Source organism: Streptomyces sp. NPDC127097, from assembly GCF_042724075.1.
In the GTDB taxonomy this organism is placed as follows: Bacteria; Actinomycetota; Actinomycetes; order Streptomycetales; family Streptomycetaceae; genus Streptomyces.
This window is the reverse complement of record NZ_JBHXFI010000001.1, coordinates 126,444-236,332: the sequence shown is the minus strand read 5'-3', so window position 1 is coordinate 236,332 and position 109,889 is coordinate 126,444. Positions and strand designations below refer to the sequence as shown.

The following is a 109,889-nucleotide window of genomic DNA, read 5'->3' as shown; positions in this document are numbered from 1 at the left end:
TGTCGGTGAGCAGGGCGACCGTGCGCACCCCGTGGTCGGTACCCAACTCGACCATGGTGGAGGCCAGTTCGCGGGCGTTGTCGAGGTCCTTCATGAAGGCGCCGGAGCCGACCTTGACGTCCAGCACGAGGGAGCCGGTGCCCTCGGCGATCTTCTTGGACATGATCGAGGAGGCGATGAGCGGGATGGACTCGACGGTGCCGGTGACATCGCGCAGCGCGTAGAGCTTCTTGTCGGCGGGGGCGAGTCCGTCGCCGGCCGCGCAGATCACCGAGCCGACGTCGCGCAGCACGTCCAGCATCTCGGCGTTGGACAGGCTCGCCCGCCAGCCCGGGATGGCTTCGAGCTTGTCGAGGGTGCCACCGGTGTGGCCGAGGCCCCGGCCGGAGAGCTGCGGGACGGCCGCACCACAGGCGGCGACGAGCGGGGCGAGCGGCAGCGTGATCTTGTCGCCGACGCCGCCCGTGGAGTGCTTGTCGGCGGTGGGACGGGGCAGCGAGGAGAAGTCCATCCGCTCGCCGGAGGCGATCATGGCAGCGGTCCAGCGGGCGATCTCCGTGCGGTTCATACCGTTGAGGAAGATCGCCATCGCCAGCGACGACATCTGCTCGTGAGCGACCTCACCGCGGGTGTAGGCATCGATGACCCAGTCGATCTGATCGGGGGTCAGCTCACCGCGGTCGCGCTTGGTGCGGATGACGGAGATGGCGTCCATGGACGGTTCCTTTCGAACGGGTAGGTACGTTCTACACGCATAGATGCGGGGGTGGCCAGAGAGGGCGGGGGCCACCCCCGGGGATGGTGCCAGGGGCGGCCCCCAAGGGGCGGTGTTCTGCGCCCGGCCCCTGCGTCCGGTCGCCGGTGTTGGCTACAGCGTCCAACAGTGGGTGTGCCCGTCCGGCGCCGCGCCCGTACGAACAAAGCAGGGACGGCTCATCCGAACGCCTCCGCCGGAAGCCGTAGCCTGTTGCCCTCCTCGGTGATGTCCCGGTCACCGTGACCTTCATCGGCCTTGGGGTTGTCATCGTCCTGCGGCACGGGCAGGCGCGCGCCTCTGCTCTCGGCGACCCGGCGTACGTCGGCGAGGGAAGTGGCCAATTCCAGGGCCAGCAGGTGGATTTCGCCGGGTGTCCACGCACGGCCCGCAAGGATGCGGTGCGCCTCCTCACCGAGTTCGGCGGCGGAGTCGAGCTGCGCCTCCTCCATCTCGTCGGCGATCCGGGATACGTAGCCGGTCGCGTCACCTACGAGGAAGCACGGTTTCCCGTCGGGGCTCGACCAGGGCAGGAGCCGGGGGGGTGTCGGTTGGACTCATCGGCCTGCCGCCTCCAGGCCGTGCATCCAGCGCGGGCCGACGTCGGCTCCGTACGTCGCAAACAACGACACCCGTCGCCGCCCGTACTCCGACCGTCGCTTCTGCCGTTCCTCCGGGGTGAGGGCGTACGGCCGGATCAGGGCCGCGTCCTCGCCCCGCAACAGCCCCTCCCTTCCGCCGGGCACACCGGCAAGCACGAGGGTCGGCGCGTCGTCACACCTCACGGTGGGCAGACAGCCCAGGGACCGGTGACGCCCTCGGGCGGGCAGTAACAGCCTCAGCAGCGATTCGAAGATCCTGGCGATAGTCTTCGCCATGTCGTCAACCTCCCAGGGGTTGATGGCCACGCCCCCGGACGCAGCAACGTCGCGGGGGTCTTTGTTGTCGGGCATGACTTGGGGTGTTCGCGGCATCCTCAAGCCGGTCTGGCTGGGTCAGCTCGCGTCTTCCGGGTACTGAAGCCGCGCTTCCGGGCGCTGAGGCCACGATGCGGGCGTTGGCGAACCGAGGGCCTCCATGAGCGACGCGAGCAGCGACGCCGCCTCTGCGCGCGACAGAACGAGGTCCACACTGCCGCGGTGCTCATCGACGGTGTACAGAGCCAGCGGTACGCGGATCTCCCCCGTGACGCCGTCGGCGGAGGGCGGTTCACCCCGGCGGGTCGATGCGTGCAATCGGGCGCCCGGATACATGTGTCACCCCGTTCGGTGTCGGCGCGGAGGCAGGTGCGACACCGTAGGGGCCCGGGCAAGAGAGAAGGGGGACAGATTGTCCCCCTGTCCCTGTATGTCCCGCTGGTCAGGCGGTGGAGACCCCGACGGCCTCGGCCAGCCGGCCGGCGTCCTTGCGCATCGCGCGCGGCGCGGAGCGCCACAGATCGGCGGCTACGACACGGGCGGACGGGGTGTACGTCACGGTCTCGGCGCCGATCCGGTGGGCCATCTGCATCACATGCAGGGCGGCGGTCCGGTCACCGCGCTGTAGGTGTCCCCGGGCGACTTCCACCCACAGTCGGGCGCGCCGCTCGCGGGAGGGCATCACATCGGGATCAAGGTCATCAGCGAGCCCAAGGGCCTTTTGTGCCTTGCGCAGATCGGTCGCGACGCTGACGGCGTGGAAATCGACGTTGGCCCGGCCGAACACCGTGGAGGGGTGCACGTACGAGGCGGGCAACGACTTCGCCGCCTGGTCACCCTTGTCCCAGTACCGCCACGCGTCGCCCTCACGGCCCTCGCGCGCCACCGTGACCGCGGCGTGCAGCTGAAGCGCACCGTAGATGCCGCGCCAGTCGTCGGGAGCGTCATCGAGGTGGGGCCGGATGAGGTCGGCGGCCTCGGTGACGATGCCCAACGCCTCCTCCGGATACGACGTTTCGCGCAGGATGTTGCCCATGTTCCAAGCGGCGGCAGCTATGGCGGCAGGCTGGTCGGCGTCCTGCGCAGCGGACAGGGCGCGGTCGGCGACGACCCAGGCCAGTTCGGCGGGGGCCACGTAGGCGGTGGCCTGACCCGTGAGCCGGTACACGTCGGACAGCGCCACCAGGGCGGCGCGGCGCTGGTCACCGTCGAGCGCCCGCACGGCGGCTTCCCCGTCGCGGATGAGGCCGGGGAGCAAGGCTCCCACCTCGGTGCGGTTGCGATCGGTGGTGTGCCACAGGCGCCATGTCTGGTCGACCCGTCCTTGCAGCACAGCCGGTTCGAGGGGGCCCGTGGCCGCAGTGGTCAGGGACCGGTTCATTACCGCGGTCCAGATGTCTGGCATGGCCGGATGGTTCAGCCTGCCGAGTGGTACCAGCTGCGCCGGACCGTCGCTTTCTCCGGTGAGGACGGAGAGGTCGGACACCTGAAGCGCGGCACCGAGGCGCAACAGGAGGGTATGGGAACGGAGTTCACGTTCCCCGGTCTCGATCTTCTTCAGCCAGTCCGGGCCACGCCCGCAGAGGTGGGCGAGGGTGGCACGGGTCATGCCGCGCGACTCCCGCAGAACCCTGATCCGCTCGCCGGTGCCGAGCTCGTCCGACAGATCCATGCGTGCCCCCTCTGGGTGGCGTAGCCGTCCCAGCCAGCGTACGGCCGGTACGGGGACCGTGGGCAGATACGCGGGGGTTGCTCCTGGGGCCACCCTGCCCACTGGGGCTGCGACAGCACACTCTCGACAACTAGAGGCGGCGTTCAACGTGCACCTGCACCACGCGATGATTCCCACCCGCTGACATCACCCAACTCGGGCGCGTTCCCGACGCTTCAGCACCCTCGTAGCAGGGCAATCTGCCCCGGACGCGCAAAGCCCGCGCGAGGGGGATGAAGACGAAGGTGTTCAAGGACAGGAAATTCACCAGTGGGTAGGCGCGACTACGAGAACGATCCTGACGCCCCTGCCGCGAACAGCTTGGTTCCGGCGGCTTCCGCGGTCGTGGTCGACGAGTCCGGACGCGTGCTGCTTCAGCGTCGGCGCGACAATGACATGTGGGCACTTCCCGGTGGCGTCATGCATATCGGCGAGTCACTTCCGGACTGCGCCGTTCGGGAAACCCGCGAAGAGACCGGGTTCCATGTCGAAATCGTGGGCATCGTCGGCACCTACACCAACCCCCGTCACATCTTCGCCTACGACGATGGCGAAGTGCGGCAAGAGTTCTCCATCTGCTTCCTGGCGAGACCGTTGGGCGGGCAGCTGGCGGTGTCCGAGGAATCAACGGACGTCCGATGGTTTGAACCCGGAGAAATTGATGCGCTTCCGATGGTGCCCAGCATCCGAAAGCGGCTGAACGACTGGCGCGATGGCGAAATGCCTGCCGCTCGATAGATGGCGCGTGGGGAGGTGCAGCAGACGCAGTGGCGACCCAGCGCTCCACAAAGTGACCCGACTCGGGTCGTGCGGAGAGATCGACACCTCAGCCAAATCCAAGAATCCAAGCAAGGAGGCCGCACTTGAACGCGTCGGAGACGATCACCATTGAGCCCTTGGATGGCCCCGCCGCCGCTCGAGCCGAGTCCGCTTTCAGGCTTGTTTACGCCGAGGTCTTCGCTGAGGAACCGTATGGGGAAACCTCGGAAACAGTGGAGGCGACCTTCCGCGGATTTCGGCCCCAGGTCCGCAAGGCCACCTTCCGTGCCGCTCTGGCCTGCACCGCCGGCGGCGAACCGGTGGGCATCGCGTACGGGTATCCGCTCAGTTCCAATACCGGTTGGTGGGACCGGGTGATCACTCCCGTCGCGGACGACCTCAGACGAGAGGACGGACAACGCACCTTCGGTCTCATGGAGTTCGCGGTGCGTGCGCCCTGGCGTCGGCTCGGTGTCGGTCGGCGGCTGCACGCGGCGCTACTCGCGGGAGGGAACGAAGAGCGCGTGCTGCTGAATGCGCTACCGGACGCCGAGGCAGCTCAAGCGGCTTATCGGTCCTGGGGATATCGCAAGGTGGGTGAGGCTCGCCCCTGGGAGGGCGCGCCCCTCCATGACGTGTTGGCCTGCCAGCTCCGTTAGATATTTCGCGCACTGCAGCGAATGAGGATTTTCTCGGCGCAACCGGCCCTGCGTCGGCTCAGCTCCCATCGCGAACTACCCGCAGTGGCCGAGGTACTAAAACTGACCCGGGCCTGAGGACGAGTTGCCATTTCCTCGCCTGAGTCGAACTCGCCCTGATGCCGGAGCACCGAGCCCGCCGGGCCGACGATCTGCGCCCCGGCTGCGAGCCGTGCGGAGACGACCGACTGCGCCGGCTTCACCGCCGCTTCACGGTTTTCCGTGTGGGAGAGCCGCCGCACCGGAGCAGTGACCGGAAGCCTTCGGTCGCCCCATAGAACATGTTCATGTCACGACATACATGACCAAACCACACCATTCGGCGCCATCCGCTCCCTCTCGATGCCCGCATTGGGTATGAATGGATGGATTAGCAGTGATTTGCCGAGATGTGAATATGGATGAATTCGAAACGTGAATGAGGCAATTCAGGTAGTGACGTGGATCACTTGACACATTCACCGGATAGGTCTTCACTTTCCATGGCAGTTGAAATGAATGCCGGGAATTCTGACCGGTCGCTATATCTTCTGCCGTCGGGCAAGTATCTCGTTCGCCACGCAGATGGAGGTACTCATGAAACTCGTTCGCATCGTCAAGAAGTTCCGCCCGGAAAAGAGCCTCAAGGCATACGCCTGGTACGGCTGGATTTAACTGGACAGTTTCCCTGCCGGGCTCGCGTCGGTCAGGAATTCTGGCCGGCGCGAGCTGCCTATCCACGGAGTTCAGACATGCCTATGCACCGCGTCGGCGGGAGCGGTCGGGTCATCGAGTTCGCGCCGAGAATCGACGAACTGTTAAATCGTTATCGTGGTGCGTCGCTTTTTCGTCTGGAGCCCGACACGATCGGAGTGTCCGGCGCCGAGCTGATGGACCGCTTACTCCGTAGCAGGCCGGCCAACGCGGAGGAGAGGCCCACCTTCAAACCCGTCCAGGGACGGCTCGTTACCCGTACGGATGCGTCCACCTTTATGCAAGCCGTGGGCTCGGACGTGCGGAACGCGCTGCAACGTCCCCTCGATGAGGCGGTCGACCTGACCGGCCGCTGGCCGCATGTGGCGCACGTTTACCTGCGGAATCTCGTTTTCGGAAACGAACGTTTGCGATTCCGGGTTCTGGTCGACCGCAGGCTGGAGTTGACACCGAAACTGACCTGGTCGGCCGTCGCCTCCGGCGCCGCTTTGCTGGGCAGGCCCGGGCAGGGCGTGCCGCTGTCAAAACTTGCCGCTCTCGTGCTCGATTCCAAGACCTACAGTGACCGGCGCTATGCCATGTACCTGTATCGGCGGGTGGCAGCACCGGTGTGCTTCACCGTATCCGCACTGGTCACGAACGCCCTGTGGCTCGGGGCTCCGTTCAGCGATGACGTATCGAATCGGAACATCCTCCTTGAGGCACTCCGGCTGCTTCCCCCCTCATGGAACATCTTGCGCATGGCTTCTCCGGAGTTCTCGGACGTGGACGCACGGATCGGCCCGAAAGACGATGTTCTGTTGCTTCCCCTGCTGAGCCACCGCGACCCCAAGCTCTGGGACGAACCCGACACGTTTCATCCCGACCGCTGGGAAGAGCTGGACGGAGACAACCACCCCGGATATCTCCCCTTCGGCCACGTAAGCGAACGATGCTGGGGCCGGCACATGGTCCTTCCCCTGGCCGAACGGCTCCTGGACATCGTGCGCCGGGACGGACTGGTGGTGAGTCCGGGCCAGACCAGGGGGAAGGTCGAACTCGACGGATTGCTCGAAGTGTCCGAAGTGCAGATGACTCGACCGATGGATCGACCGTGACGGCCTGACCATCCGTCCCCCTGAACGGAGTTGACGTGCGGGAGGGACTCGGGTCTTCTGCTGCGATGTCTGATCTTCGTATTCAGGAGCCGGAGGGCGATGCTGCCCTCAAAGACTGGCAGTACGTCCACAACACGATTATTCCTACCCACCTCCTTTCGCTGGAGGAGGTGCGGGAGCGGGCGCAGCGTCACCACTTGGAGGTCGCGTATGCCGGTGACGAACTCATTGGATGCAGCACGGTGCGCCCGCCTGCCGAGGGCACGCTGACGGTGACCGTGATCGCCCGCGTGCTGGAAGCTCATCGTGGTCAGGGGTTCGGGGAGGAGCTGTATGCGCGCGGGCTCAGCCGGGCGCGGGAGCTGGGTGCCGAAGTGATCGAGACCGTGGTGCTGTCCTCCAACGAGGACGGGCTGCGGTTCGCGCGGAAGCACGGGTTTGTCGAGACCGAGCGATATCTGCTGCCGGGGGACAGCATTCCGTGGGTCGACCTGCGCCTTGCCGGGTCCTGACGCCCCGGGTGGCGGGAGTGGGTGGCGGGGGGGGGAGCCGCTTGCTGAGCGCTCGCGGCTCCATGCCGTACCGCGCGGAGCCGTACGTACGGAGCCCCAAGTCGTCCCCCGCAGCGCCCCCTCAGCCCCTCAAATGCCCCGGCCCGAACGCGTCAGGAAGTAGCTCCGACAGTGGCCGGATGCCCGCCGCCGTGTCCACCAGGAGTTCCGGCCCGCCGTGTTCCCACAGGAGCTGGCGGCAGCGGCCGCACGGGACGAGGAGGTCGCCCGCGCCGTCCACACAGGTGAAGGCGGTCAGGCGGGGGGCGGGCCCGGTGCTGTCGGGGCGGCCCGCGAACAAGGCCGAGATCAGGCCGCATTCGGCGCAGAGGGCCAGGCCGTAGGAGGCGTTCTCGACGTTGCAGCCGGTGATGGTGCGGCCGTCGTCCACGAGGGCGGCGGCGCCTACGGGGTAGCCGGAATACGGGGCGTAGGCCCGGGACATCGCGTCCCGGGCCTGCGCGCGCAGTGCGGTCCAGTCGACCGGCACCGGTGGTGTCATGTTCCTTGACCTCGGCGGTAGGGCTTGCCGTTCGCCTTCGGCGGCCGGAGCCGCTGGGAGAAGAGGGCGAGTACCAGCAGGGTGGCGATGTACGGGCTCGCCTCGACCAGTTCGAGCGGAACGGTGTCGGCCAGGAAGTACCAGATGACCAGAACGGCGGCGGCTATGCCGGCCACCACGCCCTGGGTGCGCTTGGCGGCACGCAGCCGGAGCAGTGCCAGCACCGCGAGGAGCGCGGCCAGGCCCAGCAGCAGCGCGTGGACGGTCGGGCCGCCGCTGCGCAGCTGCATGGCGTCCATGAAGCCGAACAGGCCCGCGCCCATCGCGACGCCGCCCGGCCGCCAGTTGCCGAAGATCATCGTGGCGAGACCGATGTAGCCACGGCCGCCGGTCTGGCCGTCCTGGAAGAAGTGCACCCCGATGGAGAGGAAGGCACCGCCGAGGCCGGCCAGGGCGCCGGAGACCAGCACCGCCGCGTACTTGTACGAGTAGACGTTGACGCCCAGGGTCTCGGCCGAGATGGGGGCCTCGCCGCAGGAGCGGAGGCGGAGTCCGAACGAGGAGCGCCAGAGGACGTAGAAGGTGCCGATGAACAGGGCGACGGTGAGCAGGGTCAGCCAGGAGACGTTGGTGACCGCGGCGCCGAGGATGCCGGCGATGTCGGACACCAGGAACCAGTGGTGGCCCTCCAGGGTGTTCAGCGCGTCCGACAGGCCGGGGACGGTGAACGTCGGCATGTCGGGCATCGGCGGGGACTGCTTGTCGTTGCCGCCGGCCAGCATGGCCGCGCTGCCCTCCTGGCCGAACCAGATCGTGGCCAGGTACTGGGTGGCTCCGAGCGCCAGGATGTTGACCGCGACACCGGAGACGATGTGGTCGACGCCGAAGGTGACGGTGGCGATGGCGTGGATGAGGCCGCCGAGCGCGCCGCCGATGACGCCGGCCGCGGCCGCCGCCCAGGGGCCGTGCTGCCAGCCGACCCAGCCGGCCGCGAACGAGCCGAGCATCATCATGCCTTCGAGGCCGATGTTGACCACGCCGGCCCGCTCGGACCACAGGCCGCCGAGACCCGCCAGGCCGATCGGCACGGCGGCGCTCAGTGCGGCACCGAACTGGCCGGTGGAGGTGAGGTCCGCGGTGCCGGTGATGGCCCGGAGGACGGAGACGGCGACCAGCCCGACGGCGATGATCAGCAGGATCCAGGGGTAGGTCAGCTTGCGCCGGCCGCCCTTCCCGGGGACCGCGAGCTTCGTCGCGGTCTTGAGGTCCGTACTCACGCCGACACCTCCGGATTGCCGCTCTTGTCAGACTTGTCGGCGTTGTTCGTGCGGGACAGGGCGGCCAGCTCCTCGCCGACCTTGCGCTGCTGAAGGCTCAGCCCGTAGCGGCGGACGATCTCGTAGGCGATGACGACGCAGAGGACGATGACGCCCTGCATGACGCCGACGATCTCCTGGGCGTAGCCCTCGAACTCCAGCCGGGAGCCGGTGCGGTCGAGGAACGCCCACAGCAGGGCACCGAAGGCCATGCCGATGGGGTGGTTGCGGCCGAGCAGCGCGATGGCGATACCGGTGAAGCCGATACCGGCAGGGAAGTCCGTGCCGTACTGGAAGGACTCGCCGAGCAGGGTGGGCATACCGACCAGACCGGCCGCGGCGCCCGACAGCAGCATGCTGCACAGGACCATGCGCTTGACGCTGACCCCGCTGGCCTCGGCGGCCGGCTCGGAGGCGCCGACGGCGCGCAGGTCGAAGCCGAAGCGGGTGCGGTTGATCCCGAACCAGTAGAGCGCCCCGGCCAGGATCGCGATCACCACGAAGCCGTAGACCGGCTTGGGGTGGGTCGGGAAGGAGAAGAAGTGGCTGGATTCCGGCAGGAACTTGGTGTGCAGGAGGTTGCCGTCCTTGATGGCGAGGCGGCCGTCCTGGAGGAAGTAGCCGATGATCGAGGCGGCGATGGCGTTCAGCATGATCGTGGTGATCACCTCGCTGACGCCGCGGGTGGTCTTCAGCAGACCCGCGATGCCCGACCAGATGGCGCCCACCAGCATCGCGATGACGATGAGCAGGATGATCTGGATCGCGCCGGGGAGGGCGATGGCGCCGCCCACGGCCGCGGCGGCGAAGGCCGCGAGGCGGTACTGGCCGTCGACGCCGATGTTGAAGAGGTTCATGCGGAAGCCGATGGCGACCGCCAGCGCCGAAAGGTAGTACGGCACCGCCTTGTTGATGATCCAGACCTGGCTGTCGCTGTAGTGACCGTAATCGGCCATGATCGCGTAGGCGCGGAACGGGTTCTCTCCCGACGCCAGGAAGACCAGCGACGAGATCACTATCGCGGCGACGATGGCCAGGACGGGCGCGGCGATCGCCAGGATCACCTTGTCGCGGGTGGCGCTCTTGGCGATGGCGTCCACGGTGGGGTTCTTGGTGGAGGTGCTCACTGCTCGTCGCCCTCCTGGTCACCGGCGTCCTGCGACGCACCGTCTTCCGGCGTGGCGTCTTCGGGCGTGCCGTCTTCCGGCGTGCCGTCTTCCGACGCGCTGAGGTGGCCTCTGGCGGCACCGGTCATGGCGGAGCCCAACTCCTCCGGGGTGATGACGGCGGGGTCCGCGTCCGCGACCAGCCGGCCCCGGTACATCACCCGCAGGGTGTCGGACAGCCCGATCAGCTCGTCCAGGTCGGCAGAGATCAGCAGCACCGCCAGGCCCTCGCGGCGCGCCTCGCGGATCTGTTCCCAGATCTGCGCCTGCGCGCCGACATCGACCCCACGGGTGGGGTGGGCGGCGATCAGCAGCTTGGGGTGGTGGCTCATCTCGCGGCCGACGATCAGCTTCTGCTGGTTGCCGCCGGAGAGCGAGGACGCGGTGACCTCGATGCCGGGGGTGCGCACGTCGTACTGCTCGACGATGCGCTCGGTGTCCTTACGGGCGCCGGGGATGTCGAGGAGCTTGCCCTTGCTGTTGGGGCGCTCGGTGACATGGCCCAGGATGCGGTTCTCCCACAGCGGGGCTTCCAGCAGCAGGCCGTGGCGGTGGCGGTCCTCGGGGATGTAGCCGATGCCGCCCTCGCGCCGGGCGCGGGTGGAGGCGCCGGACAGGTCCGTGCCGTCCAGGGTGATCGTGCCGTGGTCGGGGCGGCGGGTGCCCATGACGGCCTCGACGAGCTCGGCCTGGCCGTTGCCCTCGACACCGGCGACGCCCAGCACCTCGCCCTTGTGGATGGTGAAGGAGATGCCGTCCAGAACGGTCCGGACCACGCCGTCGGAGTCGGTCGCGGAGAGGTGGACGTCCCTGACGCGGAGCATCTCCTCGTCCGTGACGGTCGATTCGCGGGTCTCGGGGGACGGCAGTTCGCTGCCGACCATCAGCTCGGCCAGCTGCTTGGGGGTGGTCCCGGACGGTTCGACCGAGGCCACGGTGGTGCCGCGCCGTATGACGGTGATGTCGTCGGCGACCGAGAGCACCTCGCCCAGCTTGTGCGAGATGAAGATGACGGTCAGGCCCTCGGACTTGAGCTCCCGCAGGTTGTCGAAGAGCGCGTCGACCTCCTGCGGGACCAGGACGGCGGTCGGCTCGTCGAGGATGAGGGTGCGGGCGCCGCGGTAGAGGACCTTGAGGATCTCCACCCGCTGGCGGTCGGCGACACCGAGGTCCTCGACCAGCACGTCGGGCCGGATGTTCAGCCCGTACGCGTCCGAGAGTTCCTTTATCTTCGCGCGGGCGCCGGCACCGATGCCGTGCAGCTTCTCCGCGCCGAGAACGGTGTTCTCCAGGACGGTCAGGTTGTCGGCGAGCATGAAGTGCTGGTGCACCATGCCGATGCCGCGCGCGATGGCGTCGCCCGGGGTGTGCAGGGTGACCTGCTCGCCGCCCAGCGCGATGGTGCCCTCGTCCGGCTTCTGCATGCCGTAGAGGATCTTCATCAGGGTGGACTTGCCGGCACCGTTCTCGCCGCACAGGGCGTGGACGGTGCCGCGGCGCACGGTGAGATGGATGTCGTGGTTGGCCACGACGCCGGGGAACCTTTTGGTGATTCCGCGGAGTTCTACAGCGGGGGCGTCCGGGACGGCGGGGCCGCTGCTCGTGGATGCTGCGTTGATGGCGCACTCCCCTCAGGGATGAAGGAGCGGAAAGGACGGAAAGTCAGGGACCGGAAGGTCACAAGGGGGGACGTGGGGCTCGCCCCCGGGTCCGGCGCTGCGGCGCCCCGGGGCGGCGGTGGTCCCGGGCTACGGCGTCTCCTTGACCTTCACCTTGCCCTCGATGATCTTCTTCCGGGCCGCATCGATCTGCGGCTGGATGTCCTTGATGAACCCGCCCGAGGTGGCGAGCGACACCCCGCTGTGCTTGAGGTCGTAGGAGTGGATGCCGGTCAGCGGCTTCCCGTCCTCGGCGCTCTTGATCAGGTCGAACACCGCCACATCGACGTTCTTCACGACCGAGGTGAGGATCCGGTTCTTGTAGCGGGCCAGACCCGGCTGCTGGTACTGGTCCGAGTCCACGCCGATCGCCCAGGCGCCCTTGACCCTGCTGATCGCCTCGATGGTCCCGGCGCCCGACTGCCCGGCCGCCGTGTAGATCACGTCGATACCGCTGTCGAGCATGCCGCCGGCCTTGGCCTTGGCGGCCGCCGGGTCGTTGAACCCCTTGTCGTTGTTGGGGTACAGGTACTGCGAGGTGACCTTGGTCTTGGGGTCGGTGTCGCGGACCCCCTGCTCGAAGCCGGCCTGGAACTTCTGGATCAGCGCGTTGTTCACCCCGCCGATGAAGCCCACCTTATGGTTCTTGCTCTTCAGCGCGGCAGCGACCCCGGCCAGATACGAGCCCTCGTGCTCGGCGAAGACCATCGCATCGACGTTCTTGCCCTCCGGCACGGCATCCACCACACCGAAAGTGGTGGCGGGGAAGTCCTTGGCCACGTTCTGCACGGCCTGGCTGTAGGCGAAGCCGACGCCGATGACCGGGTTGTAGCCGGCCTCGGCGAAGGAGGTGAGCCGCTGCTCGCGGTCCGCCTCGGTCTCGCCGTTCTTGGCGGTGAGCATCTTGACGTTGACGCCCAGCTTCTTGGTCGCGTTGTCCGCACCGCGGGCGGCCGCTTCGTTGAACGAGTGGTCGTCCCGGCCGCCGATGTCGAAGGCCAGCCCGACCCCCGCGTGTTTGGCGCGATTGGCCTCGGCAAAGCTCTGACCGCACGCGGTGGCGGTGAGCGCGAGGCCCGCGGTGGCGGTGGCCGCGGCGGCAATCCTGATGACCCGACGCACGGGGCCTTCCCTTCGCTCTAAGCGCCCCCTTTGGCGCTGGCTTGTCGGGAGATTAACGCGCGTAGACCTGGCGCAAAACCCTCCACTGCGTGGACGTTATCGATTCGAGGCGAAGGTGACCTGAAGGAAACACGGGAGGGCAGGCCGCGCGGCCCGTCCCGGCAAGCTGCCGGAACGGGCCGTTATGGAGTCATTACGGGCGATGTCCCGCTATAGGGGACGGGCCGCCCGTCCCCCGTCCTCAGTCCGTCCTCAGTCCGCGAGATCCCCGTCGAGGAGGGCCGCGCCCGTGAAGAGCTCGACGCCGACCTTGATCGCCTGCTCGTCCACGTCGAAGTCGCCGCGGTGCAGGTCCCGGTGCGTGGGGTCGGCGGGCGGGTGGACGCCGAGGCGGGCCATGGCGCCGGGGACGTGTTCGAGGTACCAGGAGAAGTCCTCGCCGCCGAGGGACTGCTCGGTGTCCTCGATGGCGCCCTCGCCACGGCGGGCGGCCATCGCGGAGTGCAGCAGCTGGACGGTGACCGGCTCGTTGACCACCGGCGGCACCCCGCGGACGTAGGTGATCTGGGACTTCGCGCCGTGCAGCGCGGCGACCTCGTCGATCGCCGCATGGACCAGGTCCGGGGCCTGCCGCCAGGCGTCGAGATCAAGACAGCGCACGGTGCCGGAGAGTTCGGCGTGCTGCGGGATGACGTTGCAGGCGTGCCCGGACGCCAGCCGGCCCCAGGTGACGGCGAGACCGGCGCGGGCGTCGACCCGGCGGGCCAGCAGCGCGGGTACGTCCAGGGCGACCCGGGAGGCGGCGGTGACCATGTCGGTGGTCAGGTGCGGGCGGGCGGTGTGGCCACCGGGGCCGTCCAGCTCGACCTCCAGCCGGTCACAGGCCGAGGTGATCGCTCCCGTGCGGAGCCCGATCCGGCCGGCGTCGACGCGTGGGTCGCAGTGGACGGCGAGGATCCGGCCGACGCCCTCCAGGGCGCCGGACTCGATCGCGTCGGAGGCGCCGCCGGGCAGGATCTCCTCGGCGGGCTGGAAGAGCAGCCGGACGGGGCGCGGCAGGGCGCCGGTGCGGGCCAGCTCGGCCAGCACCAGACCGGCGCCGAGGACGACGGCGGTGTGCACGTCATGGCCGCAGGCGTGGGCGCGGCCGGTGACCGTGGAGGCGTAGTCGACGGTCTTGGTGTCCGGGATGGGCAGCGCGTCGATGTCCGCGCGCAGCGCCAGCAGGGGTCGGTCGGGGGCGGCCGCGACGGCCCGCCCGTCGGCCGTGGCGTCCCGGGTGCCGATGTCACAGATCAGGCCGGTGCCGGTGGCCAGTACCCGGGGCCGCAGGCCGGCCCGCTCCAGCCGTTCCTTGAGCGCCGCGGTGGTCCGGAACTCCTGGTTGCCCAGTTCCGGGTGGCGGTGCAAGTCGCGCCGGAAGGCGCTGAGTTCGGCGCGCAGCGCCTCGGGAAGGGCGCCGGGGAGCTGATCCCCGGCGGGGGTACGGGCGGCGCTGACCTCTCGGGACATCACGTGGTTCACCTGTGGAAGGTTACGGGCCCGAAGGGGGCAACTGTCCTTCGATCAACAAAAGTTCAGTCCGTTAGGGGAAGAAAATCAGGCCGCTCGGCGCATGGACGGTTTATGCGACGGGTATGCAGTAAGGCTTCCCGCGCTCCGTCATCCCGCGGCCATCGGCTGGGTGAACGGCAGTCGCTGCACGTCGCGGGCGGTGCCGGTGACCCCGTCGAGGAAACCCTGGGCCCGTGGCGAGGCGTTGGCCGTCAGCCACTCCGGATCGATGTCACAGACCGCGACCTTGACCTCCGTCCCCCGCAGCGCCAGCGGCAGGGTGTGCACCACGGTGGAGGGGAAGCTGACGATCAGCCGTCCGATGGGCCCGCGCCGGGCGATCAGTTCGAGCGGCAGATCGGGCCGGACGATCTCCAGCCCGGTCTCGGCCACCAGCCGGCGCAGCTTCTCGGTGCTCTCCTTGCGGTGCGCGAAGTAGCGGGTGGCGCCGTGCGCACGGGCCAGGCTGCCGACCGCCGCCAGATAGCGCTCGGTGTCCACGACCCCGGTCTCCACCAGCGAGGTGCCGACGATGTCGGCGGCGCGGGTGAGCCGGGGCGGGCCGAAGCGGCCCCGGGTCCAGGCGAACTCGTTGGTGGTGACCTCGACGCCCGGGGGCGCCTCGACCGGCATCGAGCTGAACAGGCCGACGGTGCGCCGCCCGCCCTCGGGAGCCGGGGTGAGCCGGCGCCGGGCGGTGGCCGAGAACGGGGCGAAGATCAGGTCCCGGGCGCCGCGGCCGCTGCCGTTGCGGTGCCAGCGCACCAGCTGTTCCCCGCAGGCGAGTTGGGAGATGAACTCCATGGTGGCGGTGCCGTCGTCGACCACGACCAGATCGCGCGCCCGGGCGAGCGAGAGCAGCAGCTGGACGTAGCGGGAGAACGGGTCGCCGATGACGACGCGGCGGGCGCGGCGCAGCAGCGGGGTGAGGCCGCCGATGGTGCGCACTGGCGCGGTCGGACCGCCGCGGGCCTCCTCCCAGCGCACCGTATGGCCTTCGTCGCGGGCGAGTTCGGCCATCCGCCGCAGCTGGCCGCGGGTCATGGGGTCGTGCGGGGAGAGCACGACGACGGTGAGCCCGGTGGCCTGTGCCGTGTGCGCCCATTCCAGGACGTTCAGCAGCTGCACCGGGCTCTCGACGAACGCGAGGGTTCCGGTGTCCCGGGAGGCCGCGCGCGGCTCACCGGAGCGTGCGGTCCGGTGACGCTGCCGCGGCACCCCCCGGAGACGACGGGCGGGAGTATCCGTCGTCTCCGGGGGCGGAACCTCGGCGCCGGGCGTGCCGGGCCCGGCGCGGGTCCCTTCGGGTGAGGTCACCTTGGCTCCCGTCGGTTCGTCGGCCGGGCGGTCAGACGGCGGCCGGCTCGGCGGCCTCGGCCTCGGCCACCACGCCGGTGACGCGGCGCAGCTTCTTCATCGGGCCGAGCTCGCTCTCGTAGACCTTCTTGACGCCGTCACCGAGGGACTCCTCGATGGTGCGGATGTCGCGGACCAGGCGGGACAGGCCGCCGGGCTCGACGGAGGCGGCCTGGTCGGAGCCCCACATGGCGCGGTCGAGGGTGATGTGGCGCTCGACGAAGGTGGCGCCGAGGGCGACCGCGGCGAGGGTGGTCTGGAGACCGGTCTCGTGGCCGCTGTAGCCGATCGGGACGTTCGGGTACTCCTCCTGAAGCGTGTTGATCATGCGGAGGTTGAGCTCCTCGGCCTTGGCCGGGTAGGTGCTCGTGGCGTGGCAGAGCAGGATGTTCTCGCTGCCCAGGACCTCGACGGCGTGCCGGATCTGCTTGGGGGTGGACATGCCGGTCGAGAGGATGACGGTGCGGCCGGTGGCACGCATGGCGCGCAGCAGCTCGTCGTCGGTGAGCGAGGCGGAGGCGACCTTGTAGCAGGGCACGTCGAACTTCTCCAGGAAGGCGACGGACTCGACGTCCCACGGGGAGGCGAACCAGGCGATGCCGCGCTTCTTGCAGTACTCGTCGATGGCGCGGTAGCCGTCCTCGTCGAACTCCACGCGGTGGCGGTAGTCGATGTAGGTCATCCGGCCCCAGGGGGTGTCGCGCTCGATCTCCCACTGGTCACGCGGGGTGCAGACCTCGGGGGTCCGCTTCTGGAACTTCACCGCGTCGCAGCCGGCGTCGGCGGCGGCGTCGATCAGCGCGAACGCGTTCTCCAGGTCGCCGTTGTGGTTGATGCCGATCTCACCGGTGACGTAGACGGGGCGGCCGGGGCCGGCCTCGCGGTTGCCGAGGGTGCGGAGGCGGGAGTTGCTGCTCATGGGGAGGTTCCTTCGCTTTGATACGGGGTGTGTGGGGGTGGGGTCTGGGTGGGTTACAGGGACGGGCCCAGGAGCCAGGCGGCGATCTCGCGGATCGCGCCGCTGCCTCCGGGCGTCGCGGTGACGGCGCGGGCCGCGCCGCGCACCACGTCGTGCGCCCCGGCGACCGCCACGGGCCAGCCGACGAGGTCGAAGCACGGGAGGTCGTTGACGTCGTTGCCGACGTAGAGCACGCGCTCGGGCGCGATGCCCGCTTCCTCGCACCACTGCTTGAGGGCGAGGTCCTTGCGGTCGATGCCGTGCAGCACGGGGACCTGGAGCTTGCGGGCCCGTGCGGCGACGACCGGGTTGGTCTCGGTGGACAGGATCAGCAGCTTCAGCTCCGCCTTGCGCAGCGCGGCGACGCCGAGTCCGTCGCCGCGGTGGACCGCGACGATCTCCCGTCCGTCGGCGTCGATCAGCACCCGGTCGTCCGTCTGGGTGCCATCGAAGTCGAGGACGACGGCGTCGATGTCGTCACGGGTCGGCAGGGCGCCGGGTCGCGGGGCGTCCAGCAGCGGTGCCAGGGCGCGGGCGCGGGCCAGGTCGTGCGGGTCGTCGATCTCCAGCACCCGGGCCGGGTCGGTGCGCACGAGTTCGGTGCGGCCGAAGAACCGGTGGCCGGCGGCGCGGAAGCCGGCCGCGTCCATGCCGTAGGCGGCGCCGGTCTCCAGCAGGTCCTGGGGGCGGTCCTGGCGGCGCGGCCGGAAGGACTTGTCGTGGTTGACGCCGTGGCCGCCGGTGGGCGCGGCGGCCGCCCCGGTGACCTCGGTCTCCGCGTCCCGCCAGACGAAGCCGTGGAACGGTGCCACGGTCAGCGCGCTGTCGGCGCCGCCCTCGACGACCGCGGCGGCCACCCCGTCGATGTCCTCGCGGACGATGAAGGGGCTGGTGCACTGGACCAGCAGCACCGCGTCGACCGAGGCGCCCTGCTCGGCCTCGTAGGCGTCCATGGCGTGCAGGACGGCGGCCTCGCTGGTGGCGGTGTCGCCCGCGATGTCGCCGGGGCGGCGTACGACGACCGCTCCGGCGCCGCGGGCCGCGGCCGCGATCCCGGCGTCGTCGGTGGACACCACGACGTCGGTGACCAGGCGGGCGGCGCGGCATTCCCGGACCGCGCGGGCCACCAGGGGCACTCCCCCGACGGCGGCGAGGTTCTTGGCGGGCACGCCCTTGGATCCGCCGCGGGCGGGTATGACGGCCACCACGGTCGGGGGGCTGCTCGGGGGGTTCGGCGGCATATCGGGCTCCTTCCGGGAGCTGACCGGGGTGGTCACAGCTGTCCCCAGCGACGGATGGCGGGGGCGACGCGCTGGACGCCGTGGCGGTAGGCGCCGCGGGCGGCCTCGCGGACCGTCTCGCGGGCGACCCGGCGCAGTCCGCCGGTCTCCTCGGGGGCGTCCGCGTGGCCGGCGATCGGCTCGCCGTGCGGGTCCAGGCCGTGCCGGGCGAGGATGCCGGGGAGGTAGCCGGGGGCGGTGCGGGCCGTGTAGTAGGGGGTGACCGGCGGCAGCCGGTCGGCGGTGCGCAGCGCGCTGACCCGGGCGCGGGCCACGTCGAATGCCTGCTCGTAGTCGCCGTCCGCGGCCACGCCCTGGCGGGCCAGCCACTGCGGGTCCGGCTCGGGGCGGTGTCCGGCGTCCAGCTCGTCCCAGGAGGCCAGGCAGCCGGAGCCGAGGAAGTGGTGGTTGCCGAGGACCTCGCGGACGCCGAGGTCGGTGAGGACGGCGGTGGGGATGCCGCGGTGCAGCGACTCCAGGGCGGCGGTCGAGCTGACCGTCACCAGCAGGTCGGTGCGGTCCAGGACCTCGCCCATGTTGCCGTACACCAGGCGGCAGTTGGCGGGGAGTCCGCCGGGGGCCTTGGCGGCGAGCTTCTGGTAGGGCAGTTCCTCGATGTGGGTGGTGTGCTCGCCCGGCTTGCTGCGGAGCTTGATCAGCACCTCCCGGTCCGGGTGCCGGCGGGCGTGCTCGACCGCTCTGCGCAGCAGGTAGGTGCGGTCGGCGCGGCTCTCCGGGACGGACGGCTGGGCGGCGAACACCACGGTGTAGGGGGTGTGCGCGCCGGTGTAGCGCGCGCCGCCGAGGAACGGCAGGGCGCATTCGACGACACCGCTGTCGTCGGCGCCGACCCCGCGGTACACCTCGCGGAACCGGTCCGCGTCGTGCCGGGAGTTGGCGAGGACGACATCCGCGCCGTGCCGCAGCAGCAGCCCATCGGCGAGCTTCTCGTAGACGACACCGACATAGCCGGTGACGACGACGGGGCGGGTGTCCGCGCCTCGCCAGGCGTGGGCGAGGCCGTGCAGCATCGCCTGCACCGCTCCGCCGACACAGGCCAGCACGACGACGTCATAGCGCGTACGGTCGATGGACCGGACGAAATCCACGCCCCTGATTTCGCGCAGCGAGTCCGCACGGGCGCCGACCTCGTCGAGCTGGCGGACCGTGGGAGTGGCGCGGCCGCGGAGAAGGTAGCCGTCGAGCCGGATGTCCGATTGGATTCGGTACGCTGTCAAAGCGCCCCATTTCCACCGGGTATCCGAGTCGGCGAGTACGGCGACCCGCGGCGAAGAGTTGGTACGTGATGGCACGTCCAAGACGCTAGGAAGGCATTCCGTTGGACGGGCCAACTGGGCCGCAACAAAGGGTTAACAGCGGGTCGACGAATGGCGAACCGGCCCGATAGTCGGCCTGGTTAACCATCCCGCCATTCTTCGTTCACCTTGAGGTCCGCACCCGGTAAAGACGAATGCCGCCGCCGCACCTAACGTCACCCGGGTGGTTAAGCTCTCCGTCATCGTGCCGTTCTACAACGTGCAGACATACGCGCCCGACACCCTGAAAAGCCTGGCGGCCAATGCCCGCGAGGACTTTGAATTCCTGCTCGTCGACGACTGTTCCCGCGACGAGACCCCGGAGATTCTCGCGCGCGCCGAGCGCGAGCTGCCGGGTGCCAGACTGCTGCGGCACGAACAGAACGGCGGCCTGGCCACCGCCCGGAACACCGGCCTGGACGAGGCCCGCGGCGAATACCTTGTCTTCCTGGACGGCGACGACTGGCTCGCCCCTGGCTATTACCACCAACTCCTCTCCACCATCGAGGAGTTGGGATGTGACTTCGTCCGTACCGACCATGTCCAGTGCACCGCCCGCGCGCGCACCGTCCACCGGGTGCCGCACGGCCGGCGCGGGGTGGTGATGGACCCGCGCGAGGTGATCCTGCCCGCCGACCGCTCCACCTCCGTCGACTACGCGTACGCCTGGGCCGGGATGTACCACCGGCGGCTGCTGGACGACGGGGTACTGCATTTCAAGGACGGACTGCGCACCGCGGAGGACCGCCCGTGGATCTGGCGGCTGCACCGCGAGGCGAAGTCCATGGCGGTGGTCGGACTGCTCGGGGTTTTCTACCGGCGCGGTGTGGCCTCTTCCCTGACCCAGATCGGTGACGTGCGGCAATTGGACTTTATTCGCGCCTTCGATCAGGTGATCGAAGAAACGGCACAGGACCGCGATGCCGCGCTTCTGCTGCCGAAAGCGGTGCGCACGTATTGCGCGATCATTTCCCACCACCTCGGTTCGATCGAACGGTTCGAACCGCAGGTCGCCCGTAAATTGCGCACGATGAGCGCCGCGGCCATGAAACGCATGCCGCAGGACGTACTGAAGGAAGCCCTGGATTCGATGGATGTGCAGCGCGCGTCCCGGCTGCGGCGGCTGCGCCGTCGCCCCGTCCCGGCGGAGGTCGCCGCCTGATGTCCACCCGACCGCGTACCCAGATCTTCATGGCGTCCACGCTCTACGGCGCGGCGACCCTCGCCGCCGCACTGGACGCCGACTGCTTCGCCCCGGCCGAACGCCGGCTGCTGCTGCTCAGCAACAACGCGACGACCCCGGAGACCACCGCGTCACTGGACACCATGCCCGGCTTCGAGCGGCTGCGCGGCCGCTTCGACCGGGTGCTGTCGTGGAACGAGACGATCAGCCCGTTCCACCCGGGCGGCTGGTCACCGCGCTCGGACGACGTGCCGCTGTGGGAGCGGCATCTGCGGCTGCTGTGGGGCCTGGGCGACGACCGCGTCGAGCTGGTCGTGGAGTCCATCCAGGTCAACCCGGCGCTGGCGCTCGCCCAGCTGTTCCCCGACGCGCCGATCGATGTCTACGCCGACGGCCTGATGAGCTACGGCCCGACCCGTAACAAGCTCGATCCGCTGATCGGCACCCGGATCAGCCGGCTGCTGCACCTGGACCTGGTGCCGGGCCTGACGCCGCTGCTGCTCACCGAGTTCGAGGTCGCGCCGCAGACCGTGCCGACCGACGCCTTCACCAAGGTGCTGGCCGAACTCTCCGACGCCAGTGGCGAGGTGGCCGTCCCGGAGGGCGGCGCGCTGCTGCTCGGCCAGTACCTCTCCGCGCTGGGCATCCTCACGCCCGAGGAGGAAGAGGAGCTGCATGTGCGGATGGTGCGCGGCGCGGCCGAGCGCGGCCACCGCGAGATCGTCTTCAAGCCGCATCCGTCCGCGCCGGCCCGCTGGTCGCGGCTGCTGGAGCGGGAGGCCGAGAAGCTGGACATCGCGCTGACCGTGCTGGACAGCCCGGTGCTGGCCGAGGTGCTCTACCAGCGGATGCGGCCCGCGCTGGTCGTCGGCTGCTTCTCCACCGCGCTGCTGACGGCCGCCACCTTCTACGGGCTGCCGACCGCGCGCACCGGTACCGGGCTGCTGCTGGAGCGGCTGGCGCCGTACCAGAACAGCAACCGGATGCCGGTCACGATCGTGGACGCGCTGGTGCCGGACCTGGGCGACCGCAGCGAGCGCCCGCGGGCGCATGTCACCGCCGAGAGCATCGAGGGCCTGGTCACCGCGGTCGGCTATGCGATGCAGCACCAGATCTATCCGCAGCTGCGGCCGTCCGCCGAGCGCTACCTCGCGGCCCATCTCGACCCGTACACCCGGCGCTACTTCAAGCGCCGCCGGCTGACCGCGCTGGCGCTGCCCGGGGCGATCCCGTCGCAGCTGTCGTTCATTCCGCGCAATGCCACCGTCCGCCGGGTCGCCCGCCGGGCGCGCGCGGTGCAGCGGCGGCTGAAGAAGCGGGCCGCGTTCGGATGACCGCCGCCCCCCAGCTGACGGCGGGTGTGCCGAGCGCCGCGCCGGATCTCGTCACGCCCGCACCGCAGCCCGCTATACGGGGGCGCAGCCGCACCGGACCTTCGCGGCTGCGCGCCCTCGACGGGCTGCGGCTGCTCGCCGCCCTGATGGTCGCCGGGTACCACCTCGGGGGCCGGGGCGGCGAGATAGCGCACGCCTGGGGCGGTTCGCCCGCCCACCAATTCCCCACCGCCGCCCCGCTGTTCGCCTATGGCTGTCTGGGCGTCCAGATCTTCTTCGTGATCAGCGGCTTCGTGATCTGCCTCAGCGGCTGGGGGCGCACCCTGCGGGCCTTCATCGCCTCCCGGGTCTCCCGGCTCTATCCCGCCTACTGGGCCGCGATCCTGCTGATCACCGCGGTCTTCGCGCTGCCCTGGGTCGCCTACAAGGCGCTGCCGCCCAGTGAGGTGCTGACCAATCTGACCATGCTTCAGCAGCCGCTGGGCGTGGACCGGGTGCTGGGCGTGTGCTGGACCCTCTGGGCGGAGATGCGCTTCTACGCGCTCTTCGCGCTCTGCGTCGTCCTGCCCGGCGCCACCCGCGGCCGGGTGGTGCTCTTCTGCGCGGGCTGGACGCTGGCCGCCGCGCTCGCCCAGGCCGCTCACGAACCCTTCCTCGACACCGTCCTGATGCCCGAGTACGCCCCGTTCTTCATCGGCGGCATCGGTCTCTTCCTGCTGCACCGCTACGGCGCCCGCGATCCGATCGCCTGGGCGATAGTGCTGGTCAGCTGGCTGATCGGCCAGCACTACGCGGTCGCCGGGCTGTGGCACGCGCCGTCGGCCACCGCGTTCTCCTACCGCTCGACGGCGGTCATCATCGCGATCGTCACCCTCGGCTTCGCCCTGGTCGCCGCCGTCGCCCTGGGCAAGCTGCACTGGGCGAACTGGCGCTGGCTGACCGTCGCGGGCGCGCTGACCTACCCCTTCTACCTCGTGCACGAGCATCTGGGCTGGGTCGTGGTGCGGGCACTGCACCACGGCGCCGGGCTGCCCTCCTACGCGACGCTGCTGCTGACCGTGGGGCTGATGCTGCTGCTCGCCTGGCTGCTGCACCGCTTCATAGAGCGCCCGCTGACGCCGCTGCTGAAGCGGTCGATCGACCCGCGCCGCTGACCGCCCCCCGGTTCAACTCCGCTGTTCCGGGGCGGCCGTCGCCTCGATCCCGGCGATGACGATGCGCAGTCCGGCCTCGAAGTTGCGCTCGATGTCGCCGAACATCTCCTCGCCGGCGGCCGCCGCCAGCGGAAAGCCCGCGCCGAGCTGCTGCGCGCGCAGTTCCAGGTCATAGGCCGGATCGCGGTGCTGCGGCGCACCGGGGTCCGGGTGGACCGACTGTTCCTCGATCACCAGGCCCATGGTGAAGCCGTAGACCGTCCACCATGCCTGCACCGCCTGTCTCAGCGTGAAGCCGGCGCCGGTGAGCAGGGTGAGGAGACTTTCCAGCGGCCCGGAGTAGCTCGCGTCGGTCATCCGGGTGCCGCTGAAGACCTTGCCGCCGTCGCGGTAGCCGAGGAGTTCGCGGCGCAGGCCCCGGCAGGCGTCGCGGAGGATCTCCTGCCAGGTCAGGCCGGCGTCGGTCGCCTTGCCCTCCCCCATCAGCGACTCGGCCATCCGCCGGAACATCTCGGTGGCCATCTCGTCCAGCAGCTCCTGCTTGTTCTTGAAGTGCCAGTAGAGCGCGGGGGCCTGGACGTTCAGCTCCTTGGCGATGCGCCGCAGGGTGAGCCCGTCGAGGCCCACCTCGTTCAGCAGCCGCAGAGCGGTGTCGACAACCTGTCGCCGGTCGATGCGCGAAACCATGTTGACAACTTAACACCGTTAAAGCCATCCTCGGAGGCATGGAACTTAACAACGTTAAGGAGCCGGCCGGTGTTACGGGCGACCTCCCCACGACCGTCGACGTACTGATCGCCGGGGCCGGCCCGACCGGACTCGCCCTCGCCGTCGACCTCGCCCGGCGCGGACTGCGCGCCCTGCTCGTCGAGCGGCAGGACCACCTCTCGCCCGGCGCCCGCGGCACCGGTGTGCAGCCGCGCACCCAGGAGGTCTTCGACGACCTCGGGGTGCTGGACGCGGTCCGCGCGGTCGGCGGGCTCTACCCGGAGCTGGGCTTCTGGGAGAACGGCCGGATCGCCAGGACGGCCGAGATGATCGAGCGGGTCGACCCGACACCCGCCATGCCGTACTCGAACGCGCTGATGGTGCCGCAGTTCCGCAACCAGGAGGTGCTGCACGCCCGGCTGCGGGAGCTCGGCGGCACGGTGCTCTTCGGCACCGAACTCACCGCATTCGCCCAGGACTCCGACGGGGTGACGGTCCAACTGCGCGGCGCCGACGGGGTGGCGCGCAGCGTGCGCGCCGCCTATCTGGTCGCCGCCGACGGCGGGCGCAGCACGGTACGCCGGGCGCTGGGCATCGGGATGAGCGGCCCGTCACTGCCGGAGGGTGCCGCGGTGCTCGCCGATGTCCGGGTGGACGGCCTGGACCGGGACCACTGGCACCGCTGGGTCCTGCCGGACCACGGGTTCATCTCCCTCCTCCCGCTCGCCGGCACCGACTACTTCCAGACCATGATCATCACCAACTCCACGGACACCTCCCCCGAGGCGGTCCGTGCCGAACTCGCGGCGCACACCCACCTCGACGCCGGGCAGATCCGCGAGGTGCTGTGGTCCTCCCTCTTCCGCCCCAAGGCGGGACTGGCCGACGCCTTCCGCGCCGACCGGGTCTTCCTGGCCGGCGATGCCGCGCACATCCACTCCCCGGCGGGCGGCCAGGGCCTGAACACCAGCGTCCAGGACGCCTACAACCTCGGCTGGAAGCTCGGCCAGGTGCTGCGGTACGGCGCCCCCGAGAGCCTGCTCGACAGCTACGAGACCGAACGCCGGCCGATCGCCGAGGGCATCCTCGACACCAGCACCCGGCTGCACCGCTCCGGCTCGCTGCGCCGCGGCCGCGATCTGCACCAGCTCGGCATCGGCTACCCCGACGGCCCGCTGACCCGGGAGCTGCGCACGGACGTCCCCGAGGGCGTGCCCCGCGCGGGCGACCGCGCCCCCGACGCCCCGTGCACCACCGCCGACGGCACCCCCACCCGGCTCTTCGACGCCTTCCGGGGCCCACACTTCACCCTGCTCACCCTCGGCGCGACCGACCTCGACGCCGGTGCGCTGCCGGCCGATCCGGCGCTGCTGCGCGTGGTCCGTGTCGGCGGCCCGGACCCCGATCTGCTCGACACCGACGGCCATGTCCGCGACGCCTACGGCAGCGCTCCGGCCGTCCTCCTCATCCGCCCCGACGGCTATCTCGCCCTCGCCGCACCGGCCGAGGACGCCACGGCCCGGGTGGCCGACGCCCTGACGCAGTTCCTCGGCACCGCCGTACCGCAGCCGGCCGGCTGACCGCATACGCACGAGGCCGTACCAGCGGATCTCCGCTCGTACGGCCTCGTGCCGGGGACAGGCGCCCGAGGGGGGGCGGGGCGCCCGGGGCGGCGGTCCGCCCGGAAAGAACAGTGGTCCGACGGACCGGGTCCCTGAAGGGTTCCGCCCTAAAGAACCAGCGACAGCAGCAGGACACACACGATCCCGACCACCGAGATCAGCGTCTCCATCACCGACCAGGTCTTCAGCGTCTGGCCGACGTCCATCCCGAAGTACTCCTTGACCAGCCAGAATCCGGCGTCGTTGACATGGCTGAAGAACAGCGATCCGGAGCCGATGGCCAGCACCAGCAGCGCGGCGTGCGGGGTGCTCAGCTCCGCGGCGAGCGGGGCGACCAGTCCGGCGGCGGAGATGGTGGCGACGGTGGCGGAGCCGGTCGCGAGCCGGATGGTGACCGCGATCAGCCAGGCCAGCAGCAGCGTGGAGAGGTGCCAGCCCTTGGAGATATCCATGATCATCTGGCCGACGCCGGCATCCACCAGCGTCTGCTTGAAACCGCCGCCCGCACCGACGATCAGCAGCACCCCGGCGATCGGGGCGAGCGACTTCTCGACGGTGGCGGCGATCCGGCCCCGGGTGAATCCGGCCGCCCGGCCGAGCGTGAACATCGCGACGATGACGGCGGTGAGCAGGGCGATCAGCGGCGAGCCGATCACGTCGAAGACCTTCTGGACCTGGTGCCCGGGGTTGTCGACGACGATGTCCACCAGCGCCTTGACCAGCATCATCACCACCGGCAGCAGCACGGTCGCCACGGTGATCCCGAAGCCGGGCCGCTTCTCCAGGTCGTCGGAGGCGCGCTCGGGCACCAGGTTCTGCGGCGGCTGGATGTCGACCCAGCGGGCCGCGTAACGGGAGAAGACCGGGCCGGCGATGATCGCGGTCGGGACGGCGACGACCACGCCGAGCGCGAGCGTCACGCCGAGGTTCGCGCCGACCGCGTCGATCGCCACGAGCGGCCCGGGGTGCGGGGGTATCAGCCCGTGCATGACGGACAGTCCGGCCAGCGCCGGGATGCCGATCCGCATCAGGGAGAAGTTGCCGCGCTTGGCGACCAGCAGCACGACCGGGATCAGCAGCACGATGCCGACCTCGAAGAAGATCGGCAGCCCGACGATCCCGGCGATCAGCACCATCGCCCAAGGCATCGCCTTCCCGCTCGCCTTCGCCAGGATCGTGTCGACGATCTGGTCCGCACCGCCGGAGTCGGCGAGCAGCCGCCCGAGGACCGCACCGAGCGCGATCAGTACGCCGGTGCCCGCGACCGTCGTACCCAGGCCCGCCGAGAAGCTGGTGACGGTCTTGTCGAGCGGTGCGCCGGCCACCGCGCCGAGCACCAGCGAGCCGATGATCAGCGACAGAAAGGCATGCAGCTTGAACTTGGTGATGAGCAGGACGATGACGGCGATGCCGGCCAGGACGGCGATGCCCAGCTGTGCGTGACCGGCCGTGGTGATCGGCTCGGCCGCGTCCGCTGCGAGCATCTCGACGCTGAGATGTGTCACGGCGATTCCCTTGGTTGGACGGAGGGGGAAAGGGGTGCTGCGTTACCTGTGGGGGGAGTTGGGGTGAGGGGGCGTCCTAGTCGTCCGCCGCGTCCCTCGTGTGCAGTGCGGCCACCGCCCGCCCGGCGATCTCCTCCGGGGAGCCGGACACATCGACGCGCACGCCGGCCTCGTCGGGCCCGAGCGGTTCGAGCGTGGCGAACTGGGAGTCCAGCAGCGCGGCCGGCATGAAGTGGCCCGTGCGCTCGGCCATCCGCTCCTCGATCAGCGCGCGCTCGCCGGTGAGGTGCAGAAAGACGAGGCCGGGGGCGGCGGCCCGCAGCCGGTCGCGGTAGGCGCGCTTGAGCGCGGAGCTGCTGACCACCCCGCCGCGCCCGGCCCGCTCGCGTGCCCAGGCTCCGATGGCGTCCAGCCAGGGGCCCCGGTCGGCATCGTCCAGCGGGCGGCCGGCCGACATCTTGGCGATGTTGGCCGGCGGGTGGAAGTCGTCACCCTCGGCGTACGGGACGCCCAGCGCGTCGGCGACCAGCGGGCCGATCGTGGTCTTGCCGGTGCCGGCCACGCCCATCACGACGATCACGTCGGGGGTGCTCATCCCGTGGTACCTCGCTGTCTTCCTCGACCTTGTGCGGCCCCCACTGAAACCCATTAGGTACGACGTATTCAAGAGCCCGTGATGCAAACGTCATACTTAATTCGCCGAGCCTGGGAACGTAGGCTTGCCCCATGGAAAACGAGGGGAAGGGACTGCACGCCCGCGTGCTGGAGTCCCTCGGTCCCGCGATCACCGCGGGGGACTACCCTCCGGGCACGATCCTGCGCACGGACGAGCTGGAGCAGCGCTTCGACGTCTCACGCACGGTCATCCGCGAGGCGATCCGGGTACTGGAATCCATGCAGCTGGTCGCCTCCCGGCGCCGGGTGGGGGTGACCGTCCGCCCCACCGAGGAGTGGAACGTCTACGACCCGCGGGTGATCGGCTGGCGGCTGGCCGGCCGGGACCGCCCCCGGCAGCTGCGCTCGCTGACCGTGCTGCGCTCGGCGATCGAACCGGTCGCCGCGGGCCTGGCCGCCCAGCACGCCACCCCCGAACAGTGCGCCCGGCTCACCGAAGAGGCGATGGGCATGGTCGCCACCTCACGCGGCCAGCAGCTGGACGCCTACCTCGTCCACGACATGGCCTTCCACCGCGTCGTCCTGACCGCTTCCGGCAATGAGATGTTCGCCCGGCTCGGCGATGTGGTCGCCGCCGTCCTGACCGGCCGCACCCAGCACCAGGTGATGTTCACCGACCCCGACCCGGCCGCGGTCACCCTCCATGTGCAGGTCGCGGAGGCCGTACGGACCGGCGACGCGGCACGGGCGGAGTCCCTGACCCGCGAGATCACCGCCGGCGCGATGGCCGAACTGGACGTGCTGGCACCGTAGTCAGGAGCAGGGCAGGCGGCGGCACACTCGCGGCATACCGGCCGCGCACCGACACCGCCACCGTCATCCGCAGTACGCCCGGCAGCGCCCCGGCTCAGAACAGCGGCTGCTGCCCCGGGAACGGCGGCTCCTCCGGGTCGAACAGCTTCTCCGCGGGCGCCATCATCGGCGCCATCCTCCGCGACCCCGGGCAGGAGATCAGCTCCAGCACCGTCCGCCGGCCGGGCGGGTCATGGCGGGCGAAGCGGCCGCCGACGACGGCGATCTCTCGGGTGCAGATGGGGCACGCGCGGCGGGGTGACGACATTGCACCAGTCTGACGCAGCCGACCCCGGACCTCACACGCTGCCGGCCCCTGGGGTTTGAGCGACCGCGCTCCGGGGCGCCCGCTCGTCGCCGGGCAACTCGGCCCTCCTGGTGCACGATTGCCGCACCGCGTGCCGACCACCCGGACCGGTTCGGGAGCGCTATGGGACCACCGTATTGGCCAGGACTCAACCCATTCTTCAGTTCGACGCCGCCCTGAATCGGCCCCGTCCAGCTGGTCGTTGCAGGTCATAGGCGGGCCATTTCAGAGCCTCGTTCCATCGGAAATCAACCGGGGATCAATTCCAGCCCTCATGACGGTCCATATAACAGCGCCACAGCCGGCCCGCAGCGAGATGACAGGAAAGAAACCGCAAGGCCGGGCTGGATAGACCGATCATCAGGGGGGTAGGGCTGACAACCATCCAGATCCGGAGGGAAGTTCATGACTTTCAAGAACATCTTCGACAGCGGCGGAAGTGAAGCCAAGTCCGCCGAAGAGTCCGCCCAAAAGGTCGAGGAAAGAATTCCTGGCGCCTGGCCCGAGCGGGAAGGGGTCGACCCGGAGCTCTACGACGGCATTCCGGAAACCGCGCGCGATCCGAAGATCATTCGCGAGACGTCGCCCGAGGCGCTCAGCATCATGAACAACTTCCTCACCCCGCTCTTCAAGAACACCCGGACAGCAGCCGCCACGCAGCGGGAAGCCAGCGAAAACCCCGAATCGACATCCGGCATGGCGTCCTCGGCCAAGGATGAGGCATTCAAGAAGGTGGAGGTGGAGATCAAGGACGAAGACCAGCCAAAGGTCAGCGACGAAAAGCTGGCGGAATCGAGGAAGGACAACTACACGTCGGTCAAAAATGTCCAGAGGGCTGCCGATGGGTCGGTCAGGTGGTGAGGGCGGCCTGACGACTTCCCATTCGGTCACGCCGACGCCGGGCCGGAAAACAGCTCACACATCCTCACTGACGCACCGTTGAGATCTGCTACGCAAGGAGGCCGAAAGGCATGGGCGGCGCCACCAAGAACAACGTGAGTACAGCTCATCTCGGCGAACGGTTTATGCGCCACCCACTGACCGGGCGCAACCTCAAGGAGCTCAACATTGCCGACAAGGCCGCTGCCATCCTGGAACGGGACAAGGACAAACTGAAGAGGAAGGCCGAGCAGAAATCACCGGACGGCACGGACCGGTATGTCTCCCCCACCGGGTTTTCGTTGAACAAGGGGCGATTCGGCGACTTTCCCGAGAATGAGGATGCGGCACACCCGCGCGGGTGGCGCGCCTACATGACGGTGGGTGTACCGCTTGTCGAAGAGCGCGGCGACATTGCGCAGCCCCCTCCTGACGTGATCTCCAAGCAAACGTTCATCAATCGAACCGACCCCACCCCCACCACCTGGTCACACACCGTCGAGTTCTCGATTTCGAACACCATCAGCTGGTCGCTCCAGGGACAGATGCAGCTTACTTTCGGGGCAAAAACCACCGCATCACTTCAGCAGCAATTGCAGAAGAGCATGGCGATGAACCAGTCCGAGAAGATCACCCTGAAGAACAGCAAGGACAATCAGGGTGCCGACGCGGAGTCTCAGTCACAAGCGACAAGTACGACAACGGCCACGAGTACCGCCACGGGAACCGGGGAATTATCGGCACAGCTGATGCTGGGGATCACGGCCTCGGTCAGTGGTTCGCTGACCACTTCGTTCAAAACATCGTCCACGCTGAGCGGGACGGTTGGCAGCCGGGTAGATGTCCTGGCCACGCAGCGCCGTCAGGTGCGGAGGTTCGACTACGAATTTCCGGTCTCCTTCGGCGGGTGGGTCGCCTTGCATTACCCCGAGCCGGTGGAGGTCAAGGAGACCCGGCCGGACGGCCCGCAAGCCAAGGAACCGAAGTACTCCAAGGTGCTTGCCTGGAAACTCGGCGAGACCGGTACGGCCACGGAGACCTTCGACTTGACCGATGACGGCAAGCCGTTCCTGCAAAAAGGGGAGGCCGAGGTCGTTTCCACCCTCGCCGGGGTGCACGAGGTCTTCGAGCTGGAAAAGCTCAACTTCGATATGAAGGATCACCCTCTTCACAAGGACGGCAGCGATGAGCGGACGAGCCCGAAAGTGGCTCCCGTCGAGCTCGCCACCGGGTTGGGGACGGCCGATGGCCTCGCGCTGGACCTGGTGCACCACAAGGCGTACGTCACCGAGCGCTACAACGGCGGGACGCTGTACACGGTGGATCTCGCCGGCGGCGACACGGACCGGGTCGTGGAGAAGCTGGGCCAAGTCAACGATGTGGCGCTGGACTTGCCGGGCAACAAGGCTTATGTCGCCGACTACATCGGCAGGCGCCTGTGCACGGTGAACCTGTCCGACCGCGCCACCTCCCCGGTCACGGTCGCCGAGGGCATGAACGCGTACGGCGTCGCGCTGGACCTGCCGGGCAAGAGGGCCTATGTCACCGACGTCGAAAGCGGGAAGCTGATCGAGTTCGACCTGAACAGCCGGCCGGCGGAGAAGCGGCGCACCTGGGACGTGCCGAGGGCCGCCGGAGTAGCGCTGAACGGGGGCAAGGCGTACATCGGCCAGTACGACCGCGGCGGGCTGTACGAGGTCGACCTGACGGCGGACGGCGGCCCCCCGCAGGTCGTGGCCACCCATCTCGGGCACAGTGTCCGCGTGGCGCTGGATGGTGCGGGCCACGCATACGTCGCCGACCCGAGCGGCGGCACGCTGCATGAGGTCGTCGTGGCCGACGGCGCGGCCAAGGGCCGTCAGCGCGTGGTGGCCGACGGTCTCGGTGCGGTCTGCGGCGTCGGGCTGGACCGCGACAACGGCTGGATCTACGTCAGCAACCGGCAGGGCAAGCTGTTGCGGCTCTCCGGCGTGCTGCCCGATGCCTCGGCCACGTCGTAGCGCAGGGCCGCACCACCCACACGCTGCTCAGAAGGCATCCGTCGGCACATAGGTCCCCCACACCCCCCGCAGTGCCTCGCACACCTCCCCCACCGTCGCCCGGGCGCGCAGTGCCTCCCGCATGGGGTGGAGGACGTTGTCCGTGCCCTCGGCGGCCTTCTGGAGGTCGCCGAGGGCCGCGGAGACCGTGCGCTGGTTGCGGCGGGCCCGCAGGGTGGCGAGCCGTTCGACCTGCTGGGCCTCGATCGCGGGGTCGACCCGCAGCGGCTCGTAGGGCTCCTCCTCGTCCAGCTGGAAGCGGTTGACGCCGACCACGACGCGCTCGCCGGCGTCCGTCTCCTGCGCGATGCGATAGGCGTTGCGCTCGATCTCGTCCTTCTGGAAGCCCCGCTCGATGGCGGCCACCGCGCCGCCCATCTCCTCGACCCGCCGCATGAGCGCCACGGCGGCCTCCTCCACGTCGTCGGTCATCGACTCGACGGCGTAGGACCCGGCGAACGGGTCGACGGTGGCGGTCACATCGGTCTCGTACGCGAGCACCTGCTGGGTGCGCAGCGCGAGCCGGGCCGATTTGTCCGTGGGCAGCGCGATGGCCTCGTCGAAGGAGTTGGTGTGCAGCGACTGGGTGCCGCCGAGCACGGCGGCGAGCCCCTGGACGGTGACCCGGGCGAGGTTCACCTCGGGCTGCTGGGCGGTGAGCTGGACCCCCGCGGTCTGGGTGTGGAAGCGCAGCATCATCGACCTGGGGTTCGCCGCCCCGAACTCCTCCCGCATCACCCGGGCCCAGATCCGGCGCGCGGCACGGAACTTGGCGACCTCTTCGAGCAGCGTGGTGCGCGAGACGAAGAAGAACGACAGCCGGGGCGCGAAGTCGTCCACGTCCATTCCGGCGGCCACGGCCGTGCGCACATAGGCGATGCCGTTGGCAAGCGTGAAGGCGATCTCCTGCGCGGGCGAGGCACCCGCCTCGGCCATGTGGTAGCCGGAGATGGAGATGGTGTTCCAACGGGGGATCTCGGCACGGCAGTACCGGAAGATGTCCGCGGTCAGCCGCAGCGACGGCTCCGGCGGGAAGATATAGGTGCCCCGTGCGATGTACTCCTTGAGCACATCGTTCTGGATGGTCCCGTTCAGCTGACCGGCCGCCACCCCTTCCTCCTCCCCCACCAGTTGGTAGAGGAGCAGCAGCAGCGCGGCGGGGGCGTTGATCGTCATCGACGTCGACACCCGGTCCAGCGGGATGCCGCCGAGCAGCACCCGCATGTCCTCGACGGAGTCGATGGCCACCCCGACCTTGCCGACCTCGCCCGAGGCGATCGGGGTGTCGGAGTCGTGGCCCATCTGCGTCGGCAGGTCGAAGGCGACCGACAGCCCCGTCGTGCCGTGGGCGATCAGCTGCCGGTAGCGGGCGTTGGATTCGCGCGCGGTGCCGAAGCCGGCGTACTGCCGCATCGTCCAGGGCCGCCCGGTGTACATCGACGGATACACCCCCCGGGTGAAGGGGTAGGCGCCGGGCGCACCGAGCCGGCGCTCCGGGTCCCAGCCGTCCAGCGCCGCCGGCCCGTACACGGGCTCGATGGGCAGACCGCTCTCGTTGTGCCGCACACTGCCCGACTCGTGCGCCATGGGGGTACGCCTCCCAGTGGGTGACCGGTTCGTCCGGGTTTACGCCTTGCTCACAGCATGCCCGCAGGTTCGCCGCCGCGCAGCACTGGGAAGGGTCCACGGTGGCCGGTCGGGCCGCCGAGATCCGGGGGTTGCGCATGCAGCGGAGCAGGGGAAGACGTACGGCGCCGGCGGTGGCCGCGGTGCTGGTGGTGGCGGCGTTCGCGGTGGGCTGCCGCCCGGTGACGGTCACCGGGGCCGGTTCACCGGACGGCAAGGGCGTCCGTTACGCCCCCACCACTCCCGCTCCCCCACCCCTCGGCCGTCACACGCGGCCGGCCCCCGCCCGGCACACCACCGAGCCGCACCTCCGGACCGCCCACCCCCGGCCGGCCCCCGGGCCGTTGATGGCGCCGGGCTCGCGCGGTGCGCAGGTCCGCGAACTCCAGGCGCGGCTGGCCCAGCTGGGCCTGTTCGGCCGCGCTCCGACGGGCTATTACGGCTCGGTCACCGCCACCGCGGTCCGCGCCTTCCAGCGGCGGCAGGGCCTGCCCCGTACAGGCACGGTGCAGCCCGCGGCCTGGCGCGCCCTGCGGTCACAGACCCGCCGGCCGTCGCCCGCACAGCTCCGCCCGCCCACCACCCGGCCGGTCGGTGCCCTCGATCCGCGCTGTATGCGGGGCAGGGTGATCTGCATCAGCAAGCGGAGCAACACGCTCGCCTGGGTGGTCAACGGCCGGGTCGTCTCGGCGATGGACGTCCGCTTCGGCTCGCAGTACACCCCCACCCGCGAGGGCACCTTCCACATCACCTTCAAGAGCCGCCATCACGTCTCGACGCTCTACCACACGGCCATGCCCTACGCGATGTTCTTCAGCGGCGGCCAGGCAGTCCACTACTCCGCCGACTTCGCCGCCCACGGCTACCGCGGCGCCTCCCACGGCTGCGTCAACGTCCGCAACAAGAAAAAACTGGCCCCCTTGTTCCACACGGTAAAACCGGGCACCAAGGTCGTCATCCACCAGTAGCCAAACCCTGCCATGAGCAGCGAAAGCGCTTCTTTGACGGAAGCGAAAATTGAGTCACCCCCACCCACGGATCCACCTCCGCGAAAGCGGCGCCGGCTTAGGCGCAAAAAGGTGTGGCGCCGGCTTAGGCGCAAAGAGGGGGAGCGGCGCGGGCAGGGCCGGGGGAACGTGCCCCGCCCGCGCCAGATGCGCTGAGCCGTGGGTACGGGGGGAACCCCGGCTCTTCGCGCGGCCGATGACCAGTCGGCTCATTCAGTACTGCGTCACCGGTTCAAAAAACGTCACACCTACGGGGTGGCGGTGTCACTCGGTGCGGCGTCACCGGGGTCCGTGGTGGTCACCGAGGGCGCCGGGGCCGGGGTGGACGTGCCGGAGCCGGGGGTGGTGCCGGGCGTCTGGGAGGGGTGTTCGTCGTCGTCCTCGTCGCCACCCGAGCCGCCGGTGCCGCCGGTGCTGCCGGTGCCGCCGCCGAAGCCGTCGTCGGCGCCCGAGCCGCCGCCGTCCTGGTAGCGCGCCAGGTAGGTGCGGCAGAAGAGGTGCACCTTGTCGGGGCCGCCGGCCTTGCGTTCGAGGCTGCGCAGCGTGTCGCGGTCCATGCCGTCCCGCTTGCCGGACTCATAGGCCCGGCAGACGGCGAGCAGCACATTCTTCCGGTCGCCGCCGGGCCGCCCGGTGCCCTTGTGGCCGGGTCTCTCGTCGCGGCCGGTGCCGCCGCCGGAGGTGCCGCGGCCGGGGTTCCTGGTGGCGCCGGAACTGCTGCCGGGTGCGGGGGTGTCGGAGGGTCCGGCGGACTTGCCGCCGGGGGTGGGGTCGGGGGTGTGTCCCGTGGTGCCGTCGGTCTGGGCGCCGGGTTCGCGGGTGTCGAACGGCCCGGGGGTCTCGGCGGCGGAGACGCTGGAGGCGGGGTCGGGTTCGGCGCCGCGGAAGGGGCTGGGCAGCACACCGGTGCCGGCGCCGACGGCGACGCCGCCGATGGCGCAGGCGGCGAGGGCCACGGCGAAGCCGCGCCGGAAGGGCCGGCCGAGGCGGGTGCGTTCGACGGAGCCCGTGGCGCGTGCGGTGCGGCCCGTCGGGAACGGTTCGGCGGCGGCGCTGTGCTGGGCGCCAGGGCGGGCGGCCTGCCGGAACGCGGCGACCGCGGCCTCTTCGCCGGGGAGTTCGGCGGCGCCGGGCGTCTTGCCGCCGACCGCGGCGGCGGCCTGGAGGAGCTGTTCGAGTTCGCGAGCGCCGTCACCGTGCCGGGCACTGACCTGTTCACCGCGCAGCAATCGCTCCGCGGTGTCCTTGTCGAGCCAGTTGTACCGGTCGTCGGCCATCACATGTCCTTCTGCGTTCGTGCGGCCGTTTCCGTCACACCTGGTACGTACGATTCCGCCATGCCGTCTCGGCGCCTTCTGCCCTGTACGGGCACCCCACTCACCGTTCCACCACCTCGGCGCGAGCCCGCCGCGGGCCGGCCGGTGGGGGCGCCTTCCTGCTGGCCGGCGCCGTCTTCGCCGCCGTCCTGACTGCTGTCCTGCCGGGTGTCCCGGCCGCCGCCCGGTTCCTCGCCGAGGAGCTCGGCGAGCCGTTTCAGTCCGCGGTGTGCGGCGGTGCGTACCGCGCCGGCCCGTTTGCCGAGCACCTGCGCGGCGCTCTTGGCGTCGAGCCCGACCACCACCCGGAGCACCACGGCCTCGGCCTGGTCCTGCGGCAGCCGGGCTATCAGCCGCATGGTGCGGCCGGTGCCCAGGGCTTCGAGAGCCTCGCCCGCGGTGTCGGACGCGCCGGGGGTCTCGGCCAGTTCGCTCTCGTCGCCGCCGATCGCCGGGCGGCGGCCGCGCATCCGGATGTGGTCGAGGGCGCGGTTGCGGGCGATGCGGGCGGCCCAGCCGCGGAAGCGGTCGGCGTCGCCGCTGAAGCGGGCGAGGTCACGGGTGATCTGGAGCCAGGCTTCGGAGGTGACGTCCTCCACGTCCGGTTCGCTCACCAACGTCCGTACATATCCGAGAAGTCGGGGATGTACGGCGCGATAGACGGTACGGAAAGCCGCCTCGTCGCCGTCCTGCGCCGCCTGCACGGCCACCGTCAGCCGACGGTCGTCCGGCTGAATGTCGTCCCCTCGCACGGGTCCATCCTGTCGCACGTGGAATGTCCGCCGCCCGGTCCTTGCTGCTTTCTCGCTCTCACCCGGCCACGTCACCGGCCCGGCTCCGTCTGGGCGCCGGAGCTGTGCCGGCTATCGCCTGCCGCCGGCCACGGCCGGCCGGAAACCCCCGGTAACCCGGTTGTTCCTGCTGACCGTAACGCGTGCGCCGGCGCGCTCCGCACCCGGGAGGGCGCACCGACCGCTCCGGCGGGGCCGGGAGGACGGCCGCGCACGGCCTCGCCGGTGCCCCGGCGACGCGCCCGCACGGACCCCTCCGGCACTCCCGGGGAGGACGGCTCTCCGGGCCGCCGAAAGCGCCACGAACAGTGCGCCTACCAGCGCGGATCCGCACGTTACGGGCCCATCCGGGCCCGCGTCCAGACCACTGGCCGTACCCCTGCCCGTACCCCGTGTGACGCTTTCGCGCCGTCTGGCGCTGTATCGGATAGGGGGCCGTCACCGGCCCTTCGCGAACGACGGCCGGGGCCTCTCCTGTGGGGGGTGGCGGCCCCGGCCGTCCTCGTTCTCTCACCCGTTTCTTACCGGGCCGCCGCTCACAGCCGGTCGGCCAGCGCCTTGAAACCCGTCCAGGACAGGGCGGGTGTCCGCGGGTCCCAGGTCTTCTGCGCCAGTGCCGCCAGCGGCAGCCGGATGCCGGCCGCCACCTGCGCGGCGGTCTGTGCCTGCGCCCGGTCGCACCAGATCGCGAAGCGCGCCCCGGGAATCCGGTCCGGGCCGGTCAGGTTCGCGGGCACCGACACCGGCCGGGTACCGCGGATCACCAGCGGGGTCCAGCTCTCGTAGATGCGCTGACCGGTCGGGTAGACGAACTGGTTGGGCTCGCCGAGGACGTAGTAGAGGTACTCGTCGTTGAAGTTCATGACGTTGCGGCCCTCGCGCAGGAAGTCCGCGGGGTCACGGTGCCCGGCTTCCTTGCCGGTCCAGTAGTCGACCATCCGGTTCTTGTCGGGGGACACCCGCGGGCTGGAGAAGAATCCGTCGTTCCATGCCTCGATACGGTTCTTGCCCTTGGCCTCCACGGTCTTCTGCCGGTCGTTCAACCAGCCGGTCGTCAGGTCCGCGATGGTGCCGTTGGGTCCGTACTTCTGCCGTGCGGCCCGGGTGAGCTGCGGATATGTGGTCGACGGGGTGGACGACAGCAGGGCCTGGTACTCATCGCCGCCCAGGTGCCAGTAGGCGGGCGCGCCCTCGGGGTTGGTGAACAACTCGCTCATTTCCTTCAGCAGCGAGTCGATCAGCGGGGCCGACTTGGGGTTGGAGATATCGATCGCACCGGGGACCACGCTGCCCGATGCGCGGCGCAGCAGCAGGTCGGGATAGTGCTTGAGCACGGCGCCCAGGTGGCCGGGCGAGTCGAGTTCCGGGACGACGGAGATGTGCAGGCTGCGGGCGAGCGCGACGATCTGGCGGATCTGGGCCTTGGTGAGATGGTCGGCGGAGACGATCTCGGGGTGGGTGTCGCTCTGGATGCGGAAGCCCTGGTCGTCGGAGAAGTGCAGCTGGAACTGGTTGAGCTTGAGATCGGCGATCTCCCGGATCCGGGCCTCGATCCAGTCCTGGGTGAAGGGCTTGCGGGCGTTGTCCAGTGACATGCCGCGCTGCGGACGGCCCGGCCGGTCCTGGATGGTGCCCTCGGGCAGGCCGCCGGCCGCGTGCACGGCCTGCTTGACGGTGCGGGTGCCGTAGAAAATTCCGGCGTCGGTGGGGGCCGTGAGAGTGAGCCGGGTGCCCTCGGCGGTGAGGGTGTAGGACTCGTCGGCGGCGCTCTGGACGGGCACATTGTTGGCCTGCTGCGCACCGTTCTTGCCCGTGATCTTCACCTCGATGTCACCCGGCTGCACGGTCTGGTCGCCGTAGACGACGGTCAGTCCGAGGTCCCGGGCCATCCGCTGGGCCTCGTCGGCGACATTGCTCTGCTCGCCGGCCGGGACGACCACCCGGGCACCCTTGGAGGGCCGCCAGCCCCGGCCGTCGGCCCGGCGGAAGTCGCGGACGGCGGGGATGACCTGCGGCGTCCCGGTCACCGGCGCCCAGGTCGGGGTGGCGGACCTGGGGTTGACCTTGGCGCTGGTGCTCCCGGGCGGCTCGGTGTCCGCGGTGTTGGAGCAGCCGGCCAGCAGCAGGGCACCGGCGAGCGCCGCGGCCGGCAGGGCGGACCGGGCCGCCGGGCCCGTGTGCCTCGTCGGCGTCGTCGCGGGGCGCAGGGAGGCCGAGGGCCGCGGGGCGCGCGGCGGCCGCATCGGGTTCGACATCGTGCAATCCTCACTTTTCGGGGCGAAGGCATTGCCAGGTGTGCGGAGCGGGTCGTCCATGGAGCGCGCGAAAGCTCTCCCATCCGGGTGAAATTCGCGCATCCGTCGGACAGTGGTCGCCAAGCGTCGTTAGCGTGGCGTCTCCGTTCGTCACCCCCTTCACAGGGCTCTCCCGGATCCGCCGGATACCGCCGGGGGGACGTCGCACACGCACCACCGCCCTACCCGCCGCCGCTTGGTACACATCCCGGCTTCGGTCCGCTTCTCCCCCAGCTTCCGTCAGTCGCCCGTCCCGCACCTGTCGAACCGACCTATTCGCATCCGTCCGAGGAGGCCCACGCTGTCCGGTGACATCCCGGCCACCCGGCCGACGACGCTGCGCCCGCCGCAGCCCCCGCGGCGCGGCATATCTTCACGAGTGGGCGGCGCCGCACTGCCGCGCCCCCGCGCCGAGGGCATCGGGCTCGTCCGCTTCAACACCCTGTCCCCCGAGGACGCCCTGGCCACGCTCCTGAGCTGCTGCGGCAGCCGCCGCTGGGCCGAGCGGGTCGCCGCGCACCGCCCGTATCCGGATCCGGAGTCCCTGCTCGCCGCGGCCGACGAGGCCAGTTACGACCTGACGGCGGCCGAGCTGGACGAGGCGCTCGCCGAGGAGTCGCTCTCGCCGCAGCCGCTCGTCGGCGCCCGTGGCCCCGGCACGCTGGCCGCCCACACCGCGCTGCGCGCCGCGCACGCCGAGTACGAGCGGCGCTTCCGTCATGTCTTCGTCATCTGCCTGGACGGCTACCGTGACGAGGAGCTGCTCGACCAGGTGCTGTCCGGGATCCGCACCCGGCTGGGCAATGAGCCGGACGAGGAGCGGGCGGTCGCCGCGGAGGAACTGCGCCGGCTGACCCGCGGGCGGCTGGCCCGGCTCACGGCCTCCGGCCCGTGACGGATCGCGGCTTGTGAGCTGGAACATTCCGGTTCGTAGTCGTGTGATAGCCCGTTGGTGCCTGTTTGATCACACCTAAGGACCCCGGCGCAAGGAACCGACAACACGTCGCTACGATGGCCAGGGCCGGTGGACCGTACCCGGCCGGGCCCGACCGACAGAGAAGCCGGCTGGCCCCAATCCCCGCTCCCGGAGGGTTTTTCCGTGCCGGCTGGAACGCTGTACCGCGGCCGGGAAGGCATGTGGTCCTGGGTGGCTCATCGAGTCACCGGCGTCCTCATCTTCTTCTTCCTGTTCGTTCACGTCCTCGACACCGCACTCGTCCGCGTCTCCCCCGAGGCGTATGACGACGTCGTAGCGACCTACAAGACGCCGATCGTCAACGTGATGGAGTACGGCCTGGTGGCCGCCATCCTCTTCCACGCGCTCAACGGCCTGCGGGTCGTCGCGGTGGACTTCTGGTCCAAGGGCCCGAAGTACCAGAAGCAGCTGCTGTGGACCGTTGTCGGTATCTGGGTCGTCCTGATGGCCGGTGCCTTCTACCCCGTGTTGCAGCACACCCTGCGCACGCTGTTCGGGAGCTGACGCGAGATGTCTGAAACCACCTCCGCAGAGACCACGGCGGCGGGCGGGACGGACGGCGTCTCGCTCTACGACGTGGACCACCCGGCCCCGGTCATCGAGCCGCCACGCAAGCGCACCAAGAAGACCGGGCGCGCCTCCCGTGGCAACTTCGAGATGCAGGCATGGCTGTTCATGCGGCTGTCCGGCATCGTGCTGGTCGTCCTGGTCCTGGGCCACCTGCTGATCCAGCTGGTCCTCGACGGCGGCGTCTCCAAGATCGGCTTCGCGTTCGTGGCCGGCCGCTGGGCCTCGCCGTTCTGGCAGGTCTGGGACCTGCTGATGCTGTGGCTGGCCATGCTGCACGGCGCCAACGGCCTGCGTACGGTCATCAACGACTACGCACAGCGGGACAACACCCGCTTCTGGCTGAAGATGCTGCTGTACACCGCGACGGTGTTCACCGTCCTTCTGGGCACGCTGGTGATCTTCACCTTCGACCCGAACATCTCCTGAAGCCGGGGCTGACTGGAACCATGAAGATCCACAAGTACGACACCGTCATCGTCGGCGCCGGCGGCGCGGGCATGCGCGCGGCCATCGAGTCGACGAAGCGCAGCCGCACCGCGGTCCTGACGAAGCTCTACCCGACCCGCTCCCACACCGGCGCCGCCCAGGGCGGCATGGCCGCGGCCCTCGCGAACGTCGAGGAAGACAACTGGGAGTGGCACACCTTCGACACGATCAAGGGTGGCGACTACCTGGTCGACCAGGACGCCGCCGAGATCCTCGCGAAGGAGGCCATCGACTCGGTCCTCGACCTGGAGAAGATGGGCCTGCCGTTCAACCGCACGCCGGACGGCACGATCGACCAGCGCCGCTTCGGCGGTCACTCCCGTAACCACGGTGAGGCCCCGGTCCGCCGGTCCTGCTACGCCTCGGACCGCACCGGCCACATGATCCTCCAGACGCTGTACCAGAACTGCGTCAAGGAGGGCGTGGAGTTCTTCAACGAGTTCTACGTGCTCGACCTGCTGCTCCAGGACGTCGACGGCGTCAAGAAGTCCGCGGGCGTCGTCGCGTACGAGCTGGCCACCGGCGAGATCCACGTCTTCCAGGCGAAGGCGATCATCTTCGCGTCCGGCGGCACCGGCAAGTTCTTCAAGGTGACCTCCAACGCGCACACCCTGACCGGTGACGGCCAGGCCGCGGCCTACCGCCGCGGGCTGCCGCTGGAGGACATGGAGTTCTTCCAGTTCCACCCGACGGGCATCTGGCGCATGGGCATCCTCCTGACCGAGGGTGCGCGCGGCGAGGGCGGCATCCTTCGCAACAAGGACGGCGAGCGCTTCATGGAGAAGTACGCGCCCGTCATGAAGGACCTCGCCTCGCGTGACGTCGTCTCGCGCTCCATCTACACGGAGATCCGTGAGGGCCGCGGCTGCGGTCCGGAGGGCGACCACGTCTACCTGGACCTGACCCACCTGCCGCCGGAGCAGCTGGACGCCAAGCTCCCGGACATCACCGAGTTCGCGCGGACCTACCTCGGTATCGAGCCCTACACGGACCCGATCCCGATCCAGCCGACCGCGCACTACGCCATGGGCGGCATCCCGACCAACGTCGAGGGTGAGGTGCTGGCGGACAACACCACCGTCGTGCCCGGCCTGTACGCCGCCGGCGAGGTGGCCTGCGTCTCCGTGCACGGCGCCAACCGCCTGGGCACCAACTCGCTGCTGGACATCAACGTCTTCGGGCGCCGGGCCGGTATCGCGGCGGCGGAGTACTCGGCCACGGCCGAGTTCGTCGAGCTCCCCGAGGACCCGGCGAAGCAGGTCGCCGACCAGGTCGAGCGGCTGCGCAACTCCACGGGCAGCGAGCGGGTCACCGAGATCCGCAAGGAGCTCCAGGAGACCATGGACGCCAATGTGATGGTGTTCCGCACCGAGCAGACGATCAAGTCCGCGGTCGAGAAGATCGGCGAGCTGCGCGAGCGCTACCTGAACGTGTCCATCCAGGACAAGGGCAAGCGGTTCAACACCGACCTGCTGGAGGCCATCGAGCTGGGCAACCTCCTCGACCTGGCCGAGGTCATGGCGGTGTCCGCGCTGGCCCGCAAGGAGTCCCGCGGCGGTCACTACCGCGAGGACTACCCCAACCGCGACGACGTCAACTTCATGCGGCACACCATGGCGTACCGCGAGGTGGGCGCAGACGGCGTCGAGTCGATCCGCCTCGACTACAAGCCGGTCGTGCAGACCCGCTACCAGCCGATGGAGCGTAAGTACTGATGAGCACCCCGACTCTCGACAAGCACTCCGCGGCACTGGACGCGGCCGAGGACGGCGCTTCGCATCTGATCACGGTCACCTTCCGGATCCGCCGGTTCAACCCGGAGGTCTCGGAGGACGCCGGCTGGGAGGACTTCCAGCTCCAGATCGACCCCAAGGAGCGCGTCCTGGACGCCCTCCACAAGATCAAGTGGGAGCTCGACGGGACGCTGACCTTCCGTCGTTCCTGCGCCCACGGCATCTGCGGCTCCGACGCCATGCGCATCAACGGCCGCAACCGGCTCGCCTGCAAGACGCTGATCAAGGACATCAACCCGGAGAAGCCGATCACCGTCGAGGCCATCAAGGGCCTCACGGTGCTGAAGGACCTTGTCGTCGACATGGAGCCCTTCTTCCAGGCGTACCGCGATGTGATGCCGTTCCTGATCACGACCGGCAACGAGCCGACCCGTGAGCGCCGGCAGTCCGCCGAGGACCGCGAGCGCTTCGACGACACGACGAAGTGCATCCTCTGCGCCGCCTGCACCAGCTCCTGCCCGGTGTTCTGGAACGACGGCCAGTACTTCGGCCCGGCGGCGATCGTCAACGCGCACCGCTTCATCTTCGACTCGCGTGACGAGGGCGGCGAGCAGCGGCTCGAAATCCTCAACGACAAGGACGGCGTCTGGCGCTGCCGGACGACCTTCAACTGCACGGACGCCTGCCCGCGCGGTATCGAGGTCACCAAGGCCATCCAGGAAGTCAAGCGGGCGCTGATCACCCGCCGCTTCTGAGCCCTGCGGCGATCCGGGTCCCGACCCGGCCGCCGAGCAGCGCCGGCACCTCCCGAAGGGCCTCGCCTCCGTATCCCCGGGGGCGGGGCCCTTCGGCATGCTCGCCCGCCCGCTCCTTCGCCGGATACACGAGCACCGGCGGCAGCGCCTCGTCCACCAGCGCCACGGGGTCGTCCCAGCAGAAATACGACGGGACGAAGACCAGCCCCCGCCCTTCCAGGAACAGGTCCCGCTCCACCGGATAGCCGACCTCCAGCACCGGCGGCCGCCACCGCATCACCGGCCCGAAGGTCCGCAGCATCGCCTCCGCCCCGGACTGCGCCAGCGCATGCCTGCGCAACGCCCGGTCCGCACCGACCCGTTCGGCGATCCGCGGCCAGCTCGGCGCCACCGCCCGGTGGTGGTACGTCCGCAGACTGCGCGCGAGATGGCGCAGCGCGGCCGGCTCCCCGTCCGCGATCCCGCGCGCCCAGCCCGGCAGCGCCCGGTGCCCGGACAGCAGCACCAGCTCGGACCGCAGCCGCTGCCGCGGGGTGCTCATCACGGCCTCCAGTCCCGGCTCGACCCCGTCCAGCCCCGCGAACGGCGTGAGGAAGTCCGGGAAGTAGCCGTGCCGCGGCACCAGCGGGAACAGCGTCCGCAGCGGTCCCGGCCCGTGCCGTACGGCATGCTGCCGCCAGGCGGCCAGCACCGGTTCGGTCCGGCTCTCCCGTAGGGCATGCAGGCTCAGCACCGTCTCCCATAACGGGTCGGCCCCTTCGGCCACTCGCGTACGCGCCAGATCCTGCGCGGTGAAGTGCACTCGCAGCACATCGTCCCCCTGTTTCTCCGCCGCCTCCCCTGCGACGTGCACCGAGGATCTGTCCGCACAGCGGATCGCCGCAACCGAAACCCACGGGTAGCCTCCGGCCGCCCAACGGAAGGCGTCCGGCGGGGCGTTGGGACCGAGGCGGACGGCCTACAGTCCGCCCCCATGGAAAAAGGGGAGCGGCCGCCCGCTCCCCCTCGTCCTCCCTCCCCCGCTTCCCTAACGCTCTCCCTCAAGAACCTTGTCCAGGAAGGCATCCAGGTTCCGCACCGTACGGGCGATCCGGTCCTCCAGCGGCAGCGTCTCCTCATGCCGCCCGGCGAGCTGGGACCGCTTGCGTCCCCGGACGTAGAGGGAGCACGCGAGGTCGGCACACAGATACGTCCCGACGGTGTTCCCCTGCCGCCCCAGCGGCCCGGCCCGCCGCGCGGCGAGCAGGCTGACCCCGGACCCGGGGTGCCCGGTCACACACACCGAACACACCGTCGTCTTGGTGAAACTCCGCCGCACCCCCTGCGGCCGCCGCAGCGTCACCCCGATGATCCCGCCGTCCCGCGGCGCGACCAGATAACTCCGGTCCGGCGCCCCGGGATCACGCCACCCCAGGAAATCCAGGTCCCCCCAAGGGAGTTCCGCCAGCCCCACGGGCAGATTCATCCGACTCGCCTCACCCTTCGAACAGTTCACGAAGGAGGCACGTATTGCTTTGTCACCTATGGGGTCCATGACCTGGGAAGCTAACAGGGTGGCCCGGGGGGCGTCGCCGGGTTTTTTCCGCCGCGGGGGGATGGACGGGTGGGCGGGCACGTCCACGCCACGCATGGCCCACTCAGACCCCTTCACGGCCACTCATGACGCTTTGGGGCCCATGGCATCCGGCCGCATCATCACCGTGAGCTTCGTCCTGCGCGTGAGCCTCGCCCGCTGCGCCCTCGCGAGGCGCTCGGCGCCGGCCTCTTCCCGTTTCCGCGCGGTCTTGTCCCAGTCCGCAGGCTTCAGGAAGAGCATCGCGTTACTCCCCGGCACCACCAGGACCCCACCGAAGGGCAGGTCCCCGGCAAGCCACGCGCCGCCTTCTTCCACCCCCTCCGGCCAACGACGGCGCCCTGCCGCATTGATCGCCCGCAGTATCTGCGCCACGTCCGGTGCCTGGGGTGACGCCGCAGTCTGCGAGCCGTGGGCCACGGCCTTCTCCTTCTGACTCTCTCCGGGGCGGCCACGACCGGCCGCACGGAGTCTTCGCGGTGGGGCTGCGGAGGGCGGCTCAGCCCCAGGTCTGACCGCCGGCGCTCTTGCGGCGACGGGACACCAGGACGATGGCGATGACGGCCCCGATGACCACCAGAGCGCCGACGCCGATGCCGCCGTAGAGCAGGGCCCTGTTCAACGTCTCCTTGCCGCCCATCGGCGGGTCGGCGTCCTGCGCACCGGCGTCCAGCTGCGAGGACGCCTTGCCCTTCGGCATCGGCAGCGGGCCCTCCTTGGAACCTGCGGGGATGTTCTTCCGCAGGGCGGGGCCGGGCTGGATGAAGCCGTAGCCGTAGTGCGCGTCCGGGAGCTTGAGGCCCTTCTGGTCGCTGGGCAGGCCGGCCGTCTTCACCAGGCGGTTGGCGATCTGGCCGGGAGTGAGGGAGGGGTACTTCTCCTTGAGGAGGGCGGCTGCGGCGGAGACGTAGGCGGTCGAACCCGAGTTGCCGTTCTCGGTGTGGTAGCTCGAGTCGCTCCTACCCGTCGCGGCCGGGATCTTCACCCCGGGCGCGAGCAAGTCCATGTCGGAGTTGTAGTTGTTGAACTCGGCCGATTTCCCGTACTCATCGACCGCACCGACACCGATCACTCCTGGGCAGCCCACCGGATAGTTTTTATCGGTCGCAGCCTCATTACCCATACCGGCCACCACGACGGCGCCCTTGGAAATCGCGTAATGGATGGAATCGCACGTGTCAGCGGAACGACCCTCGGTGTAGGACATGTTGATGACGTCAGCACCGTGGTCGGCGGCCCAGCGCGTGGCCAGCCCGGAGTTCTTGTACTCCGGGACAGGAAGGATCTTGGCGTCGGGCGCCAGCCCCTTGACGCCCTCGGAGCCCCCCGGACCGTGGCCGTGGCCCGCGATGATCGCCGCCATGCCGGTGCCGTGGTCAAGGACGTTCTCACCCGGCTTGAGGTTTTTGGCCCCTTCCTCCTGGGTCGTCTTCCCGAAGTCCGGCCCGGGAAGGAACTGTCCCTTCAGATCTTGATGGGTCTGCCGAAATCCGGTGTCGAGCACGGCCACGGTCACGCCCTTACCGGTGGCCTCCTTCCACAGCTGCTCGGCCCCGAACGCCTCCAACGGCCACAGATCCTTGCGTGTTTGATCTGCGGAGGCGGTACCGCTCGCGGTGATGAGCAGCGCGCCGGTCAGCGCGGCACCCACCGTCGCACGCAGTGTTCGGGTGACCCTCATGCTTGGCTCCTTCTCGCTGTGCTGTCCGGCGGCAGTGTTCCATCAGAAGAGAAGGCCCCGCACCCTCGGGCGCGGGGCCACTCCTTACCAGCCGCCGCGTGACGGCGCCGGCGTCCTACTCAATGACTCGGGGCGCCACATTACGTTCCGGCGTCCACGTCTCTTCGTCCTCGACCAGGTAGTCGGGGCGCTGACCAGTGGTGCGCTCCTTCTCCTTCTTGTCCTTGCCCTTCGCTCCGGCAGCACCCATACCCGCCTGGTTGCCACCACGGCTGCGGTGCAGACCCGAACCGCCCTGCTTGGTGCCGCCGGCCGGGCCGCCCGGCTTGCCGACCAAACCGCCACGGGTACGCGCCTGCGCACCGCCACGTCCGGCCGCGGGAGCCTTGCCGCCCTTGGCGCCGCCTGCGCCTCCCGCGCCAGGCATTCCGCCGCGCATACCTCTGGCACCAGGCGCACCACGGCCGCCACCGGACCGCGTGCCGCCCACCGGCATACCCATCGGGCCCGGCGGCATCCCGCCGCTCTGGCCGCCGCCTGGGCCGCCGACCACACCGGGGCCGCCACCGGACGGGCCACCGTGGTGTCCACCGGAAACCGAGGGCGGAGTCATGGTGCCGCCCTGCACGCTGTCGAGCCCGGTCTGGACCGGAAGTTCCGGACGGCTGACCTTGGGACCGTCGAAACCGGGCGGAACGGCTCCGCCGCCCGCACCATTGGGCTGGTGCGTTGTGACCGACGACGGATCCGGGTGGTACCTGTCGGCCGGGTCAGGCATCCGCACCGGAGGCGGGTGCGGGGTGTTCGAGGGCTCCTTCGGCCAGTCGCCGTGGAGGCCGTCGTCGCCGTCATCAGCCCAGATCTGAGCGCGCCCCGAGTAGTGAGACGCCAGCTCATCCATCACGATGACCGCCTCGACCTGGCGCTCCTTGGTCAAGGACAGCTTGTCCCGGTTGAGCTCCAGTGCCTGGCGGGCGTCCATCTTCGGGTTCGCCATGTCCCGGTGGAACTGGGCGTCGTCGCCGCTGTCGTCCGTGAAGCGATCCCACTTGCCCGGGTCGTGGATCTTCGACATGGCGGTCATGGCTTCGCGCAGGTTGTGAGCGAGGCCGACTTGCGGGCCCGACTCACGCGAGCCGATCAGCGACGCCTCGGCCTTCCGGGCATGCTGGTACGTCCTGTCGATCTTGCCGAGCACCTTGAGGGCTTCCTTGCGGAACGCCTCGGCGGCCGAGCCCTCCCAGTGCGCCGTCGCGTGATCGACGGCATCCATGAACTTCTTACGGATGCCACTGTGTCCGTCCTGCCCCCCGAGCAGATCGGCGGACTTGCGCCAGTGGTCGCCGGCGGTCTCGAGCGTCTCGGGCTTGGCATTCTCGATCATCTGCCGGAGCTCGTTGATGCCGTGGTGATGGAAGTCGGAAGGAGAGTGCGGGGTCAAGCGCTCGCCCTTGAAGGACTTCAGCTTGTTCGCCCGGTCTTCCTCGTCCCGCTGCTTCTCAACCGCCTTGGCGCTCTCGCGCTCCTCCATGGCGCTAACCACAATGCCCCCCGTTCATCGTCATCCCTCTCGTCCTCATCCCTGCGTCGCCGTGGAAGGTCAGCCGTTCATCGAGACCTTGGTCTCGTGATCCTGGTCCTCATAGGCACCACGGCTCGCCTCGGTCTTCTCGCCGAACTTGTGGGTGAGGTCCTGGAGTGCCTTGACGACGTCCTTCAGATACGTCTGCATGCGGTCATGGGCCCTGGAGACTTCCTCCGCCTCGCCGAAGTTGACCCCGAACGCCGACTTCGGGACGTTCGTGCCGTACTCGACGTTCTGCCCGGTTTCATTCATGTCGTGCTGAAGATGCCGAAGCTGACGTACGACGCCGTCCAGCTCGTCCAGATCAACCTTGAAATGCTTGCCCATGACACCCTCCCCGTTCCCCGCTCGTCCCCCCTCGTGCGCCCGCACAGCCGGCACGGTAAGGACAACGTAAAGTCAATAAATACTAGGGAGTTGCACCCCTGTGTTGCAAGATCGAAAGTCGGGATCTGTCCGATTTAGCGCAGGATTGTGCCGCACTTTGTAGAGGGGTTGTTACCTTCGCGGCGCAACCCCTCCGCGCGATGATCAATGTAGCGATCTACGCGCGCAGGGAGGCGAGTTCGACCACGGTGACATCGGGCGGTGCGCCGAGGCGTACCGGTGGGCCCCAGGTGCCCGCGCCGCGGGAGACGTAGAGCTGGGTGTCGCCGTAGCGTTCCAGGCCGGCGATGGTGGGGTTGGTGGCGTCGGCGATGTAGGTGAAGGGCCACATCTGGCCGCCGTGGGTGTGGCCGGAGAGCTGGAGGTCCACGCCGTACCGGACGGTGTCGTGGATGGTGACCGGCTGGTGCGCCATCAGGACGACGGCACGGGCGGGGTCGCGGTGGCCGAGGGCCTGGTCGTAGTCGGGGCCGGCGTGTTCGGTCTGGCCCGCGACGTCGTTGATGCCGGCGAGGTCGAAGCCGGGGAGTTCGGTGCGGGCGTTCTCCAGGGGGTGGATTCCCAACTCGCGTACGTGGTCGACCCATTGGTCGGCGCCGGAGTAGTACTCATGGTTTCCCGTGACGAAGAACGCGCCGTGGCGGGACCGCAGTTCGCGCAGTGGCTCGGCGGCCGGGGCGAGGTCGGTGACGTTGCCGTCGACCAGGTCGCCGACGATGGCCACCAGGTCGGGGTGGGTGCGGTTGATGGTCTCGACGATGCGCCGGGTGTGGGCGCGGCCGAGGACCGGGCCGAGATGGATATCGCTGACGACGGCGATCCGGAAGCCGTGGGCGGTGCGCGGCAGTTTGGCCAGCGGGATCGTGACGCGCTTGACCACCGGGCCGCGGAGGGTGGTGGCGGTGCCGTAGCCGACGGCGGCCGTGGCGGCGAGGGAGGCGCCGGCGGCGACCGCTCGCGCGAGGAAGAGGCGGCGGGGCGGGGTGGCGACCGGCGGCAGCGCGGGCGTACGGGGCGGGAGGAGCGTGGGGGAAGAGGAGGGGGAGGGTGAGGCGGATGGGGATGGGGTGGGGGTGGGGGTTGCAGTGGGGACCGGTGTGGGGGCCGGCGTGGGGGGCAGTCCCGGGGAAGAACCGGGGGCCGGGTCAGGGGACGGCTCAGGGGTCGCCGGCGCGGGCTCGGGGCCGGGCCCATGGGCCGGGCCGGTGGGTGACGGGGCGCGTTCCGCGGGCGGCTCGTGGTCGGGCAGGGCCCGTAGCCAGATCGCGCGGACCACTTCCCCCGCCAGCAGCGCCAGTGTGAGATAGAGCACCAGGGCCAGCCAGAGGTAGCCGGGCCAGGCCAGGGCTTGCTGGAGGGGGAAGGGGGCGCCGGCGCGGCCGGCCAGCAGGGCGGCGAGGGTGGTCAGGGGGAGGACGAAGGCGGCGGCGGTGCCCGTACGGCGGGGCCGGCTGCCGGGGGTGGTGGTGTCACGGACGAGTCGGCACCACAGGTAGCGGTGCACGCCGAAGAACAGTCCGAGGACCGGGACCACGATCAGCGCGAAGATCACGGCGTCTCCCCGTGCCCGTGATTCAGGAGGCGGACGAGGAGGAGGACGGCGGCTCGGGCGTGTGGTCCGCGGCCTCGCGACGCAAGGCCCGTACACCACGGAACCCGATCACCCCGATCACCGTCCCCAAAAGAAAGGAAGCCACCGCGAGCAGCAGATGGACCCAGAAGTAGGCGGTCGGGTCACCCGCGTCGTCGAAGGCGAGACCGCTCCCGTCCTTCCAGAGGTTTTTGACGAAAGTGATCCAGAGCAATCGGACACCCTTACACCTTAGCTTCTTGATCACCCACGGCACAGCCCCCCGGCCCCGGCGGGGGGCTGTGCCGACCCTGGCGACATACTGACGGGGACCGGCCCGACCCCCGAAGGACGCCCCATGAAGCTCACCCGCCGTCTCTCCTGGTTCCTCGCGGCCTTCGGCGCGTGGTCGTGGGTGATCTGGTTTACGTTCGCCAAAAACCTCTTCCAGGATGCAAGCGGACTCGCCTTCGATCACGGCAAGCCCACGGCGTACCTGTGGGTGCACCTTGCCCTTGCCGTCGTCTCGTTCATCCTGGGAACGATCATTGGGGTGATCGGCATTCGGGGTGTTCGTGCATCCCGTCGCCACGACAAGTAAAGCCCCGCCCGGACACGCCGGACGGGGCATGGTGTGGCGGCGAGTCAGCCGCGCTGCCCTCTCACGCCGCCACCAATACCCGTTTGGTGTGGGTGCCGGCCTGGACGTGGACGCCGTGAATGGTGGATGGGCCTACCTCGAAGCCGCGTAGCGCCATCGCGGTGACCCAGCACTGGTGCGACCTTGCCGCGCGGTCCTCAGTGTCCTGACGCGCTGGCAGGCGTGTGAGCACGTAGGGACGCACCTTGCCGAGGGTATCGAGGAATGGCAGCGTCTCCGCCTCCTCGCGGGCCAGGAGCGGCCTCTTGAGGTCCGGCAGTGGGCGTACGGGCTGCGGGGTCTCGGTGGGTGTCAGCGCCGGCGCAGGGGCGGTGCGGTGTTTACCCCTGGCGGGGAACAGTCGCTCCGCCCACTTGTGGAGGGTTGTGCGGGGGTTCGGTCCAGGGATGAGGGCCAGGACGAGACGCCCGATTAGGCGCACGGTAAAGTCACGCATGTTGTCAGCTCCTAGATAGCTGTCGGCCATGCCCCCGGACCCGGCCAGGTCGCGGGGGTTTTTGGTGTCCACGATCGTACATAGCTCTGTAGAGCTATGTATAGCTCTACAGAGCTTTTGAGAGTTCCGCCGTGTTCTAACTTGGGCTTATGCAGGTACCGGAGTTCGCCCCGCAGCCGTCACAGGTGCTCTACATCGCCGTGGCTGACCACGTCGCAGCGCGCATTGCTGCGGGTGACCTCAAGCCGGGCGCGCGGCTGCCGTCGGAACGGGACCTGGCCGCCGAGTACCGCACTTCCTACGTGACGCTGCGCCGGGCAACGGAAGTGTTGCGTGAACGCGGCCTCATCATCACGGTGCACGGCCGGGGCACCTTCGTTGCCGAACCCCCGCCAGGCGGAGCTACGGAGTAGATGTGACGGAGATTGGCCCCGAAAGTCATGAGGACCCGCCAGCGTGAGGCTGGCGGGTCCCGTTGCTACGCGCCGTTACGGATAGCGGCTTGTCTCTACTCCGGTAGGCGCATTGCGGGCGTGGGGTTACTTGCCGTCCCCCCCACTGGGCTGCGGGTCGCGGGGTGCCTCCGGGGGCATGGGCCCGCCGTCGTGCTTGCCGCCGTCTGCCTCCATGTCCGCGGGGTGCCGGAACGGGACTCCGCGCCAGCCTTCAGCGTCGGGCACACGCGTCTCGTACGTCTCGACAGCTAAGACACTCATCTACTACGAGCCTCCTCTTTCGCAAGGGGCCACGCCGCCGTACCGTCGATGGCATGACCCATAGGCCGCGGAGGGCTTCCTCCACGGTTGGTCACCCGTCCCGGCGCTTACCTGTCCAGGGTTCCGCCGCCGGGACGGGAGTCTTCGGGCCGCTTATGACGCCTCAACATGCCCATGACCGTGGTTCCGGATCTCCCGAGCAGCAGTGCATGCTGCCGCCCAGTCGTTCCGTTTCCGCGCCTGACTCCGTTGGTGGTCCAGGGCCTCACAGACTTTGCAGCCGGCGGCCGGCTCGCCATCAAGTAGCCATCCGTCCAGGGGCAGTTCAATGGGCGGTTGGCTGTACCGAATGGGTCTAGTCATGAACCCTCCGCCGTTCGCCTTGCGCGTCATCTCGGTGACGACAAAACTAGGAAAGGGCGAGGCTCAACTCACAGCGGATTGCACGTGATTGCACGGGGATCACCCCAGCGAGCGCATAGCCGATGTGATCAGCGCACGAGCCTTCTGTCCGTAGACCGCCATGGCAGCCATGGTGGAGAATGCATCGGCGTACATGGTCACCTCGCTGGGCTGAGTGACTGTGAGATAGCCGGATACCAGCTCCACGTTGGCCTGCACCTTGTCGAAGATCATGAAGCCTTCTACAGGCATGCGTGCCCGGCCAATCTTGGCTGGGATCACCCCAACGCTGACGTTGGGCAATGAGCCGACCACCAGAACGTGTTCAAGCTGCTCAATCTGTGTCGCGGCGCTGCCCAAGCCGTTCCGCAACGCCGACTCCTCAACAAGGAACGCGAAGCGGCGCTGCCCTTCATACAGCACACGCTGACGCTCCATGCGGACGGCCACAGCATCAGCCACGTCATCGATCGGGACCCGCCTTCGCTGGACCGCACGAAGGACGTCTTCTGTGTAGTCGGAAGTCTGTACTAGGCCAGGGATGAAATTTGGCGCGTAATTCCGGAACCAGCGGGTTCGCTCATACAGCGGTAGAACGGATTCCTGGGCGCGTCGAAGGCCGGTGCGTTCCATGCGGTGCCACTGAAGCCACATGCCTTCCACAGCGCGCAGAGAGGCTATGAGGTCTTGCGCCTGGTCCTCCGCGCTGCACGCCTGGCACCAAGCCAGGATGTCGTCAGCAGATGGTGAGGTCTTGGCGGTGGCGATGCGTGACACCTTCGAGGGGTGCCAGCCACACACCGCGGCTAGCTGTTTGCCTTCCAGGCCGGCGTCCCGGCAAATCTCGCGGAGACGATCCGCAAGGACCTGCCGGGCCGCCTGGGCGCTGGACGATGAGGAGACTGCCATGACTCAGGCGAGCTTGTACTCCTCGTGCGGCGTAGCCCGCTGCCACACCGCTTCAAACGCCGAACTCACCATCTTCACAACGGCGGGTTCAGTGCGCCACTCTCGATCAACTACCTCACCGACACCGGAGAAGTAGGTGAACAGCACGGAGGCCCCGTCGAACATCCACAGGTCAGTACCGGGCAGTGGAATGTCAGCGGCCTTGCGTCGGGGCAACCAGCGGACCAGCTCTCCGGCTGCCACGTTGGGGAACGTTACGTCGTACTCGTACTTGATGTAGTCGGTCACCGGCTCCGACACGACCCGTGCCCGTCGCATGGTGACGCCGCGTCCGGTCGTCTCGGTCACCACGTCCAGGAACGGGCGCCACCACAACGACCGGTCCGCGGCAGGGTCGAGACGCTTCCCGTTCTGCCAGGCGATGAACTCGGGATCGCTGGGCTGGTAGGCGTCGCGCATCTCTAGGTGTACGGCGGAGCGCTGGGCGTTCGCCAGGCCCTCAAGTACGGGGTTCTTCAACGGTGCTGTCCTCCGAGCGTGGAATGTACCGGCGCATGACCTTGGGCAACCGAATGATCGTCTCGTGGTCCGGGACGGCCGTGGAGTGGCCCGGGATTGAGCCGATCTCTTGGCACGCCTTCACCTCCTCCTCTGTGGCCTTGTAGGACTGGATCAACAGATCCCCGGTGTCCTCCTCAAGCCAGATGGTTGGAGAATCGACGTCGGGTGTGTTCGGGATGATCCCGAGGAACCGCAGTTTCACGTCTTACCCCTCCATGGGTCGATGTGATTGCGCCCGATTGCACGACCATCACCCTGTCAGGAGAGGCCGTCAAGAGGGCATAGGAGCCAAGCGGAACCAGCGCAAGAACTACAGCTGCCCCTGCGGCGCCCCCAGCAGGGGGCCACAGGGGCAGCGAACGTCGTTTTCGCCGGCTGGTCCCCATCCCGGCGGATCATTCGCTCCAGCTGTCCAAGGGTGGAGCGGACGATCCGCTGGGACGGGGTAGCCGGCACCCCGCAGTTCTCAGCAGAGTTCGGCAAGGGAGGGTCTTGGGGCTACTTGCCTTCGCCTTCCTTCACGACATACTCCGTTCCGCACTTGTAGACGCCTTCCGGCGCTCCGGACGGCCGGATGACCGTGGCATCGTGCGTGGTGCATTGCGGCTGCCCGCCGGCGTCTTCACCGTTGGCATTGCACGGGGGTTCGTTCGTGGCCATTGCGCCTGTCCTATTCGGTGAGCATTGGTAACCCGCCCCGGTAAACCGGACTACAGGAATAGCGGGGCGGGAGATTTGGGGCCACCCGAGGTGTTCGCCCATAGCCTCGGGTGGCCATCGCGCTCCCCTCTGCGTCGCTGTGGATACGCGACGGGGGCAATACGGGGGATGTGGTAGCCCTCCGTGAGGAGCGCGCCCGGCCACAGGAAGCCGGGGGTCCGTGGGGGTGGAGGCTCGATTCAGGGACGCTGGTGTTTCCCTCTGCGGTCAATGCCCCAGGTGTCCATCATGCCGGTCAGGAAGTGACGGGTTACTCCGAATTCTGTGGCCAACCTAGACACCGACTCTCCTCCGATGAGATGCCGATCGGAAATCGCTTCCCTGGACTTGGCTACTCGGTCGCGCGCTTCCTCTGCCTCTTTATGCGTGCGTCTCGGCAAAGGTCAAATCCTCCGAGGATTCAGGTCCTGGGGATTTCAGGTTGGGTCCATCCATCACCAGCAAAACAGGCACGGCCCTTTTCCCGTACGTTGGGCCTTGATGAGTGACGTCACCACCAGCTCCGGCCTCGGGATGCTGCTGTCTATCGTGGGGCCGACTGTCAGCATTCCGCAGTGCTGTACCTTGTGATATCTGCTGGTGCCTGGGCGAACGTAAACTGGTGTGGTAATTGCCTGCTGCGTGTTCATGGACTTTCCCCGTGACTAGCGTGGTGCTTTGGGTGTGTCCGACCCCACGCTACGTAGGGCCGGGCACCCGCTCTCGATTAAAAGAGCCGGCCGTGGTGGTGGGCCGGCCCCCTCTCGGAAGGCCCAGCAGAGGGCGGATTCTTGAAGGTCGCTAGGTGGCCGGGTCTTCGGTTGCTGGCTCCTGGAGCGGGCCGTACAGCTGCCGGTACTGGGCCAGTTGATCCATTGCCCGGTTGGCTTTTCCCGCGAAGTCGGCAGCCTCGTCTACGGAAATCACTCCGACCTTGATTACATGATCCGAGGTCGAGATTTTGCAGTCTTCGCACGGATCTTTGATGGAGATATCGGCAAAGTCGATATCGAGGCGCCGGAAGGCGTTGACGAACTCGCTGGCGTAATCTTCGGCCCGTTCCCTGTCGGTGGTCACCCAGTATTCGCGGCCGACTCTTCCTAGATTCATCTGCTGTGCGCTTCCTTTAACGGTTAATACCACGGGTACCAAGGCGGCGGTGACGCCCTTTTGCGGTGCCACCATTTCCAACCCCCCTCCCGGAAATACGAAACGTGCACCCCTTTGTGACCGTGCCGGAGGTGGCACCTCACCCATTTCATGCCCGGCGGACGTAGAGGAGCGTCAGGGTCTCGAAAGTTGTCACGTCGGGACTTAGCGGAGCAGCGCCTATACCTCACTCGCACGGCCCTCCATTCGTCTGCATTTCGTCGATGCGCTCACGCATCTTGGCAAGCAATTCGGATCTGTTCGCGCGGACGCAATGAAAAGGAACAGCACCCAGCCGAAGGGGAGAACGATCCTCATAGCCGCTTCCACCGTGCCCAGCGCGCCGGCCGATGGCAGATCGGGCGGTCTTTCAGGTCAACCGCATCGCTGCGGGGGACGTAGACCACTCCAGATTTCCCGTCCAGTGCTCCCCCGCCCTCCGTCCACCACCCTTGAGGGCTGTTCTCGTACGGCGTGCCCGCAAAGGGGTCAGCAGTGGTTTCTATGCCCGGGGAATCCACTGCTCTCCCTTCTTCTCAACTGGTGCGCCGTCGTGTTGAGGGTGCCGCCGCAGCAATACCCGGCAGTCAACGGCCCTCGTCTGGTCGCCGCTTCGCTCGGCCTCTGCCAATGCGGCTCGCAGCTTCCGGCACTTGTCACAGCTCACAGGGACCTCCCAAGCGGTCCGTACTGCTGCCGCCGCTCGTAGTCGTTGTGCACGCGCGAGCGAAGGCAAGTCAGGGTCTCGCTGTCGCCGTCGGCAACCCGCTCGTGGTCCGGCTGGTCCTCGGCAACGGGGGTCTTCTTGTTGGGGCACTCAGGGTGTCTGCATGTGCACTTCGGCCACGCGGACAGTGCCGACCGGAGCGGATGACAGGCATCTTGGGGAAATTCGGCGCTCACCACTCGGCCCCCGTCGCGGGGTGGGGGTGGCCGGCGATCACCTCGTCGCACGTCTGGAGACCGCGCTCGTCCTGCCGAGCCCAGCACAAAGTGCGCCGGTTACGCGCCGCCTTGCAGATCAAGCACTCAGACACGGGTTGAGTGGGGACCGCCTGGAGGGCCGGTGAGGTTGCCGCGTCTTCACTCTGTATCACTGCTAGCACCTTCTTGAGGCCCGCCTGAGCCTTCATCAGGTTGGAGTGCGTGGGGTAGGCGTACGGGCCCCGTCGGATTCCGGCAGGGTACGGGGCCCAGCGACTGAGCCAGGTCTCACCGCCCGACTCCTTGCGGGGCCGCCAGACCGCGCCTGCCGCCATGCGCAAGTCCAGCTCGACCACGTCGTTACGGTGCCGGGCGGTAGGGGGCTTGGGAGTGTGGTTCCGGGACACGTCGGTTCCTCTCCGTAGTGCTTCCACTACCGGGAGGGCTCAGCGTGGTCTACAGTCGGGAACCCTTCAAGTAATCAGAATCGAAGGACGAGTTGGGGAAGCCATGGTCAACCGCAAGGAGTTGGACCCTGAAAGTAGCCCGGAAGCGGCCTACGGGGCCCGTCTGCGCAGGTTGAGGGAGGATCGCGGTTGGGGCCAGGAAGATCTAGCCGCGATCATGGAATATTCCAGCCAGCATATTTCGGCTGTTGAAACTGCTCGCAAACCGCCAACCCTGCGTTTCTCGCGTACCGCAGACCGCGCCTTCGGCATCGCGGAGACAGCGGACACCTTCGAACGTCAGTACCGCGAGATCAAACACGGCAGCCTGTTGGAAGGCTTTCCGGAGTACGTCGGGTATGAGGGCCGGGCGGTAGAGATTCGACAGTTTGAGATTGGGATCATCCCCGGCCTGTTGCAGACACCGGAGTACGCACGAGTGTTGGCGGACAGCGCCGTCCGGCGGGGTGCCATTACGCCCGAACAGGCCGATGAACGCGTCTCGCTCGTGGCCGAACGGCAATCGGCACTTGTCCGGCCCCGGCCACCCATGGTGTTTGTGACCATGGATGAGAGCTGCATCCGTCGGCCCGTTGGCGGACGCTCCGTCATGGATGCCCAGTTGGCACGTCTGGTTGAGTTCGCCGAGCTGCCGAACACGCTGCTACAGGTGGCACCGTACGAGATAGGCGAGCGCCGCACGCTCAACCTGCCTGTCAACGTCTTGACGCTGTCCGACCGGTCCGTGATCGCCTACGCCGAGTCCCAAGCCCAGGGACACCTAGACCGAGAGAACGCGTCCGTGACGCCCATGCTGACGGCTTACCATCAATTACAGGCCGAAGCGCTCTCCCAAGCGGTGTCAGTGGCCATGATCGAGCAGTTGCGAAAGGGCACCCCGTGACGACCGAATCCCCCGAATCCCCCCGTTGGTACAAGTCCTCCCACAGTGACAACGGCGGCACCTGCGTGGAGGTTGCCGCCAACCTCGTCGCCTCGCGCGGCGTGGTCCCCGTTCGTGACTCCAAGAACCCGGCCGGTCCGGTTCTGGACTTCACCGCCGATGCGTTCTCGTCCTTCGTGGCGGGCGTCAAGGCCGGGGAGTTCGGCGCTGTCTGACCGTTCTGGCGGCCCTGTGCGGCCCGTGCCCGCCCTCGGGGCACGTTCAGGAGGGGGTGGACGCTGCCCCTTCATGCCGGCTCAGAAAACGCAGAAGAGCCCCCCGCCAGCAACGGCGGGGGGCTCTTCTGCGTGGGGGCTGACTCTCAGGTCGTCAGCCAGTGATCTTGACTGTGTGCGACCCTGGAGCGTGGGCTCCTGCCACCTTGCCTGTGGCGGGAGCCCACGTCATGGGCGCTTACGCGCTCAGTCGGACAATTTCCAGCTTCTGGCCGGACCCGTCCTCCTGCTCTGCGCTGACCTGGTCAAGGTGCTCGCTGCACGCATAGAACCAGGAAAAGACCATGTCCCTGCGCTTGACCATCCACCTGGCGCCTTCCGGGCACTGGTGCATGAACACGTTGAACCCGTCGCAGCGTTTCGCCATTCGGTACTTCTCCCTGGGTAGAGCCGGGACGCATCCCAGCTACAGGGGGGCGGGAGGCCCCGCCGGCTTGCCTTCGGCGGGACCTCTCGCGGTTACCAGGTCAGACCCGACCACCCATCTTTCGGGCCGCGCTCTCCGTGGTGACTCACGTAGTCCAGGAGGTTTTGCAGTCGCTCAATCTCCTGCCTGATCTCCGCGGAGCGGATGCGGCCTGTCTTGGTGCGCTCAGACTCGGTGGTCAGTTCCATGACCTCCGCCTGGATTTCAAGCTCAATCTCACCGGTGATGGCGCCGGAGGAGGTAAGCGCATACATCGCGCTCCACTGCCCGGTGTGCCAATCCGCTGAGATCTCGCGCGCTTCCAGGTCGGAAATGATCTCTGACATGGCGTTTCCCCTGTTGATTTATCAATGTGCCGCCGGGAGGCGGTCCCTCCCGACACCCAGAACAATACACACCCCGTACGGGGTTGTGAAGCGACCCCCGGAACATGTTCCGGACCACCACGCAGAAAGGCCCCCGCCAGGGAACTCCCGTGGGGGCCCCACTAGTTGCCGTGCTCACCGGAACGTGTTCCGGACTTCGTTGGCGGTGGCCGGCCGTAGGCCGGTTCCTTTGCCCCGCAGGGGCGGGCCCGGCGCGAAGCGCCTTGAAGGGGCCCGGCGCGAAGCGCCCCGCCCGGAGGGCGGGTTGTTTTTGGGTGCCGCGCGGCCGAAGGCCGCTTGAAAGGCACCCCGGGCCGCAGGACCGTCCGCTTTGGTCGCCGTGGCCGCAGGCCACATAGGGGCGACCCAGCCCGTAGGGCTGTCGATTTCGGCGCGCAAAAGGGGCGGGTGGCACTTGCCTTGCCACCCGCCCCGCGTTCACTTGCTAGGCGTTCTCGACCTGGACGCCCCCACGCGGGCCCAACTTCAGCCGGGCCATCAGGCAGTTCACATCGATGGTCCAGCCGTCCCCGTCCCGGCTGGCCGGGAACAAGTCCAGGTAGGACACCTGAGCGTCCACGCACGGATAGATCACGCTGCCCTGTGCGTGACCGACGGTGGCGCGTCCGTCTTCGTCGAAATCGACGACGTGGGCGCCGTCGTCAACGGGGAGTCCACCACTCATTGCACGGATCTGGAGGGCAGTCTTGGCTGCCTCCATGGTCGGCCAAGACTCCATATCCAGGAACACGTCCCCCAAGCCGTAGTTGCTGCCACCGTGCCAGGTTCCGAATACGCGCATTGTCCCTCAGACCTCCCGTACTTGAGTGGTGTAGCCCTGCTTTCGTCCCTCTTCCGCGTCCAGTTCCGCCATGGCAGCACTTGGCCACACGGTGATGGACACGACGCCTTCACGCGGCCGGAATTCCGGCTTATCGCTAAAGCGCCATGTCTCGTGAGGGTGCTTGGTCAGATCGACCATGGTGGGTCCTTTCATCTGGGCTCAGCCCCCACGGGATGCCGGGGCGTGTCCATGAGGCCGGGCGTAAAGGCTGGCTCATTGGCCGGTGAACGCGCCGAAGGCGCCCGGTCAATGACTTTCCGGTGAACGCGCCGCAGGCGCCCGGAAAGCGGTCTGCGCTTGCGCAGACTGAATTGGGGGTGAACGCGCCGAAGGCGCCCCCCAATTCACCCCGGAGGGCCCGCTAGGGCCCGTAGGGGCGGCCTGCCTGCACGTCTGGCACCATGGCCACGCCCCGGCATAAATGGCCCCGAAGGGGCCCTAGTTGACGTTCCTCGCTACGCCGTGCTGCGCCCTGGCGAGCGTCACGACCACACAGGCCGGCTGCGTGGGGCTGTCTCCGTCAGGCCCGTGCGGCGCTGCTGAGGAGTCTCCTCTTCTGCTGCCCGAGCTCTCAGCCACGCGGCCAGTGCTTTGGCGTCGGCGGGGGTCATCTGGCATCGGTCGTTGGGTACGGCTATCGAGATGTATCCGGGCTCCTTCTCAGTGGTCCAGGCGCGAACCCGGCCGGTGCGGCTGGTGAGGTCTGCGCGGTGTTCCCGGGTCTCATGAAGAGTCACGTTCGTTCTCCTTAGTGGGTGTACGGACGCGCGTGATTGGCATTCCAATTACCACTCGTCAAGGTCTTGTTCCTCCTCTTCGTTATTCTCTAGAAAGAGGACTCCCAGAGATACGGATTCAAGATCTGCGGAATCCCACTGGCGGGTACCGCCGTGGTCCAGGACCGGCAGGCCCATGAGGGCAGCGTCTTCCGGGGTCAGATTTCGGGGCTGCATTTGGGCACTCCGTTCAACGCTCTGCCGCCCATTCGGCAAGCGACTTGGCGTGTTTGGTGGAATTGCATTCACGGCAGGCGGCCACGAGGTTGGCCGCCAGGTCTGGCCCGCCGTGAGCAAGGGGGACCACGTGGTCCAGCTCCTCCGCAGGGCCGTCGCAGTAGCAGCACCCGCCCCAGCGGGCCAGGATCTCCGCGCGGTCGTAGGGATCAGGACGGGGCCGGCGCCGCCTGCGCGCGGCTCGCGGGGACAGGTCAGGCACGCTGCGCACGGGCCGACGCTGGGCCGTGAGCCGGCGGCGGGCAGCCGGCGTCACGCCGCTTCGTCCTCCAGCTCCTCCGAGACGCGTTCGGCCACGGCCCGGAGCTTGGCAAGAGTGCGGGTGCGCATCACGGCCACCGTGTTGGCCCGGTCGATGCCCATCACTTCGGCTATCGCCGCGTTGTCCGGGCTGCCGTCCTCGTTCGCCAGGTGCGGGTCCGGGGCTATCCCGTAGGTGAGGCGGAGAACTTGCGCCTTGCGGTCGTCCACGGTGGCCAACAGGGCATGTGCCAGGGCGATTCGCTGGGCACGCTGGTGCCTGTCCAGGTCCCGGGCCTCTATCAGGTCGTCCGGCAGGCCCAGACTGTAGGGGTCGGCCAGGGACTCCACGAGAGGAATCGTTTCTCCTTCCGCTCCGCGTACACCGGCCGGTGCGTCCAGCGAGTCCGTTCCTTGCATGACCCGGCGAACATGGCCGGCGGTCTCCGCCGACATGCGGTGCCCGTCCCCCGGCAGGACCGTGCACAGGTATTCGGCGGCCTCCCAGTCGCCCCCGACCACGCCCAGGCAACGCAGGAACGTGGCGCGCTGATCGGCGGTAGCGCCGTTGTCCGCGCCCCCGTTGGCGGCCTCGTAGATACGCATGTGGATGCGGCGGTACGCGTGCGTGGTGTACTGCGCACCCTTGTCGGGCCGGTAGGTACCCAGCGCCTCCAGGGCTGCAAGCCGGCCCTCCTGGCACAGCTCCTCGAACAGGTCAGCGTGGCCGGCAGACGACACGGCCGCCGTCCCCACGTGCCGGGCGGCGGCCTCTCGGACGTAGGGCTCTGCGGCCTCCAGAACGGCCGCTACTGCGTCCGCGTCCTGGTTTTGGGCAGCACAAATCAAGGCGTGGGAAAGCAAGGTGGGATCTCCTGGGCGAATGGGCCGCCCCGCGCGGCGCTTGCCGGCGTTGTCTGGGGGCGGTTACGGCCCAGCCCGATCCCGAGTGATTCGAAGGAATGTTCGAATCGAAGGGTGCAAAGATCCCGTCTCTTAAGGGGTCCGGAACATGTTCCGGACAGCAGATGACTGCGTGGGATCGACGCGGGGCCCGGGGTCGGTGGGCCGTACTGGCGTCAGAGAGGGAGCGCGTGCCACGGGGCCGCGAACGCGAGGCCGTGGTGGCTCAAGAGACGGAAAAGCCCCGACCGGTCAATGGAGACCGGGCGGGGCTTCAAAGCCGCTAAGCGGCTAGCTGGTTAGCGTGCGCACGCTAACGATTCCGTCCGGGGCTCAACGCCGGACGGTGAACTCCGCCATGGTGGCGGAGAGGTTCGACAACGCGCACCGGGCGTCACGGCCCTCAAGGGTGGCGTGGTCACGCAGCGACGCGTTACGGACTGCCGTGGGGTCCGCAGTCCTCTTGGCGGCGGAGCCTCCGTTCAGCGTCGCCAGGTAGGCGAACACCTTCGTCGCTTGCACCCGAGTGACGCCGGAGGGCTTGGCCTTACGGGATGAGCTTCGGTAATGCCGCACGACGGCCCACAGGCGTGACTGGCCCCCACGCTCAGCAGACCGCACCCTGTCACGCACCATGTCAGACCCCCTTGCCGAGCTGTCTAAAATCTTAGACTGAAGCGTCGCACGTCACCTCACTCGTGTCTATGTCTTTATACAGCTCGTCAAAGTTTGGCCAGCAACCCGAGGTGGGGTGGCGCCGGCTTGGAGAAAACCTAGACAAGCTGTCTAGAACGCGTTACTAAGGTTAGGCAAACCAGGGTGCGAGGTGGTCTCGCGTCCGTAGTGATCGGAAGTGAGGAACGATGACTGAGGCATCAAGGAAGGATCTGTCCGATCTCGTGCGTACGCGGCGGGCACAGCTGGGCCTGACCCTGCGCGAACTCGCCTCGCGCTGCGTCGATCCCCAGGACCCTGCCGCCGGATCGATGTGGACGCACGCCACCCTTGGCAACCTTGAAACCAAGACGATCAAGGCACCCGATCTGCCCAAGCTTCGCGCCCTGGCCAAGGGGCTTGACCTCCCGTTAAGGCTTGTTCAGGAGGCTGCCGGCGTTCAGTACATGGGCATCGAGACCGCGTGGAGCGACGATGGCGAGACGCGCACCCTCGTCCATCACTACTGGGAGCTGTCCGAAGAGGACAGAGCCAAAGTCCGGGCGATGCTCGAAGCGTGGGGAAGCCTGGGGAGGCGCGACGCTCCGTGAGCGTTTCGCCTCCCACCCGACCTAGCAGCGGATCGGCACATGGCGGCACACCGCGGTTACCTGTCGCGAAGATCAAAAACACATGCGATGATCCATGACCCACTCACGCCGTACGGGGGTAAAGAGAGATGACAGAGCCGGAGATATACGCGGCCGAGGTGCGCTACGAGGTCGACCGGGATGGCAAAGTGCCCGCTGGTCGGGCGCTGTTCGTGTCTGAAGAGCCCGGCCGCATAGTGGCAACCTTTCGCCCAGGTGACGCCAGTGAAAAGCTCTGTGAGCAATTGAACGTTGTCAGTCGGCACATCTTCCGCAACGGCCTCTGGGCGACACGGTGGGGAGCAGACGAGAGCACGGAGCCCAGCGAGCATACGTTGCTCAAGGTCCGGTTTGAGATCCTTCCGGCCGACGCCTTCCCTGAAGTTCTTGTCTGCCTCCCTCGGGACCGGCCGGGGGAGTTCGTGTGGTTCATCCGTGATCCGCACATGTCCCAACAGGCTTGCGACGAATGCAACGCGTACCTTGAGAAATCCATCCGGGCCGGCCTGTGGGTGCAGCGATGGAACCGGGGCGAAGGCGAGACGGAGCGCTTTTTCTTCCCGGACGAGCTGGAAGACCCCTGAAAGTGCCGGACCCTCAAGGGTGGAGCCCTGGCGGCGCTGGCTCAGCTCAGACGAGCTTGGCGCTGACCGCATCGGTCTTGCCTGCCGGAACTCGCCACTCCTCAGGCAGACCGTACCCACCCGCCCATGTGGGCCCGTACACGTCTGCTCCCGCGTCGATCGGGACACCGAACAGCGACATCCGCACTGTTTCCGCAACTTCATTTGCGATACCAGCAGCGTCCGCCGTCGGCGCTGTACCTAGCACCTCATCGTGCACCCAGAGGTTGAGGTGGGCACTCAGCCCCTTGTCGTCCAGGTCCAAAAGAGCCTGCCCCATGGTGTCCCGGGCGGTGGACTGGCACAGATACGCAACGACGCGGAACACCTTGTCGCGGTCCAGCACGAGCCGGCGCCCCGAAGGGGTGCGCACCTCGCATCCATTGGCGAGCGCGTGACGCTGCATGGCGCGAGCCCATCGCTTGATACCTGGGTAGGCCCGCGCGTACCGGTACAGGGTGTCCCGCATGACGGCCACCGGTAGGCCGGTCTGCCGGGCCAGGGCGGCCGGCCCGCCCTGGTAGCTCGTGCCGAGACCTGCCACCTTGGCCAAATTGCGCTGAGCCTTGGTGAATTGATCGCCAAACATCAGCATCGCTGTGAAGTCGTGGAGGTTACGGCCCTCCTTGATCGCGGTGCACATACGCGGCTCCTGAGACAGGGCCGCCAGCACCACGAGTTCCACACTGGACTGATCTACGGAGAAGTACGCATGTCCTGACCCAGCGATGATCGCGCGGCGGATCGTCCAGTCCCTGGAGGGGAGCTGCTGCAACGGCGGGCCGGAGACGCTGGCGCGTGCGGTGCGGGCTCCGAGCGTGTTGATACTGGGGTGTACTCGGTCGTTGGCGTCGCGCCCTTCCAGCATGGCCAGTGCGTACGACGTGCGCCAGCGCGAAGCCCGCTTGGCGTGGAGAACCGCGTCAGCCAACGGGTTTGGCCGCCGGCTGGCGCGTGGGTTCCATTGGTCGTCAAGGTCCGCCAGGTCCAGGAGAACGGCCTTGTCCACGCGAAGGGCACCCGATGCCGTGACCTCCGTTAGCGTCTCCCCCATCCCCACCAGAGCACTGGCTACTTGCGCGGTGCTGTTGACGTTCTGCACCCCATAGCGGGCGGCACGGCGGGCGTGGTGTTCGGCGTCCCGCTCCAGGCGGTCCACGAGGCCGCGGGTGTACTCCACGTCCAGGCGCATTCCAGTGCGCTGCATTCGCGCGCATATCGCCATCAAGCGGTGTTCGAACTCCACGAGTCGATCCGGGATGGTCAGCCGGTGCATCTCCGCATTCAGCTTTGGATGAAGGCGGAAGGTGATCAGTACGTCCAGTCCCGCGTATCGCTGGTAGGTCTCGTCCTCATACGGGATTCCAGACCATCCCGTGTGTTCTGTGAGGCCGTAGGCGCGGAACGCGCTCTTCAGGCCGGCCTGTGTGTCTGGGGCGGTCTGGTCCACGTAGTGGGCGGCCAGGGGCTTGAGGCTGATTCCCACTCCGCCCTCATAGTCCTGCCGGGAGTCACACAGGTGAGCCAGGATCTTGGTGTCTACGACCTTCGGCGCTAGTTCCTCCAGAGGCGCGATGCCGTGGCGATCCAGTACCAGGAGGTCATAGGCCGCATTGTGGATCAACAGCTCTGGGGCCTTGATGACGACTTCACGCGCCAGGGCCTGGAAGTAGGGGCCGCGTTCCACAGGGATGACCCAGGCTGTGTCACCGGTGCCGAACTGGACTGTCCGGAGCTGGTGGTCTGGGCTGTAGATGTTCAGCCCAGAGGTCTCGGTGTCCAGCGCCAGGGACCGCGGGTTGTGGCGCTTGAGCCACTGGACGGCCTCTTGCCCGTCCTCCTGGGTCTCCACGGCGTGGATGGTGGTCTCCGTGCCGGCTATGTGGTGGCGGTAGGTGCGCAAGTTCTCTCCCCGGTACGGGGCCAGCCGCCGGCCGCCATGGCGGCCGGCCTGTGTCGCGGCATGCGAAAAGGGGGCCGGCCCGCAGGCCGACCCCCTCTTTCGGTGGTGTCGCGTCTTACTTCGGCTGACCGAAGATGTCTGCACCGGTGTTGTCTGGGGCCGGTTTCACGGCCCGGCAGTCGCGCAGGTCGCGAAACCCCCTCACGCCTCTGTGCACGCCACTGCCGGCCCCTTCAGCCACGCCAGGGAAGGCGCGCACGGCCGCGTACACCTTCGGTTTGGTCATGGGGTGTCGGATGCCGGAGTCTTCGCACCACATCCGGTAGCGCTCCCAGACCTCCGTCCGGGGCGTGAACTCCCCTTCCACCACTTCGAATTCGTCTCCGCCCGCCTCGATGAACCCACTCAGGGGGTGGGAGGCGTCGCGGTATCTGGCAGTGGCCTTGTCCACGGCTTTCGGGAAGGTCAGGCCCTTGCCGGCCTTGTACTGGGCGTACCACTCGATGGCCCCCCGCACCGCCCATGCGGCTATCCCGGCGCTCTCCTGGGCGAGTGCCGACTTGAGGTGCCGGTCCTCCCGCCCGCGGAAGTCGGCCAGCCACGGCACGACGCGAACGCGCTGCCACAATGCGGCATCCGTCGCATCCACATCCGGCGGGTAATTCGTATCCACCTGGACCAGAGCCGTGGGCCGGAACGTGATCTCCGACCGGGCGTAGACGCCACGGGCCGTTATTGACTGGTCGCCGGTCAGCGACTTCATCAGGGCTTGGTCCAGTTTCATGCCGGCCGGCCACTCGCTGGAGAGGACCAGCCGCTTTCCGCGAAGGCCCACAATGTCGGCCCGGGGCCCGCCGCTCTCCCGCCGGCGTTCGAACAACGAAGGGTCCGCCCTCTTGATCAGCTCCCGGAACACGTTCTCCAGGCTGTCCGTGAACGTCGTCTTCCCGTTCGTGGTCTCCCCGACGTGCATCACAAAGATCCGCTCCACGGCGTGGCCCGTGATGCCGTAGCCGGTCAACATGCGAAGGAAGTCCGGTGCCTGTGGGCTGGTGGGGTGGCACTCCGCAAGGAAGCGCTCCCAACGCGGCGCCTGGGCGTTCGCGTCGTAGTCCAGGTTCACGAAGTAGGTGTTCATGTCCTGCGGCGCGTGCTCGCGCATTGCGCCGTTGCGCAGGTCAATCACCGCATTGCGGAACGCCAGCAAGTGGGGGAAGGCGTCGAATTCGGTCAGGTCGGCGTAGACGCCGGGGATGGACGCCAGCATGTCCACCATGGCCTTGACCCGGCTGGCGTTCTGGCTCTGGTGGACGTGCTTTGCCAGCCGCTCCGGGTCTTGCCCCTTCTCCTGGGGCATGGCGTGGATCACGGCCCGCACATCTGCATACAGGGCCTCTTGTGGAACGGTCCGCCAGTGCCGGCCGGTCCACTTCAGCACCCCGACTCCCGGCACCATCCGTATGTGGCCGCCCAGTTGGCGGTACAGGCGCTCCGCGTTGCCCAGGTCTGTGAGGGGCAGCGGGGGGCTTGCTGTCTCTGTGGTGCGGTCCGGAACATGTTCCGGCTCCCCGGTCGCCACGTCTACGACGTGCACAGCGGCGCGCCGGACGGCCGTCCGCAGCACGACTGGGAAGGCGTCGGTGTCCCGGGCGCGCCAGTCGGTCAGGTCGTCCCCCTGGTGGGCTATCTCCAGAAGGCGGACCACGAGGCCGGCTCGGGTGAGGGCGTCAGCGAGTGTGGTGTTAAAGCCGGCGCCGCCGGCGTCATGGTCGCCGGCAAGGATCACCTCCCTGTCCCCCAGGCCGGCCGCCAGCTCCTCCACCAGCCCCTCATTGCCGGCCAGGGTGGCGCCCCGGATGGGCACGGCGTCATAGTCCGCGGCAACGGCCGTCAGCCCGTCGCCGGGGCCTTCCGTGATGAACACGGGGCCGGTGTTGCTGGCACGCAGGACGCCGTACTTGCCCCACTCGGCTCCGTCCGGGTTGGACAGGCTGACCCACCGTGCTGGACAGTCGCCCGTCAGGTCACGGCCCTGGAGTCCTTTGGGGACGCCGTGGAAGTCCACGAGCGGGACCGTGAGACGGGGATAGCGCTGGTAGGCCGGCGACCGGTGCGGGAATACCTCGTCCACGCCCAGGGCGTCCAAGCCCAGGCCCAGGTCCGCGGCCTTTTCCGCGTCGAGGCCGAATCGCTGCCAGACGTACGCCCGCGCCTGCGCGGCCTCGTCGCTCTCCCCCAGGAGGGCCAGGTTCGTGGTGTCCACGTAGGTGGCCAGGCTCGCGATGTGCCCAGGAGTGAGGTCTCCCGGCACGGGCTTGGAGGAGACCGTGACGCCCTCCCCGGGCGCCCAGTCGTACAGGTCTGCCGCGCTCCAGCCCAGCGCCGCCAGCACCTTGGCCCGGTCCTGGCACACCCAGCAATTGACCAGGAGGCTCCCGTCCTCCTTGAGCCGGAACCACAGGGAGGGGCGGCTGTCCTCGTGAGCCGGGCACTGGACGCCATACTCCCCGCGCTCCTCCACAACCTGTGGGAAACGGCCCAGGAACTCCGCGAGACTTTTCAAAATCCCCTCCAACGCAAAAACGGGCGTGCACCGGTCCAGACCGTTGTCTGGGACCGGTTACACGCCCGCTTGGGGATCTATCCGCGCCGGCCGTCCTTGAGCAGCCGGCCGAAAGTTTCCAGGTCCATCACGACGTAGCCATGACGAACGTTCTTCCCGCGGCGTTTGACCACGGCGGCCCCGTAGGGAACTTCAGCGTTAGCGGCCTCTCGGTTGGCTTGCTCCACGTAGGCCGAGAAGCGGTGCGATTTCTCGTCCTTGGCCTCCAGGACGAACGGGTACGCGTCGATATCACCTGTGTCGTGCTGACCGGTCTGCACCTTGCGACTGATCGGCATCAGGTGACGCGCCCCGAACTTTGGGGCCCCGCTCTCCGCCAGCGGGATACCCAAGACCTCGTTGAGGTACCGGACTATGGCCGTCTCCCAGGCTGTGCCGCGGGATTTGTTCGGGTTGCTCACACCATCCGCTCCCAGACGAGAACGGCGCTCTCCACATGGGCGTCAACGTGGGAAGGGCCCCAACCTCGTTGCTCCTGGGCCAAGTTCTTCCAGAGCGTGGTCCGCCGGCGTGCGACGGCCGCTGTGTCGTACGGCCCTTCCGCGTGCCGGCATGTGCGCTCCGGCTGGTCAGCGGTGGCCGCGTAGGTCTTCACGATCACGGCGCGGTACACCCGGTCCGCGTCTACTGCGATGGTGCGTGCCATCAGCTCTGTCACTCCTTGAGGCCGGAACATGTTCCGGCCACGACAGGGCCCCGTCACAGTCATGACGGGGCCGATGTGGTCGGGGTTTTAAAGGTCGTCACCAGGGATCGTGACCGCGACGTGTTCAGCCGCAATCGTCTCTACCCGGAAACTCCGCCGGCGGACGAACCCAGATTCCTGCCCGGTGGGCTTCACCTTGAGCAGGGGCACGACCCGCCCGCCGATGATCGCGGACGTGGGCTTGATGACCACGGCCTCCGTCATGCGGACTCGATTGGCCTGCCTCGTCGCGTAGACGATGGTGTCCCCCGCGACGATGGGCGCCCCGGTGAAGTCGTGGATATGACCTCTCTTGCTCAAGCGAACTCTCCTCATACTGAGCGCGGTTACGGGATGTTGCAGTCGTCCAGCTGTGGACGTGACGGCCCGTGACTAAAACGGGGGCTCTTCAAGGGACTTCTTCAGCGAAGGGAGCGCCGCCTCCACGTTGGCCGGGGCAGGCCCGCGGACCTTGAGGAGAGGGTGGCGATAGGTCACGTCCACGCCGGCGGTTGTCGTGAACTCCACCAGCTCCAGGTACAGGTCACACAGGGCCGGCCCCTGCACCTTGTCCAGCGCGGTAAGGGTGGCCGGCAGAGACCGGGTGAAGTCCCAGGAGGAGGTCACCAGCCGGAAGACTCCCAGGGAGGGAGCGTCAGCCAGGCGGTAGCTGATCCGGATATCCGGCTTCGGGCCCCGGCCACTCTTCGCCAGGGCTCGGCGCTCCTTGAAGTCGCTCGGGCAGCCGCACGGCTTCCCGCGGTCCTCCTCCGGCTCCAGGAACGCGACGCCATCGCAGGCATGGATGACGCCCTGCATGCCGTACAGGGCCATGCGGGAGGAGACTGCCTCCGCCCCCTCCACGATGACGCGCACGCTGTCCGCGTTGGTCAGTACTTCACGGTTGTCTTCCTTGGTGGTCTCCCACTCCTGCGGGGTGCCTCCATACAGGCCGGCCACGGCATCGGCCACTTCCGGATCTCCGGTAGTGATCCGCCAAGCGGGCAGGGCCACAGGCCGGTTGTTCAGGAGCTGACCGGCACGGAAGCGGCCCACGAAGTCGGAGCTGAAGGTCTTCGGCAGGGCGTTGGGGTCGGTCTCGAAAATGCGCAGGGACACGCGGCCTCACTTGAATTCGCTTGACGGTGTGGGCAGCGCAAGGCCCCGGGGGCGTATGAACAGCCAGCCCGGGGCCTTGGCTCTCGGTGTCGTTGTCTGGGGGCCGTTACGGCCCCCAGGCCAGCTACTTGCGGCGCTGGCTGCCCGTCTCTGCCTCACCGCCGGAGGCGACCGGCCGGCCGATCACTCCGCGCTTGATCTCCCGGTCCCAGTCGAAGACCGCCCGGAGGTTCAAGAACACGTCGAACAGCTCCGGGGCGTGGCGGACGGGAACGAGCTTCCAGCCCTCTGGGCGGACGTGGAGAACGGCCGCCGCGTCGATGACCGGCAGGGGCTCAGATGCGCCAGTGTCAGCGCGGACGATGCGGTCCGCATTGCTGTACGCAGCAAGCTGGAGGGCCACGTCCTCATGCACGCCGGAACGGGTCGTCTTGAAGTCCAGCATCACGACTTCCCCCGCGATTTCGCAGATCGCATCGAAAGAACCCGCGTAGTTATGGCTGTCACTCCATACGGCATCCTCGATGTAGATGAAGCGGGGTTTCACCGTCTCCAGAAACTCCCGGAAGTGCCTTACGAAAGGCTCAAGTTCGGGGTGGACACGGCCAGGGTTCTGGCCCCGCGCAAGTCGCTCGAAGAGGTCATGGGCGGCGGTGCCGGTCTCCGCGGCCTCCTTGGTGATCCGCCGCGGGGCACCCTTGAGGTAATCCACCGCGCCGGCCGGGTCCTGCATGGCCAGGCCCACCAGGGCACCGAGGTTGGTCACGGCCGCCGTGGCCACTTCCTTGGCCGCCCAGAACTGGAGGAACGGCTTCGGCTGCATCGACAGAATGGAGGTCACGCCCGGGGCCTTGGCACCCGAGTCACTATCGACGTAGAAACGGCTTCCGCTGCGCGTGATGGTGCTAAGGGCTCCCAATGCCCAACTCCCCTACTACAGGGCCTTCTAAGGCCGCTTGTGGCTTCCGGGGGAGTTGTCTGGGAGGGGTTACGCGGCGGCCGATCAGGCAGAGCAAAGCCCCCGCTCCAGGTATGGAGCGGGGGCTTGTTGAGCGCTCTGCAGAACGGTCAGGCGGTAGCGTCGCCGGTGGCGGGCGCTTCGAGTTCCTGGAGCTTGGCCAGGAGGGCGTCCGCCTTCGCGCGGGTCTCCTCCAGCGTCTGGCGGAACGTCTTGCGCTGGGCCGGGCTCAGGGCCACAAGCTGTGCCTCGTGGTAGGCCGAAATACCGGCGTCGATCTTGCGGGCAAGGACCACCATCTGGGCTCCGTCTGCCGTGCCCTTGGCCTTCTTAACGTCCTTCGCGCCCTTGTCCACCTCTACCAGGGCCTTAGCCTGCTTCTGGGCAAGCCCCTGGCGTTGTCCCCGCGTCAGGGCCTGCACCCCGTAGTAGTCGTGCTCCTTCGCCGGGATGCGCTCCCGCTTACGGTCCTCGATGTGGTGACCGATGGCCCGCCGAGTACTGCCCTCACTGTCGGCGGGGATACCGGCCTCCCTCAGGAGGGCATCAGCCACCGCCCGGTACGCCGCGGAGCCACCGTTCCAGTCAATGCGGCCGTTGTCGTCCTTGAACAGGCTCCGCAGGTCCATGAGCTTGTGGGAGATCTCCCGGAGCAATTCCGTGGCCCGGCCCTCCACGCTGTTGTACTCCGCCACCAAGGGCTTGGCTGCGTTGTAGATCTCGGAGACCTTCGGGTCCTCCAGGGCCTTGAGAGCAGTCGGGGTAGGACCGCCGACAATCGTTCCCTCAACCGCGCGGCGGGACAGTGCCACTGCCTTGTCCGCAGCGTCCTTGTTCTCCGCAGCCTTCTTCGCCATGCGCGCGGTGATCTCGTCTGCCGTAAGAGACGGGGCAGGCGCCGGCGACGCCATTTGGGCCTTCTCGAACGCCTCTCGGATCTCCGCCCGAACCCGGCCAGAGCCAACGTTCTCGTAACCGACCGACTTAGCCCACTCGCGCATCTCCGCGTTCTTCGCCGCGTCGGCCGAAGGGCGGGCCGTGACCTTGCCCTGTGCAGGCTTGGCCGGCGCACGCCGCTCCGCCGTCTTCTTGGTGCTCTTGGCCGGCCCTTGCTTGGTGGTGCTTGTCTCCTTGGCTGCCATGTTGGCCCCCTCCTGGGTGCTGGTCTTCGTGCCGTACTGGAGTGCCGCCACCGGAGTCTTGCCTTCTCCGGTGACCGAGCAAGGAAACCGTAACACAACACAACTCCGTACGGGTTGTGTTTTGCCCGTCTAGCGAACCTCGAACTTCTCCCCGCACACGTCGCAGGTGACGCCACCCTGGGCATAACTGGTCTTGGCCATGTACATCTTGCGCCCACACCCGCACGTCAGGCCCAGGCGGGAGTCCGTACGCCCTGCGGCCTTCGGCGCTGCGGCTGCGGCCTTCTTCGCCGTGCGCTTCCATGTCTTGAGCGCGCCGTCCAGGGCATCGAGTAGGGGTGCGTACGTGTCTTGCGTTTCCTTGGTCAAGCGAACGTCCGAGAACCCCCGCTTCAGATCCCGAGCCATCCCCTCTGGCCAGGCAAGACCGAATTCCAATGCAGCTTCGCGGAACTTGCGGTTATGCCACTTGTACCGGTTGGTGCAGTCCCGGATTCCACGCAGGGCACATTGGGCGTGGGTGGCCTGATGGAGGATGGCAGTAAGAACCGCCTTGGGCCCCGCTTGCAGTGTCTCGCCGGACAGGCGAAGCTCCGGCGGCTCCGTCGAGACCACGGCCGTGACCTCCTGAGCGGCCACGCTGTCGCGCAAGCTCCATCTCAACCCGTCCTTTGTGACAGCCGCACCGGTGGTGACCGTCACGTCCGGCAGGTCCGGATGCCGACCCTGGATGACCTCCCATGCGGTTTCCAGGGCAGCCAAGATCGCCGCGTTGTTGTCACTCATGGGGGGTGCCTTCCGTTGAATACAGACAGGCGCAGATTACCACCGGCATTACCCGTACGGGGGAATTCCGTTTTTGCTTGAACATGAAAATGGCCCGGACTGACCGGAGTTGAGTCCGATCAGTCCGGGCCATTGATCATTCAATGATCTTGCCGTCATAGGTCTTCGCGTGAGCCTTGGAGGCCGCCACCTTCCGAGAGGCGGCCTCACCCAGTGCCAGCGTGACCAGTCCCATCAGGACCGCCACCAGTTCCTTACTGCCGATGGCTGCGTTGATCTGCGGGTACTGGTGGCTAAGCCAACCAACCAAGGCCGCAATGGCCGCGTGCACCCGCACAGGGTTGGCCCGCAGCCAGGCCCGTGTTGTCTCGAACATCCATACTCCGTTTCTGTTAAGCGCCCTTGGTGGCCGCCAGGTACAGCGCCCCGAGCGTGCCCAGCAGCGTCAGGGGCAGGGCCGCCATCCACCGCTCCAGCCGATCCACGCGATTGCCTTGCGCCTCCTGGGTGTGGATCACCGCCTCCAGGTCCTGACGCATGTCGCGGAGGTCGTGGCGCGCGCCCGTCACCTGGTCATAGATCTCCCGCGCAGAGATCGTCACCTCCAGTCGGTCCCCGTCCTGGTCACTCGGGCTCACCGCCCTCTCCCTTCTCCACCGGCGCCTTCGGCACCTCGTCCTTGGCCAGGGTGTTGCGCTGGTAAGCACCGATCACGTGAGTGGTGATCCGGCCGGCGCCCTTGCTGACGCGATGGCGCATGCGCCAGGTGGTATCGGTGAAGTGGCTGATCCCGTGCATGGGTCGGGTCACGGTGTGTGTGGTCCACGCGCCGGCTCTGCCGCCAACAGCCGTCCAGGTCTCCCACTCCTCGTAACCGTCGCCGGTGGAGCACTCCAAGACCACGCTCGCGGTAGCCCCTGCTGGCGCGTACGTCTCCGTGACGAGGTGGAGGACCGGGCACTGGACGCGGGTGGCTGCGTACCAACTGACGACTCCGCCCTTGGCCTTACTCGCGGTGGACCATCCCGGAGTGGGCTGCCACGGGATGGGCAGGGCCGGCCGGCCCAGGTAGCCGTCCGCCCAGGGATCGTCCATGACGATGGCCTCACCGCTCCGGCTGAACAGCCGGATCATCTGGGCGTCATGTGCGGTGCGATCCACCCCCACCGCGAGAGCCTGCGTGCCGTCCTGCCGGCCAAGGACGGTGCCCCAGTCTTCCCGGGGGGTCTGCCCAACTGCCAGCACTCGCTTACCGTCCGGGGTTTCGGCTCGGAGCTGGCCGCCTTCGCCGATCACCACGTCACCGCGCTGGATCTCGTCCAGGGCCGGCGCCTTGTTCGCGGCACTGGTCAGGTCCTTAAGCTGCCGCTCCACCCGCTTGAGTCGATCCGTTATGTCCTGCGGCACGTGGGCCACTGTTCGCCTCCAAATACAGTTCCAAGCTGGCGCCGGCTCCGCGTTCGGCCGGCGTTGCCTGCCAACCCACCACCCGGTACGAGGCGTCCAGTCCCTCGTAGTGCCAGGTGTCCGCGATGCGCAGGCGCACGGTTGCCCCGATCAGGTCGGGGGCGATCTGGTCATCCAGCCGTACGCGCAGGGTGGGGATGGTGACCGGCTGCCGCGCGGCGTCCAGGTCCGCGCGGGCGTGTTCGTTGAGCGTCTTGGCGTCGCGCACGGTGTTGTAGTCGCTGCTGCCATCCAGCCGGGGCCAGCCGGCCGCCAGCTCCTCCGCGGCCTCAAGTCGTTCCGACAGAAGCGGCGTGCTGGCAGCGGCCTGGTTGCGGTTGGTGGTGGCCCCGCGCGACTGCCACACGGTTGCCACCTGGGTGGCGTCCTGCGGCCACGAGTAGGCCAGGACATTGCCCGGATAGGTCAGCATCAACGGGCGCTGCCCGGTACGGATCACCGGGTATCCGAGCTGCAAGGACTTGGTGCGTGCGCCGGCCTCTGAGCGGGAGACCCTGATCCGCCACTCAAAGCCGTTGTCCACCTTGGCCAGGTCGTCCAGGGCTTCGCGGACCTTCGGTACTTCGTCGCCGCCCACCTTGCGTGTCCGGCGTACGCCAGAGGTTTGCGCCGGGTCCATGACGATCCCCAGGTCTCCACCTGGCTGCATCTGGGTGTACTCCACGAGCTGGCGCGCGATGGCCAGTTGATCAAGGTGAGTGGCGGTCTGTCGGTCGTAGATGATGCGGTGGTCCAGGTAGCTGTCCCAGGTAGCCGCCTGAAGATCTGCGGTGACAAATCCGTGGTCGTCTGTCTGGGGTGTCAGCGTCCAGACGATTCCGCCCCACCACAGTTCGCGGCCCCGCTCCACCCATACCGCCGTGCGGCCGGGCTGGATGGCCTGTTGCACGCGGGCGGACATGGAGCGGTCCGGGATCGGGATGGTTCCCGCCAGTGATCCGGCCTTGCCTATGTAGTCGTCAAACTTCAGCCCCTTGACGGGCAAGGCGTCCAGGAGCCGGTCCGTTCCCAGGTCCGTGAACAGGAGGCGGAACGGTAGGTCCGGAACATGTTCCGGCACCCTCCACCTCCTCTACTTGTCCAGCGGGTACGTGATCCCGGTGAAGGCCGCCCAGGTGGTCACGCCCTCCGGGACGATCAGCCGTACCTGTCCCGTCGTGGTGAAATCGATCTTCATCGGGACGCCGCCGGCAGCCGCAGCAACGGGGCTGTAACGCTGGGGCTGGAAGCCGTCCGGTAGGGGCTTCGCCAGAACCACACCGTCGTTGGGCGGGTGACCCTTCTTGGTCCAGCTGATGCCACCTCGCCACTGCATGTGAGGGACACCAGCGATCGTGATGCGCCGGTAGCGCAGGGGGCCGGCGTTGTTGCCGTCGTTGTTGTAGCCCTCCGCCAGGGCGACGGGCACCCAAGCCACAGCCGCCTCCGGGGAGGGGTACGGCGTCCAGGCGGAACCGTCCCAGCGCTCCAGGCCGCCGGCGCTGTCGCGGTACTGACCCACATAAGCGCCGGACCAGCTATCGGACCAGCCGGGCGGGTTGATGCCACCGACAGAGGCTGTGCTCCGGCGCCGGTCGGTAACGGCGGTGGCCCAGTCCAGGCCGCCGGTCCACTGGGAGGCGCCAGCAGGGATCGTCACCTCATACAGAAGTTCCGCGGTGCCGGCCACGACGGGCGCCACGGGGTGGGCGGAGGCGGTGCCCTGGATGACCTCCAGGCGGGCCACGTCGTATCCCGCGGCGTCGTACTGCGCGTCGAGGACGCGAAGTACCACGGCATCAATGCGGGGGTGCTGGTAGTCGCCATCCGCGAAGGCCAGAACCTCCGGGGCTGTGACTGCCACGGGGTAGGCCCCCTGTCCGGCCCGGCCCTGGACGATCGCCCGTCCCGTCCCGATGGCCGCCTGCATATCGCTGACACGGGCCAGGGCGAACGGGTCGCCTCCCGGGATCACGCCGCCGCGTGTGGTCATCTCGCCGGTGGGCGTCATGGTGCCCACGGGGACCAGCCGCGTGTCCTCCCGGCTCTGGCCGGCCCCGCACTCGGAGCGGGTGACCAGCCAGCCACTACGTACCGTCAAGGTGTTTCTCCTTACCAAAAGGCAGAGCGCCAAAGGATCGAGACAGATGCGCGGGGGTCGTAGTGACCGCGCTCCGCGCTGAAGCGGAACCGGGTCAGGCCCGGCTCCAAGGTGAATGTCCGCTCCGGCGCACTGCGGGCCGTAGCGGTATCGAGTCGGGAAACGCTCCCGTTGAGGACAGCCGTTCCGGCCGCGCAATCGACCGTGAGCGTGTCGTCTGGGCCCAGGGCCACGGCGTACTCCAGGGCCCGGCCGCCCTCCTCATCGATGAGCGCGGGGAACTTGAGGGGGCCGTGGAACACCACAACGGGGTGAGAAGCGGCTTCCCCGGCGTTCTCCACCTCCAGCCACCCGTCCCCTGCCTTGGTGGCGTCCCAGTCCAGGGGCCAGGTCAGCGCCATTCAAGACCCCGTTCCGCCCGCGGGAGCGTCGTCCTTGCCACGCGCTGGGTCACTTCGTAGCGCCGGGGGTCGGAGGCTTCCCACACCAGGGAGCCGGTGGGCTCTCCGCGGGTGTACTTCTGATCCGCGGGGAGGGCGCGCTTCGTGATGCGGGCCCAGATCAACCGCCGGGTGCCGGCGAGTTGGATCACAAGGGGTTGCTCCTCCTGGCGAATGCCGGTGACCCGGCGGAGTTGGTCCAGGAGGAGGGGGAAGTCCTGACGGCGGGCCGGCAGGATACGGAAGTCCCACGTAAGAGTCCGGATGCCAGCCAGGAGCGGGCCGGGCCATGCCCCGTGTTGGGTAGGCATGGCCACGGTCCCATTCTCTATGTCCGGCAGGTCATCCCAGCCGGTGAGCTGCACCCCCACGTAGGAAGTCGTTTCTCCCAACAGGAGGCCGCCCCACTGCATTTGGCCATCCCGGGTAATCAGGTCGTCCACGTCACCCCCGTGCCTTCATGCGCCATTCCAATTCGCGGGCAACTTGCTGGGGCGAGATACCGCCCGCGTGGAAGTTCTCGATCTGCACCGAAGCGCCACCACCCGCCGGGCCCACAACGCCCAGGCCCGAACGGACCGGAACATGTTCCGGTCCCATCGCCGCGGACCCTCCGACCCACATGGAAAAGTTGTCGGTGATCCCGCCCAACTGGCGCCGCAAGAGCGGAACTTGATCAGAGATACCGGACATGAAGCCCTGCATCACCAGACGGCCATTGGGCGTCAGGATGCGGCGGTCCACAGATGGCGGGCCCTTCCAGGAGGTCAGGCTGTGCGTCAGGTTCTGGAGTGTGTTCTTCACTCCAGAAATCCTGGAGGTAATACCGCTGATGAAACCGCCCAGGAGCTGCCGCCCAGCGTTGACCAAATAGCCTCCGAGATTACCCAAAGCCCTCAAAGCCCTACCAGGGATGCTGGCGAAAAAGGCCATGATTTGCGGCGCGTGAGCACGAAGCGAGGCGCCCATTTGCTGCATGGCCGCTCCGGCAAATGCGAACAACTTTGGCCCCATTCTCAGAATGAAGCCAGGAGCCTGGAGCGCTAGCCGAGCGAAAAGCGGGAGGATCTTACCGATCCCCAAGAGGACGATTTGACCGATCGCCTTGAAGATCGTCCCGAAGTGGTCTTTGATTCCCGTAAGCAATTGCTTCGCGGATTGTATGGCTCCGGAGAAGTCACCGCGCAGCAGGTTGGTAATTAGGTGGATCGCTGGCACCACGATATTCTTGATCTGAGACGCCAAAAGACCAGCGAGAATTCCCGCCAGTTTACCGATGATGGAAATAATCGGAGTGATCACGGGCATGAGCGCCTTTAGGGCGCCCATCAATGCAGATCCCAGAGCCGTGACCAGCGGACCAAGCGCCTTCATCAATTGCCCCAGAGCGCCACCGATGGTGGCCAGGGCCGGCGCGAGTGCCGCAATCAACTGCCCGGCGATCTTGAAGATGATCCCCAGAAGTTGACTGGCAATCGAAAGAATAGGTCCGATAATTGCCGGGAGCTGGGCGAGAATTGGCTTCAGTGCACCCATTAGGGTATTTACGAGTTGGCCAATTAGTGCGCCCACCCGGATAAGTACGGGCCCCAAAGCTCCAGCCAATTGCCCGACCAGTTGACCAATAATCGGCAGAATAGAACCGAGCGCAGACGAAAGGGAAGAGACAACAGGCCCCAGCGCCGTACCCAATTGCGCGGCGAGCCGGGCAAGAATTGGCCCGACCGTGGCCGCCAAAGTCTGAATCGGCCCGGCAAGGTTTGCCACCAGAGAATTCAGTAGCGGCATGACAGCCCGAAGGGCAGCCCCGAGCGTTCCGGAGATTACGCCACCCAGCGCCGAAAGCGTCTGGAAAAGCGCCGTGAATGTGGCCTGCGCCTGCGGCGTCGCCGTAACTCGCGCGGCCGTCGCGGCTATCTGGGAGAGCACCCCCAGAAATCCCGCGCCGGCTGCCGCTGCCGGCCCAAAGACGTTCCCCAGGGTCGTACCGATATTTGCCAGGGTGCCGAACAGGGTTCGCACCATGGCTAGGGCGTGTTCGATGGTCGCTTGCATGGCGCCGGAGTTGAACGCCCCGGTCATCTTCTGGGACAGCGATTGCAGGGCAGTGCCGGCAGAGGCTGTCAGCCGCTGAAATGCGGGGGCGGCTGCGGCCCCAATCTGGGTCAGTCCCTTGATGAGGACCGCCGGGAGACCCGAGAGATTCCGCAGGCCCGCCGTGGCCCCGCTCAGGGCCTGCCCCAACGTCCCGTTGCTGGCCAGCGTCTTGACCGCGTTCATGGCGCCGGCCGCCATCTGGTTGAGAGCCCCAGCCGCTCCGGTGAGGCCAGTTCGAAGAACGGGCAGCACGGATGAAGCGGTCCGGGCCAGGTCGTCGCCCAGGCCCTTGAACAGGGCTCCCTGTACGGAGGTCTGGAGGCCCTGCCAAGCCGGCTTGAGGGCTTGCACCTCTGCGACGAACGCGCGGGCAGAGGGCGCCAACTTGGCCATGGCGTCCGCGTCGCCCTTCAGCGCTGCGGCCACGCCGCTCATGCCGATCTTGATTGCCGCTCCGGCGGCACCGACAGCCAGGAGGGCCGGAGCCGCGATGCCAGCGGCTGGCGCCATCTGTGCCAGGGAGGACAACAGGCTGACCACAGCCGGGACCGCGGAGGCCACGGAAGTGAGCTGGCCCAGGCTGCCCATCAGCGATCCCAGACCGGCCCCTGAACCACCTAGGTTCGATAGGGAAGCACCCAGCCTGTTGAGCCCTGATCGGTCAGCCTGGACATCTACCGTGACCACCGGGCGCGGACGAATGCCGGCCAGCTCTGCGCGAAGTCTCGTGACTTCGCCTGGTGCAATCGCCAGGCGAACCAAGACTTTTGCCTTGACCATGGCCAGCCCGCGGCGCAGATCTGCCGCGAAGCGCGTCATATCCGGTGTGACCGGAACTCGAACGCCCTTGATCGTTCGCTTCGTGCGGTCCAGGTCCGCCCGCAGCTCCGGCGCGAACCGCGAAACGTCCGGCAGAACAGAGACCTTGACCTGAGCCCTTGCCTCGATCCGGTCCAAGAAGGTCTGTGTACGGGCTGCAAAGCCGTCGGTGGCCGGCAGTACGCGAATGGCGAGCCGGCCGACTTCCCGCCCCCCGGGTCCGGCCATGAATGGTCACCCCCGTATGTACTTGTCTGGCAATGGCTGGGCCAGCGGATGGCGCGAGAGATTCAGCGCAGGTCGCTCGGTTTTTAGCTGCGGCGTCTGCACGGGTTTGGGATCGCTTTTCAGCTTTCCGCCGTTCACCCGCACGTTGTTGGCATCCGCGAAGCGCACGGAATTGAGCAAGTGCGCCAGGAGATAGGTCTGAAGGGTCCAGCCTCGGTGTTCGGGGCCGCCCGCCAGTGAGGCCGCAAGCGCGGCGTCTTCGGGTAGGTGCTCGGACAGATTCCACACACGCCGCGGGGCGAGAGTGCCGCGCCAGATATCGGCCAAGTCCAGGCCGTAATAGCGTTGTAGGTCAGCTCTCAGGGGCCCTCCGTGGCCGTTGTGAATTAGCTGTCCGAGTCCGGCGCTTCCGGGGCCTGGGTCGCCTCCTGCCACAGGTTCACAACGCGGACGTACATCCCGAGCGGCCAGCCCTTCATTTCGTCAGCCATGGCCTTGGGGTCATCTGCGATCACTAGGAAGAGGTCCCGGAGCTGGGGCTCCAGCTCCTCCAGGTTGTTGGCGTTCTTCTCGAATGCCTCCAGGAGAACGCGGGCCGTCTTCAGGCCCTCTCGGGACAGCATCAGAAGATTGCGGAGCTGGACCGTGTTCCCGGCCCGGGTCTGTATCGGAAGCGCGGCGTATTCGCTCTGGGCCTCCGCCATGAGGTCAGCGCACGACAGAATGGCACTCATTGAGAACTCCCCCTATTTGATGGTGGTTTGAGGACAAGCCGGCTCAGTCCTTGATGAAGGACACCGGCCGGGAATCGGCGGAGGCCGGGCTCTTGGTTCCCGGCTTCGGGAGGATCTGGGCCCACTCGCCAATTGCGTTGTCAATGAGGGAAGAACTCAGGAACGTGCCGGTGATCGGGAAGACCACGAACTCATCCGTGGCCATTTCGATGGAGTCGGAGCCCAGGAGGCTCACCCGCGGGTGCCACAGGGGGACGAACTTCTTTCCGTCCACGAGGATGACCAACAGGGACTGAATCTGTGGAATCGGCGTGGCCGGGATACGGATAGACCCATCCGGCTGGATGGCGTCCTCCCCCGCACCGAAATAGAACCGGTACGTATCCGCGGTGGCCTGGAGAGCCTGGAACGTCACGGTGTACGTGATATCCGGGGTGGTCATCCGCAGCTTGGCATTCTGCCAACTCCCCAGCGCTTCCGGGTCGTCACCGTCACGGCCGAATTCCGGGAGATCGTCCCGGCTGGTGTGGCCAATGTTCGTCCACTCCGGGCCCGGCTTCAGCGGATCGATAATTCGAGCGGGCTTAGGAGTATCGGGGTCAGCGAAGAAGATGTAGCCGGAGCCAGCCACAATGGCAGCGTCGTCAATCATGGCCACAGGTGAGCCTCCATCAGGGCACAGCAAGGCAGCCGCAAGGCGGCGCCAAAGCAAGGGAATTTGGGGGTCAGAGAGGCCGCGCGGTCACGCGGTAAGTCGCCTGGAAGCGGAAGAAGTCCGGGCCCGGCGTCGGGTTGCCCGTGCGGATCTCGAAGGGCCCTGCCACGTCTTCACCGTGGCTCAAGTAACCGTCCGTCCCTGCAAATTGGGCACGGCAAGCGTTTAGGAGGACAGCCCGCGCAGTGCGAGCCAGGGCGGAAGCGTCGCGCCGGCTGGGGGCCGCGCACTGGACCGAGATCACCGCGGCGTCCAGGCCCACCGGATCGACGGCCGCGCCGGCAACCCGGCGGGCCACCACCAGCGGCAGAGCCTCCACCCAGTCGTCCGGCCACAGCACATGCACCGTGGCATCCTTGAGGCCGGCGCGCAGGGCATCGACCACCAGGGCGTCCACGTCCGGCAGGACGGGAACACCATTCATGTCAGGCCCGCCTCAATGGCGTGGATGCCCTCCACGTAGGTGGTGCCTTCGGGGGTCCAATGCCCGTAGTTGATCGAGACCACGGCCGGGTCAGCAATGCTCACCGTGGAGTCCACCGTGGAGGTCTCCACGTCCAGGGAGCCGGCCAGATCGCCGGTGTCCCGGTGTGCGTTCACCACGGCGCGGACCCGTGTGGCCCGCTGGCTGAGTTCTCGGTTGATCTCCGCCTTGACCTGGGGCAGGTGAGCCACGATGCGATCAAGATTCGGGTCCACGCTCGCCATGGGCTGTCCCCCTCCTTCGGATCGTCGCTACGTCAAAGGCGGTGCGGCGTGTTCCGCCGAACCGCTCCACCTCCCCGACCACGGCCCAGGTCTGGCCGCGCCACTCCACCCGTGACCAGGGGCCGGCGGGCAGCGTGCGGGCGTAGACGCGGTAGCTCGTGCCGGTCAGGTAGCCGTTCTCTGTGGCCTCGTCGCTGCCTGCGGGCATCACACGGGCGCGAAGGAGGATGGGCTCCCCAGGGCCGGGCTGGGTGCCTCCGTAGCCGTCAGCGGCGCTTACGGCCGGGTAGACCGTGACCACCTCCGGGCCCCGGTCCAGGAGGCTCACAGGACGCCCCCATGACGCTCCACCTGGACGGAGTACAGGCCGCCGATGCCGGCCTGTGCACGGATGAGCTGGACCTCCACGGGCGTCAGCTCCACTCCCGTGGGGGCAGTGGCCGGCATCTGATACTGATAGCCGCCCTGGCTCTCCGCCCGGTACCCCTCGGGGTTCCGGACGCGGCGCTCAGCGACTGCCAACACCACCGCCACGACCACCGCCGGCGCTGTGGCCGGGTCTGGCCACGGCAAGCCGTAGGCCCGCACCATGGCGGAGATATCCGCAAGGGCGGCCTCCGCCATGACGCGCTCTTCGTCATCCAGCCGGTAGCCCAAGCGGGCGGTCAGTTCCTCCACGCTGGCCAGCGGCTGTGTCATGAGGCCGCCTTACTTCGCGGTCCGGCGCGGAGCCGGGGACGGGGCCGGCGCGGTGGCGTTGAGGTCCAGCTTCACCGCACGAACAAGGGCCTTCTCCCGCGTCCCGTCCGGGCGCTCATCCCCGACGGGATCGCGCATCACGTTGAACCCACCGAAGATGTTGACCACGGACCGGTCACGCAGACGCGCAGAGTCGTAGTCCCTGATCCAGCGCATGGCCAGGCCCTGGTATGCCTGGGACGCCCCGAAGGCGGCACCGTCCGGGATCGCCGGGGCCCGGGTAGCGACCGCGAAGGCGGACGGCACGAAGGCATAGGCGCTCTCCGGGTCGATCGCCTCACTGGTCACCACGGTGAAGCCAGCGATCCGGCCCACGGTGGCCTCCTGGAGAGCGGAGACCGCCGCACCCTCACCGGTGGAATCCATCCGGTTGAACCGCTCGGAGAGAAGGATCTTCTCCTCCACATCGGAGCCCACCAAGAGGAACCGGCCACCCTTTGGAACGAAGGAGCGGTTCAGGGTCTTGCGGGCTGCGACCACCGACACGTACGGATCACGGCCGTCCAGGGGCAGGGTCGTGCGGTAGGGCGCGTTCTCGATCAGCGCGGCCACGTTGTCGTCCACGGCCTCCGCAATTGCGCGGGTCTGCGGCGCGAGGATCTTTTCCCCGAAGTCCGCGATATCCAGCGTCAGTTCCTCGTCCGTCACCGGGACCGCGCTGTAAATGTCCTTGTGGAGGCTGACGTCTATCCGGTCTTCGTGCAGCTCATCCATGACGATGGCCTCAGACCGATCATTGCGCCAGCCGTATTCACGGGCCTTGAGCCGGGCCGGGATGCGGATGGTCACGGTGTCGTTCTTGGCACCAACAAAGTTGAAGTCACCGTCCGTCCACACCATGGACGTGAGGACAAGATCCCGCTCCAGCAGACCCAGGGCCGCGGATGCGATGACTTCAGGCTTGAGAAAACGATTCGCCATTGCGGCGTCCCCCTAGGGCATAGAAAAAGCCCCAGTCAAGGGGCTGCACTGAAAGTTTTAGAAGTGGTGATCCATCAAGACCTGAAAGCTTGGCCCAGGTAACTGAGCGGCCACGACGTCCACTCAGCGACGTGTCACGTTGCAGGCAGCTGCGATGCCATGCAGCCTCAAGGTTTCAGCTCGACAGTCCGCGCGTACGGGAGCAGAATTGAGGTAGGTGCACGCCTAAACGCCAGTTGGGAAACGACATGGCGAAGCTATACATGCCACTAGCAGCAGCTGGGCTCATCCTAATCGCTGTAGCGATAGCGGGCTTCTTCCTCAGCCTAGATAGCACCGCGATCGGCTTGATCCTGACGATCGGCGCTTTCCTTTTCATAACATCCGCTTTCTACTACCGCATCGAGGGGCGCATAGACTTCCCCGGGGGTAGCGGATTCTCCGTCAAAGCCGCGGCGGCTCGGCAATCTATCCGAATTGGGGAGATACAGCTAGACCTGAAGGAAGTCACAGACGCTGAGGAGCTGACCCCATGACGAAGGCGAAGCTCATCTTCGCAGATAATGCCGCCCAGAAGATCCGAGCACTCACGCGGGACCACAGGGGACACGTGATCGAACAGCTTTCACAGCGAGTCAACGAGAAGCCAGGGGAAAGCGAATACGTCGTTCATGTTCCCGGCACTGAGTACGTTGCGGTTCGCGTCGCCGATAGAGTTGCAATTGCGCGCCCCATGTCCGAGTCAGAGCGCAACGAATTTACCCCGCAAGCCGATGAAGCTTACTTTGTAGCGGATTTCATTTCAGGCGAAGGGGTTCCTGAAAGTTCGTCATCCGCAAGTGAATAATTTTGGACAGTTCCGACTCAGCGCCGGCGGCGCGGGATCAGTCCCGCCAGAGCGGCCGGGTCCTTCGGTGTGGTCTTCTCGCTGGGGTCCAGACCGCCACGCCCCAGACCGACCGCCCGCGTGTGGAATGCCTCTGCCAGCGCCTTGGCGTCCGCCTCCCGGGCCTCTTCGGTCTCGCCGGTGACGCGGGCCGCCAGCACGTCCGGGAGCCGGTACGTGCGGGCCAGGCGCTCACGGTGGAGATCAGTCTCCAGCTCCGCCACCCGCGCTGTGGCTGCCGCGAAGTCCTCCGGGCTCTTGGCCTTCGCCAGCGACTCCCGCAGTTCCTTGGCGGCCACGCGGTACTTGGCGGCCTCCTTGCGGACGCCGGCCAGCTCAGTGCGTGCCCAGTCCGGAAGTCCGGCCTCGTCCCGCTCGGACTCGCCCTCCGGGCTTTCCGTGGCCGGCTCCTGGGCCGGGCCGGCGTCTTCCGCCGTGGGGTCCGGAACATGTTCCGGCGTCTCGTCCGTCTCGGCAGAGGGCGCGTTCTGCTCATCCAAGGGAATGCCTCCTGGGGCCAGGCAGCCCGTCACCTGGACAGGCTGAAACGAAGTGGTCAGGTAGTGCGGCGACGTTCGCGACGTTGGCTGTCGATGTGCCGGCGCCATGCGGCGCGGGCTTCAGCGCCTGCAAGCCCCTGCGTCACCCGGCGCCAGTCCTGCGCGTACTGCGCGGAGGAGTCCGGGAGGAAGGCGGTCCGCGAGTAGACCGGGACCGTTTGGCAATGGCATTGATCGTGGTACTTCTGGAGGTCTTCCGGATCTTCAACAGGCGCTATTCCGCGTCCCGTTCGGCCCCGGATGCCGGCGATCTCGCGTGAGCGGTAGACCGCTCCGCGACTGGCCAACATCGCGCACCAGGAGCACGGGTCACCATCCGTGACGCGTGCCCAGCCGATCACCCGCGGGTCCGCGCGGGAGGCATCGCGGAGCAAGTCCCGCCCACCCCGCAGCGCTTCGCGGTCCGCGGCCCCGGCCGAACTGGTGCCGGCGTCACCCATGACGCTCTCCAGCTCCTCCAGGAAGTCCGCGTCATCCAGCCGGCCGCGCTGGTCACCACCGGACACCCGTCCGATGCCCTGATGGGCGCGGACTGGGCCCGTGACGACCAGCGACGTTTGGGCCGCCGCGTCCTGGCCGGCGGTGTCCTCCTCCGGCCATTCGATCTCCTCGACCTGGACGGCCTTCCCATCGTCGGGCCGCTCCGCATGCGGGCCGTCCGTGTACTGCGCCCAGTCCTCCCGCAGCTCCCCGAGCGTCACACTGTCGCCGGCGCCGTCGCCGGCCAGCGGGGGCAGGGTGTATCCGGTCTCAATGGCCCGGTGCAGTCGGTAGACCGATGCGGCGGCCTCCCGCGATCGTGTCCGCTCCCGGCGGATCACGGTCAGGATGGAAGCCAGCCACGCGGTAGCCGATGCGGTCAGCGACGTGGGCGAGACTCGCGACCACGCCGCCAGGGCCTGGGCAGAGACTCCCGCGCCGATGCGAGCCTGGACGCGCTGGTGATCTTCAAGGAGCCGCGATAGCTCACGCTGCTGCGGCATCGTTGGCCGGCTCCTCCCCATCGGGCAGGGCCGGCGCCGGGGCCGGTGCACTGGCGCGGGTCAGCGAGTCAGCCAGGCGGAGGGCTGGGTCATCGTCTTCTTGCATCTGCGCCCATTGCTCCACGTCGGTGGCAGTGGCGCCGGGAATGCGGGACCACAGCGCGCGGGCCGGTACGTTCAGCATCTGCACGGCCTTGCCCAGCGCATCCACGGTCTGGGACAGCGAGCGAGATTCGGCGTCCTTCCACAGGACTTGTGCCTTGTTGTCCTCGTCCACGCCGGCAATCCGTCCGCACAGGCGGAGGACCAGTTCCCAGGATTCGCCGAACACGTGCTTGTACTCGTCCACGGCCCGGGTCAGTGCCGCTTCTGCGGCGGCCAGTGCCTCCGCGGACAGGTTGATCAGGGAGCCAAGGAGGTAGTGGGGTGGGGTCTGGCTCACGGCGGCCAGCGCGCGGACGGCGGCCTCAATCGCCTCAAGGAATCCCGCCAGCGGGGTTTCATCGAGCTGTTGAAACTTCGTGTCCGGGTCGGGAGCCACCAGGAAGCGCGACGCGTCCGCCTGGATGGGCACCACGCGCGGCTTGCCCGTGCGGGGGTCGTAGACGATCTCCCCGGTTTCCGGGTCACGCTCGAACTCCGGCGCCATGCCGCTGATGGTTCGCACCTTGAACGAGCCGAACGACTGGGCCACGAGAAGATCAAAAGTGGTCTGGTTGACCCGATCCTGGATCGGGATCATGGGCTCCACCACGCCCGTGACTACGCCCTCCAGGTCGATGTCCGGAGCGAAGCGGATCACGGGGCACACACCCAGGTTGTGGGCTCGGAAGCCGGCCACCCGTGGGCCGTCCTTGCCCCCGATCACCAGCTCTGTGACGCCCTCCGCGTCGTACAGCCACGCCCGCTGTTCCTCACCCTCCTGCGGGTGGTCCTCCAACTGGAGTGCCCACAGCGGGGTTTCATCAGCGGCAGGGTCCTCGTAAGCGGCGTACATCAGCCGGGGCGATACCCCGCGGATGATCGCCCGCGAAGGGTCCGCCGGATCGGGCAGGATCGTCACGAAAGCTTGCCCGTAGGCCAGCGCCGCCCGGTGTACGGCCATCTGCCGGCCGTCCATGCGGTTGGCCTGCCATGCCTCCCACTCCACCGACGTGGCCGCCGGGTCGCCGGCCTGGCCGGCGCGGCGGTAGCCCTCAACGGCCAGTGCTTGCGCTGGCGTCTTCACCAGCAGGGGCAGCCAGTTGGACACCGCGCGGCGGGCCAGGAGCTTGTACTCCTCCGACGCATTGCGCGGCATGTACGGGCCGTCATGGTCGCCTTTGAGGTACCGGTGGATGCGGTCCAGCCGCTCCCGGTCAAACCCCAGCTTGGTGAGGCCCTTCTCTGCCGCCTCCAAGGGGGTGACGTTCGATACAGCCACAGCCACCCCCCTGGGCGCTAGAAGAAGAACACGGACCCGGAGCGTTCGCGGGGCCGTTGCTTTCCGGACTCAAGGAGTCGGTGGCGGGCAAGATCCGCCAACAGGGTGGCCGCATAGGCGTCCACCTTCCGGCCGCTCTCCCGGCTCTCCTTGCCGAAGGAGAGACCGAACCTGTTGGGCCGGCGCCGGGCGTTCAAAACGTGCCGGCGCAGAGTGCGACCAAGGGGAGACGAAGCTCCGCCGTGTCGTATCTGGCCGTTCTCGATCGCAGAGACCAGGCGCTCATTGGCCACCGTCAGCTCCTGGAGCCCGCCGCGCATGTCCCGGCCTACCGCGGAGTGCGTGGAGGCGCGGACCAGGAGGCGGTCCCGGTAGTCCTCCGACCATGCGTCGATGGTCGATTCCCACAGGGCCACGTCTGCGAAGAACGCAGACACGGCGTACCGCTCCAAGGCGTTGCGGACCGCTCCGTCCACTTCGTGGCGGTCCACCTCCCAGCCGTCGCCGGCCGGGCCGTCCGGGCGCTCCCAGACCCCCAGGGGCTGGACCAGCCGGTCCCGTACGCGGACAGCAACGAGGCATGTGGAGTCGTCGCTCTTGCCCCCGTCGAATCCAAGTGTGATCTCGTCCCCGGGCTGTAGCGCCTCGTCACTCGCGCAGGCGTCCCAGTCCTCCGGGGCTATGAGCTGGTCCTCCGCGGTCACCAACTGGTTGAGGAACATGCGCTGTGACCGGGCGCGCGGCATAACACCGCTGTAGATCGTGGAGACGATCCAATCCACGTCCAGCCAAGTGGCATCCCCGCGGGCCGCGATGATGCCGGCGCGGAGCTGGTCGGGGTCCGCCAGGTCAACCGGCGGGGCCTCCACGCTGTCGTAGTAGACGCCGGAGTCCCGGGCTTTGCCTTCGGCTACCTTGCTCCAGGCGTGCCAGGTCTGTTCCGCCACGCTGTCCTCACCGGGCAGCGGGGCGTTCGTGATCTCCATGGTTCGAGCGCCGCCACCGCGGGACTTGCCGACGTTGCCGGCGATCGTCTGGGCCATCTCGTGGCCCTGGTTCGCTGATATCCAGTGGTGCGTCTCGTTCAAGATCACGAAAGTGGCGCGGCCACCCTCCAGCGTTCGCGGAGAGGAGGTAACCGCCTCGATCACGCCGCCCCGGGCGGAGTAGATGATCTCCTTACCCAGGTCTAGGCCGTGCTCCTCGATCAACTCCGGGGAGCACATGGGCCCAAAGAGGCGCATGGTGTTGCGGGTCTGGTCTCGCGAGACGGCCGCCACCTGGACCCACGGAGCCTGATGTGGCACCGCGTACGGAGTCCCGTCCGGCCGCCAGCCGCCGAAACGGGAGGGGCCGCAGAACTCCACCAGGGCCAGGCTCGCCAGGAACGGGTCCTTGCCCCAGCCCTTCAGGCGCCGGATCGTGCCTTGCCGGCGTACGAACACGCCAGCTTCGTTGATCTCGAACCAGCGGAGAACGATGCGGACTTGCTCCGGGGTGTACTTCCACGGCTGGCCGGCATCGGGGCCGTCCGGCTGCAACAGGTAGCGCGAAGTCCATTCCAGGACTTCCCACCCCAGCGTGCGATTCTCCGGCGGCACGCTGTCCGGCCAGGTGCGTACCGGCTCAAGCGCGACAGCGGTCATTGGCACGCCTCCCCGAACGTCACCGCTCGCAGGGGCGGCCAGCATCAGCCGTCGGAAGAGCCGGCGGCCTTGCGGTAGGAATCCATGAGCGTCACGCGGGCGGCCTCTCGCGGGTCGTCAGCGCCGCTCTCGCGCTCCAGCTCTACGCGGGCCCGTCGCCGGGCACCCTCCGTTGTCAGGAGATCGGTCATGCCGGACAGCACCGCCTGTAGCAACTGGGCGGAGAACTTGCCGGAGTTGAGGTTCCGGCTCATGGCCTCCGCCAGATACAGGGCGGTCGCCCAGTCGCTGGCCTCGTAGAACTGCGCCTGTCCGGACTGGACCAGGGACGCGTACCAGCGCCCGGCGATCGGGTGCCAATCCTCGTCCGCCGGCGGCACATCCGGGGTGACTCCGCCAGGAGCCTTCACCACGTCGGGGCCGTCGCCCTTGTTGCGCCTTCGACGCTGATCCGATCGCTTCGGGACAGGGCCCGGCATGGTGTCACCCCCTACAGCACACATCCAAGAAGTTTTGAGCACCCCATGGTCAGATCGAGGCATGGGGGGCGCCCACCTGGGATTTCACGCCTTTTCACGCTTAGCGGCCGAGATTCACGAAGTTCACGGCGAAGGCTCTGGTTGCTCACTCCCGGTCCCTATGGGGTGGGGGCATGACGTACGACAGGCAAGACCCACCAAGTGAGCGAGCCGATAGCGCTGCTGTTGGGGCGAGACGCCCGCGGGACTACCACCGGGACTACCGCTCTCCTATGGCTCTGCGTCTTGGAGCGTGGTCCGATATCGGCATGCCGACCGACCAACAACGACCAACGGGTTATGCGCATACAAACTCGCCTGCCCCGTGCTCCCATGAAGTCATGACTTCAAGGGCCAACAGCACCCCCACCGCGCCACAGTTCGAACTGCGTTGTGGAGGACTGCACTTAACCATCCAGCGCATCCCTATGTGGCTGGTGACCCTGGTGACTACTGCCGCCGGTACCGGTGCCGCCTGGTGGACGAGCCGGTAAACCGATCGGGGTCGCACGGGCCGGGGTCTGACGACCTTGGAACCCGTACACGATCTGAGCTGCTATACGCTTGCGATCCGGAGGCCAAGGCCAAGGGGGCATACCCCCAGGTCACAGCTCCGCAGGGTGTGAAGCCTCCGCCCGCAGCCGCGTGGGTCGCGCCTTCGCCCTGTTCGCCTCGTGTCCCTCACGCGCGCTCTTGCGTGCGTGATGCCATGAGCACAGGGCCTGAAGGTTGATGAGGTTGTGATCATCACCGGACTTGATGTGATCCACATCAGTGGCCGGCTCGGTGCACCGCACCCCATCAACCAAGACAGCCACACACTGGTAGCCATCGCGTTGTAGCACCAGCGCTCGCAGGGCTGGCCAGTTCGAGGGGAGACGCTGCCGGCGGTTGCTCGTGCCCCACGCCATAGCGCCTCCCCTCTCCCGCTGGCTACACCCATCCCCCTGTCAGGAAGTGGGTCGCCAGCCAGGCCAGCCCCAGCAACAGGGCCGTACGCCGTACCTTCACCAGCGGGCCCCGCCCTGTGACACCGGCCCAGTTCCACACGTGCTCGCTGAAGGTGTCGCCCGCCCTCTTGTTGAGGAGAGCCGGGGTCTCCAGTGCCACAAAGGCAGCAAGCCACCCCAGCCAGGCCACAGACCACATAGACAAGCTGTCTCCCTATGTCGTCCGTGAGACCGGAACATGTTCCGGTCCTGAGCTACCCGGGCGCGACTAGCAGGCGTTCGGCGGCATCGTGGGCTGCACACACAGGCAACACCCGTGGGCAATGGAGGCGTTGGCCCACATAAGGGCCTCCTCCAGCTTCATGAAGACCACCGACTTTTCCCGGTCATCCGGAAGCTGTTCGTTCAGCGCCACAGCCAACCTCTTGACCTCCGCGCGCACAAGCGCGTGAAGCTCTGCGGTCTGCTCGCACCGCGGAGGGTGGTGGTCGAACCGCTTGCAGATCTCTTCGTATGTCATCGCATACCCCCGCCGGCGGGAGAGAGCGGCCCCGACCGGACTTGAACCGGCGTCCTCCCGATCGACAATCGGGCGCTCTCGCCAACTGAGCTACGGGACCTTGCAATCCCCACTCCTGGTGACACTGTCCCAGGAGTGGGAACGCTTACCAGCCGTCTGCTGCCAGGCCATTGGTCGGCATTTTGGCGGACGGAGTCAATCCCCCATCGCCGCCGCGTGAGCCGGTCAGGGGGCCTGTGTGGTGGGGGTCGAACCCACGCTCCCGCCGTGTTCCCTAACCCTCGCCAGGGCCAGGTACTAGGGCCGGGTGCACTCCGCACACTGCACACAGGAGATCAAGGGCCCCGTCCGGGGGCCATCTCAACCAGGCGGTACCTGGGAGGGCCCACTACGGACGAGGCCGGAACGGGTTCACTCTCACGTCCACGTCTACGCGCTGGCGCGTGGAACGGCTCCCGCTCACGTCTTAGTTGTCTGGGGACGGTTACAAGCGGATGCAGATAGGGGAGCCCTGCCGGTGCGGGTGATGCAAAAAAACTGCATCTCTGCACTACTTCCTATGTGGATCTTCCAAGGAAGTAGGTCAGAGATGCAGCTCTTTTGCATCACATCACGCCCTGCCGGCCGGTGAGGCGCGTCCTAGCTGCGGGGGCTGCCTGGCGAGTGGCCACAGGCAGCTAGCGAGTGACGCACCTCACGGAGCCGGCCTGTGGTCCTCACTGAGGGTCACGCCGCAAGCGTCGGCGCCTCGTCCTCCTCATCGGGCTTTGCCCACTCGATCACCACCCGGGAATCACCATCGAACCTGACTCCCTTTTTCGGCGCCTTGGCCACGTACACCCTGTCTATGGCCAACCCCAGGAGTTCCCGCTTCAAGGTGTCATCCGCCTTATTCCACGCCTTCTCGGCCTGCCCCCACATCAGGAACGTTATATCCACAGCCCCGCCAGATAGCTTCGCTACGCGCTTCTCGGCTGCCGTAAGCCGTTCCTCAGCCTTGACCTTGGCAGGAATTCGGTACTTCGCAGAGCGTCCCTCATAGAAGCCCGCCCGGTCGTCCGCATGGAATTTCTCCAGCGCGAATTTTGCCTCACGCAGGGCAGCCGTCGCTTCCCGTATACCCTTCGCTTCCTTCGGTCGCGTGAGTGCATGCCAGCGCTGAGCCACTACAGTCAGAATGGGGTCATCTCGTTCCGCGTTATCGAGTCTGGCGAACCACAGCCTCAGAACATGCTTTTCGAGAAGGGTCCGCATAACCGATGCGGGCAGTTGGCAATCAGCCCCTGAGCAGACGTACGACACTCCGTTCAGGGTCATTGCGTACTTGCACGATATGCAGCCGACGCGCTCCGCAAGCAGATGCTTACTACGCCCCTCCTTTGGCGTGTTGTCTAGAATCTGATGGCCACTCAGAACCCGCTGAGCTTTCTCCGCCAATTTCTTCGGAATCATTTCCGATTTCTTGGCTGCTACCTTGACGCGCTTACCATTTTCGTCTCGGTAGGCAGTGGGGCGACCGTTGACGCTTACCGTAAGCCAGCCCTCATAGACCGGATTGATGACGATATAGCGAATGCTTTCAGCACGCCATGCGTTACCCCATGCCGTCTTAATCCCCTCGCCATTGAAATCCCGCGCAAGCCCTCGCGCAGATTTCCCGTCGGCTATCTCCGTGAAAATCCGGAGGACGATACTCCAATAGGAATACGACCGCTTTTTGGATTTTTTCTTGTCTGGCGAAAGCTTACCGGTCTTCTTGTTGACCTTTAGCCCGAAGGGGGCACGGGAAAGCCAACGCCCTTCATTGCGCTGCTTAGCCTTCGTGCTCGACACGTTATAGGAAAGGCGATTGGAGTAATCGCGGGCTTGTTCTGCCTTATCGATGATCCATTTGCGGTCCCGCTCGTTCATCGAGTCCAGGCCCTCGTAGTCGAAGACCACCCGCGCCTTGCCCAGGATCGGGACGACCGCCTCAGCGCCCTTGCGGCTGAACCTGTCGAGTGCGTAACACCACAGGGCGGGAACCTCAGCGTTCAGGACTGCATCCATAGCAGCGTCGTACTTTGGACGCTCCACGTCAGACCAGGCGGACAGATTCTCTTTCCACACCTTGCGCACGCGGTACCGGTTCGCGTCCGCCCACGCCCTCCCCCGGTCCTCCTGTGCCCGGATGGACAGGGTCAGTTCCCCGTCCCGTACCCGCTTCGACTTGCGCAACAGGAGGTCTACGAATGGCCAGTTCTCCCGATCATCTGACATGCCAACACCCTCTGACCTGCGGGGACTGCCCGCAACCGATTAGTTCTCAGGGTGTCCGGTTGCTCCAGATGAACCAGCTCCACACCCCGAAGGCGAGCAGGAACCAGGACACGGGGCGCGAGAGCTTCATACGTCCCAGTATGGGCAGCGGCTCCATCCGGCGGTCGGCAGGGGCACTCTTCCGTGGGGTGCTGTCGGCGTCCCGGACAAAGGCGGGTACGTTCACCGACGTGCCGACGACCTTCTGTGCTTCCACGGCTTCCACCGACCCGACCGCCCCGAACGCCTCGGCCACGACCGGCAACGCCGGACGTGCGGCGCGACACGGCTTCCCCCTGCGCACCGTCGCCGCACTGGCCTCCTCCGGGCTGCTGGCCACCCCGCTCCTGGCCGGCACCGCACACGCCGACCCCAAGGCCCCCAAGGCGCCCAAGCCGCCGGCGAAGATGTCGCGGATCGGCGGGGACCGGCTGGGTACGCCCGGCGTCCAGGTGGCCCAGACGCCCGGCGCGCCGAAGCTGCCGGGCCCGGACGTCCTCACCGCCCGTTCGTGGATCGTGTCCGACGCCGAGTCCGGCAAGGTGCTGGCCGCCAAGAACGCCCACTGGCAGCTGGCGCCGGCCAGCACGCTGAAGATGCTGTTCGCCGACACGGTCCTGCCGAAGTTCCCCAAGGACCAGAAGCACACGGTCAAGCCCGCCGACCTCGCGGGGATGGGCGCCGGCAGCAGCCTCGTCGGGATAAGGGAGAACCTGAGCTATTCGGTCCACGACCTGTGGCTGGGGGTCTTCCTGCGGTCCGGCAACGACGCGGTGCACACGCTGTCGGCGATGAACGGCGGGACCAAGGCCACCGTCACGCAGATGCAGCGCCGCGCGAAGGAGCTCAACGCCCGCGACACGCACGTGGTGACCCCGGATGGCTATGACGCGCCGGGCCAGGTCTCCAGCGCGTACGACCTGAGCCTGTTCGCCCGGTCGGGGCTCCAGAACCCCGACTTCCGCGAGTACTGCTCGACGGCCAGCGCGCAGTTCCCCGGTGACAAGGGCAAGGGCGGCAAGCGGGCGACGTTCGGCATCCAGAACACCAACCGGCTGCTGAGCGGCGACTACGACATCAAGCCGTATCCGGGCATCGCGGGGGTGAAGAACGGCTCGACGACGAACGCGGGGTCGACCTTCACCGGCGTCGCCCAGCGCGGCGACCGCAAGCTCCTGGTCACGGTCATGAACCCGGAGAAGAAGGAGCACAACGAGGCTTACCGGGAGGCCGCCAAGCTGCTCGACTGGGGCTTCGCGGCGGCCGACAAGGTGGAGCCGGTCGGCCGGCTCGTCGGCCCCCGGAGCGAGGACGACGGCACCGGCGCGGTGAGCGCCAAGGGCAAGGGCAAGGGGGACCGGAGCGCCCAGGCCGCGTTGGACGGCGCCGGCACCAAGAGCGGCGCCTGGACGGCGCTGGGCCTCACCACCGGGGCGCTGGCGCTGCTCGGCGCCGTGGCCTTCGCCGTGCACCGCCGCTGGCCGCTGCCGGAGCTGGTACGGGGGCGGCGCCGGTCCGGCAAGTGAGCGTCGCCGGCTCCACGAGTGACCCTCGGGCCGGCAAGTGAGCGTCGGGGGGCGGGAGCTGGGGCGGGGTGGCCGCGGGAGACGGGCTACGCCTCCCGCGGCCGCTCCGGCCCCTCTGGCCCCTCCGGCCCCTCCGGCACCTTGAGCTCTTCGCTCTCCCCGTGCCGCTCCCCGTCCGTGGCCGTCCAGGAAGCGCAGTACACCAGCAGCTTCGCGGTGAAGTTGATCCACAGCAGCAGGGCGATGGGGGTGCCGAAGGCGCCGTACATGCTGCGTGAGGCGACGCCCTGGAGATAGCCGCTGAGCAGCAGCTTCAGCAGCTCGAAGCCGATCGCGCCGAGCAGGCCGGCGACGACGACGGCGCGCCGCGGCGGATGGACGCCGGGCAGCCTGGTCAGTATGTAGGCGAGCAGCAGGAAGTCCGCGAGGACGGCGATGACGAATCCGGCGACGGAGAGCAGCACGCTGCCGATGCCGCCCTCCGGGAGGCCGATCGCCTCCGCCACCTTGCCCACCGCGGCGGACGCGAACGTCGAACAGGCCAGGGAGAGCACGGCGACGCCGCCCACGCCGAGCAGCAGCGCGCCGTCCCGGAGCTTGCCGAGGAAGAAGTTGATGTCCTCGTCGGGCTTCTCCCATACGGCGCGCAGGCAGTCGCGCAGCGATTCGACCCAGCCGATGCCGGTGAGCAGCAGCGCGGCACCGGCCACCAGGCCGACGGTGGTCGCGTGGTCGACGAGTCCGGCGATGTCGAGCCGGTCCGAGAGGCCGGGGAGCTGCTCGGCGAGCTTGTTCTCCAGCGAGTGCAGCCGGGCGTCGCTGAGCAGCGCGGCGCCGATCGCGGCGGCGACGGTGAGCAGCGGGAAGAGCGCGACGAAGCTGGTGAAGGTGATCGCGGCGGCGAGCCTGGTCCAGTGCACCCGGAGCATGCGTTCGTAGGCGCGCCAGAGGTGCGTGGTCATCAGCCGGCGGACGGCCGGTCCGATCACCGGGAGTGTGCTCAACCAGTTCATGGCATTCCCCTCGTGCCCGGTCGGCCGCCGGGTCGGGCAGGGGTGGCGGCCGGCGCTCCGGGTGTTCCGGCGGTTCCGGCGATTCCGGAACACTAGCGTCCGGGTACCCCGGAAACGGGCACGCTCATACGTGCCGTACGGCCATCGCGGACCGGGGCGGGCTGATGCGCGCCCCGCGGCGGGCGGCGGCCGTCAGCAGGAGGGCGCCGGCGGGCGGGAAAGATCGGCGGCCTGGCGGGGGACGGCGGCCGTCCGGGGCCCGAAGGGGTACTCCCGCTCCAGGCGCCACACCTCGTCCGCGCCCTGCTCGTAGAGCGCGAAGCCGCCGATGGTCCAGGTCGCGGTGAAGTCCCGGAGCCCGGCCTGGGCGCGGTCCATGGCCTCTTCGGTGATGCCGTGGGCGATGGTCACATGCGGGTGGTACGGGAACTGGAGCTCCCGGGCGCAGGGGCCGGAGGCGGCGCGGATCCGGGCCTGGAGGGCGGTGCAGCCCGCGACCCCGTCGGTGACCTTGACGTAGACGACCGGGGAGAGCGGGCGGAAGGTTCCGGTGCCTTCCAGGCGGAGCGGGAAGGGGCGGCAGCCGGCCGCGACCTCGGCGAGGTGGCGTTCGATGGCGGGCAGCGCCTCGGTCCGTACCTCCGTCGGCGGGAGGAGGGTGATATGCGTGGGGATGCCGGGTGCGGCAGGGTCCCCGAAGCTTTCGCGCTTCCGTTGGAGGAAGCTGCCGTAAGGCTCCGGGACCGCGATCGAAACGCCCAGCGTTACGGTCCCCACTGCGTTCTCCCTCCTGACGTGTGTGCGGCGCGCTCGCGCACCCTCTTAGTGTGCCGGGTGCGCGCCCTTATCGGGGAGCGTCCCCGGTCCTGTTGCGAGCGGACAAGGGGCCCACGGGCGGGGCCCCCTGGCTCGGCGGGGTCCGCGCGGCCGGCCGTGGCCCGCCGCGCGAGGGGGTGGCGTCAGTGCTTGGCCGGCAGGAATCCGAGCCGGTCATAGGTGGTGGCGAGGGTCTCGGCGGCCACCGCGCGGGCCTTCTCCGCACCCTTGGCCAGGATGGCGTCCAGCGTCTCGGGGTCGTCCAGATATTCCTGCGTACGGTCCCGGAACGGTGTGACGAAATCGACCATCACCTCGGCGAGATCGGTCTTCAGGGCGCCGTACATCTTGCCCTCGTACTTCTGCTCCAGCTCCGGGACCGAGAGGCCGGTGAGGGTGGAGTAGATGGTGAGGAGGTTGGAGACGCCGGGTTTGTTCTCGGCGTCGTAGCGGATCACCGTGTCGGTGTCCGTGACCGCGCTCTTGACCTTCTTCGCGGAGACCTTCGGCTCGTCGAGGAGGTTGATCAGGCCCTTGGGGCTGGCGGCCGACTTGCTCATCTTGGCCGACGGGTCCTGGAGATCGTAGATCTTCGCCGTCTCCTTGAGGATGTACGGCGCCGGCATCGTGAAGGTGTCGCCGTAGCGGCTGTTGAAGCGCTCGGCGAGGTCGCGGGTCAGCTCGATGTGCTGGCGCTGGTCCTCGCCGACCGGGACCTGGTGGGCCTGGTAGAGCAGGATGTCGGCGATCTGGAGGATCGGGTACGTGAACAGGCCGACGGAGGTGCGGTCGGCGCCCTGCTTGGCGGACTTGTCCTTGAACTGGGTCATCCGGGACGCCTCGCCGAAGCCGGTGAGGCAGTTCATCACCCAGGCGAGCTGGGCGTGCTCGGGCACATGGCTCTGGACGAAGAGCGTGCAGCGCTCCGGGTCGAGACCGGCGGCCAGCAGCTGGGCGGCCGCGATCCGGGTGTTGCTGCGCAGTTCCGCCGGGTCCTGCGGAACGGTGATCGCATGCAGGTCGACCACCATGTAGAAGGCGTCGTGGGACTCCTGGAGCGCCACCCACTGGCGTACCGCACCGAGGTAATTACCGAGGTGGAAGGAGCCGGCGGTGGGCTGAATGCCGGAGAGCACACGTGGACGCTGGAGAGCCATGCCTCGATTGTCTCAGGTCGGGGAGGGGAACCGGCGCGTGGTGGCCCATGCGGTGACCGGGCCCGTCGGCCTGCGGCGCCGCGGCGCCGGTTCGCGGCGACCTGTTCGGGGCGGGCGACAGCTGGAATCGTGGGTCGGATGACCGACGGACAGCCGATCTCCGACGATGCCCGCCTCCCCGCTCCCGCGCCCCCGTCCGGCACCGCCTCCTGTCCCGCGCACTCCGGGGGCGGGGCGCCGCACCGGCTCGCCCCCGGGGGCGCCGGCCGGGCCGCGGCCGATGCGCTGCTGCGGGAGGCCGGGGCGGTGGTCCCCGTCGTCCTGCCCGGGGAGGTGCCCGCGGTGGCCGTGACCCACCACGCGGTGCTGCGGGAGGTCCTCGCACACCCCGAAGTCGCCAAGAGCGCCTGCCATTTCACGGCCCTGCACGACGGCACCGTGCCGCCCGGCTGGCCGCTCACCACCTTCGCCACCGTCGACGGGATGACCACGGCCGACGGTGCGGACCACCGGCGGCTGCGCGGCCTGGTGACCAAGGTGTTCACCGCGCGGCGGGTGGCGGACCTGCGGCCCCGGGTCGTGACGCTGACGGCCGGACTGCTGGACGGGCTGCCGGGCGCCGCCGCGGCCGACGGCACGGTGGAGCTGCGCCGGCACTTCGCCTATCCGCTGCCGATGAGCGTGATCTGCGAACTGCTGGGCGTGGACGCCGCGTTACGCGACCGGCTGCACGAGCTGTCGAACCTGATCGTGGGCACGACCGGCACGGCGGCCGAGGTGCAGGCGGCCAACCGGGAGATCACCGCCGTCCTCGGGCAGGTCGCCGAGGCCCGGCGGGCGGACCCCGGCGACGATCTGACCAGCGCGCTGATCGCCGCCCAGGAGGAGGACGGCGACCGGCTGAGCGCACGCGAGCTGGTCGGCACCCTGCTGCTGATGATCATCGCCGGGCACGAGACCACGCTCAATCTGATCACCAACGCGGTACGCGCCCTGTGCACCGACCGCGGCCAGCTGGAGCTGGTCCGGGCCGGGCGGGCGACCTGGGACGACGTGGTCGAGGAGACACTGCGGCACGACAGCCCGGTCGCCCACTTCCCGTTCCGCTACCCGGTCCGGGACCTGGAGCTCGGCGGCACGGTCGTACCGCGGGGCACCCCGATGCTGGCCTCCTACTCGGCGGCCGGCCGGGACCCGGCGGCGTACGGGCCCGACGCGGACCGGTTCGATGTCACCCGGCGGCCCGCCACCCGGCATCTGTCCTTCGGCCACGGGCCGCACTACTGCCTGGGCGCGCCACTGGCCCGGCTGGAGGCCACCGTCGCCCTGGAGGCGCTCTTCACCCGCTACCCGGCACTGGACCTCGCCGTCCCGGACGCGGAGCTGCCGCCGCACCCGAGCTTCATCGGCAACAGCACCGACGTCCTGCCGGTCCGGCTCACCGGCTGAGCTGGTGACCGGCTGACCTGTTGACCGGCTCACCGGCTGAGCACGGCCGGTGAGCCGGTCGGGGGCCGCGGTCTGCCGTGAGCCGGTCGGGGCCGGTCGGGCGCCGGACGGGCCCCACTACGCCGTCCGTTCACCCCGCCCGTTCGGGCCGCCCGTTCGCGCCGCCCGTTCAGGCCGTCGGCAGCCCCGGCGCCGGGTAGGCGGCCATCAGCTCCGCGACCTCACCACGGATCACCGTCAGCGCCTGCTCGTCGCCCTTCGCCGCGGCCCGGACGCTGCGGTCGATCCACTCGGCGACCAGCGGCATCCGGTCCGTGCCCAGCCCGCGCGAGGTGAGGGACGGGGTGCCGATGCGGATGCCGGAGGGGTCGAAGGGCTTACGCGGGTCGAAGGGGACCGTGTTGTAGTTGACGACGATCCCGGCGCGGTCCAGCGCCTTCGCGGCGACCTTGCCCGGGACGTCCTTCGAGGTGAGGTCGATCAGCACCAGGTGGTTGTCGGTGCCGCCGGAGACCAGGTCGTAGCCGCGGGCCAGCAGCGCCTCGGCGAGCGCCTTGGCGTTGGCGACGACGGCATGCGCGTAGTCACGGAAGGACGGGGCGGCCGCCTCGCGCAGCGCGACCGCGATGGCGGCGGTGGTGTGGTTGTGCGGGCCGCCCTGGAGGCCGGGGAAGACGGCCTTGTCGACGGCCTTGGCATGGCTCGCCCGGGACATCAGCATCGCGCCGCGCGGGCCGCGCAGGGTCTTGTGGGTGGTGGTGGAGATGACGTCCGCGTGCGGCACCGGCGAGGGGTGGGCGCCGCCCGCGATCAGGCCGGCGATATGCGCGATATCGGCGACGAGGACGGCATCGACCTCGCGGGCGATCTCGCCGAAGGCGGCGAAGTCGATGGTGCGGGGGACGGCGGTGCCGCCACAGAAAATGATCTTCGGGCGTTCCTTGCGGGCGAGGTCGCGCACCTCGTCGAAGTCGATCAGCGCGCTGTCCGGGCGTACGCCGTACTGCACGCCGCGGAACCAGGTGCCGGTGGCCGACACCCCCCAGCCGTGCGTGAGGTGGCCGCCCATCGGCAGCGCCATGCCCAGCACGGTGTCGCCGGGCTCGGCGAAGGCGAGGTAGGCGGCGAGGTTCGCGGGCGAGCCGGAGTACGGCTGGACGTTGGCGTGCTCCACGCCGAAGACGGCCTTGGCGCGCTCCACGGCCAGCGTCTCGACCTGGTCGATGTTCTGCTGGCCTTCGTAGTAGCGACGGCCCGCGTACCCCTCGCTGTACTTGTTCTGGAGGACGGTGCCGGTGGCTTCCAGGACGGCGGCGGAGACGTAGTTCTCGCTGGGGATCAGCCGCAGCGTGTCGGCCTGGAGCTGTTCCTCGGCGCCGACCAGCGCGGCCAGTTCGGGGTCGGCGGCGCTCAGCGCGGGATGCGAAAGGGGCTGGGACATGCGGGGCTGTGACATGGCGTCCTCCGGGGCGGTCGATCGGTGTTGCCGGTCGTGGTCCCGGGGTGCCCAGGCGGGGCGGCACCTCGTGGTGGTTGCCGCACACCGCTTCCTCGAGGTTGCTTCCCCGTACGCCAGTCGCGGTGCGCATCGCAGAGTCTAGGACACCCGGGCGGCCGTGTCCGGCGGATCTTCGCAGGCCGGACGGTCCGGGCGAGCGCAACAATGGAGAGGGACGCGGCACGGTCCGCGCCCCGCACGGTCTACCGAACGGAGTCACCGGTGACGTCCACGGAACGCGGCATCGCGGCCGCCGAAGCCCACAGCGCGCACAACTACCACCCGCTGCCCGTCGTCGTGGCCACCGCCGAGGGCGCCTGGGTGACGGACGTCGAGGGCCACCGCTACCTGGACATGCTCGCCGGGTACTCCGCACTGAACTTCGGGCACGGCAACCGCCGGCTGCTCGACGCGGCGAAGGCACAGCTGGAGCGGGTCACGCTCACCTCGCGCGCCTTCCATCACGACCGTTTCGCGGACTTCTGCACCCAGCTGGCCGAGCTGTGCGGCATGGAGCTCGTGCTGCCGATGAACACCGGCGCCGAGGCGGTCGAGACGGCGCTGAAGACGGCCCGTAAATGGGGCTACCAGGTCAAGGGCGTCCCGGACGGCCGGGCGAAGATCATCGTCGCGGACAACAACTTCCACGGCCGGACGACGACCATCGTCTCCTTCTCCACCGACCCCGAGTCGCGCGCCGACTTCGGCCCGTACACCCCCGGCTTCGAGATCGTCCCGTACGGCGACCTCGCCGCGCTGGAGGCCGCCGTCGACGCCGACACGGTCGCGGTGCTGCTGGAGCCGATCCAGGGCGAGGCGGGCGTGCTGGTGCCGCCGCCGGGCTACCTGGCGGGCGTACGGGAGCTGACCCGCAGCCGGAACGTGCTGTTCATCGCCGATGAGATCCAGTCGGGTCTGGGCCGCACCGGCCGGACCTTCGCCTGTGAGCACGAGGGCGTGGTGCCCGACATGTACGTGCTCGGCAAGGCGCTGGGCGGCGGCGTGGTGCCGGTCTCGGCGGTGGTCTCCTCCCGCGAGGTGCTGGGCGTCTTCGCCCCCGGCGAGCACGGTTCGACCTTCGGCGGCAATCCGCTCGCCTGCGCCGTGGCGCTGGAGGTCATCGCGATGCTGCGGACCGGTGAATTCCAGCAGCGGGCCACGGAGTTGGGCGAGCATCTGCACGGCGAACTGGGGCTGCTGGTGGGCGACGGCACGGTGGACGCGGTGCGCGGCCGCGGGCTGTGGGCGGGCGTGGACATCAACCCCTCCCGCGGCACCGGGCGGTCCGTCTCCGAACAGCTGATGGCGCGCGGCGTCCTGGTCAAGGACACCCACGGCGCCACGATCCGGATCGCCCCGCCCCTGGTGATCAGCAAGGAGGACCTGGACTGGGGGCTCGACCAACTGCGGGGAGTGCTGGAGGGGTAGGGGCGGAGGGCCTTCGGGCGGCGGCTTGCGGGCGGCGGCTTGCGGTGCGGGTGGTCCGTCCGGCAGGTCTGGCTCCGCGCATGAACGCCCGGACAAGTCCCCCTTGCGCCCATCGGCCGGCCTGCTGGTAGCGTCGCGCTCTTCGCCGGTGTCGGCCGCGCGGAGTCCTCCGGTAGGTCCCTGCATGTCCGAGCCCCCTGCACGCGCCGCGTACACCCTGTGGCGCGACGCGCTCGCCGAGGTGGACGAGGTCTTCGCGTCGCCACCTGGGCTCGACGGTCCGGTCGACGGGTGCACCTACTGCACTCCGGAGTCGGAGCTGCGCGTGCTCGGCGGTGACCCTGCCGATGTGCCGGACGATCTTCTTGGGCACTTCATGTGTGAGGTCGCCAGCCACTGGGACGAGGACCAATACTCCGTCCTGTGGCGCCGCTTCATCCCTCGTGCGCTGCGCCGCTGGGGACCGGATGGGGACGGCACCGACCCGTCGGATGTGATGGGGCGCCTCGGCCGCCGCGGTGCCCGGCTCGCGGACTGGCCCGTGGCCGAGCGCGCCGCGGTCGGGCGGGCCTTCCGGGCGCTGCTGCATGTCGCCGTGACCGACGGCCGGCCGTACTGGGAGATCACCCGTCTGATGGAGGGAATCGCTCATGCGACGGGTTCCCTGGAGCCGTGGCTGGACCACATCGCCGGGCTCGCCGGTCCCGAAGCGGACGCCGGTGTGGTCCGTCTCGCCTTCGGCTGGGCCACCGAACTCCTCTGGGAAGAGCTGAAGTTCACCTGGTGGTACGACGGCGACCCACAGCTCATCGCCGCCTGGCTGCCTACCCTGCGCGCCCGCCTCGCGGCCTTTGCCGTGCAGCACCCCCGCTGCAAGAACGCATCCGACGCGCTGACAGCGATCGACGCGATCGAGGCCGGCACCTGGGGCCCCTGGCTCCACCCCTACGACATGCGGACGCTCGGCGGCCCTGTGCTCATAGATCAGGGCTGAGGCCGGCGTACGTTCTGCCCGGGCCCGTGCCCCTCCTAGGCCAGGAGTGAGGCCGGGGTGACGAGCCGGGCGCGTTCGTGGAGTTCCCGGGCGGCGTGGTTCTTGAGGTGGGGGCGGATGAGTTTGAACATTGTTTGCATGCGCTGATCTGCCCGCCCCGACTGCACCAGAGGGTAATCGTCCAGGGCGAGATGCCATGTTGCGCATGCTGCTTCTAGGTGGCCGATTTCCAGTTGCCGCTCGGCCAGGGTGGCGCGATGGCGTACGCGAGCGCGACGGTAAACGCTGTAGCGCACCTTGTCCGATTCCTGCATGGCCTTGATGGAGCCGGGAACATCGCCGAGTTCGTACCGGACCTGGCTGGTGTGGTAATTCAGGGCTGCCGGATCGTATGAGCCGAACGCCTTCCCCCTGGACTCAGCCCTCTCCATGGCCACCTCGGCCTCTCGTAGGTACATCAGCGCATTGCTGTGGTCGCCGATTTGTGCGGAGGTGTGCGCTTGCTGCCCGGCAAGGAAGGCTCGCATTCGCGGGCCGGCTTGCGGAGAAGCGGCAGCCGCAGCGTCAGCGAGCCGCATTGCCTGCCTGCCGTGCCGTAGGTCAACCGCCTGCACACTCATTCCCCGAAGCGTTGTGCAGTACGTCAAGTGATCCTCTGCTGCTCCGGCAAGTTCCAACGCCTTGAGGTAATACTGTTGCGCAAGGCCGTGAACGCCTTCGTCCACCGCCATGTACCCCGTGAGATAGCACAGATCAGCAGCAGCCGACATCATCGCTTTGCGTACCGGCTCGGAGGCGTCAGCCCGTAGATACGGGGCAACTGTGTTCACCAAGAAAGCCGCTGCCATCGGACGGGCATGGCGCCCGCCGAATTGGTCGTCCAGTTCTGACACTCGTTCGGTCATGGCAATGACCATGTCGACCTCCGGCATGCCAATGCGCCGGGGCCGGCCGTTCTGAACGGTTTCCATTCTGCCTACCACATCCGGCCAATTGGGTACCGTCAGCGCAACGGAAAAAAGACTTATACCGAGGACGCTGCGACGCGACGGGTCCATATCTCCCGTGCCGAGATCGATCAGCCCTTCAACCGTGCCCGGAGTGGCATCGGAGCTATTGACCGGTGCGGGGAATCCCACCTCGGCATGCGTGACCGGACGTCCCAGCTTCCGCGCCAGGGCCTCCACGATCAGCGGTCTGACCTGCTCCTTCGGCAGGTGCCCTTGGCGCCACTGATGGGCCGACGGCTCGCGGTACTTGAGCGGGGTTCCCCGCTCGGTGCCGATGCGGTTCACGGCCTGGACGAACTGTCGCAGCGTCCAGCCGGTCTGCCGGTAGAGCCGTTCAAGGTGCCGGTTCGGTTCCCGAGTGCCCACTGGCCCTCAACTCCCCGCGGTGCACGAGCACTTAAAGCTCTTAAAAGCCGCTTCCACTGCCACCGTACCGCTGGGCGTAGCGGAGCGGTTGCCTAGAGCGAGGAAGGGCCCTCCTCGCACGGCAGTGAGGACCCCCGCGACCGTGGTGGACGGCCCGGGGGCGTGGCCCTCAACTACAAGGGAGTTGACGACATGCCCCACGCTACAGCGCGGGTCTTCGTCCGGCTGCTGCCGTGGACCGGCCCGGACGGCAAACCGTGCTTCGTGGCAGGCGACGGGACCGGATATGTCTCCCGCATCGCCGACCAGATGGAGGAGGAACAGCTCAGCTCGGCCGACGATCTCCTCGACGAGGCCCGCCAAGTGCTTGCCGCACGGGCCTGGACGCCCGGGGAACTGCACCTGCTGGCCGTGGAATTAACCGCAAGCCTTGCCGATGTCCGCCGGGTGGCCAGGAGCCGGGGCGGGCGCTTGACCGCTCTCGGCCAGGATGCCCCGGACGACGTCGAAGCCATGGCAATCTGAGTCGCCGGAACGACAGCCCGCCGACCGCGGAGCCGCATGGTCCGCGAGAACGTGGACCTCCCGGAAGGCACCAAGGTCATACTCAAGACCTGCCTGACGAGTGGAGCCAACGGACCACTGGAATACTGTGGGATCAACAGGAACGGCGTAGCGTAGCAAAGAGGCGCGGAGCGCTCCATTTACTGGAGCCTCCGCGCCTTTCACTCCGCCACTTTCCTCAGCCGCACAAGCACCGACACCACCCTGTAGACAAAACCCCCCACCGCAAGCGCCGAAGCCATCCCCATCACAGCCGAATGCCACCCTCTGCTTAATTCCCAGATGAATGCGGGAGAGGCAACTGCAAAAAATAGCAGTGCGGCAATGATCGCCCCGGTGAAAAGGGAATAGACGATCTCCACTGTTACGGTGTCACGTGATGCCTGCCGGGACGAAGCCTCCGAGCTCAGGCACCCCGTCTCCTCATCATTGGTGAAACGCATACTCACAGTGTTTCACGGTCCTTGGCCGTCCGTACCGGGCAACGCGAACGTTGTCCTCACCGGCCAACATGAGGCACTTCAGTCGCACACCGCGCGACCCGCGACCCGCAACCCAGTGGCGGGGAAAGCGACAACAAGTAGTCGCGAATGCCGAGGGCTCTCCTCCCACTGGCCGGTCGCCCCGGCCGATTCAGCGGATCACATGCGGCAAGAACCGCGCATACTCGTCGGTGACCGGCCCCGCCGATTCCCGGATGCCGAGGCCCGCGGCCTCGTCCTCGACGACCCAGGCGCCGAGGACGACGCGGTTGCCGTCGAAGTCCGGCAGGGGGGCCAGTTCCTGGTAGCAGCAGGGGTCGTCGGGGCCCCGCAGGACCGGTTCGGCGCCGGGCTCGTGCAGGGTGACGCCGGCGCCCTCGCGGCCGAGCAGCGGCTTGGCGACGTAGCCCCGGGTGTGCGCCAGCTCGCGCGGGCCGTCGAGGTAGGCGGGCAGCAGGTTCGGATGGCCGGGGTAGAGCTCCCACAGGATCGCCAGCAGCGCCTTGTTGGAGAGCAGCATCTTCCAGGCGGGTTCGATCCAGAGGGTGGAGCCGGTGCCGCCGCCGTTGTCGAGGGTGTCCAGGACGTGCGGGCCGAAGTCGTCGGTGGCCAGCCACTCCCACGGGTAGAGCTTGAAGCAGGCCCGTATGAAGTGCAGCCGCTGGTCGACGAAGCGGCCCGACAGCCGGTCCCAGCCGATGTCCTCCATGGAGATGGCGACCGTCTCCAGGCCCGCCTGCTGGGCCGTCTCCTCCAGGTAGGCGACGGTCATCAGGTCCTCGCCGAGCTCGTCGCCCGCCGAGTGCGCGAAGTGCAGCGGTGCGCCGGGCGGCAGCAGCGGGGCCTGCCGCTTCCAGGCCGCCACCAGCCGCTCGTGGAGGGAGTTCCACTGGTCGGCGCCGGGGAAGCGCTCCTCCATCCAGAACCACTGCGGGCTGGCGGCCTCGACCAGCGAGGTCGGGGTGTCGGCGTTGTACTCCAGCATCTTGGCCGGGCCGCTGCCGTCGTAGTGCAGGTCGAACCGCCCGTAGAGGGAGGGGAGTTCGTCGCGGCGGCGCCAGGACTCGGCGATCAGCCCGGCCAGGCGCGGGTCCTCGATGCCGAGGTCGGCGAAGCGGTCCTGTTCGACGAGGTGCGCGGCCGCGGCCAGGCACATGCCGTGCAGCTCCTCGACGACCTCCTCCAGGGCCTCGACCTCGGGGAGGGTGAAGGAGTAGTACGCGCTCTCGTCCCAGTAGGGGCGCAGCGAGTCGTCCGGGTAACGGGTCAGCGGGTAGATCAGGCCCTGCGCCTCGACGGTCTGCTGCCAGTCGGGGCGCGGCTCGATGGTGTGGCGTCGCATGCCGGCCGCGTCCGCTCAGCCGCCGAAGGAGCCGTGCCGGCCGCCGCCGCTGCCGTGCGAGCCCGAGCAGCCGAAGCCGCCGCGGTTGACGGCCGTGCTCTTGCTGAACGTGCCGCTGTCGGCGTACGAGCCGCCCTTGTTGCTCGGGTCGTAGTACCACTGGCCGTCGACGCGCTGCTTGCCGCGGCCGGCGCTGCCGTATCCGCCACTGCTGGAACCACTGCTTCCGGACGAGGAGCTGCCGCTCGCCGAGCAGTTCTTGGAGTCGACGACGCGGTAGCCCTTGATCGCGTCGTAGCTGTTGCGGTCGACGCAGCGCTTGTCGGGCTCGGAGCCGCAGGACGTGAGGGCGGCGGCGAGCGCGCCCATGCCTCCCAGGATCACCGTGCTGGACCGCAGCCTCCGGCGTGCCTTCTCGGCCATGATTTCGCCTTTCCCCCGTGGATCTTTGTCTGAGCACGGACAGCGTAGACGGCGCCCGCGGGCCGCTGGCAACGCGGTGCGATCCGCCCCGCGACGAGGCCCCGGGCATCCGCGACGGTCCCGGACGAAGCGGGCGGAGAGGCGAGGGGGAGGGTGATGGGGAGGGGTGATGGGGAGGGGCCGGGGGGCGAGGCGAAGCGACAGTCGGGCGCCGGGCCGCCCTCGGGTGAGGACGGCCCGGCGCGGCGGGCAGGGAGCGGCGCGTCAGGCGCCGTTGACGGTCTGGGTGTCGGTGTCGGAGGAGCCGGTGAAGTTGGTGTCACCGGCGTAGACGCCCGTGACGGTGTAGGTGCCCGCCGTGGCCAGCGGCGCGCTGGCGGCGGCGACCCCGTCACCGTCGAGCGTGCCGGTCAGCGTCACGGTGGTCACCCCGTCGGTGACGGTGAAGGTCACCGTGCCGGTCGGGGTTCCGCTGCCGGGCGCCACGGGCTGTACGAAGGCCAGGAACGCCACCGTGTCACCGGCGTTGGACGGGTCGGGGAACGAGGTCACGGTCGTGGTGGTCGCGCTCTGGCTGACCGTGTGGATGTCGGTGCCGGTGGAACCGGTGAAGTTGGCGTCTCCGCTGTAAGTGGCGAAGACGTTGTGGGGTCCGGCTTCGAGGGTGCTGGTGGTGATGGTGGCCACGCCCCCGGAGACGGTGGCGGTCTGCGTTCCGCCGCCCGCTCCGTCGATGGTGAAGGTCACCGTTCCGGTCACCGTCCCGGAACCGGGCGCCACCGGGGCGACCGTGGCGGTGATCGTGACCGTCTCCCCGAACACCGACGGGTCGGGCGACGAGGAGACCGTGGTCGTGGTCGCCGCCTGCGTCACCGTCTGGGTGTCGGTGCCGGCGGAACCGGTGAAGGAGGCGTCACCGCTGTAGGTGGCCGTGACCGTGGAGGTCCCCACCGCCACCGCATTGGTGGTGGCGGTCGCCGTGCCGCCGGACAGGGTGGCGGTCAGCGTCGGGCCACCGGTGACGACGAAGGTCACCGTGCCGGTCGGGGTACCGGTGGCCGGTGCGACCGGAGCGACGACGGCCGTGAAGGTCACCGTCTCCCCGAACACCGACGGGTCCGGCGCCGACGTCAGCGTGGTGGTCGTCGCCCCTTGGGTCACGACGTGGGTGTCCGCGCCCACCGAACCGAGGAAGTTGGCGTCGCCGCCGTAGGTCGCCGTGACCGCGTAAGCCCCCGCGGTCACCAGACCGTTGGTGCTGACGCTGGTGGTGCCGCCGCTGAGGGTGCCGGTCAGCGTCACCGTGGTCACCCCGTCGGTGGCCACGAACGTGACCGTGCCGGTCGGCGTACCCGCCCCCGGCCCGACCGGCGCGACGGTCGCGGTGAAGGTCACCGTCTCCCCCACGACGGACGGGTCCGGAGCCGTGGAGACCGTGGTCGTGGTCGCCGCCTGACCCACGGTCTGGGTGTCGGTGCCGACCGACGACGTGAAGTCCGCGTCACCGCTGTAGGTCGCGGTCACGTTGTAAGTGCCCGCGGTCACCAGCCCGTTGGTGCTGACGCTGGTCGTACCGCCACTGAGCGAGCCGGTCAGCGCCACCGTGGTCACACCGTCCGTAGCGACGAACGTGACCGTGCCCGTCGGGACGCCGCTGCCGGGCGCCACCGGGGCCACCGTGGCCGTGAAGGTCACCGACTGTCCGACCACCGACGGGTCCGGCGACGTGGAGACCGCCGTCGTCGTCGACGCCTGGTTGACAGTCTGGGTGTCGGTGCCGACCGACGACGTGAAGTTCGCGTCACCGCTGTAGGTCGCGGTCACGTTGTAAGTGCCCGCGGTCACCAGACCGCTGGTGCTCACACTGGTCGTACCGCCACTGAGCGAGCCGGTCAGCGCCACCGTGGTCACACCATCCGTCGCCACGAACGTCACCGTGCCCGTGGGCGTACCCGCACCCGGCGCGACCGGCGAGACCGTCGCCGTGAAGGTCACCGACTCTCCGACCACCGACGGGTCCGGCGACGTGGAGACCGCCGTCGTCGTCGACGCCTGGTTGACAGTCTGGGTGTCGGTGCCGACCGACGACGTGAAGT

The 109,889-nt window shown here is 68.3% G+C and carries 116 protein-coding genes, 1 tRNA gene and 1 riboswitch (1 of these 118 only partly in view); of the genes, 31 read left to right on the top strand and 86 right to left on the bottom strand.

What is annotated here, in order from left to right; translation table 11 throughout:
- The 4 genes from ACFWJW_RS01095 to ACFWJW_RS01080 form a co-directional block, all read right to left on the bottom strand.
- Positions 1-715 carry the 5' portion of a thymidine phosphorylase gene (locus tag ACFWJW_RS01095; protein WP_387233025.1) on the bottom strand. It extends 563 nt beyond the left edge of the window, so 715 of the gene's 1,278 nt are visible here — the first part of the coding sequence; its start codon is at positions 713-715; its stop codon lies off the left edge, out of view.
- A gap of 218 nt (positions 716-933) precedes the next feature.
- A complete protein-coding gene (locus ACFWJW_RS01090) occupies positions 934-1,206 on the bottom strand; it encodes a hypothetical protein (RefSeq protein WP_387233023.1) in 273 nt (90 codons plus the stop codon).
- Positions 1,207-1,311: 105 nt separating this feature from the next.
- Positions 1,312-1,632 carry a hypothetical protein gene (locus ACFWJW_RS01085; protein WP_387233020.1) on the bottom strand — a complete coding sequence of 107 codons (321 nt, stop codon included), beginning with the start codon at positions 1,630-1,632 and terminating at the stop codon, positions 1,312-1,314.
- A gap of 481 nt (positions 1,633-2,113) precedes the next feature.
- Positions 2,114-3,343, bottom strand: coding sequence for a helix-turn-helix domain-containing protein (locus ACFWJW_RS01080; RefSeq protein ID WP_387233018.1), 1,230 nt, complete (start codon positions 3,341-3,343; stop codon positions 2,114-2,116).
- 309 nt (positions 3,344-3,652) lie between these two features.
- On the opposite strand from ACFWJW_RS01080, the gene ACFWJW_RS01075 reads away from it, so the two are divergent.
- Together ACFWJW_RS01075 and ACFWJW_RS01070 are read left to right on the top strand one after the other, a co-directional pair.
- The gene (locus ACFWJW_RS01075; protein WP_387233015.1) at positions 3,653-4,120 is read left to right on the top strand and encodes an NUDIX hydrolase; all 468 of its coding nucleotides are present in this window, start codon (positions 3,653-3,655) and stop codon (positions 4,118-4,120) included.
- A gap of 125 nt (positions 4,121-4,245) precedes the next feature.
- Positions 4,246-4,800, top strand: a complete 555-nt coding sequence (locus tag ACFWJW_RS01070) for a GNAT family N-acetyltransferase (RefSeq protein ID WP_387233013.1) — start codon at positions 4,246-4,248, stop codon at positions 4,798-4,800.
- Here ACFWJW_RS01070 and ACFWJW_RS01065 read toward each other — a convergent pair.
- A complete protein-coding gene (locus ACFWJW_RS01065; protein WP_387233437.1) occupies positions 4,797-5,042 on the bottom strand; it encodes a hypothetical protein in 246 nt (81 codons plus the stop codon). The two genes, ACFWJW_RS01070 and ACFWJW_RS01065, sit on opposite strands and share 4 nt — an antisense overlap.
- A gap of 361 nt (positions 5,043-5,403) precedes the next feature.
- On the opposite strand from ACFWJW_RS01065, the gene ACFWJW_RS01060 reads away from it, so the two are divergent.
- From ACFWJW_RS01060 to ACFWJW_RS01050, 3 genes are all read left to right on the top strand, one after another.
- Positions 5,404-5,493: a tryptorubin family RiPP precursor gene (locus ACFWJW_RS01060; RefSeq protein ID WP_217366279.1), complete on the top strand. Its 90-nt coding sequence runs from the start codon at positions 5,404-5,406 to the stop codon at positions 5,491-5,493.
- A gap of 77 nt (positions 5,494-5,570) precedes the next feature.
- The gene (locus ACFWJW_RS01055) at positions 5,571-6,629 is read left to right on the top strand and encodes a cytochrome P450 (protein WP_387233009.1); all 1,059 of its coding nucleotides are present in this window, start codon (positions 5,571-5,573) and stop codon (positions 6,627-6,629) included.
- Between the two features lie 65 nt (positions 6,630-6,694).
- Positions 6,695-7,141 carry a GNAT family N-acetyltransferase gene (locus tag ACFWJW_RS01050; protein ID WP_387233006.1) on the top strand — a complete coding sequence of 149 codons (447 nt, stop codon included), beginning with the start codon at positions 6,695-6,697 and terminating at the stop codon, positions 7,139-7,141.
- A 121-nt stretch (positions 7,142-7,262) separates the two neighbouring features.
- On the opposite strand, the gene ACFWJW_RS01045 is transcribed toward ACFWJW_RS01050, so the two are convergent.
- The 10 genes from ACFWJW_RS01045 to ACFWJW_RS01000 all read right to left on the bottom strand — a co-directional run bounded on the left by ACFWJW_RS01045 (position 7,263) and on the right by ACFWJW_RS01000 (position 19,405).
- Complete coding sequence (locus ACFWJW_RS01045) at positions 7,263-7,682, bottom strand: cytidine deaminase (RefSeq protein WP_387233003.1); 420 nt, start codon at positions 7,680-7,682, stop codon at positions 7,263-7,265.
- Positions 7,679-8,959 carry an ABC transporter permease gene (locus ACFWJW_RS01040; protein WP_387233000.1) on the bottom strand — a complete coding sequence of 427 codons (1,281 nt, stop codon included), beginning with the start codon at positions 8,957-8,959 and terminating at the stop codon, positions 7,679-7,681. Before ACFWJW_RS01040 ends, ACFWJW_RS01045 begins: the two co-directional genes overlap by 4 nt.
- Complete coding sequence (locus ACFWJW_RS01035; protein WP_387233434.1) at positions 8,956-10,098, bottom strand: ABC transporter permease; 1,143 nt, start codon at positions 10,096-10,098, stop codon at positions 8,956-8,958. The genes ACFWJW_RS01040 and ACFWJW_RS01035 overlap by 4 nt, the downstream gene beginning before the upstream one ends.
- A 23-nt stretch (positions 10,099-10,121) precedes the next feature.
- Complete coding sequence (locus ACFWJW_RS01030) at positions 10,122-11,693, bottom strand: ABC transporter ATP-binding protein (RefSeq protein WP_387232997.1); 1,572 nt, start codon at positions 11,691-11,693, stop codon at positions 10,122-10,124.
- 219 nt (positions 11,694-11,912) lie between these two features.
- Entirely contained in the window at positions 11,913-12,944 is a 1,032-nt protein-coding gene (locus tag ACFWJW_RS01025) for a BMP family protein (protein WP_387232994.1), read from the bottom strand.
- Between the two features lie 252 nt (positions 12,945-13,196).
- Complete coding sequence (locus tag ACFWJW_RS01020) at positions 13,197-14,456, bottom strand: amidohydrolase (RefSeq protein ID WP_387233431.1); 1,260 nt, start codon at positions 14,454-14,456, stop codon at positions 13,197-13,199.
- Positions 14,457-14,606: 150 nt separating this feature from the next.
- On the bottom strand, positions 14,607-15,815 hold the full coding sequence (locus tag ACFWJW_RS01015; RefSeq protein WP_387232991.1) for a hypothetical protein: 1,209 nt from the start codon (positions 15,813-15,815) through the stop codon (positions 14,607-14,609).
- A 31-nt stretch (positions 15,816-15,846) separates the two neighbouring features.
- Positions 15,847-16,773 (bottom strand): N-acetylneuraminate synthase family protein, encoded by a 927-nt coding sequence (locus ACFWJW_RS01010; RefSeq protein WP_387232988.1) that lies wholly within the window; start codon positions 16,771-16,773, stop codon positions 15,847-15,849.
- A 53-nt stretch (positions 16,774-16,826) separates the two neighbouring features.
- The gene (locus tag ACFWJW_RS01005) at positions 16,827-18,053 is read right to left on the bottom strand and encodes a cytidylyltransferase domain-containing protein (protein ID WP_387232985.1); all 1,227 of its coding nucleotides are present in this window, start codon (positions 18,051-18,053) and stop codon (positions 16,827-16,829) included.
- A gap of 32 nt (positions 18,054-18,085) precedes the next feature.
- A complete protein-coding gene (locus tag ACFWJW_RS01000; protein ID WP_387232983.1) occupies positions 18,086-19,405 on the bottom strand; it encodes a DUF6716 putative glycosyltransferase in 1,320 nt (439 codons plus the stop codon).
- A gap of 187 nt (positions 19,406-19,592) precedes the next feature.
- On the opposite strand from ACFWJW_RS01000, the gene ACFWJW_RS00995 reads away from it, so the two are divergent.
- Genes ACFWJW_RS00995 through ACFWJW_RS00985 form a run of 3 tightly spaced genes read left to right on the top strand, consistent with a single transcriptional unit; the run spans position 19,593 to position 23,079 of the window.
- Positions 19,593-20,570: a glycosyltransferase family 2 protein gene (locus ACFWJW_RS00995; protein ID WP_387232980.1), complete on the top strand. Its 978-nt coding sequence runs from the start codon at positions 19,593-19,595 to the stop codon at positions 20,568-20,570.
- The gene (locus ACFWJW_RS00990) at positions 20,570-21,925 is read left to right on the top strand and encodes an alpha-2,8-polysialyltransferase family protein (RefSeq protein WP_387232977.1); all 1,356 of its coding nucleotides are present in this window, start codon (positions 20,570-20,572) and stop codon (positions 21,923-21,925) included. The genes ACFWJW_RS00995 and ACFWJW_RS00990 overlap by 1 nt, the downstream gene beginning before the upstream one ends.
- Positions 21,922-23,079: an acyltransferase family protein gene (locus ACFWJW_RS00985; RefSeq protein WP_387232974.1), complete on the top strand. Its 1,158-nt coding sequence runs from the start codon at positions 21,922-21,924 to the stop codon at positions 23,077-23,079. The genes ACFWJW_RS00990 and ACFWJW_RS00985 overlap by 4 nt, the downstream gene beginning before the upstream one ends.
- Positions 23,080-23,091: 12 nt before the next feature.
- On the opposite strand, the gene ACFWJW_RS00980 is transcribed toward ACFWJW_RS00985, so the two are convergent.
- Positions 23,092-23,766 (bottom strand): TetR/AcrR family transcriptional regulator C-terminal domain-containing protein, encoded by a 675-nt coding sequence (locus ACFWJW_RS00980; RefSeq protein ID WP_387232971.1) that lies wholly within the window; start codon positions 23,764-23,766, stop codon positions 23,092-23,094.
- Positions 23,767-23,804: 38 nt separating this feature from the next.
- On the opposite strand from ACFWJW_RS00980, the gene ACFWJW_RS00975 reads away from it, so the two are divergent.
- On the top strand, positions 23,805-25,367 hold the full coding sequence (locus tag ACFWJW_RS00975) for an FAD-dependent monooxygenase (RefSeq protein ID WP_387232968.1): 1,563 nt from the start codon (positions 23,805-23,807) through the stop codon (positions 25,365-25,367).
- 149 nt (positions 25,368-25,516) lie between these two features.
- Here the strand turns inward: ACFWJW_RS00975 and ACFWJW_RS00970 are convergent, their stop codons facing one another.
- Positions 25,517-26,914: a gluconate:H+ symporter gene (locus ACFWJW_RS00970; RefSeq protein WP_387232965.1), complete on the bottom strand. Its 1,398-nt coding sequence runs from the start codon at positions 26,912-26,914 to the stop codon at positions 25,517-25,519.
- 76 nt (positions 26,915-26,990) lie between these two features.
- Positions 26,991-27,509, bottom strand: coding sequence for a gluconokinase (locus ACFWJW_RS00965; protein WP_387232962.1), 519 nt, complete (start codon positions 27,507-27,509; stop codon positions 26,991-26,993).
- 131 nt (positions 27,510-27,640) lie between these two features.
- On the opposite strand from ACFWJW_RS00965, the gene ACFWJW_RS00960 reads away from it, so the two are divergent.
- Positions 27,641-28,342 (top strand): FadR/GntR family transcriptional regulator, encoded by a 702-nt coding sequence (locus ACFWJW_RS00960; protein ID WP_387232959.1) that lies wholly within the window; start codon positions 27,641-27,643, stop codon positions 28,340-28,342.
- A gap of 94 nt (positions 28,343-28,436) precedes the next feature.
- Here ACFWJW_RS00960 and ACFWJW_RS00955 read toward each other — a convergent pair whose 3' ends face one another.
- Positions 28,437-28,649 (bottom strand): hypothetical protein, encoded by a 213-nt coding sequence (locus tag ACFWJW_RS00955; protein WP_387232956.1) that lies wholly within the window; start codon positions 28,647-28,649, stop codon positions 28,437-28,439.
- Positions 28,650-29,093: 444 nt separating this feature from the next.
- On the opposite strand from ACFWJW_RS00955, the gene ACFWJW_RS00950 reads away from it, so the two are divergent.
- Positions 29,094-29,549 carry a hypothetical protein gene (locus ACFWJW_RS00950; RefSeq protein WP_387232953.1) on the top strand — a complete coding sequence of 152 codons (456 nt, stop codon included), beginning with the start codon at positions 29,094-29,096 and terminating at the stop codon, positions 29,547-29,549.
- Positions 29,550-29,659: 110 nt separating this feature from the next.
- Positions 29,660-31,567, top strand: a complete 1,908-nt coding sequence (locus ACFWJW_RS00945; RefSeq protein ID WP_387232950.1) for a YncE family protein — start codon at positions 29,660-29,662, stop codon at positions 31,565-31,567.
- Between the two features lie 27 nt (positions 31,568-31,594).
- Here ACFWJW_RS00945 and ACFWJW_RS00940 read toward each other — a convergent pair whose 3' ends face one another.
- Positions 31,595-33,193 (bottom strand): methylmalonyl-CoA mutase, encoded by a 1,599-nt coding sequence (locus tag ACFWJW_RS00940; RefSeq protein ID WP_387232947.1) that lies wholly within the window; start codon positions 33,191-33,193, stop codon positions 31,595-31,597.
- 137 nt (positions 33,194-33,330) lie between these two features.
- On the opposite strand from ACFWJW_RS00940, the gene ACFWJW_RS00935 reads away from it, so the two are divergent.
- Complete coding sequence (locus ACFWJW_RS00935) at positions 33,331-34,200, top strand: peptidoglycan-binding protein (protein WP_387232944.1); 870 nt, start codon at positions 33,331-33,333, stop codon at positions 34,198-34,200.
- Between the two features lie 287 nt (positions 34,201-34,487).
- On the opposite strand, the gene ACFWJW_RS00930 is transcribed toward ACFWJW_RS00935, so the two are convergent.
- The 3 genes from ACFWJW_RS00930 to ACFWJW_RS00920 form a co-directional block, all read right to left on the bottom strand.
- Positions 34,488-35,516: a hypothetical protein gene (locus ACFWJW_RS00930; protein WP_387232941.1), complete on the bottom strand. Its 1,029-nt coding sequence runs from the start codon at positions 35,514-35,516 to the stop codon at positions 34,488-34,490.
- The gene (locus ACFWJW_RS00925; protein ID WP_387233429.1) at positions 35,516-36,292 is read right to left on the bottom strand and encodes an RNA polymerase sigma factor; all 777 of its coding nucleotides are present in this window, start codon (positions 36,290-36,292) and stop codon (positions 35,516-35,518) included. The genes ACFWJW_RS00930 and ACFWJW_RS00925 overlap by 1 nt, the downstream gene beginning before the upstream one ends.
- 590 nt (positions 36,293-36,882) lie before the next feature.
- Complete coding sequence (locus tag ACFWJW_RS00920) at positions 36,883-38,601, bottom strand: glycoside hydrolase family 20 protein (RefSeq protein ID WP_387232939.1); 1,719 nt, start codon at positions 38,599-38,601, stop codon at positions 36,883-36,885.
- Positions 38,602-39,019: 418 nt separating this feature from the next.
- On the opposite strand from ACFWJW_RS00920, the gene ACFWJW_RS00915 reads away from it, so the two are divergent.
- From ACFWJW_RS00915 to ACFWJW_RS00895, 5 genes are all read left to right on the top strand, one after another.
- Entirely contained in the window at positions 39,020-39,535 is a 516-nt protein-coding gene (locus tag ACFWJW_RS00915) for a 2-oxo-4-hydroxy-4-carboxy-5-ureidoimidazoline decarboxylase (protein WP_387232937.1), read from the top strand.
- Between the two features lie 204 nt (positions 39,536-39,739).
- Positions 39,740-40,120, top strand: a complete 381-nt coding sequence (sdhC, locus tag ACFWJW_RS00910; RefSeq protein ID WP_078885501.1) for a succinate dehydrogenase, cytochrome b556 subunit — start codon at positions 39,740-39,742, stop codon at positions 40,118-40,120.
- Between the two features lie 6 nt (positions 40,121-40,126).
- Positions 40,127-40,612: a succinate dehydrogenase hydrophobic membrane anchor subunit gene (locus ACFWJW_RS00905; protein ID WP_387232934.1), complete on the top strand. Its 486-nt coding sequence runs from the start codon at positions 40,127-40,129 to the stop codon at positions 40,610-40,612.
- A gap of 20 nt (positions 40,613-40,632) precedes the next feature.
- On the top strand, positions 40,633-42,387 hold the full coding sequence (sdhA, locus tag ACFWJW_RS00900; RefSeq protein ID WP_387232931.1) for a succinate dehydrogenase flavoprotein subunit: 1,755 nt from the start codon (positions 40,633-40,635) through the stop codon (positions 42,385-42,387).
- A complete protein-coding gene (locus ACFWJW_RS00895) occupies positions 42,387-43,160 on the top strand; it encodes a succinate dehydrogenase iron-sulfur subunit (RefSeq protein WP_387232928.1) in 774 nt (257 codons plus the stop codon). The genes sdhA and ACFWJW_RS00895 overlap by 1 nt, the downstream gene beginning before the upstream one ends.
- On the opposite strand, the gene ACFWJW_RS00890 is transcribed toward ACFWJW_RS00895, so the two are convergent.
- The 8 genes from ACFWJW_RS00890 to ACFWJW_RS00855 all read right to left on the bottom strand — a co-directional run bounded on the left by ACFWJW_RS00890 (position 43,144) and on the right by ACFWJW_RS00855 (position 50,233).
- Complete coding sequence (locus tag ACFWJW_RS00890) at positions 43,144-44,013, bottom strand: hypothetical protein (RefSeq protein ID WP_387232925.1); 870 nt, start codon at positions 44,011-44,013, stop codon at positions 43,144-43,146. The two genes, ACFWJW_RS00895 and ACFWJW_RS00890, sit on opposite strands and share 17 nt — an antisense overlap.
- A 174-nt stretch (positions 44,014-44,187) precedes the next feature.
- Positions 44,188-44,694, bottom strand: a complete 507-nt coding sequence (locus tag ACFWJW_RS00885; RefSeq protein ID WP_387232922.1) for an FBP domain-containing protein — start codon at positions 44,692-44,694, stop codon at positions 44,188-44,190.
- Positions 44,695-44,817: 123 nt separating this feature from the next.
- A complete protein-coding gene (locus ACFWJW_RS00880; RefSeq protein ID WP_387232920.1) occupies positions 44,818-45,108 on the bottom strand; it encodes a hypothetical protein in 291 nt (96 codons plus the stop codon).
- A 124-nt stretch (positions 45,109-45,232) separates the two neighbouring features.
- A complete protein-coding gene (locus ACFWJW_RS00875; RefSeq protein ID WP_387232917.1) occupies positions 45,233-46,414 on the bottom strand; it encodes a S8 family serine peptidase in 1,182 nt (393 codons plus the stop codon).
- Between the two features lie 115 nt (positions 46,415-46,529).
- On the bottom strand, positions 46,530-47,945 hold the full coding sequence (locus ACFWJW_RS00870) for a hypothetical protein (RefSeq protein ID WP_387232915.1): 1,416 nt from the start codon (positions 47,943-47,945) through the stop codon (positions 46,530-46,532).
- Positions 47,946-48,014: 69 nt separating this feature from the next.
- The gene (locus ACFWJW_RS00865) at positions 48,015-48,326 is read right to left on the bottom strand and encodes a hypothetical protein (protein ID WP_387232912.1); all 312 of its coding nucleotides are present in this window, start codon (positions 48,324-48,326) and stop codon (positions 48,015-48,017) included.
- Between the two features lie 217 nt (positions 48,327-48,543).
- The gene (locus tag ACFWJW_RS00860; RefSeq protein ID WP_387232910.1) at positions 48,544-49,938 is read right to left on the bottom strand and encodes a metallophosphoesterase; all 1,395 of its coding nucleotides are present in this window, start codon (positions 49,936-49,938) and stop codon (positions 48,544-48,546) included.
- A 22-nt stretch (positions 49,939-49,960) separates the two neighbouring features.
- Positions 49,961-50,233: an SCO4848 family membrane protein gene (locus tag ACFWJW_RS00855; RefSeq protein ID WP_387232907.1), complete on the bottom strand. Its 273-nt coding sequence runs from the start codon at positions 50,231-50,233 to the stop codon at positions 49,961-49,963.
- Between the two features lie 81 nt (positions 50,234-50,314).
- Here ACFWJW_RS00855 and ACFWJW_RS00850 point away from each other — a divergent pair, with 81 nt between their 5' ends.
- Entirely contained in the window at positions 50,315-50,557 is a 243-nt protein-coding gene (locus ACFWJW_RS00850; protein ID WP_387232905.1) for an SCO4848 family membrane protein, read from the top strand.
- A 61-nt stretch (positions 50,558-50,618) separates the two neighbouring features.
- Here the strand turns inward: ACFWJW_RS00850 and ACFWJW_RS00845 are convergent, their stop codons facing one another.
- On the bottom strand, positions 50,619-51,125 hold the full coding sequence (locus ACFWJW_RS00845; protein ID WP_387232901.1) for a hypothetical protein: 507 nt from the start codon (positions 51,123-51,125) through the stop codon (positions 50,619-50,621).
- A gap of 77 nt (positions 51,126-51,202) precedes the next feature.
- Between ACFWJW_RS00845 and ACFWJW_RS00840 the strand changes: the two genes are divergently transcribed.
- On the top strand, positions 51,203-51,466 hold the full coding sequence (locus tag ACFWJW_RS00840; RefSeq protein ID WP_387232898.1) for a GntR family transcriptional regulator: 264 nt from the start codon (positions 51,203-51,205) through the stop codon (positions 51,464-51,466).
- A 126-nt stretch (positions 51,467-51,592) separates the two neighbouring features.
- Here ACFWJW_RS00840 and ACFWJW_RS00835 read toward each other — a convergent pair whose 3' ends face one another.
- From ACFWJW_RS00835 to ACFWJW_RS00810, 6 genes are all read right to left on the bottom strand, one after another.
- A complete protein-coding gene (locus ACFWJW_RS00835; protein ID WP_387232895.1) occupies positions 51,593-51,769 on the bottom strand; it encodes a hypothetical protein in 177 nt (58 codons plus the stop codon).
- A gap of 462 nt (positions 51,770-52,231) precedes the next feature.
- A complete protein-coding gene (locus ACFWJW_RS00830) occupies positions 52,232-53,080 on the bottom strand; it encodes a helix-turn-helix domain-containing protein (protein ID WP_387232892.1) in 849 nt (282 codons plus the stop codon).
- 3 nt (positions 53,081-53,083) lie between these two features.
- Positions 53,084-53,599 carry a DUF6879 family protein gene (locus ACFWJW_RS00825; protein ID WP_387232889.1) on the bottom strand — a complete coding sequence of 172 codons (516 nt, stop codon included), beginning with the start codon at positions 53,597-53,599 and terminating at the stop codon, positions 53,084-53,086.
- Positions 53,580-53,843 carry a hypothetical protein gene (locus tag ACFWJW_RS00820; RefSeq protein ID WP_387232886.1) on the bottom strand — a complete coding sequence of 88 codons (264 nt, stop codon included), beginning with the start codon at positions 53,841-53,843 and terminating at the stop codon, positions 53,580-53,582. Before ACFWJW_RS00820 ends, ACFWJW_RS00825 begins: the two co-directional genes overlap by 20 nt.
- Before the next feature lie 296 nt (positions 53,844-54,139).
- Positions 54,140-54,301, bottom strand: coding sequence for a hypothetical protein (locus ACFWJW_RS00815; RefSeq protein ID WP_387232884.1), 162 nt, complete (start codon positions 54,299-54,301; stop codon positions 54,140-54,142).
- 840 nt (positions 54,302-55,141) lie between these two features.
- Entirely contained in the window at positions 55,142-55,525 is a 384-nt protein-coding gene (locus ACFWJW_RS00810) for a hypothetical protein (RefSeq protein ID WP_387232881.1), read from the bottom strand.
- 1,398 nt (positions 55,526-56,923) lie between these two features.
- On the opposite strand from ACFWJW_RS00810, the gene ACFWJW_RS00805 reads away from it, so the two are divergent.
- Together ACFWJW_RS00805 and ACFWJW_RS00800 are read left to right on the top strand one after the other, a co-directional pair.
- On the top strand, positions 56,924-57,763 hold the full coding sequence (locus ACFWJW_RS00805) for a Scr1 family TA system antitoxin-like transcriptional regulator (protein WP_387232877.1): 840 nt from the start codon (positions 56,924-56,926) through the stop codon (positions 57,761-57,763).
- Entirely contained in the window at positions 57,760-57,978 is a 219-nt protein-coding gene (locus tag ACFWJW_RS00800) for a DUF397 domain-containing protein (protein WP_387232874.1), read from the top strand. The genes ACFWJW_RS00805 and ACFWJW_RS00800 overlap by 4 nt, the downstream gene beginning before the upstream one ends.
- Before the next feature lie 519 nt (positions 57,979-58,497).
- Here the strand turns inward: ACFWJW_RS00800 and ACFWJW_RS00795 are convergent.
- The 6 genes from ACFWJW_RS00795 to ACFWJW_RS00770 form a co-directional block, all read right to left on the bottom strand.
- Positions 58,498-58,791 (bottom strand): hypothetical protein, encoded by a 294-nt coding sequence (locus tag ACFWJW_RS00795; RefSeq protein ID WP_387232871.1) that lies wholly within the window; start codon positions 58,789-58,791, stop codon positions 58,498-58,500.
- Positions 58,792-59,275: 484 nt separating this feature from the next.
- Positions 59,276-59,551: a hypothetical protein gene (locus tag ACFWJW_RS00790; RefSeq protein WP_387232868.1), complete on the bottom strand. Its 276-nt coding sequence runs from the start codon at positions 59,549-59,551 to the stop codon at positions 59,276-59,278.
- 87 nt (positions 59,552-59,638) lie between these two features.
- Positions 59,639-59,812: a hypothetical protein gene (locus ACFWJW_RS00785; protein ID WP_387232865.1), complete on the bottom strand. Its 174-nt coding sequence runs from the start codon at positions 59,810-59,812 to the stop codon at positions 59,639-59,641.
- An 828-nt stretch (positions 59,813-60,640) separates the two neighbouring features.
- Positions 60,641-60,757 (bottom strand): HNH endonuclease, encoded by a 117-nt coding sequence (locus tag ACFWJW_RS00780; protein ID WP_371127995.1) that lies wholly within the window; start codon positions 60,755-60,757, stop codon positions 60,641-60,643.
- A 182-nt stretch (positions 60,758-60,939) separates the two neighbouring features.
- Positions 60,940-61,668 (bottom strand): sigma factor, encoded by a 729-nt coding sequence (locus tag ACFWJW_RS00775; RefSeq protein ID WP_387232862.1) that lies wholly within the window; start codon positions 61,666-61,668, stop codon positions 60,940-60,942.
- 495 nt (positions 61,669-62,163) lie between these two features.
- Positions 62,164-62,352, bottom strand: a complete 189-nt coding sequence (locus ACFWJW_RS00770; protein ID WP_387232859.1) for a hypothetical protein — start codon at positions 62,350-62,352, stop codon at positions 62,164-62,166.
- Positions 62,353-62,693: 341 nt separating this feature from the next.
- Between ACFWJW_RS00770 and ACFWJW_RS00765 the strand changes: the two genes are divergently transcribed.
- Together ACFWJW_RS00765 and ACFWJW_RS00760 are read left to right on the top strand one after the other, a co-directional pair.
- The gene (locus ACFWJW_RS00765) at positions 62,694-63,095 is read left to right on the top strand and encodes a helix-turn-helix domain-containing protein (RefSeq protein ID WP_387232857.1); all 402 of its coding nucleotides are present in this window, start codon (positions 62,694-62,696) and stop codon (positions 63,093-63,095) included.
- 128 nt (positions 63,096-63,223) lie between these two features.
- Positions 63,224-63,718 (top strand): hypothetical protein, encoded by a 495-nt coding sequence (locus ACFWJW_RS00760; RefSeq protein ID WP_387232855.1) that lies wholly within the window; start codon positions 63,224-63,226, stop codon positions 63,716-63,718.
- 46 nt (positions 63,719-63,764) lie between these two features.
- Here the strand turns inward: ACFWJW_RS00760 and ACFWJW_RS00755 are convergent, their stop codons facing one another.
- The 24 genes from ACFWJW_RS00755 to ACFWJW_RS00640 all read right to left on the bottom strand — a co-directional run bounded on the left by ACFWJW_RS00755 (position 63,765) and on the right by ACFWJW_RS00640 (position 83,941).
- Positions 63,765-65,609, bottom strand: a complete 1,845-nt coding sequence (locus ACFWJW_RS00755) for a DNA polymerase (RefSeq protein ID WP_387232852.1) — start codon at positions 65,607-65,609, stop codon at positions 63,765-63,767.
- A gap of 166 nt (positions 65,610-65,775) precedes the next feature.
- Entirely contained in the window at positions 65,776-68,052 is a 2,277-nt protein-coding gene (locus tag ACFWJW_RS00750) for a phage/plasmid primase, P4 family (RefSeq protein WP_387232849.1), read from the bottom strand.
- 248 nt (positions 68,053-68,300) lie between these two features.
- Positions 68,301-68,684, bottom strand: coding sequence for a hypothetical protein (locus ACFWJW_RS00745; protein WP_328386326.1), 384 nt, complete (start codon positions 68,682-68,684; stop codon positions 68,301-68,303).
- Positions 68,681-68,929, bottom strand: a complete 249-nt coding sequence (locus tag ACFWJW_RS00740; RefSeq protein ID WP_328386325.1) for a hypothetical protein — start codon at positions 68,927-68,929, stop codon at positions 68,681-68,683. Before ACFWJW_RS00740 ends, ACFWJW_RS00745 begins: the two co-directional genes overlap by 4 nt.
- 87 nt (positions 68,930-69,016) lie before the next feature.
- Entirely contained in the window at positions 69,017-69,289 is a 273-nt protein-coding gene (locus ACFWJW_RS00735) for a hypothetical protein (RefSeq protein WP_387232844.1), read from the bottom strand.
- 72 nt (positions 69,290-69,361) lie between these two features.
- Positions 69,362-70,087 carry a hypothetical protein gene (locus ACFWJW_RS00730; RefSeq protein ID WP_387232841.1) on the bottom strand — a complete coding sequence of 242 codons (726 nt, stop codon included), beginning with the start codon at positions 70,085-70,087 and terminating at the stop codon, positions 69,362-69,364.
- 124 nt (positions 70,088-70,211) lie between these two features.
- Complete coding sequence (locus ACFWJW_RS00725; protein ID WP_387232838.1) at positions 70,212-70,910, bottom strand: hypothetical protein; 699 nt, start codon at positions 70,908-70,910, stop codon at positions 70,212-70,214.
- A gap of 245 nt (positions 70,911-71,155) precedes the next feature.
- The gene (locus tag ACFWJW_RS00720; protein ID WP_387232835.1) at positions 71,156-72,187 is read right to left on the bottom strand and encodes a hypothetical protein; all 1,032 of its coding nucleotides are present in this window, start codon (positions 72,185-72,187) and stop codon (positions 71,156-71,158) included.
- Between the two features lie 129 nt (positions 72,188-72,316).
- Positions 72,317-72,973, bottom strand: coding sequence for a hypothetical protein (locus tag ACFWJW_RS00715; RefSeq protein ID WP_387232832.1), 657 nt, complete (start codon positions 72,971-72,973; stop codon positions 72,317-72,319).
- Between the two features lie 136 nt (positions 72,974-73,109).
- Entirely contained in the window at positions 73,110-73,349 is a 240-nt protein-coding gene (locus ACFWJW_RS00710; RefSeq protein ID WP_387232829.1) for a hypothetical protein, read from the bottom strand.
- 16 nt (positions 73,350-73,365) lie between these two features.
- On the bottom strand, positions 73,366-73,611 hold the full coding sequence (locus ACFWJW_RS00705; protein ID WP_387232826.1) for a hypothetical protein: 246 nt from the start codon (positions 73,609-73,611) through the stop codon (positions 73,366-73,368).
- Positions 73,598-74,347 carry a hypothetical protein gene (locus ACFWJW_RS00700; protein ID WP_387232823.1) on the bottom strand — a complete coding sequence of 250 codons (750 nt, stop codon included), beginning with the start codon at positions 74,345-74,347 and terminating at the stop codon, positions 73,598-73,600. The genes ACFWJW_RS00705 and ACFWJW_RS00700 overlap by 14 nt, the downstream gene beginning before the upstream one ends.
- Positions 74,331-75,500 (bottom strand): hypothetical protein, encoded by a 1,170-nt coding sequence (locus tag ACFWJW_RS00695; RefSeq protein WP_387232821.1) that lies wholly within the window; start codon positions 75,498-75,500, stop codon positions 74,331-74,333. The genes ACFWJW_RS00700 and ACFWJW_RS00695 overlap by 17 nt, the downstream gene beginning before the upstream one ends.
- A 12-nt stretch (positions 75,501-75,512) precedes the next feature.
- Positions 75,513-76,520 carry a hypothetical protein gene (locus ACFWJW_RS00690; RefSeq protein WP_387232818.1) on the bottom strand — a complete coding sequence of 336 codons (1,008 nt, stop codon included), beginning with the start codon at positions 76,518-76,520 and terminating at the stop codon, positions 75,513-75,515.
- A gap of 11 nt (positions 76,521-76,531) precedes the next feature.
- Positions 76,532-76,921, bottom strand: coding sequence for a phage distal tail protein (locus tag ACFWJW_RS00685; protein WP_387232815.1), 390 nt, complete (start codon positions 76,919-76,921; stop codon positions 76,532-76,534).
- Positions 76,912-77,403 carry a hypothetical protein gene (locus ACFWJW_RS00680; protein ID WP_387232813.1) on the bottom strand — a complete coding sequence of 164 codons (492 nt, stop codon included), beginning with the start codon at positions 77,401-77,403 and terminating at the stop codon, positions 76,912-76,914. The genes ACFWJW_RS00685 and ACFWJW_RS00680 overlap by 10 nt, the downstream gene beginning before the upstream one ends.
- A gap of 1 nt (position 77,404) precedes the next feature.
- Positions 77,405-80,104, bottom strand: coding sequence for a hypothetical protein (locus ACFWJW_RS00675; protein ID WP_387232810.1), 2,700 nt, complete (start codon positions 80,102-80,104; stop codon positions 77,405-77,407).
- Between the two features lie 6 nt (positions 80,105-80,110).
- Positions 80,111-80,431, bottom strand: a complete 321-nt coding sequence (locus ACFWJW_RS00670) for a hypothetical protein (RefSeq protein WP_144044192.1) — start codon at positions 80,429-80,431, stop codon at positions 80,111-80,113.
- A gap of 59 nt (positions 80,432-80,490) precedes the next feature.
- The gene (locus tag ACFWJW_RS00665) at positions 80,491-80,838 is read right to left on the bottom strand and encodes a phage tail assembly protein (RefSeq protein WP_030981225.1); all 348 of its coding nucleotides are present in this window, start codon (positions 80,836-80,838) and stop codon (positions 80,491-80,493) included.
- A gap of 43 nt (positions 80,839-80,881) precedes the next feature.
- Positions 80,882-81,490, bottom strand: coding sequence for a hypothetical protein (locus tag ACFWJW_RS00660; RefSeq protein WP_387233425.1), 609 nt, complete (start codon positions 81,488-81,490; stop codon positions 80,882-80,884).
- Positions 81,491-81,563: 73 nt separating this feature from the next.
- Positions 81,564-81,977 carry a hypothetical protein gene (locus ACFWJW_RS00655; RefSeq protein ID WP_387232806.1) on the bottom strand — a complete coding sequence of 138 codons (414 nt, stop codon included), beginning with the start codon at positions 81,975-81,977 and terminating at the stop codon, positions 81,564-81,566.
- Entirely contained in the window at positions 81,974-82,261 is a 288-nt protein-coding gene (locus ACFWJW_RS00650; protein ID WP_387232803.1) for a DUF5403 family protein, read from the bottom strand. Before ACFWJW_RS00650 ends, ACFWJW_RS00655 begins: the two co-directional genes overlap by 4 nt.
- 324 nt (positions 82,262-82,585) lie before the next feature.
- Positions 82,586-82,960 (bottom strand): hypothetical protein, encoded by a 375-nt coding sequence (locus ACFWJW_RS00645; RefSeq protein ID WP_387232800.1) that lies wholly within the window; start codon positions 82,958-82,960, stop codon positions 82,586-82,588.
- Positions 82,961-82,969: 9 nt separating this feature from the next.
- Positions 82,970-83,941: a P22 phage major capsid protein family protein gene (locus ACFWJW_RS00640; RefSeq protein ID WP_387232798.1), complete on the bottom strand. Its 972-nt coding sequence runs from the start codon at positions 83,939-83,941 to the stop codon at positions 82,970-82,972.
- A gap of 248 nt (positions 83,942-84,189) precedes the next feature.
- On the opposite strand from ACFWJW_RS00640, the gene ACFWJW_RS00635 reads away from it, so the two are divergent.
- Positions 84,190-84,477, top strand: a complete 288-nt coding sequence (locus tag ACFWJW_RS00635; RefSeq protein ID WP_387232795.1) for a hypothetical protein — start codon at positions 84,190-84,192, stop codon at positions 84,475-84,477.
- Positions 84,474-84,788 (top strand): hypothetical protein, encoded by a 315-nt coding sequence (locus ACFWJW_RS00630; protein ID WP_387232792.1) that lies wholly within the window; start codon positions 84,474-84,476, stop codon positions 84,786-84,788. The genes ACFWJW_RS00635 and ACFWJW_RS00630 overlap by 4 nt, the downstream gene beginning before the upstream one ends.
- 17 nt (positions 84,789-84,805) lie before the next feature.
- Here the strand turns inward: ACFWJW_RS00630 and ACFWJW_RS00625 are convergent, their stop codons facing one another.
- The 9 genes from ACFWJW_RS00625 to ACFWJW_RS00585 form a co-directional block, all read right to left on the bottom strand.
- Positions 84,806-85,327: a hypothetical protein gene (locus tag ACFWJW_RS00625; RefSeq protein WP_387232789.1), complete on the bottom strand. Its 522-nt coding sequence runs from the start codon at positions 85,325-85,327 to the stop codon at positions 84,806-84,808.
- Positions 85,328-85,383: 56 nt separating this feature from the next.
- The gene (locus ACFWJW_RS00620) at positions 85,384-86,370 is read right to left on the bottom strand and encodes a hypothetical protein (protein WP_387232786.1); all 987 of its coding nucleotides are present in this window, start codon (positions 86,368-86,370) and stop codon (positions 85,384-85,386) included.
- A complete protein-coding gene (locus tag ACFWJW_RS00615; RefSeq protein ID WP_387232783.1) occupies positions 86,354-87,793 on the bottom strand; it encodes a phage portal protein in 1,440 nt (479 codons plus the stop codon). The genes ACFWJW_RS00620 and ACFWJW_RS00615 overlap by 17 nt, the downstream gene beginning before the upstream one ends.
- A 17-nt stretch (positions 87,794-87,810) precedes the next feature.
- On the bottom strand, positions 87,811-89,439 hold the full coding sequence (locus ACFWJW_RS00610; RefSeq protein WP_387232780.1) for a terminase: 1,629 nt from the start codon (positions 89,437-89,439) through the stop codon (positions 87,811-87,813).
- Positions 89,440-89,483: 44 nt separating this feature from the next.
- A complete protein-coding gene (locus ACFWJW_RS00605; protein ID WP_387232777.1) occupies positions 89,484-89,852 on the bottom strand; it encodes a hypothetical protein in 369 nt (122 codons plus the stop codon).
- 1,038 nt (positions 89,853-90,890) lie between these two features.
- Positions 90,891-91,106, bottom strand: a complete 216-nt coding sequence (locus ACFWJW_RS00600) for a hypothetical protein (protein WP_387233423.1) — start codon at positions 91,104-91,106, stop codon at positions 90,891-90,893.
- Between the two features lie 69 nt (positions 91,107-91,175).
- Positions 91,176-91,427, bottom strand: coding sequence for a hypothetical protein (locus ACFWJW_RS00595; RefSeq protein ID WP_387232775.1), 252 nt, complete (start codon positions 91,425-91,427; stop codon positions 91,176-91,178).
- Between the two features lie 26 nt (positions 91,428-91,453).
- Positions 91,454-91,527 (bottom strand) — tRNA-Asp (locus tag ACFWJW_RS00590).
- Positions 91,528-92,153: 626 nt separating this feature from the next.
- On the bottom strand, positions 92,154-93,686 hold the full coding sequence (locus tag ACFWJW_RS00585; protein ID WP_387232773.1) for a recombinase family protein: 1,533 nt from the start codon (positions 93,684-93,686) through the stop codon (positions 92,154-92,156).
- 140 nt (positions 93,687-93,826) lie between these two features.
- Between ACFWJW_RS00585 and ACFWJW_RS00580 the strand changes: the two genes are divergently transcribed.
- On the top strand, positions 93,827-95,251 hold the full coding sequence (locus ACFWJW_RS00580; RefSeq protein ID WP_387232770.1) for a D-alanyl-D-alanine carboxypeptidase family protein: 1,425 nt from the start codon (positions 93,827-93,829) through the stop codon (positions 95,249-95,251).
- Positions 95,252-95,337: 86 nt separating this feature from the next.
- Here ACFWJW_RS00580 and ACFWJW_RS00575 read toward each other — a convergent pair whose 3' ends face one another.
- The 3 genes from ACFWJW_RS00575 to trpS all read right to left on the bottom strand — a co-directional run bounded on the left by ACFWJW_RS00575 (position 95,338) and on the right by trpS (position 98,237).
- On the bottom strand, positions 95,338-96,264 hold the full coding sequence (locus ACFWJW_RS00575) for a YihY/virulence factor BrkB family protein (RefSeq protein WP_387232767.1): 927 nt from the start codon (positions 96,262-96,264) through the stop codon (positions 95,338-95,340).
- Positions 96,265-96,456: 192 nt separating this feature from the next.
- Positions 96,457-97,041 (bottom strand): 2'-5' RNA ligase family protein, encoded by a 585-nt coding sequence (locus ACFWJW_RS00570; RefSeq protein ID WP_387232764.1) that lies wholly within the window; start codon positions 97,039-97,041, stop codon positions 96,457-96,459.
- Positions 97,042-97,223: 182 nt separating this feature from the next.
- Complete coding sequence (gene trpS / locus ACFWJW_RS00565; RefSeq protein ID WP_387232761.1) at positions 97,224-98,237, bottom strand: tryptophan--tRNA ligase; 1,014 nt, start codon at positions 98,235-98,237, stop codon at positions 97,224-97,226.
- Between the two features lie 138 nt (positions 98,238-98,375).
- On the opposite strand from trpS, the gene ACFWJW_RS00560 reads away from it, so the two are divergent.
- Entirely contained in the window at positions 98,376-99,686 is a 1,311-nt protein-coding gene (locus ACFWJW_RS00560; protein ID WP_387232758.1) for a cytochrome P450, read from the top strand.
- Positions 99,687-99,855: 169 nt separating this feature from the next.
- On the opposite strand, the gene glyA is transcribed toward ACFWJW_RS00560, so the two are convergent.
- Positions 99,856-101,127: a serine hydroxymethyltransferase gene (gene glyA / locus ACFWJW_RS00555; RefSeq protein ID WP_387233420.1), complete on the bottom strand. Its 1,272-nt coding sequence runs from the start codon at positions 101,125-101,127 to the stop codon at positions 99,856-99,858.
- A 57-nt stretch (positions 101,128-101,184) separates the two neighbouring features.
- Positions 101,185-101,276: riboswitch (ZMP/ZTP riboswitch) on the bottom strand.
- Between the two features lie 130 nt (positions 101,277-101,406).
- Here glyA and rocD point away from each other — a divergent pair.
- On the top strand, positions 101,407-102,612 hold the full coding sequence (rocD, locus tag ACFWJW_RS00550) for an ornithine--oxo-acid transaminase (RefSeq protein WP_387232755.1): 1,206 nt from the start codon (positions 101,407-101,409) through the stop codon (positions 102,610-102,612).
- A gap of 184 nt (positions 102,613-102,796) precedes the next feature.
- Positions 102,797-103,606 carry a hypothetical protein gene (locus ACFWJW_RS00545; RefSeq protein WP_387232752.1) on the top strand — a complete coding sequence of 270 codons (810 nt, stop codon included), beginning with the start codon at positions 102,797-102,799 and terminating at the stop codon, positions 103,604-103,606.
- Between the two features lie 35 nt (positions 103,607-103,641).
- Here the strand turns inward: ACFWJW_RS00545 and ACFWJW_RS00540 are convergent, their stop codons facing one another.
- A complete protein-coding gene (locus ACFWJW_RS00540) occupies positions 103,642-104,982 on the bottom strand; it encodes a tetratricopeptide repeat protein (RefSeq protein ID WP_387232750.1) in 1,341 nt (446 codons plus the stop codon).
- Positions 104,983-105,174: 192 nt separating this feature from the next.
- Here ACFWJW_RS00540 and ACFWJW_RS00535 point away from each other — a divergent pair, with 192 nt between their 5' ends.
- A complete protein-coding gene (locus ACFWJW_RS00535) occupies positions 105,175-105,507 on the top strand; it encodes a hypothetical protein (protein ID WP_387232748.1) in 333 nt (110 codons plus the stop codon).
- A 200-nt stretch (positions 105,508-105,707) separates the two neighbouring features.
- On the opposite strand, the gene ACFWJW_RS00530 is transcribed toward ACFWJW_RS00535, so the two are convergent.
- The 4 genes from ACFWJW_RS00530 to ACFWJW_RS00515 all read right to left on the bottom strand — a co-directional run bounded on the left by ACFWJW_RS00530 (position 105,708) and on the right by ACFWJW_RS00515 (position 109,788).
- Positions 105,708-105,989 carry a DUF6332 family protein gene (locus tag ACFWJW_RS00530; protein WP_387232745.1) on the bottom strand — a complete coding sequence of 94 codons (282 nt, stop codon included), beginning with the start codon at positions 105,987-105,989 and terminating at the stop codon, positions 105,708-105,710.
- Positions 105,990-106,179: 190 nt separating this feature from the next.
- On the bottom strand, positions 106,180-107,370 hold the full coding sequence (locus tag ACFWJW_RS00525) for a glutathionylspermidine synthase family protein (RefSeq protein ID WP_387232744.1): 1,191 nt from the start codon (positions 107,368-107,370) through the stop codon (positions 106,180-106,182).
- Between the two features lie 15 nt (positions 107,371-107,385).
- Positions 107,386-107,793, bottom strand: coding sequence for a hypothetical protein (locus tag ACFWJW_RS00520; RefSeq protein WP_387232741.1), 408 nt, complete (start codon positions 107,791-107,793; stop codon positions 107,386-107,388).
- A 264-nt stretch (positions 107,794-108,057) separates the two neighbouring features.
- Positions 108,058-109,788, bottom strand: a complete 1,731-nt coding sequence (locus ACFWJW_RS00515; RefSeq protein ID WP_387233417.1) for a beta strand repeat-containing protein — start codon at positions 109,786-109,788, stop codon at positions 108,058-108,060.
- Positions 109,789-109,889 lie beyond the last annotated feature (101 nt).

What these genes read in the sequence shown, in the direction of transcription:
- ACFWJW_RS00595 (WP_387232775.1), bottom strand. Translation starts at nt 91,427, where the DNA reads ATGACATACGAAGAGATCTGCAAGCGGTTCGACCACCACCCTCCGCGG.
- ACFWJW_RS01045 (WP_387233003.1), bottom strand. Translation starts at nt 7,682, where the DNA reads ATGACACCACCGGTGCCGGTCGACTGGACCGCACTGCGCGCGCAGGCC.
- glyA (WP_387233420.1), bottom strand. Translation starts at nt 101,127, where the DNA reads ATGTCCCAGCCCCTTTCGCATCCCGCGCTGAGCGCCGCCGACCCCGAA.
- ACFWJW_RS00950 (WP_387232953.1), top strand. Translation starts at nt 29,094, where the DNA reads ATGACTTTCAAGAACATCTTCGACAGCGGCGGAAGTGAAGCCAAGTCC.
- ACFWJW_RS00955 (WP_387232956.1), bottom strand. Translation starts at nt 28,649, where the DNA reads ATGTCGTCACCCCGCCGCGCGTGCCCCATCTGCACCCGAGAGATCGCC.
- ACFWJW_RS00660 (WP_387233425.1), bottom strand. Translation starts at nt 81,490, where the DNA reads ATGATTGACGACGCTGCCATTGTGGCTGGCTCCGGCTACATCTTCTTC.
- ACFWJW_RS00620 (WP_387232786.1), bottom strand. Translation starts at nt 86,370, where the DNA reads ATGCCGCAGCAGCGTGAGCTATCGCGGCTCCTTGAAGATCACCAGCGC.
- ACFWJW_RS00725 (WP_387232838.1), bottom strand. Translation starts at nt 70,910, where the DNA reads ATGCAGCCGAAGCCGTTCCTCCAGTTCTGGGCGGCCAAGGAAGTGGCC.
- ACFWJW_RS00805 (WP_387232877.1), top strand. Translation starts at nt 56,924, where the DNA reads ATGGTCAACCGCAAGGAGTTGGACCCTGAAAGTAGCCCGGAAGCGGCC.
- ACFWJW_RS01020 (WP_387233431.1), bottom strand. Translation starts at nt 14,456, where the DNA reads ATGTCCCGAGAGGTCAGCGCCGCCCGTACCCCCGCCGGGGATCAGCTC.
- ACFWJW_RS00520 (WP_387232741.1), bottom strand. Translation starts at nt 107,793, where the DNA reads ATGGCCGAGAAGGCACGCCGGAGGCTGCGGTCCAGCACGGTGATCCTG.
- ACFWJW_RS00530 (WP_387232745.1), bottom strand. Translation starts at nt 105,989, where the DNA reads ATGCGTTTCACCAATGATGAGGAGACGGGGTGCCTGAGCTCGGAGGCT.
- ACFWJW_RS00645 (WP_387232800.1), bottom strand. Translation starts at nt 82,960, where the DNA reads ATGACACAGCCGCTGGCCAGCGTGGAGGAACTGACCGCCCGCTTGGGC.
- ACFWJW_RS00560 (WP_387232758.1), top strand. Translation starts at nt 98,376, where the DNA reads ATGACCGACGGACAGCCGATCTCCGACGATGCCCGCCTCCCCGCTCCC.
- ACFWJW_RS00920 (WP_387232939.1), bottom strand. Translation starts at nt 38,601, where the DNA reads ATGTCGAACCCGATGCGGCCGCCGCGCGCCCCGCGGCCCTCGGCCTCC.
- ACFWJW_RS00685 (WP_387232815.1), bottom strand. Translation starts at nt 76,921, where the DNA reads ATGGCGCTGACCTGGCCCCTGGACTGGGACGCCACCAAGGCAGGGGAC.
- ACFWJW_RS00835 (WP_387232895.1), bottom strand. Translation starts at nt 51,769, where the DNA reads ATGAGTGTCTTAGCTGTCGAGACGTACGAGACGCGTGTGCCCGACGCT.
- ACFWJW_RS01010 (WP_387232988.1), bottom strand. Translation starts at nt 16,773, where the DNA reads ATGAGCAGCAACTCCCGCCTCCGCACCCTCGGCAACCGCGAGGCCGGC.
- ACFWJW_RS00865 (WP_387232912.1), bottom strand. Translation starts at nt 48,326, where the DNA reads ATGGGCAAGCATTTCAAGGTTGATCTGGACGAGCTGGACGGCGTCGTA.
- ACFWJW_RS00990 (WP_387232977.1), top strand. Translation starts at nt 20,570, where the DNA reads ATGTCCACCCGACCGCGTACCCAGATCTTCATGGCGTCCACGCTCTAC.
- ACFWJW_RS00960 (WP_387232959.1), top strand. Translation starts at nt 27,641, where the DNA reads ATGGAAAACGAGGGGAAGGGACTGCACGCCCGCGTGCTGGAGTCCCTC.
- ACFWJW_RS00535 (WP_387232748.1), top strand. Translation starts at nt 105,175, where the DNA reads ATGCCCCACGCTACAGCGCGGGTCTTCGTCCGGCTGCTGCCGTGGACC.
- ACFWJW_RS01080 (WP_387233018.1), bottom strand. Translation starts at nt 3,343, where the DNA reads ATGGATCTGTCGGACGAGCTCGGCACCGGCGAGCGGATCAGGGTTCTG.
- ACFWJW_RS00840 (WP_387232898.1), top strand. Translation starts at nt 51,203, where the DNA reads ATGCAGGTACCGGAGTTCGCCCCGCAGCCGTCACAGGTGCTCTACATC.
- trpS (WP_387232761.1), bottom strand. Translation starts at nt 98,237, where the DNA reads ATGGCTCTCCAGCGTCCACGTGTGCTCTCCGGCATTCAGCCCACCGCC.
- ACFWJW_RS00810 (WP_387232881.1), bottom strand. Translation starts at nt 55,525, where the DNA reads ATGGTGGCACCGCAAAAGGGCGTCACCGCCGCCTTGGTACCCGTGGTA.
- ACFWJW_RS01050 (WP_387233006.1), top strand. Translation starts at nt 6,695, where the DNA reads ATGTCTGATCTTCGTATTCAGGAGCCGGAGGGCGATGCTGCCCTCAAA.
- ACFWJW_RS00655 (WP_387232806.1), bottom strand. Translation starts at nt 81,977, where the DNA reads ATGAATGGTGTTCCCGTCCTGCCGGACGTGGACGCCCTGGTGGTCGAT.
- ACFWJW_RS00710 (WP_387232829.1), bottom strand. Translation starts at nt 73,349, where the DNA reads ATGTTCGAGACAACACGGGCCTGGCTGCGGGCCAACCCTGTGCGGGTG.
- ACFWJW_RS00760 (WP_387232855.1), top strand. Translation starts at nt 63,224, where the DNA reads ATGACAGAGCCGGAGATATACGCGGCCGAGGTGCGCTACGAGGTCGAC.
- ACFWJW_RS00815 (WP_387232884.1), bottom strand. Translation starts at nt 54,301, where the DNA reads ATGGCCACGAACGAACCCCCGTGCAATGCCAACGGTGAAGACGCCGGC.
- ACFWJW_RS00985 (WP_387232974.1), top strand. Translation starts at nt 21,922, where the DNA reads ATGACCGCCGCCCCCCAGCTGACGGCGGGTGTGCCGAGCGCCGCGCCG.
- ACFWJW_RS00930 (WP_387232941.1), bottom strand. Translation starts at nt 35,516, where the DNA reads ATGGCCGACGACCGGTACAACTGGCTCGACAAGGACACCGCGGAGCGA.
- ACFWJW_RS00940 (WP_387232947.1), bottom strand. Translation starts at nt 33,193, where the DNA reads ATGGCGCACGAGTCGGGCAGTGTGCGGCACAACGAGAGCGGTCTGCCC.
- ACFWJW_RS00785 (WP_387232865.1), bottom strand. Translation starts at nt 59,812, where the DNA reads ATGGTCGATCTGACCAAGCACCCTCACGAGACATGGCGCTTTAGCGAT.
- ACFWJW_RS00965 (WP_387232962.1), bottom strand. Translation starts at nt 27,509, where the DNA reads ATGAGCACCCCCGACGTGATCGTCGTGATGGGCGTGGCCGGCACCGGC.
- ACFWJW_RS00740 (WP_328386325.1), bottom strand. Translation starts at nt 68,929, where the DNA reads ATGGCACGCACCATCGCAGTAGACGCGGACCGGGTGTACCGCGCCGTG.
- ACFWJW_RS01090 (WP_387233023.1), bottom strand. Translation starts at nt 1,206, where the DNA reads ATGGAGGAGGCGCAGCTCGACTCCGCCGCCGAACTCGGTGAGGAGGCG.
- ACFWJW_RS00575 (WP_387232767.1), bottom strand. Translation starts at nt 96,264, where the DNA reads ATGAACTGGTTGAGCACACTCCCGGTGATCGGACCGGCCGTCCGCCGG.
- ACFWJW_RS00795 (WP_387232871.1), bottom strand. Translation starts at nt 58,791, where the DNA reads ATGTCAGAGATCATTTCCGACCTGGAAGCGCGCGAGATCTCAGCGGAT.
- ACFWJW_RS00765 (WP_387232857.1), top strand. Translation starts at nt 62,694, where the DNA reads ATGACTGAGGCATCAAGGAAGGATCTGTCCGATCTCGTGCGTACGCGG.
- ACFWJW_RS00715 (WP_387232832.1), bottom strand. Translation starts at nt 72,973, where the DNA reads ATGAGTGACAACAACGCGGCGATCTTGGCTGCCCTGGAAACCGCATGG.
- ACFWJW_RS00640 (WP_387232798.1), bottom strand. Translation starts at nt 83,941, where the DNA reads ATGGCGAATCGTTTTCTCAAGCCTGAAGTCATCGCATCCGCGGCCCTG.
- ACFWJW_RS00885 (WP_387232922.1), bottom strand. Translation starts at nt 44,694, where the DNA reads ATGGACCCCATAGGTGACAAAGCAATACGTGCCTCCTTCGTGAACTGT.
- ACFWJW_RS00665 (WP_030981225.1), bottom strand. Translation starts at nt 80,838, where the DNA reads ATGAGTGCCATTCTGTCGTGCGCTGACCTCATGGCGGAGGCCCAGAGC.
- ACFWJW_RS00675 (WP_387232810.1), bottom strand. Translation starts at nt 80,104, where the DNA reads ATGGCCGGACCCGGGGGGCGGGAAGTCGGCCGGCTCGCCATTCGCGTA.
- sdhA (WP_387232931.1), top strand. Translation starts at nt 40,633, where the DNA reads ATGAAGATCCACAAGTACGACACCGTCATCGTCGGCGCCGGCGGCGCG.
- ACFWJW_RS00905 (WP_387232934.1), top strand. Translation starts at nt 40,127, where the DNA reads ATGTCTGAAACCACCTCCGCAGAGACCACGGCGGCGGGCGGGACGGAC.
- ACFWJW_RS00585 (WP_387232773.1), bottom strand. Translation starts at nt 93,686, where the DNA reads ATGTCAGATGATCGGGAGAACTGGCCATTCGTAGACCTCCTGTTGCGC.
- ACFWJW_RS00830 (WP_387232892.1), bottom strand. Translation starts at nt 53,080, where the DNA reads ATGGCAGTCTCCTCATCGTCCAGCGCCCAGGCGGCCCGGCAGGTCCTT.
- ACFWJW_RS01060 (WP_217366279.1), top strand. Translation starts at nt 5,404, where the DNA reads ATGGAGGTACTCATGAAACTCGTTCGCATCGTCAAGAAGTTCCGCCCG.
- ACFWJW_RS00610 (WP_387232780.1), bottom strand. Translation starts at nt 89,439, where the DNA reads ATGACCGCTGTCGCGCTTGAGCCGGTACGCACCTGGCCGGACAGCGTG.
- ACFWJW_RS00935 (WP_387232944.1), top strand. Translation starts at nt 33,331, where the DNA reads ATGCAGCGGAGCAGGGGAAGACGTACGGCGCCGGCGGTGGCCGCGGTG.
- ACFWJW_RS00630 (WP_387232792.1), top strand. Translation starts at nt 84,474, where the DNA reads ATGACGAAGGCGAAGCTCATCTTCGCAGATAATGCCGCCCAGAAGATC.
- ACFWJW_RS00545 (WP_387232752.1), top strand. Translation starts at nt 102,797, where the DNA reads ATGTCCGAGCCCCCTGCACGCGCCGCGTACACCCTGTGGCGCGACGCG.
- ACFWJW_RS01055 (WP_387233009.1), top strand. Translation starts at nt 5,571, where the DNA reads ATGCCTATGCACCGCGTCGGCGGGAGCGGTCGGGTCATCGAGTTCGCG.
- ACFWJW_RS00850 (WP_387232905.1), top strand. Translation starts at nt 50,315, where the DNA reads ATGAAGCTCACCCGCCGTCTCTCCTGGTTCCTCGCGGCCTTCGGCGCG.
- ACFWJW_RS00975 (WP_387232968.1), top strand. Translation starts at nt 23,805, where the DNA reads ATGGAACTTAACAACGTTAAGGAGCCGGCCGGTGTTACGGGCGACCTC.
- ACFWJW_RS00580 (WP_387232770.1), top strand. Translation starts at nt 93,827, where the DNA reads ATGGGCAGCGGCTCCATCCGGCGGTCGGCAGGGGCACTCTTCCGTGGG.
- ACFWJW_RS00980 (WP_387232971.1), bottom strand. Translation starts at nt 23,766, where the DNA reads ATGGTTTCGCGCATCGACCGGCGACAGGTTGTCGACACCGCTCTGCGG.
- ACFWJW_RS00525 (WP_387232744.1), bottom strand. Translation starts at nt 107,370, where the DNA reads ATGCGACGCCACACCATCGAGCCGCGCCCCGACTGGCAGCAGACCGTC.
- ACFWJW_RS00790 (WP_387232868.1), bottom strand. Translation starts at nt 59,551, where the DNA reads ATGGAGGCAGCCAAGACTGCCCTCCAGATCCGTGCAATGAGTGGTGGA.
- ACFWJW_RS01085 (WP_387233020.1), bottom strand. Translation starts at nt 1,632, where the DNA reads ATGGCGAAGACTATCGCCAGGATCTTCGAATCGCTGCTGAGGCTGTTA.
- ACFWJW_RS00870 (WP_387232915.1), bottom strand. Translation starts at nt 47,945, where the DNA reads ATGGAGGAGCGCGAGAGCGCCAAGGCGGTTGAGAAGCAGCGGGACGAG.
- ACFWJW_RS00875 (WP_387232917.1), bottom strand. Translation starts at nt 46,414, where the DNA reads ATGAGGGTCACCCGAACACTGCGTGCGACGGTGGGTGCCGCGCTGACC.
- ACFWJW_RS00720 (WP_387232835.1), bottom strand. Translation starts at nt 72,187, where the DNA reads ATGGCAGCCAAGGAGACAAGCACCACCAAGCAAGGGCCGGCCAAGAGC.
- ACFWJW_RS01005 (WP_387232985.1), bottom strand. Translation starts at nt 18,053, where the DNA reads ATGCCGCCGAACCCCCCGAGCAGCCCCCCGACCGTGGTGGCCGTCATA.
- ACFWJW_RS00895 (WP_387232928.1), top strand. Translation starts at nt 42,387, where the DNA reads ATGAGCACCCCGACTCTCGACAAGCACTCCGCGGCACTGGACGCGGCC.
- ACFWJW_RS00600 (WP_387233423.1), bottom strand. Translation starts at nt 91,106, where the DNA reads ATGTGGTCTGTGGCCTGGCTGGGGTGGCTTGCTGCCTTTGTGGCACTG.
- ACFWJW_RS00650 (WP_387232803.1), bottom strand. Translation starts at nt 82,261, where the DNA reads ATGGCGAGCGTGGACCCGAATCTTGATCGCATCGTGGCTCACCTGCCC.
- ACFWJW_RS00635 (WP_387232795.1), top strand. Translation starts at nt 84,190, where the DNA reads ATGGCGAAGCTATACATGCCACTAGCAGCAGCTGGGCTCATCCTAATC.
- ACFWJW_RS00945 (WP_387232950.1), top strand. Translation starts at nt 29,660, where the DNA reads ATGGGCGGCGCCACCAAGAACAACGTGAGTACAGCTCATCTCGGCGAA.